This window comes from Streptomyces sp. F001, from assembly GCF_004187715.1.
Classification (GTDB): domain Bacteria; phylum Actinomycetota; class Actinomycetes; order Streptomycetales; family Streptomycetaceae; genus Streptomyces; species Streptomyces flavusporus.
This window is the reverse complement of sequence record NZ_QZWF01000023.1, coordinates 1-87,340: the sequence shown is the minus strand read 5'-3', so window position 1 is coordinate 87,340 and position 87,340 is coordinate 1. Positions and strand designations below refer to the sequence as shown.

At 70.7% G+C, this 87,340-nt stretch carries 85 protein-coding genes, 1 tRNA gene and 2 pseudogenes; 43 read left to right on the top strand and 45 right to left on the bottom strand.

The window, feature by feature from the left end:
- A partial coding sequence (locus StrepF001_RS38265) for a precorrin-6A/cobalt-precorrin-6A reductase (RefSeq protein ID WP_206307067.1) occupies nucleotides 1–156 on the bottom strand: 156 nt, incomplete at its 3' end.
- Nucleotides 157–225: 69 nt separating this feature from the next.
- On the opposite strand from StrepF001_RS38265, the gene StrepF001_RS38260 reads away from it, so the two are divergent.
- Nucleotides 226–1,020 carry a TIGR01458 family HAD-type hydrolase gene (locus StrepF001_RS38260; protein ID WP_129802773.1) on the top strand — a complete coding sequence of 265 codons (795 nt, stop codon included), beginning with the start codon at nucleotides 226–228 and terminating at the stop codon, nucleotides 1,018–1,020.
- Here StrepF001_RS38260 and StrepF001_RS38255 read toward each other — a convergent pair.
- Complete coding sequence (locus tag StrepF001_RS38255; RefSeq protein WP_129802772.1) at nucleotides 1,009–1,785, bottom strand: sulfite exporter TauE/SafE family protein; 777 nt, start codon at nucleotides 1,783–1,785, stop codon at nucleotides 1,009–1,011. The genes StrepF001_RS38260 and StrepF001_RS38255 overlap by 12 nt on opposite strands.
- A gap of 93 nt (nucleotides 1,786–1,878) precedes the next feature.
- Nucleotides 1,879–3,066 (bottom strand): thiolase family protein, encoded by a 1,188-nt coding sequence (locus tag StrepF001_RS38250; protein ID WP_129802771.1) that lies wholly within the window; start codon nucleotides 3,064–3,066, stop codon nucleotides 1,879–1,881.
- A 147-nt stretch (nucleotides 3,067–3,213) separates the two neighbouring features.
- Between StrepF001_RS38250 and StrepF001_RS38245 the strand changes: the two genes are divergently transcribed.
- From StrepF001_RS38245 to StrepF001_RS38225, 5 genes and pseudogenes are all read left to right on the top strand, one after another.
- Complete coding sequence (locus StrepF001_RS38245) at nucleotides 3,214–4,023, top strand: alpha/beta hydrolase (RefSeq protein ID WP_129802770.1); 810 nt, start codon at nucleotides 3,214–3,216, stop codon at nucleotides 4,021–4,023.
- 27 nt (nucleotides 4,024–4,050) lie between these two features.
- On the top strand, nucleotides 4,051–4,335 hold the full coding sequence (locus StrepF001_RS38240) for a WhiB family transcriptional regulator (protein ID WP_129802769.1): 285 nt from the start codon (nucleotides 4,051–4,053) through the stop codon (nucleotides 4,333–4,335).
- Nucleotides 4,332–4,811, top strand: coding sequence for a DNA starvation/stationary phase protection protein (locus tag StrepF001_RS38235; RefSeq protein ID WP_129802768.1), 480 nt, complete (start codon nucleotides 4,332–4,334; stop codon nucleotides 4,809–4,811). The genes StrepF001_RS38240 and StrepF001_RS38235 overlap by 4 nt, the downstream gene beginning before the upstream one ends.
- A gap of 43 nt (nucleotides 4,812–4,854) precedes the next feature.
- Entirely contained in the window at nucleotides 4,855–5,187 is a 333-nt protein-coding gene (locus tag StrepF001_RS38230) for a DUF3140 domain-containing protein (RefSeq protein ID WP_129802779.1), read from the top strand.
- A pseudogene (locus StrepF001_RS38225) lies at nucleotides 5,184–5,896 on the top strand (endonuclease). The gene StrepF001_RS38230 and the pseudogene StrepF001_RS38225 overlap by 4 nt, the downstream one beginning before the upstream one ends.
- A 52-nt stretch (nucleotides 5,897–5,948) precedes the next feature.
- On the opposite strand, the gene StrepF001_RS38220 reads toward StrepF001_RS38225, so the two are convergent.
- Together StrepF001_RS38220 and StrepF001_RS45935 are read right to left on the bottom strand one after the other, a co-directional pair.
- The gene (locus tag StrepF001_RS38220; protein WP_129802767.1) at nucleotides 5,949–7,193 is read right to left on the bottom strand and encodes an amidohydrolase; all 1,245 of its coding nucleotides are present in this window, start codon (nucleotides 7,191–7,193) and stop codon (nucleotides 5,949–5,951) included.
- A 99-nt stretch (nucleotides 7,194–7,292) separates the two neighbouring features.
- Nucleotides 7,293–7,430, bottom strand: coding sequence for a hypothetical protein (locus tag StrepF001_RS45935; RefSeq protein WP_165396495.1), 138 nt, complete (start codon nucleotides 7,428–7,430; stop codon nucleotides 7,293–7,295).
- Between the two features lie 257 nt (nucleotides 7,431–7,687).
- On the opposite strand from StrepF001_RS45935, the gene StrepF001_RS38210 reads away from it, so the two are divergent.
- The gene (locus StrepF001_RS38210; RefSeq protein WP_129802765.1) at nucleotides 7,688–8,947 is read left to right on the top strand and encodes a serine/threonine-protein kinase; all 1,260 of its coding nucleotides are present in this window, start codon (nucleotides 7,688–7,690) and stop codon (nucleotides 8,945–8,947) included.
- Here the strand turns inward: StrepF001_RS38210 and StrepF001_RS38205 are convergent.
- A pseudogene (locus StrepF001_RS38205) lies at nucleotides 8,911–9,678 on the bottom strand (Dyp-type peroxidase); the annotation flags it as partial. The gene StrepF001_RS38210 and the pseudogene StrepF001_RS38205 sit on opposite strands and share 37 nt — an antisense overlap.
- A gap of 7 nt (nucleotides 9,679–9,685) precedes the next feature.
- The gene (locus tag StrepF001_RS38200) at nucleotides 9,686–10,558 is read right to left on the bottom strand and encodes a Cof-type HAD-IIB family hydrolase (RefSeq protein WP_129802764.1); all 873 of its coding nucleotides are present in this window, start codon (nucleotides 10,556–10,558) and stop codon (nucleotides 9,686–9,688) included.
- Between the two features lie 177 nt (nucleotides 10,559–10,735).
- On the opposite strand from StrepF001_RS38200, the gene StrepF001_RS38195 reads away from it, so the two are divergent.
- The 4 genes from StrepF001_RS38195 to StrepF001_RS38180 are packed head-to-tail and all read left to right on the top strand — an operon-like array spanning nucleotide 10,736 to nucleotide 14,691.
- On the top strand, nucleotides 10,736–11,548 hold the full coding sequence (locus StrepF001_RS38195; protein WP_129802763.1) for an SAM-dependent methyltransferase: 813 nt from the start codon (nucleotides 10,736–10,738) through the stop codon (nucleotides 11,546–11,548).
- A gap of 40 nt (nucleotides 11,549–11,588) precedes the next feature.
- Nucleotides 11,589–12,992, top strand: a complete 1,404-nt coding sequence (locus tag StrepF001_RS38190) for a glutamine synthetase family protein (protein ID WP_129802762.1) — start codon at nucleotides 11,589–11,591, stop codon at nucleotides 12,990–12,992.
- A 1-nt stretch (nucleotide 12,993) separates the two neighbouring features.
- Nucleotides 12,994–14,139: an amidohydrolase family protein gene (locus tag StrepF001_RS38185; protein WP_129802761.1), complete on the top strand. Its 1,146-nt coding sequence runs from the start codon at nucleotides 12,994–12,996 to the stop codon at nucleotides 14,137–14,139.
- A 24-nt stretch (nucleotides 14,140–14,163) separates the two neighbouring features.
- Complete coding sequence (locus tag StrepF001_RS38180; protein WP_165396496.1) at nucleotides 14,164–14,691, top strand: NUDIX hydrolase family protein; 528 nt, start codon at nucleotides 14,164–14,166, stop codon at nucleotides 14,689–14,691.
- Between the two features lie 66 nt (nucleotides 14,692–14,757).
- On the opposite strand, the gene StrepF001_RS38175 is transcribed toward StrepF001_RS38180, so the two are convergent.
- Complete coding sequence (locus StrepF001_RS38175; protein WP_129802759.1) at nucleotides 14,758–15,408, bottom strand: NAD(P)H-dependent oxidoreductase; 651 nt, start codon at nucleotides 15,406–15,408, stop codon at nucleotides 14,758–14,760.
- Nucleotides 15,409–15,552: 144 nt separating this feature from the next.
- Here StrepF001_RS38175 and StrepF001_RS38170 point away from each other — a divergent pair, with 144 nt between their 5' ends.
- The 5 genes from StrepF001_RS38170 to StrepF001_RS38150 all read left to right on the top strand — a co-directional run bounded on the left by StrepF001_RS38170 (nucleotide 15,553) and on the right by StrepF001_RS38150 (nucleotide 19,369).
- On the top strand, nucleotides 15,553–15,906 hold the full coding sequence (locus StrepF001_RS38170) for a helix-turn-helix domain-containing protein (RefSeq protein ID WP_129802758.1): 354 nt from the start codon (nucleotides 15,553–15,555) through the stop codon (nucleotides 15,904–15,906).
- A gap of 125 nt (nucleotides 15,907–16,031) precedes the next feature.
- A complete protein-coding gene (gene rpmF, locus StrepF001_RS38165; protein ID WP_067027990.1) occupies nucleotides 16,032–16,202 on the top strand; it encodes a 50S ribosomal protein L32 in 171 nt (56 codons plus the stop codon).
- A gap of 6 nt (nucleotides 16,203–16,208) precedes the next feature.
- Complete coding sequence (locus StrepF001_RS38160) at nucleotides 16,209–17,381, top strand: GTP-binding protein (protein ID WP_129802757.1); 1,173 nt, start codon at nucleotides 16,209–16,211, stop codon at nucleotides 17,379–17,381.
- Between the two features lie 73 nt (nucleotides 17,382–17,454).
- The gene (locus StrepF001_RS38155) at nucleotides 17,455–18,282 is read left to right on the top strand and encodes a class I SAM-dependent methyltransferase (protein WP_129802756.1); all 828 of its coding nucleotides are present in this window, start codon (nucleotides 17,455–17,457) and stop codon (nucleotides 18,280–18,282) included.
- 127 nt (nucleotides 18,283–18,409) lie between these two features.
- Nucleotides 18,410–19,369: an ATP-binding protein gene (locus StrepF001_RS38150; protein ID WP_129802755.1), complete on the top strand. Its 960-nt coding sequence runs from the start codon at nucleotides 18,410–18,412 to the stop codon at nucleotides 19,367–19,369.
- Nucleotides 19,370–19,442: 73 nt separating this feature from the next.
- Here the strand turns inward: StrepF001_RS38150 and StrepF001_RS38145 are convergent, their stop codons facing one another.
- Nucleotides 19,443–20,087, bottom strand: a complete 645-nt coding sequence (locus StrepF001_RS38145) for a sigma-70 family RNA polymerase sigma factor (RefSeq protein ID WP_240797847.1) — start codon at nucleotides 20,085–20,087, stop codon at nucleotides 19,443–19,445.
- 178 nt (nucleotides 20,088–20,265) lie between these two features.
- On the bottom strand, nucleotides 20,266–20,946 hold the full coding sequence (locus StrepF001_RS38140; RefSeq protein WP_129802754.1) for a hypothetical protein: 681 nt from the start codon (nucleotides 20,944–20,946) through the stop codon (nucleotides 20,266–20,268).
- 331 nt (nucleotides 20,947–21,277) lie between these two features.
- Between StrepF001_RS38140 and rox the strand changes: the two genes are divergently transcribed.
- From rox to katG, 4 genes are all read left to right on the top strand, one after another.
- Nucleotides 21,278–22,729 carry a rifampin monooxygenase gene (gene rox, locus StrepF001_RS38135; RefSeq protein WP_129802753.1) on the top strand — a complete coding sequence of 484 codons (1,452 nt, stop codon included), beginning with the start codon at nucleotides 21,278–21,280 and terminating at the stop codon, nucleotides 22,727–22,729.
- Between the two features lie 150 nt (nucleotides 22,730–22,879).
- Entirely contained in the window at nucleotides 22,880–23,299 is a 420-nt protein-coding gene (locus tag StrepF001_RS38130; protein ID WP_129802752.1) for a TOBE domain-containing protein, read from the top strand.
- Nucleotides 23,300–23,404: 105 nt separating this feature from the next.
- A complete protein-coding gene (locus StrepF001_RS38125; RefSeq protein WP_129802751.1) occupies nucleotides 23,405–23,842 on the top strand; it encodes a Fur family transcriptional regulator in 438 nt (145 codons plus the stop codon).
- Between the two features lie 33 nt (nucleotides 23,843–23,875).
- Nucleotides 23,876–26,092, top strand: coding sequence for a catalase/peroxidase HPI (gene katG / locus StrepF001_RS38120; protein ID WP_129802750.1), 2,217 nt, complete (start codon nucleotides 23,876–23,878; stop codon nucleotides 26,090–26,092).
- A 73-nt stretch (nucleotides 26,093–26,165) separates the two neighbouring features.
- Here katG and StrepF001_RS38115 read toward each other — a convergent pair whose 3' ends face one another.
- On the bottom strand, nucleotides 26,166–26,963 hold the full coding sequence (locus StrepF001_RS38115; protein WP_129802749.1) for a VOC family protein: 798 nt from the start codon (nucleotides 26,961–26,963) through the stop codon (nucleotides 26,166–26,168).
- Between the two features lie 135 nt (nucleotides 26,964–27,098).
- Between StrepF001_RS38115 and StrepF001_RS38110 the strand changes: the two genes are divergently transcribed.
- The 3 genes from StrepF001_RS38110 to StrepF001_RS38100 all read left to right on the top strand — a co-directional run bounded on the left by StrepF001_RS38110 (nucleotide 27,099) and on the right by StrepF001_RS38100 (nucleotide 29,391).
- On the top strand, nucleotides 27,099–27,530 hold the full coding sequence (locus tag StrepF001_RS38110; protein WP_129802748.1) for an SRPBCC family protein: 432 nt from the start codon (nucleotides 27,099–27,101) through the stop codon (nucleotides 27,528–27,530).
- Between the two features lie 15 nt (nucleotides 27,531–27,545).
- Entirely contained in the window at nucleotides 27,546–28,295 is a 750-nt protein-coding gene (locus tag StrepF001_RS38105) for a PP2C family serine/threonine-protein phosphatase (RefSeq protein ID WP_129802747.1), read from the top strand.
- Between the two features lie 94 nt (nucleotides 28,296–28,389).
- Entirely contained in the window at nucleotides 28,390–29,391 is a 1,002-nt protein-coding gene (locus tag StrepF001_RS38100; protein ID WP_129802777.1) for a glycoside hydrolase family 43 protein, read from the top strand.
- Nucleotides 29,392–29,461: 70 nt separating this feature from the next.
- Here StrepF001_RS38100 and StrepF001_RS38095 read toward each other — a convergent pair whose 3' ends face one another.
- Nucleotides 29,462–30,307 (bottom strand): LLM class F420-dependent oxidoreductase, encoded by an 846-nt coding sequence (locus StrepF001_RS38095; protein ID WP_129802746.1) that lies wholly within the window; start codon nucleotides 30,305–30,307, stop codon nucleotides 29,462–29,464.
- Here StrepF001_RS38095 and StrepF001_RS45930 point away from each other — a divergent pair.
- The gene (locus StrepF001_RS45930) at nucleotides 30,306–30,515 is read left to right on the top strand and encodes a hypothetical protein (protein ID WP_165396494.1); all 210 of its coding nucleotides are present in this window, start codon (nucleotides 30,306–30,308) and stop codon (nucleotides 30,513–30,515) included. The genes StrepF001_RS38095 and StrepF001_RS45930 overlap by 2 nt on opposite strands.
- 332 nt (nucleotides 30,516–30,847) lie before the next feature.
- Entirely contained in the window at nucleotides 30,848–31,480 is a 633-nt protein-coding gene (locus StrepF001_RS38085; RefSeq protein ID WP_129802745.1) for a proteophosphoglycan 5, read from the top strand.
- 45 nt (nucleotides 31,481–31,525) lie between these two features.
- On the opposite strand, the gene StrepF001_RS38080 is transcribed toward StrepF001_RS38085, so the two are convergent.
- From StrepF001_RS38080 to StrepF001_RS38070, 3 genes are all read right to left on the bottom strand, one after another.
- On the bottom strand, nucleotides 31,526–31,999 hold the full coding sequence (locus StrepF001_RS38080) for a hypothetical protein (protein WP_129802744.1): 474 nt from the start codon (nucleotides 31,997–31,999) through the stop codon (nucleotides 31,526–31,528).
- A gap of 111 nt (nucleotides 32,000–32,110) precedes the next feature.
- Nucleotides 32,111–32,410 (bottom strand): helix-turn-helix domain-containing protein, encoded by a 300-nt coding sequence (locus tag StrepF001_RS49760; RefSeq protein ID WP_165396493.1) that lies wholly within the window; start codon nucleotides 32,408–32,410, stop codon nucleotides 32,111–32,113.
- Nucleotides 32,373–33,050 carry a TetR/AcrR family transcriptional regulator gene (locus StrepF001_RS38070; RefSeq protein ID WP_129802742.1) on the bottom strand — a complete coding sequence of 226 codons (678 nt, stop codon included), beginning with the start codon at nucleotides 33,048–33,050 and terminating at the stop codon, nucleotides 32,373–32,375. Before StrepF001_RS38070 ends, StrepF001_RS49760 begins: the two co-directional genes overlap by 38 nt.
- Before the next feature lie 159 nt (nucleotides 33,051–33,209).
- Here StrepF001_RS38070 and StrepF001_RS38065 point away from each other — a divergent pair, with 159 nt between their 5' ends.
- Genes StrepF001_RS38065 through StrepF001_RS38055 form a run of 3 tightly spaced genes read left to right on the top strand, consistent with a single transcriptional unit; the run spans nucleotide 33,210 to nucleotide 36,225 of the window.
- A complete protein-coding gene (locus StrepF001_RS38065; RefSeq protein ID WP_129802741.1) occupies nucleotides 33,210–34,412 on the top strand; it encodes an acyl-CoA dehydrogenase family protein in 1,203 nt (400 codons plus the stop codon).
- Nucleotides 34,409–35,437, top strand: coding sequence for a phosphotransferase family protein (locus tag StrepF001_RS38060; protein WP_129802740.1), 1,029 nt, complete (start codon nucleotides 34,409–34,411; stop codon nucleotides 35,435–35,437). The genes StrepF001_RS38065 and StrepF001_RS38060 overlap by 4 nt, the downstream gene beginning before the upstream one ends.
- 29 nt (nucleotides 35,438–35,466) lie before the next feature.
- Nucleotides 35,467–36,225 carry an SDR family NAD(P)-dependent oxidoreductase gene (locus StrepF001_RS38055; RefSeq protein ID WP_129802739.1) on the top strand — a complete coding sequence of 253 codons (759 nt, stop codon included), beginning with the start codon at nucleotides 35,467–35,469 and terminating at the stop codon, nucleotides 36,223–36,225.
- Between the two features lie 60 nt (nucleotides 36,226–36,285).
- On the opposite strand, the gene StrepF001_RS38050 is transcribed toward StrepF001_RS38055, so the two are convergent.
- The 17 genes from StrepF001_RS38050 to StrepF001_RS37965 all read right to left on the bottom strand — a co-directional run bounded on the left by StrepF001_RS38050 (nucleotide 36,286) and on the right by StrepF001_RS37965 (nucleotide 52,750).
- Nucleotides 36,286–37,323, bottom strand: a complete 1,038-nt coding sequence (locus StrepF001_RS38050) for an MBL fold metallo-hydrolase (RefSeq protein ID WP_129802738.1) — start codon at nucleotides 37,321–37,323, stop codon at nucleotides 36,286–36,288.
- A gap of 49 nt (nucleotides 37,324–37,372) precedes the next feature.
- Complete coding sequence (locus tag StrepF001_RS38045; protein WP_129802737.1) at nucleotides 37,373–38,872, bottom strand: class I adenylate-forming enzyme family protein; 1,500 nt, start codon at nucleotides 38,870–38,872, stop codon at nucleotides 37,373–37,375.
- A gap of 119 nt (nucleotides 38,873–38,991) precedes the next feature.
- Nucleotides 38,992–39,312, bottom strand: a complete 321-nt coding sequence (locus tag StrepF001_RS38040) for an EthD family reductase (RefSeq protein ID WP_129802736.1) — start codon at nucleotides 39,310–39,312, stop codon at nucleotides 38,992–38,994.
- A 473-nt stretch (nucleotides 39,313–39,785) separates the two neighbouring features.
- Nucleotides 39,786–40,145, bottom strand: a complete 360-nt coding sequence (locus StrepF001_RS38030) for a nuclear transport factor 2 family protein (RefSeq protein ID WP_129802735.1) — start codon at nucleotides 40,143–40,145, stop codon at nucleotides 39,786–39,788.
- Between the two features lie 58 nt (nucleotides 40,146–40,203).
- Nucleotides 40,204–41,397, bottom strand: a complete 1,194-nt coding sequence (locus tag StrepF001_RS38025; RefSeq protein WP_129802734.1) for an ABC transporter substrate-binding protein — start codon at nucleotides 41,395–41,397, stop codon at nucleotides 40,204–40,206.
- Nucleotides 41,398–41,576: 179 nt separating this feature from the next.
- The gene (locus StrepF001_RS38020) at nucleotides 41,577–42,197 is read right to left on the bottom strand and encodes a TetR/AcrR family transcriptional regulator (protein ID WP_129802733.1); all 621 of its coding nucleotides are present in this window, start codon (nucleotides 42,195–42,197) and stop codon (nucleotides 41,577–41,579) included.
- 77 nt (nucleotides 42,198–42,274) lie between these two features.
- On the bottom strand, nucleotides 42,275–43,423 hold the full coding sequence (locus tag StrepF001_RS38015) for an acetyl-CoA C-acetyltransferase (protein ID WP_129802732.1): 1,149 nt from the start codon (nucleotides 43,421–43,423) through the stop codon (nucleotides 42,275–42,277).
- Between the two features lie 29 nt (nucleotides 43,424–43,452).
- Nucleotides 43,453–44,247 (bottom strand): enoyl-CoA hydratase-related protein, encoded by a 795-nt coding sequence (locus StrepF001_RS38010; protein WP_240797845.1) that lies wholly within the window; start codon nucleotides 44,245–44,247, stop codon nucleotides 43,453–43,455.
- A complete protein-coding gene (locus StrepF001_RS38005; protein WP_129802730.1) occupies nucleotides 44,244–45,029 on the bottom strand; it encodes an SDR family oxidoreductase in 786 nt (261 codons plus the stop codon). The genes StrepF001_RS38010 and StrepF001_RS38005 overlap by 4 nt, the downstream gene beginning before the upstream one ends.
- Nucleotides 45,026–45,802: an SDR family oxidoreductase gene (locus StrepF001_RS38000; RefSeq protein WP_129802729.1), complete on the bottom strand. Its 777-nt coding sequence runs from the start codon at nucleotides 45,800–45,802 to the stop codon at nucleotides 45,026–45,028. The genes StrepF001_RS38005 and StrepF001_RS38000 overlap by 4 nt, the downstream gene beginning before the upstream one ends.
- Nucleotides 45,799–47,028 (bottom strand): acyl-CoA dehydrogenase family protein, encoded by a 1,230-nt coding sequence (locus StrepF001_RS37995; protein ID WP_129802728.1) that lies wholly within the window; start codon nucleotides 47,026–47,028, stop codon nucleotides 45,799–45,801. Before StrepF001_RS37995 ends, StrepF001_RS38000 begins: the two co-directional genes overlap by 4 nt.
- Nucleotides 47,029–47,061: 33 nt before the next feature.
- On the bottom strand, nucleotides 47,062–48,036 hold the full coding sequence (locus StrepF001_RS37990; RefSeq protein ID WP_129802727.1) for a phosphotransferase family protein: 975 nt from the start codon (nucleotides 48,034–48,036) through the stop codon (nucleotides 47,062–47,064).
- Nucleotides 48,033–49,235 carry an acyl-CoA dehydrogenase family protein gene (locus tag StrepF001_RS37985; protein ID WP_129802726.1) on the bottom strand — a complete coding sequence of 401 codons (1,203 nt, stop codon included), beginning with the start codon at nucleotides 49,233–49,235 and terminating at the stop codon, nucleotides 48,033–48,035. The genes StrepF001_RS37990 and StrepF001_RS37985 overlap by 4 nt, the downstream gene beginning before the upstream one ends.
- Nucleotides 49,236–49,265: 30 nt before the next feature.
- Nucleotides 49,266–50,411, bottom strand: coding sequence for a thiolase family protein (locus StrepF001_RS37980; protein ID WP_129802725.1), 1,146 nt, complete (start codon nucleotides 50,409–50,411; stop codon nucleotides 49,266–49,268).
- On the bottom strand, nucleotides 50,408–50,788 hold the full coding sequence (locus tag StrepF001_RS37975) for an OB-fold domain-containing protein (RefSeq protein WP_129802724.1): 381 nt from the start codon (nucleotides 50,786–50,788) through the stop codon (nucleotides 50,408–50,410). Before StrepF001_RS37975 ends, StrepF001_RS37980 begins: the two co-directional genes overlap by 4 nt.
- Before the next feature lie 5 nt (nucleotides 50,789–50,793).
- A complete protein-coding gene (locus tag StrepF001_RS37970) occupies nucleotides 50,794–51,582 on the bottom strand; it encodes an enoyl-CoA hydratase/isomerase family protein (RefSeq protein ID WP_129802723.1) in 789 nt (262 codons plus the stop codon).
- Nucleotides 51,583–51,664: 82 nt separating this feature from the next.
- Complete coding sequence (locus StrepF001_RS37965) at nucleotides 51,665–52,750, bottom strand: alcohol dehydrogenase catalytic domain-containing protein (protein WP_129802722.1); 1,086 nt, start codon at nucleotides 52,748–52,750, stop codon at nucleotides 51,665–51,667.
- Nucleotides 52,751–52,934: 184 nt separating this feature from the next.
- Between StrepF001_RS37965 and icmF the strand changes: the two genes are divergently transcribed.
- The 4 genes from icmF (at nucleotide 52,935) to StrepF001_RS37945 (ending at nucleotide 59,529) form a co-directional block, all read left to right on the top strand.
- Nucleotides 52,935–56,186, top strand: coding sequence for a fused isobutyryl-CoA mutase/GTPase IcmF (gene icmF, locus StrepF001_RS37960; RefSeq protein WP_129802721.1), 3,252 nt, complete (start codon nucleotides 52,935–52,937; stop codon nucleotides 56,184–56,186).
- A 41-nt stretch (nucleotides 56,187–56,227) separates the two neighbouring features.
- Nucleotides 56,228–57,091, top strand: coding sequence for a 3-hydroxybutyryl-CoA dehydrogenase (locus StrepF001_RS37955; RefSeq protein WP_129802720.1), 864 nt, complete (start codon nucleotides 56,228–56,230; stop codon nucleotides 57,089–57,091).
- Between the two features lie 10 nt (nucleotides 57,092–57,101).
- Nucleotides 57,102–58,766, top strand: a complete 1,665-nt coding sequence (locus tag StrepF001_RS37950; protein ID WP_129802719.1) for an AMP-binding protein — start codon at nucleotides 57,102–57,104, stop codon at nucleotides 58,764–58,766.
- Between the two features lie 67 nt (nucleotides 58,767–58,833).
- Nucleotides 58,834–59,529: an alpha/beta fold hydrolase gene (locus tag StrepF001_RS37945; RefSeq protein WP_129802718.1), complete on the top strand. Its 696-nt coding sequence runs from the start codon at nucleotides 58,834–58,836 to the stop codon at nucleotides 59,527–59,529.
- Between the two features lie 72 nt (nucleotides 59,530–59,601).
- On the opposite strand, the gene StrepF001_RS37940 is transcribed toward StrepF001_RS37945, so the two are convergent.
- From StrepF001_RS37940 to StrepF001_RS37920, 5 genes are all read right to left on the bottom strand, one after another.
- Nucleotides 59,602–61,134: a GMC family oxidoreductase N-terminal domain-containing protein gene (locus StrepF001_RS37940; RefSeq protein WP_165396492.1), complete on the bottom strand. Its 1,533-nt coding sequence runs from the start codon at nucleotides 61,132–61,134 to the stop codon at nucleotides 59,602–59,604.
- 75 nt (nucleotides 61,135–61,209) lie between these two features.
- On the bottom strand, nucleotides 61,210–63,159 hold the full coding sequence (locus tag StrepF001_RS37935) for an FAD-dependent oxidoreductase (RefSeq protein ID WP_129802716.1): 1,950 nt from the start codon (nucleotides 63,157–63,159) through the stop codon (nucleotides 61,210–61,212).
- 17 nt (nucleotides 63,160–63,176) lie between these two features.
- Complete coding sequence (locus tag StrepF001_RS37930) at nucleotides 63,177–64,310, bottom strand: acyl-CoA dehydrogenase family protein (RefSeq protein WP_129802715.1); 1,134 nt, start codon at nucleotides 64,308–64,310, stop codon at nucleotides 63,177–63,179.
- A gap of 38 nt (nucleotides 64,311–64,348) precedes the next feature.
- Complete coding sequence (locus tag StrepF001_RS37925; protein WP_129802714.1) at nucleotides 64,349–65,914, bottom strand: aldehyde dehydrogenase; 1,566 nt, start codon at nucleotides 65,912–65,914, stop codon at nucleotides 64,349–64,351.
- Between the two features lie 48 nt (nucleotides 65,915–65,962).
- Entirely contained in the window at nucleotides 65,963–67,303 is a 1,341-nt protein-coding gene (locus StrepF001_RS37920) for an FAD-binding protein (RefSeq protein WP_129802713.1), read from the bottom strand.
- A 563-nt stretch (nucleotides 67,304–67,866) separates the two neighbouring features.
- Here StrepF001_RS37920 and StrepF001_RS37915 point away from each other — a divergent pair.
- Together StrepF001_RS37915 and StrepF001_RS37910 are read left to right on the top strand one after the other, a co-directional pair.
- Nucleotides 67,867–68,154, top strand: a complete 288-nt coding sequence (locus StrepF001_RS37915; RefSeq protein ID WP_129802712.1) for an SDR family NAD(P)-dependent oxidoreductase — start codon at nucleotides 67,867–67,869, stop codon at nucleotides 68,152–68,154.
- Nucleotides 68,151–68,477, top strand: coding sequence for a flavin reductase (locus StrepF001_RS37910; RefSeq protein WP_206307065.1), 327 nt, complete (start codon nucleotides 68,151–68,153; stop codon nucleotides 68,475–68,477). Before StrepF001_RS37915 ends, StrepF001_RS37910 begins: the two co-directional genes overlap by 4 nt.
- Nucleotides 68,478–68,551: 74 nt before the next feature.
- Here the strand turns inward: StrepF001_RS37910 and StrepF001_RS37905 are convergent, their stop codons facing one another.
- From StrepF001_RS37905 to StrepF001_RS37895, 3 genes are all read right to left on the bottom strand, one after another.
- On the bottom strand, nucleotides 68,552–71,053 hold the full coding sequence (locus tag StrepF001_RS37905) for an ATP-binding cassette domain-containing protein (RefSeq protein WP_129802710.1): 2,502 nt from the start codon (nucleotides 71,051–71,053) through the stop codon (nucleotides 68,552–68,554).
- Nucleotides 71,054–71,064: 11 nt separating this feature from the next.
- A complete protein-coding gene (locus tag StrepF001_RS37900) occupies nucleotides 71,065–71,934 on the bottom strand; it encodes a branched-chain amino acid ABC transporter permease (protein WP_129802709.1) in 870 nt (289 codons plus the stop codon).
- A gap of 198 nt (nucleotides 71,935–72,132) precedes the next feature.
- Nucleotides 72,133–72,933, bottom strand: a complete 801-nt coding sequence (locus StrepF001_RS37895) for an SDR family NAD(P)-dependent oxidoreductase (protein WP_129802708.1) — start codon at nucleotides 72,931–72,933, stop codon at nucleotides 72,133–72,135.
- Between the two features lie 84 nt (nucleotides 72,934–73,017).
- Between StrepF001_RS37895 and StrepF001_RS37890 the strand changes: the two genes are divergently transcribed.
- From StrepF001_RS37890 to StrepF001_RS37880, 3 genes are all read left to right on the top strand, one after another.
- Nucleotides 73,018–74,058 (top strand): NAD(P)-dependent alcohol dehydrogenase, encoded by a 1,041-nt coding sequence (locus tag StrepF001_RS37890; RefSeq protein ID WP_129802707.1) that lies wholly within the window; start codon nucleotides 73,018–73,020, stop codon nucleotides 74,056–74,058.
- A gap of 1,053 nt (nucleotides 74,059–75,111) precedes the next feature.
- Nucleotides 75,112–75,408 (top strand): hypothetical protein, encoded by a 297-nt coding sequence (locus tag StrepF001_RS37885; RefSeq protein WP_240797844.1) that lies wholly within the window; start codon nucleotides 75,112–75,114, stop codon nucleotides 75,406–75,408.
- A 145-nt stretch (nucleotides 75,409–75,553) separates the two neighbouring features.
- Nucleotides 75,554–76,168, top strand: coding sequence for a hypothetical protein (locus StrepF001_RS37880; protein WP_240797843.1), 615 nt, complete (start codon nucleotides 75,554–75,556; stop codon nucleotides 76,166–76,168).
- 359 nt (nucleotides 76,169–76,527) lie between these two features.
- Here StrepF001_RS37880 and StrepF001_RS49755 read toward each other — a convergent pair whose 3' ends face one another.
- Nucleotides 76,528–76,659 (bottom strand): hypothetical protein, encoded by a 132-nt coding sequence (locus StrepF001_RS49755; RefSeq protein ID WP_276322872.1) that lies wholly within the window; start codon nucleotides 76,657–76,659, stop codon nucleotides 76,528–76,530.
- Between the two features lie 168 nt (nucleotides 76,660–76,827).
- Entirely contained in the window at nucleotides 76,828–76,977 is a 150-nt protein-coding gene (locus StrepF001_RS46605; RefSeq protein ID WP_206307064.1) for a hypothetical protein, read from the bottom strand.
- Nucleotides 76,978–77,273: 296 nt separating this feature from the next.
- On the opposite strand from StrepF001_RS46605, the gene StrepF001_RS37875 reads away from it, so the two are divergent.
- Complete coding sequence (locus tag StrepF001_RS37875) at nucleotides 77,274–79,472, top strand: 2OG-Fe(II) oxygenase (protein WP_240797842.1); 2,199 nt, start codon at nucleotides 77,274–77,276, stop codon at nucleotides 79,470–79,472.
- A gap of 158 nt (nucleotides 79,473–79,630) precedes the next feature.
- Here the strand turns inward: StrepF001_RS37875 and StrepF001_RS37870 are convergent, their stop codons facing one another.
- Nucleotides 79,631–80,566, bottom strand: coding sequence for a DUF6880 family protein (locus tag StrepF001_RS37870; RefSeq protein WP_129802705.1), 936 nt, complete (start codon nucleotides 80,564–80,566; stop codon nucleotides 79,631–79,633).
- A 352-nt stretch (nucleotides 80,567–80,918) separates the two neighbouring features.
- Between StrepF001_RS37870 and StrepF001_RS37865 the strand changes: the two genes are divergently transcribed.
- The 3 genes from StrepF001_RS37865 to StrepF001_RS37855 all read left to right on the top strand — a co-directional run bounded on the left by StrepF001_RS37865 (nucleotide 80,919) and on the right by StrepF001_RS37855 (nucleotide 83,945).
- Nucleotides 80,919–81,791, top strand: a complete 873-nt coding sequence (locus StrepF001_RS37865) for a hypothetical protein (RefSeq protein WP_129802704.1) — start codon at nucleotides 80,919–80,921, stop codon at nucleotides 81,789–81,791.
- Nucleotides 81,792–81,912: 121 nt separating this feature from the next.
- Nucleotides 81,913–82,521 carry a hypothetical protein gene (locus StrepF001_RS37860; protein WP_129802703.1) on the top strand — a complete coding sequence of 203 codons (609 nt, stop codon included), beginning with the start codon at nucleotides 81,913–81,915 and terminating at the stop codon, nucleotides 82,519–82,521.
- Nucleotides 82,522–82,910: 389 nt separating this feature from the next.
- Nucleotides 82,911–83,945 (top strand): site-specific integrase, encoded by a 1,035-nt coding sequence (locus StrepF001_RS37855; RefSeq protein ID WP_129802702.1) that lies wholly within the window; start codon nucleotides 82,911–82,913, stop codon nucleotides 83,943–83,945.
- Between the two features lie 104 nt (nucleotides 83,946–84,049).
- Here StrepF001_RS37855 and StrepF001_RS37850 read toward each other — a convergent pair.
- A tRNA-Pro gene (locus StrepF001_RS37850) sits at nucleotides 84,050–84,123 on the bottom strand.
- A gap of 162 nt (nucleotides 84,124–84,285) precedes the next feature.
- On the opposite strand from StrepF001_RS37850, the gene StrepF001_RS37845 reads away from it, so the two are divergent.
- Together StrepF001_RS37845 and StrepF001_RS37840 are read left to right on the top strand one after the other, a co-directional pair.
- Nucleotides 84,286–84,993: a transketolase gene (locus StrepF001_RS37845; protein ID WP_129802701.1), complete on the top strand. Its 708-nt coding sequence runs from the start codon at nucleotides 84,286–84,288 to the stop codon at nucleotides 84,991–84,993.
- 69 nt (nucleotides 84,994–85,062) lie between these two features.
- Complete coding sequence (locus StrepF001_RS37840) at nucleotides 85,063–85,968, top strand: transketolase (protein WP_129802700.1); 906 nt, start codon at nucleotides 85,063–85,065, stop codon at nucleotides 85,966–85,968.
- Nucleotides 85,969–85,996: 28 nt separating this feature from the next.
- On the opposite strand, the gene StrepF001_RS37835 is transcribed toward StrepF001_RS37840, so the two are convergent.
- A complete protein-coding gene (locus tag StrepF001_RS37835; protein ID WP_129802774.1) occupies nucleotides 85,997–87,232 on the bottom strand; it encodes an MFS transporter in 1,236 nt (411 codons plus the stop codon).
- Between the last annotated feature and the right edge of the window lie 108 nt (nucleotides 87,233–87,340).

Genomic DNA, 87,340 nt, shown 5'->3' with positions numbered 1-87,340 from the left:
GAATCCCCCGACCCGGACCTCGCCCGCGACCGCGCCCGGCCGGGTCACCCGCCCCGCGAGTGACGTCGTGACCCGCACGCCCGGGCGTGCCGCCAGCTCGGCGGCCAGTTCGCGGGCCTCGGTGGTGCCGCCGAGGACCAGAACGTGACGGGACATGCGTCGAGCGTACGGGGGAGGTCGCCGCCCGCCACGCGCAGGGCCTTCCCGAGTGGCTATCGTCCGGACATGGACTCAGTGCGTGCCGTCCTCATCGACATCGACGGCGTCCTCACCGTCTCCTGGCAGCCGCTGCCGGGTGCGGTCGAGGCGCTCCGGGAGATCCGGGACGCCGGGCTCGCCGTCGCCCTGGTGACCAACACGACGTCCCGTACCCGCGCCTCGATCGCCGGGACACTGGCGGACGCGGGGTTCCCGGTGGCCGCCGAGGACATCCTCACCGCCCCTGCCGTGACCGCCGCGCACCTCGCGGAACGCCTGCCCGGCGCCCGCTGCGCGCTGCTGAATCACGGTGACATCGAGGAGGACCTCACCGGGGTGACCGTCGTCGACTTCGCCGACCCCGACACCGTCCCGGACGTCGTCATCGTCGGCGGCGCCGGGCCCGAGTTCGGGTACGAGACACTGAACCGGGCCTTCGGGCATCTGCAGCGCGGGGCACGGCTGGTGGCCATGCACCGCAACCTGTACTGGCGTACGGACGAGGGGCTGCAACTGGATTCCGGGGCGTTTCTCACGGGGCTGGAGGCGGCGGCCCGTACCGAGGCCGAGGTGACCGGCAAACCGTCGCGCGCCTTCTTCGAGGCGGCTCTGGCGCACCTCGGGGCCGGGGCGGACGAGGCGGTGATGGTGGGGGACGACATCCAGTCCGACGTCCTCGCGGCTCAGCAGGCCGGGATCACCGGGGTGCTGGTGCGGACGGGCAAGTACCTGCCGGAGACCCATGAGGCCGCGAGTGGCAGGCCCGACCATGTGCTCGACTCCTTCGCGGATCTGCCCGCGCTGCTGGGTCTAACGCAGTAGCAGCTGCACGCCACCGACCACCGTTGCCGCGATCACCAGCTGCTCGAACAGCCGCTGGTTGATGCGGTTCACGGCCCATTTGCCGATGAATGCCCCGGGCACGACGAACACCACGAGCGCGGCGTCCAGCAGCAGCGAGCGGCCGTCGATCAGGCCGAGGCCCGCGCTGAAGGGCACCTTGGACACGTTGACGATCAGGAAGAAGAACGCCGACGTCCCCAGGAAGCCCAGTTTCCGGAAGCCCGCCGACAGCAGGTACATCGACATCACCGGGCCGCCCGCGTTGGCGACCATGGTGGTGAAGCCGCCGAGGACCCCGTACGAACGGGCCTTGATCCGGCCCGCCCGGCTGGTCACCGACCCCGGTTCCTCCTGCACCGCCCGGGCCGTACGCCGGCGCCACACCGTCACGCCCGCCATCATCAGCAGGATCGCACCGATCGAGGTCCGTACGATCTCGTCGTCGGCCCACACCAGGAACAGCGTGCCGACGACCACGCCGGCCGCGACCGCCGGGAACAGCCGCCACAGCGTGGGCCAGTGGGCGTGTCGCCGGTAGGTGAGCACCGCGAGCACGTCCCCGGCGATGAGGACCGGCAGGAGTACTCCGGTGGAGGCGCGGGCGGGCAGGACCGCCGCGAAGACGGCGAGGCTGACCGTGTTGGCCCCGCTCACGGCGGTCTTGGAGAAGCCGACGAGGAGCGCCGCGAAGGCGAGCGCGGCGAATTCCCAGCCGGTGATGTGCCACAACGTCATCGTGTTCATGCGGACACCGATGCTATGTGCAACTAACCGGTGCCCGTAAGGAGCGTCTCGCCTTTTGGTACCGACGCTGAACCGGGCGCCTCCGGACCGGCCCTAGGCCCGTTCGACGAGCACCGCGCTCCCCTGCCCCACCCCCACGCACATCGTCGCCAGCCCCCGAGCCGCGCCCGTGCGCCGCATCCGGTGCAGCAGCGTCGTGAGAATGCGTGCGCCCGAGCAGCCCAGCGGATGGCCGAGGGCGATCGCGCCGCCGCTCGGGTTGACCAGGTCGGCGTCGATGCCCAGCCGGTCGACGCAGGCGAGGGCCTGGGCCGCGAACGCCTCGTTGAACTCGGCCTCCTCGAGGTCCGCGACGCTCCAGTGGGCGCGGGTCAGCGCCTTCTGCGTGGCGGGGACCGGCCCGATGCCCATCACGTCCGGATGGACACCGGCCGAGGCACCGGCGACGTAGCGGCCCAGCGACTCCAGTCCCAGCTCGTCGAGGGCCTCCTCGCTGACCAGGAGCAGTCCGGCGGCGCCGTCGTTCATCGGGGAGGCGTTGCCCGCCGTGACGGTGCCGCCCTCGCGGAAGACCGGCTTCAGACGGGAGAGTTTCTCGTACGAGGTGTCCTCGCGGATGCTTTCGTCGCCGTCCACCACCACACCGTCCGGCCGCTCCACCGGCAGGAGTTCGTCGTCGAAGTGGCCGTTCTTACGGGCCAGGGCGGCGAGCTGGTGGCTGCGCAGCGCGAACTCGTCCTGGCGCTCGCGCGAGATCCCGTACCGCTCGGCGACCTCCTCCGCGGTCTCCCCCATGGACAGCAGGCCGTGCAGGTCCTTCATCGCCGGGTTGACCAGGCGCCAGCCGAGCCGGGTGTCGGCGGTCTCGATGCGGTGCGGCAGGGCCTCGTCGGGGCGAGGCAGGACGAAGGGGGCGCGGCTCATCGACTCGGAGCCGCCCGCGAGCACGATGTCGGCCTCGCCGGCGGCGATGGTGCGGGCGGCGGTGGTGACGGCCTCGAGGCCGGAGGCGCACAGCCGGTTGACGGTGGCGCCGGGGACGGACTCGGGGAGGCCGGCGAGCAGGGCGGCCATGCGGGCGACGTTGCGGTTGTCCTCGCCCGCCTGGTTGGCGGCGCCCCAGTAGACGTCGTCGATGCGGGCCGGGTCGAGGGCGGGCAGGTCGGCGACGAGTGCGCGGATCACGGCCGCGGCGAGGTCGTCGGGCCGTACCGGGGAGAGGGCTCCGCGCAGCTTGCCGATGGGGGTGCGGCGGGCGGCCGCGAAGTGGACGGGACGCACGAGAGGACTCCTGACCGACATCGCTGGGTGAACCGGCCGGATGACCGGCACCCGTATTAATTAGCGCTGCTAGTTTTTGACTATAGACCGCCGACCGTCACCCTGGGAAGATCTCCGGGAACCCGCTCCGACCCCGCCGGAGGAGACATGGCCGACGTCCGCGAGCACGTCCTCACCGGAACCCGCGGCGAGATCACCGTCCGCGAGTGGCCCCACCCGGAGCCGCGGTACGTGGCCCTGGTGGCGCACGGCTACGGCGAGCACATCGGCCGGTACGAGGAGCCGGCCGGCGTCCTGGTGCGGCACGGGGCGGCCGTGTTCGGGCCCGATCACATCGGGCACGGGAAGTCGGCGGGTGAGCGCGTGGTGATCGAGGACTTCGAGGACGTCGTCACCGACCTGCACGCCGTGGCCGAGCTGGCCCGCTCCACGCACCCCGTGGCGCCGGTCGTCCTGATCGGGCACTCCATGGGCGGCCTGATCGCCGCCCGCTACGCACAGCGCCATGGCACGGAGCTCGCCGCGCTCGTGCTGTCCGGACCGGTGATCGGCAGCTGGGAGACACCGGGCCGGCTGCTCGCCCACGACGAGATCCCCGAGATCCCGATCAACCCGGCGGCCCTGTCCCGCGATCCGGCCGTCGGCGCGGCCTACGCCGCCGATCCGCTGGTCTGGCACGGGCCGATGAAGCGGCCGACGCTGGAGGCGTTCGCCCGGACCCTGGAGGACGTCGCCGAGGGCGGCGACGTCGGCGGGCTGCCGCTGCTGTGGCTGCACGGCACGGAGGACCGGCTGGTCCCGCTCGCCGGGAGCCGCGTCGGTGTCGAACGGCTGAGCGGCGGCGCGCTGACCGAGCGGACCTTTCCGGGCGCGCGCCACGAGGTCTTCCACGAGACCGACCGGGCCGAGGCGTTCGCCGAGGTGACCCGCTTCGTGGACAGGGTGCTCGCAGACTGAGACACGCCGCGTTTGCACCGGTTCGCCATGGGCACCCGCCGCCGCATGGAGTGGTTGCGGCGAGCGGCCTGCGTGGGTGAGGACCCCGAACTGTTCTTCCCCGTGGGCACGACGGGACCCGCGCTCCGGGACATCGCGGCCGCCAAACGCGTCTGCGCCCGCTGCGCGGTGATCAGCCAGTGTCTGCGCTACGCACTGAGCACCGGGCAGACCTCCGGCGTGTGGGGCGGGACCGGCGAGCACGAACGCGCCGCGCTGCTCCGTGTACCCAGGACAGCCGGAGACGACATGGGAGGGAGAGACTCACCATGACCGTCGTGAAGAGCACACTGCCCGACGACGCGCGCCGGATCGCCTGCGACGCGCTCCAGGAGACCTTGGTCGACCTGCTCGGGCTGTCACTGACCGGGAAGCAGGCCCACTGGAACATCGTCGGACCACGGTTCCGCTCGATCCACTTCCAGCTCGACGAGGTGGTCTCGGCCGCGCGCGGTTTCGCCGACACGGTGGCGGAGCGCGCCGCGGCGCTCGGCGTCCCGCCGGACGGCCGCCCCGAGACCATCGCCGCTCGCTTCGCGCTGCCGAGCCCGAAGGACGGCTGGCTGCGCGACACGGAGGTCGTCCAGACGATGACGGAGGCGCTGGAGTCGGCGATCGGCCGGCTGCGTCAGCGCATCGAGGTGACGGAGAAGCCGGATCCGGTGACGCAGGACCTGTTCCTCGGCATCACCGCCGAGCTGGAGAAGCAGCGGTGGATGTTCGAGGCGGAGAACTTCCCGCGCGACTGACGGCCCGACCGCACGCCACACACGGAAGGGACGGTCGATGCCGATGACCGACGCCCTCGAACTCGACGCGCTGTGGGAGGACTTCCACTGCGTGGTCAACATGACCTCGCAGGAGCTGGCCTCCTGGCTGCGGGTCCGCGACGCCGACGAGGACACGGAACCGCTGCCGGAGCAGGCCGGCACACCCACCGGGCAGCATGTGCTCGCGATCCTGCAGAAGCGCCGCACCGACCTCACCGACGACGACATCCAGGTGATGCACGACGTGGTGGAGACGGTCAGCGAGCAGGTGGACCTCGAGAACGAGCCCGAACCCGAACAGACGCGCCGACGCCACCAGTTGATGACGCTGGGCCACGACCCGCTGAAGCCATGAGCGACGAGCGGCGGATCGTAGGGGAACTCGTCGGCGCGCACGGGCGCACGTACGCCGAGGAGGCGGGCATCCGGCTGAAGGACACCCCGCAGCCGCTGTACCGGCTGCTGGTGCTGTCCCTGCTGCTCAGCGCCCGCATCCGCGCCTCGGTCGCCGTCGCGGCGGCGCGCGAACTGCACGAGGCGGGGCTGCGCGATCCCCGGCGCATGGCCGAGGCCGACTGGCAGCAGCGGGTGGACGCGCTGGGCCGGGGCGGCTACCGGCGCTATGACGAGCGCACGGCGACCCTCCCCCGTAGCCCTTCGGGCACGGGCGGTACCCCCATTCGCTCCGGCTCCGACTTCGCTCCGCTCCGCTCGGCGACGGCGCGGAGCTGTTGACCCAGCGGTGGGGCGGCGATCTGCGCCGCCTGCGGGAAGAGGCGGACGGCAAGGTCCCCGAACTGCGCCGGCTGCTCCAGGAGATCCCGGGCCTGGGGCCGGCCGGTGCCGACATCTTCCTGCGGGAGGCGCAGCGGGTGTGGCCCGAGGTTGCGCCCTACCTGGACCGCAAGGCCCTAGACGGCGCGGAGCGACTGGGCCTGCCGAAGGATCCGGAGCGTCTGCTGAAGCTCGCCGGCGACACCGAACCGGCTGTGCTGGCCGCCGCGTTGGTGCGGGCGTCGCTGGACAAGGAGGTGGCCGAGGACAGTCTCCGACGCGCCGGATGAACCTGCCCGACTCCACTGGAGCTCCATGGGACACCGAGCCGACTCGGTCACCTCACCCGCTGAGCCGGCTCAGCGCTGCCGACACCAGGGTTCGCGTCCCCGGCGCGAGCACCGAGAGGTCGGGGGAGAACAGCGGGCTGTGGTTGCTCGGCACGTTGTCGAGCTTGTCCATCAGGCGCTCGCCCGGCGCGGCGTCCCAGACGTCCGCGGGAGTGGTGGTGACGTACCAGTAGTCGTACGGCACTCCCGCGGGCGCGAGCAGGGAGAAGTCCTCGCTGCCCATCGCCGGGCCGAAGTCGAACACCGTGTGCGCGCCGAACAGTTCGCGGTGCACGGCCGCGATCTCCGTGTCCAGGGCCGCGTCGTTGACCGTGTTGGGATAGCCGCGTCTGACCGTGACCTCGGGCGGCACCGGACAGCCGGCGGCCTCGCACTCGCCGGCCACGGTGCGGCGGACAGCGGCGAGGATGCGCTCGCGCACATGGGTGTCCTGGGTCCGCAGGTTCAGCGCGAGCCGGGCCTCGGCGGGGATGATGTTGGCCTGCGTACCGGCGTGGAACTGCCCCACCGTCAGCACCGCCGACTCCGCCGCAGCGACCTCGCGGGAGACCACCGTCTGCAGCCGCGTGACGATGTACGCGCCGGTCACCACCGGGTCGACGGTCGTCTCGGGGCGCGAGCCGTGGCCGCCGCGGCCGTGCACGACGACGTCGATGTCGTCGGAGGCCGACAGGATCAGGCCCGGGGTGTGCGGATAGAACCCGGCGAGGCCGGGCGCCGCATGCTGCCCCAACAGCACGTCGGGCCGCGGGAAACGCACGTGCACCCCGTCCGCGACCATCGCCGCCGCTCCCCCGCCCGACTCCTCCGCGGGCTGCCCGATCACCACGAGCGTGCCCGACCAGCTCTCCCGCCCGGCCGCCAGCGCCTCGGCGGCACCGACCAGCCAGGTGACATGCAGGTCGTGCCCGCAGGCGTGCATCACACCGTCGACGCAGGAGGCGTGGTCGAGGCCCGTCGCCTCCCGCACCGGCAGCGCGTCCATGTCGCCGCGCAGCCACACGACCGGCCCGTCCCCGTTGGCCAGCACCCCCACCACGCCGGTACGGCCGACCCCTTCGGTCACCTCGAATCCCGCCGCACGCAGCCGCCCGGCGAGCCTGGCGGCGGTCCGGTGTTCCTGGAAGGACAGCTCGGGGTGACGGTGCAGGTCCCGGTAGAAGTCGGTCAGGTCGTCGGGCTTCAGCCCGGCGGTGAGCTCCCGGGTGAGACGGGCCACGGCGGCCGGTTCGCTCATGCTGCTTCCCTCTCCTCGGGCATCGGCGCACCCAGGACCGGCGGCGCGCGCAGAGCGGGTGGGACCCGCGCCAGTCATCCTGCACCGCGCCCGGCGCGTTCACTCCTCCGCGAGGGCTGCCTCGTACGCGGCCAGGGTGTCGATGAACATCTTCCGCTGCTCGGCCGTCGAGGCGCGAGGGCCTTCCGCCAGGCTCCGGCGCCCTGCCCCAGGCCGTTCACCGTCAGCTTCCGCCACTCCTTCGACGTATGTGAACACAGATACAGGTCGAACAAGAAGGCGCTCTCGCTGCTCGAACCCGATGCCGTCGACGCCCTGCCCTGCTGCCCGCCGCTGACCGAACGGCGCCCGGCAGTCCTGACCGGTGATCATCGGCACGGTCCGCGACCGGTACGCTGTGGCAGCTGCGGCATCCCCCCACCATCAACCGCGCCCGTGCGGTCAGTTGCGGCCTGCGGCGTCGAGACGTCACACAGCATGAGGATGAAACACAGGTGCTCATAGCGGGCCGGTACCGGCTGCACGATCCGATCGGGCGCGGCGCGATGGGAGAGGTCTGGCGTGCGTACGACGAGACGCTCGGCAGACCGGTCGCCGTCAAGCTGCTGCTGCCCCAGGACTCCGACCCCACGGCCGCCTCCCGCTTCCGCATGGAGGCGCAGACCGCCGGACAGCTCCATCACCCGTACGTGGTGGGCGTTCTGGACTTCGGCACGCACGACGACCGGCTGTTCCTCGTGATGGAGCTGGTCGACGGCGACAGCCTGGCCCGGATGCTCGCCGACGCCGGGCCGCAGCCCGCCGACCGGGTGGCCCGCATCGCCGCGCAGGCGGCCGCCGGGCTCGCCGCCGCCCACCAGCAGGGCATCGTCCACCGGGACATCAAGCCGGCCAATCTGCTCCTCGACGCCGACGGCACCCTGAAGATCGGCGACTTCGGCATCGCCCGCTTCCTCGACGACCCGGCGGCCGCGCTCACCGCCACGGGACAGATCGTCGGCACCAGCCTCTACCTCGCGCCGGAACGCGCGCTGGGGCAGCCCGCGGGTCCGGCGAGTGACGTGTACTCCCTGGGCTGTGTGCTCTACCAGCTGCTCACCGGGCGCCCGCCGTTCCAGGCCGACACGGCGATCGCCATCCTGCACCAGCACCTCGACGCCGCCCCGACACCGCCGCGGCAACTCGGCGCCGACCTCCCGCCCGCCTTCGAGAGCTATCTGCTGGGCCTGCTGGCCAAGCAGCCCGAGCACCGGCCGGGTGCGGCACAGGTCGCCGACTGGTTCACCTCGGGCGCCTGGCAGGGCCGTCCCGAGCCGCTGCCCGCGGCCTCGTCGGCACCGGCGCCCGAGCACCGGCCCCCGAGCACGGAGACCGGCCCGGCGACGACGTACCTGCTGCCGTCCTCCTCCCGGCACACGACCCGGGCCCACCCGACACGACGCCGGAGCCGGCCGGGTGTCCGTGAGACGCTCACGCGGCGGCCCCGGGTGGCAGCGATCGCCGGCGCGGTGGCGCTCTTCGTGGCGGCGATGCTGGCGGGCATGGTGTGGTTCTCACCCGACAACAGTTCGGCGGAGGGTTCCAGCACGGACGTCACCGGCACCACCGGTCCCACCTCCACGGAGGTCACACCCTCCCCCGCCGTCGCCGTGCAGCCCTCGCCGACGCCCACGCCCGGGGAAACCGGCGCCACGAAGGACAAGAAAGAGCGCAGGCCTCACTCCGACGACGAGGAGAAGGAGGAGGACGACTGACCCCCGTCCCCCGGTATGGCGCGCAGGAAGTCGGCCGACGGGACGAAGAACCGGGTTCCGGTGACCGCCCGGGAGTAGTCCAGCAGCGGATCGGGCCCCGAGGTCGGCGTGCCGAGGAACATCCGCTCCAGCATTGTGTCCGTCACCCGGGAATCACGGGCGTAGGCGATGAAGTACGTGCCGAACTCGCCGTGTCCCGGTCGGCCGAACGGCATCGCGGCGCGCAGGATCCGCTGCTCGGTTCCGTCCGGGCCGATGACGGTGTTGACGTCCTTGTGGGAACCGGGCGCGTCGAGTTCGACGTCGATCGCCTTGGTGCGGCCGATCACCTTCTCCTGGGTCTGGCCGATCACCTTCTCCTGGGTCTCGACCGGCAGCCGCTCCCAGGCGTCCACGTCGTGCAGGTACTTCTGCACGACCGCGTAGGAGCCACCACGGAAGTCCGGGTCCTCGTCGCCGACCAGCGCCGCGTCGGCGGCCTCGTGCCCGACCGGGTTCTCGGTGCCGTCGACGAAGCCGAGGAGGTTGCGCGCGTCGTAGTAGGCGAAGGCATGGAGCTCGTCCTGGACCGTGGCCGACCCGCGCAGCCCCTTCATGATCTCGGCGGTCAGCGCGAAGCACAGGTCCGGCCGGTTCGCCCTGATGGGGAACAGCAGGTCTCCCGGCGTGGACACCGCATGGTGTCGTGGCCCGGCCAGCTCGCGGAACGGCTCGAGCGCGGCGGGCCGGCGGCGGCCTTCAGCCCTCCGTGACGGGCAGTCCCAGCAGGCGCGAGACGGTGCGCAGCACGCCGTTGTCGTTGTTGGACGGAGCCAGGTGGCGGGCGCGCCGTATGACGTCCGGGTGGGCGTTGGCCATGGCGAAGGACCACTCGGCGGTGTCGAGCATCTCCAGGTCGTTGAGGTAGTCGCCGAAGACCAGGGTCTGCGCGGGGGTGATGCCGAGTTCGCGCTGGAGCCGGCGGACGGCGGCGCCCTTGTTGGCGGTGGGGTTCATGATGTCGACCCAGTGTTCACCGGAGACGACGACCTGATGGGTGGCGGTGAAGCGGTGCAGGGCCGGTGCCGTGGTGCGTTCGACGGGGCCGAAGTCGTAGAGGGCGACCTTGAGGATGTCGTCGTCGACGGCGGTGACGTCCTCGACGGTCCGGTGTTCGACGTAGTACCTGCGGACCTCGGCGAGGAAGGCCGCGTCGGTCCGCTCGACGTACGCGGACCGCTTGCCGCAGACGACGGCCCCCACGTCGACGCCGTCGGCCGCGAGCCGCCGTACCGCCTCGACGACCTCGGTGACGACGGCGCTCCGAAGCGGGTCGGAGCTCAGCTCCACGCCGTCGCGCACGACGTAGGTGCCGTTCTCCGCTATGAACACCATCCCCTGCGCCGCCGGGGCGAACTCCCGTGCCAGCGTGGCGTACTGGCGGCCGCTCGCGGGGCTGAACAGCACTCCGCGCTCGCGCAGCCGGTCCAGGACCTCCCACAGTCCGGCCGGGGCCCGCTTGTCGTCGTCCAGCAGCGTGCCGTCCATGTCGGTGACGACCAGCCTGATGTCGGCGGGAGCGACGGCCGGGGCGTCGGACGCGGTGGGCAGGGGCGAGTGGGAGTAGGGCATGTCCTGTTTCCTGGAGCGCGCGGTCGCGCCTGTTGTCGTTCCGGGTGCGGCTGTCCACCCTAACCGGGGGCGTCCCCCGGCCCTCCTGAGGTCCCGCTGTCCCGATTCCCGGGACACGCTGATCATGAGCGCGGCACAATGGCGGCAACGGCGGTTCGGTCGAGGAGAGGACGAGACGTGAGCGAGGCCCCCACCCCGGCGGAGGGTACGGCACGGCTGAACACCGCTGTGGCGCACAACGCGCGGGTCTGGAACTACTGGATCGGCGGCAAGGACAACTACGAGGTCGACCACCGGGTCGGTGACCACGTCGCGTCGATGTTCCCGCTGATCCGGGACATCGCCCGAGCGGACCGCGAGTTCCTGGGCCGGGCGGTGCGGTTCCTGGCCGAGGAGCGCGGGGTCCGGCAGTTCCTGGACATCGGCACCGGGCTGCCCACGGCGGACAACACCCACGAGATCGCCCAGCGGATCGCCCCTGAGTCGCGGATCGTGTACGTCGACAACGACCCCATCGTGCTGATCCACGCCCGCACGCTGCTGACCGGTATGCCTCAGGGCGTCACCGACTACATCGACGCGGACGTGCACGACCCCGACACCATCCTCGAACGGGCCGCGGGCACACTGGACTTCACGCGTCCCGTCGCGGTCATGATGCTGGGCATCCTCAACTTCGTCCTGGACACCGACAAGGCGCGGGACATCGCGCGCCGCGTCATGGCCGCGGTCCCCTCCGGCAGCTTCCTGGTCCTGACGCACCCCACCCACGAGGCCGAACTGGGCGGCGAGGGCCAGATCCCGGCCATGAAGTTCTGGAACGAGAACGCCACCCCGCCGATCACCGCCCGCAGCCGCGCCGAGATCGCCTCCTTCTTCGACGGCCTCGAGCTGGTCGAACCGGGGCTCGTGTCGTGTGCGCAGTGGCGATCCGATCTCCACGCCCCCGTCGTGGTACCGCAGTTCGGCGCGGTGGCCGTGAAACCCTGACCCGGGCCCGCACCCCCGCCGAGGCAGCCCTGGAGGACGTATGACCACCCCTGCCGACCCCGTCCCGGGTGGGCGTCCCGGCGACGTCGAGCAGGCCACCGCGCTGAGCGGCGAACTGTCCGGGCGGGGCGTGCACGGGATCGTCCTGGCTTACGTCGACACCGCGGGCATCACTCGGGTGAAGACGATCCCGACGGCCAGGCTCGCCGCGGCCGCGGCCTGGGGCGTCGGTATGTCGCCGGTGTTCGACACCTTCCTGGCGAACGACTCCATCGTCACCACCGACGTGCTCGGCTCCCCCGACGGCGATCTGCGTCTCTATCCCGACCTGGACCGGCTCACCGTGCTCGCCGGGCAGCCCGGCTGGGCGTGGGCCCCGGTGGACCGGATCACGCAGGACGGCGAGCCTCACCCGGCCTGCACCCGTACGTTCCTGCGCCGGGTCGTCGCCGAGGCGGCGCGGCGGCACGGCATCACCTTCCGGGCGGCCGTCGAGATCGAGTGGGCGGTGGGGCTGGGTTCGGCACCCGACGGGGAGTTCGTCCCGGCGGTGTCGGGGCCGGCGTACGGCGCCACCCGGCAGATCGAGTTGAGCGACTGCACCGCCGATCTGCTGGCGGCCTGTGCGGCGCAGGGCGTGGACGTCGACCAGGTCCATCCCGAGTACGCGGCCGGGCAGTTCGAGATCTCGGTGGGCGCGCTGGACCCGGTGGCGGCGGCCGACCGCAGCGTGCTGGTACGGCAGACCATCCGCGCGGTGGCCCGGCGGCACGGGCTGCGGGTCTCCTTCGCCCCGGCCGTGTCCGCCGAAGGCGTCGGCAACGGCGGCCACCTCCACCTCTCCGCCTGGCGCGACGGCGTCAACCTGCACTCCGGCGGCGACCGCCGGTACGGCATGACGGCCGACGCCGAGTCCTTCGCGGCCGGGATCCTCGCCCACCTGCCGGGCCTCACGGCGGTGACAGCGCCCAGCCCGGCGAGCTGTCTGCGACTCAGACCGTCCCAGTGGGCCGGAGTGTTCACCGCCTGGGGCCGGGAGACCCGGGAGACCGCGGTGCGGATCATCACGGGCACCGCGGGGCTGCGCGACCAGGCGGCCAACCTGGAGGTGAAGCCCGTCGACCTGGCCGCCAACCCGTATCTGGCGCTCGGCTGCGTCATCGCCGCCGGGCTGGACGGCCTGTCCACGTCCGCGGCGCTGCCCGAGGAGACCACCGGGGATCCGGCACGGCTCGGCGCCGAGGAGGCGGCGGCCCGGGGTGTGCGCCGGCTGCCGGTGTCGCTGGACGAGGCCGTCGCGGAGTTCACCGCGGACGAGCGGCTGCGGGCCGCGCTGGGACCGGTCCTGGCCGATGCGGTGACCGCCGTACGGCGCGGGGAGATCGCCTCCGTCGCCGGACTGGACGACGCCGGGGTGGCGGCGGCGTACCGCTGGGTGTACTGACATGAATGACACCGGCCCCATCGAGGAGGAGCTCGCCGCGCTGCCCCTGGTGGACCACCACTGCCACGGCGTGGTCACCGGGGATGTGACCACACGGCGCTTCGAGTCGCTGATCACCGAGGGCGGGGTGTGGCCGGGCATGTCCCCCTTCGACAGTCCCGTCGGCGTCGCCGTCCGCCGCCACTGCGCACCCCTGCTCGACCTGCCGCGGCACACTCCCGCCGAGGACTACCTGGCCCGCCGGACCGAGCTCGGCGCGGCGGAGGTGAACCGACGGTTCCTGTCCGCGGCGGGGACGGAGGTGTTCTGCGTCGACACCGGGTACGCCCCGGACGGCCTCACCACGCCGGGGGAGCTGGCCGGGGCCGCCGGTGGCGGCGCCGTCGCGCATGAGGTCGTACGGCTGGAGAGCGTCGCCGAGGCGGTCGCGGTGGCGGGCGTCGAGCCGGACGAGTACGCCGAGACGTTCCGGGCGGCCATGTGGGAGGCGGTGGGGCGGCCGGGCGTGGTGGCGGTGAAGTCGGTGGCCGCGTACCGCACGGGCTTCGACCTGGACCCGGCGCGACCCACGGCCGAGGAGGTCACCGAGGCGGCCCGGCGCTGGTCGACGACAGGGGGTGGGCGACTGGACGACCCCGTCCTCGTACGGCACCTGCTGTGGACGGCCGTCGAGCTCGGCCTCCCCCTCCAGCTGCACACCGGTTTCGGGGACAACGACATCCGGCTGGACCGCGCGGACCCCACCCACCTGACCGACTGGCTCCACCTGACCGCCGGCACGGTCCCGGTCCTGCTCCTGCACTGCTGGCCGTACCAGCGCCAGGCCGCCTACCTTTCGGCCGTGTTCGAGCAGGTGTACCTCGACGTCGGCCTCACCCTGCACTACGTCGGTCCCGGCCGGGCCCGGGCAGTCCTGGCCGAGGCGATGGAGATCACCCCGTTCCGCAAACTGCTGTACAGCTCCGACGCCTACGGTGTGGCCGAGTTCTTCCTGCTGGGGGCGCTGGCCTTCCGGCAGGGGCTCGCCGGACTGCTGCGGGAACGGGTGGCCGCCGACGAGCTGAGCCTGCCCGACGCACTGCGGATCGCACAGTGGGCGGGGCGGGACAACGCCCTCCGGGTCTACCGGTTTTCCGACGACACCTGAAAGTATGATCAAGCAATGTCTGACATGACCGAAACCACGCCCGGTTGGCTGACGACCGACGAGCTCGAGATGGCGCGCGCCCGCATGCCGATCCTGTACGTCGAGGCGGTGCCTGTGCGCGTCGACGACAGCGGTGAAGTCACCAGCATCGGCCTGCTGCTGCGCATCGGACCGGACGGAACGGTCAGCCGCACCCTGGTCTCCGGCCGGGTGCTGCACCACGAACGTGTCCGCGACGCCCTGCTGCGCCACCTGGAGAAGGACCTCGGCCCCGTGGCACTCCCCCGGGTCCCGGCCTCCCTGCAGCCGTTCACGGTCGCCGAGTACTTCCCGACCCAGGGCATCACGCCGTACCACGACCCGCGTCAGCATGCCGTGTCCCTCGCCTACGTGGTCCCGGTGACCGGCGACTGCCGTCCGCGTCAGGACGCCCTGGACCTGGTGTGGTTCAGCCCCCAGGAGGCGGCCTCCCCGGCGGTGCAGAGCGAGATGCCGGGCGGTCACGGCGTACTCCTCAAGCAGGCACTCGCCCACATCGGTCTCGCGTTCTGAACGACGCCCGGGACACCCGCAGCGACACCGCGCGGGCTCCGGGCGCCGTCACCAGACCGTTCAGCCTTACGCGGCGAGGCGTTCGGCGAGGGTCTTGGCCTTGGTGGCCGCTTCCTCGAGAGCGCGCTCGCGGGAGGCCTCGAAGAGCGGCACCAGTTCGGCCATGGCCGGGTTGTGCGGGGCCATGGTGAGTTCCGGGACGATGAAGTCCACGTCGAGCGCGAGCATGTCGGCGAGGGTCGCCGTCAGGTAGTTCTGCACGTACTCGTAGCCCTCCCTCGGAGTGCCCGGCGCGTAGGAGCCGCCGCGGCTGGCCACGACGGTGACCGGGGTGCCCTTGGCAGAGGGGTTCTCGCCCATGGTGCGGCCGTGGAGGATCACGTTGTCCAGCCATGCCTTGAGGGTGGACGGGATCGAGTAGTTGTACATCGGGGCGCCGATCAGCACCGCGTCCGCCCGCTCCAGCTCCTCCATCAGCTTCACCCGCTCGGCGAAGGCGGCCGCCTGCTCGGGCGTGTGCGCGTCCGGAGCGGCGAAGCCTGCCGTGTGGGCGTCGGCGGTGATGTGCGGGACGGGGTGGGTGGAGAGGTCGCGGTAGATCACCGTGCCCTCCGGGTGCTGCTCCTCCCAGGCCTTGCGGAAGGTCTCCGTGACGGCCCGGGACGCGGAGGCGGACGCGGGGAACACGGACGAGTCGATGTGCAGCAACGTGGCCATCAGGAAATCTCCCATGAGCAGTGAACCGGCCGGCGCCCGCGGGGTGGCAGGGCACCCGCCGTGCTAATTCTTGGTGCGGGACTATGAATAACACAGGTGCTTACTTTTTTTCATCCCCGCACGGCGGCACAGTACCCTGAAGGCATGACAGTCGAGCAGAGCCATGACACCGAGGCATGCAAGCGGGTGGACAGCGGCATCACCCGCGTCTTCCAGTTGCTCGGAAAGCGCTGGACCGGCCCGATCGTGGCCGTGCTCGTCGAACAGCCGGCCCACTTCGCCGACCTGCGCCGGGCGATCCCCGGGATCAGCGAGCGCATGCTCTCCGACCGGCTCACCGAGCTCGGCGCCGCGGGACTCGTCGTGCGCGAGGTGGAGGAGGGCCCGCCACTGCGGGTCTCCTACCGGCTGACCGAATCCGGGGCCGCCCTGGAACCCGCCCTCAAGGAACTCGGGGACTGGGCGGAGAAGCACCTGCCGGACAGCGGGCCCTGTTAGCCGACTTGCCCGACCGGCCGACCCCGCCGACAGGAGCCCGACCCACTTAGTAATGGGATCCATTTTCATGTAGCGTCTGTGTCACTCCCCCCGGGGAGTCACGAACGCACCCAGGAAGGATCCCGATGGCCGTCCCCAAGCGGAAGATGTCCCGCAGCAACACCCGCCACCGCCGCGCCCAGTGGAAGGCGAGCACGCCGCAGCTCGTGCCGGTCACGATCGAGGGCGTCAGCCACCTCGTACCGCAGAACCTGGTCAAGGCGTACGAGCGCGGGCTGCTGCGCCCCGAGGGCTGAGCGAGGATGCCGTACGGCCGACTGCCCGTCACCGTCCTGTCCGGTTTCCTCGGAGCGGGCAAGACCACGCTGCTCAACCACGTCCTCGCCAGTCGCGAAGGGCTGCGCGTCGCCGTGATCGTCAACGACATGAGCGAGATCAACATCGATGCCACGCTGGTGCGCGGCGGCGAGGCCGCGCTGTCGCGCACCGAGGAGCGGCTGGTCGAGATGACCAACGGGTGCATCTGCTGCACCCTGCGCGACGACCTCCTGGAGGAGGTCGACCGGCTGGCCCGTGAGGGCCGCTTCGACCACCTGCTGATCGAGTCGTCCGGCATCTCCGAGCCGATGCCGGTGGCCGCCACCTTCGCGTTCGCCCGCGACGACGGCGCCACCCTCGGCGATCTGGCCCGCCTGGACACCATGGTCACCGTCGTCGACGCAGCGAACTTCCTGGCAGAGCTGGCGAGCGGCGACGAGCTCGTCGAACGCGGCCTGGACCAGTACGAGGACGACGAGCGCACCGTCAGCGACCTGCTGATGGACCAGGTCGAGTTCGCCGACGTCATCGTGCTCAACAAGCTCGACCTGGTGGACGCCGCCACCGCCGACCGGCTGCGGGCGACCCTCGCACGCCTCAACCCGGCCGCCCGCGTCGTCCCCGCCACCCACGGCCGGATCGACCTCCAACAGGTCCTGGACACCGGCCTGTTCGACCTGGAGCGCGCCCAGCAGGCGCCGGGCTGGGTCCGGGAGCTCAACGGGGACCATGTTCCGGAGACGGAGGAGTACGGCATCTCCTCGACCGTGTTCCGCTCCGAACTGCCTTTCCATCCCGGGCGGTTGTGGACCTTCGTGACCCAGGAGCTGGACGGCGGCGACCACGGGCGGATTCTGCGCTCCAAGGGCTTCTTCACCCTGGCGAGCCGCCCGCAGGTGACGGGCCTGTGGTCGCAGGCCGGTTCCGTCGCCCGCTTCGAGCCGTCCGCCGCACGCGACGAGGAGGCCCCGTACGCTCAGGAACTGGTCTTCATCGGTACGGAGCTGAAGGCCGGCGCCCTGCACACCGCACTGGCCGAGTGCCTGATGCACGACGGCGAGGAACCGCCGTCCGACGACCCGTTCCCCGCCTGGGACACCTACGGCCTCGACGACACCTGCGACCACGAGCACTCCCCCGCCATGGCGGGGACCTGAGACCCCGGGTCGGGCGGTGGACGCAGCCACGGCACCGCCCGACCCGGTACGGACACCGAAACGGGAGACTGCCATGACAGAGCACGGTGTACGTCTGGGCACGGTTCAGGAGACCCTGCTCATCCCGCTGTACGGACGCGCGGTGGAAAGCCGCAAGAAGGGCGCCGCACTGCGCGACGCCCGGGCCGAGGAGATCGTGGCCTCGATCGACTACGACTTCGCCCGCTTCGACAACGGACCGAGCCTCATCGGCACGGTCCTGCGCACCAGCCTGTTCGACCGGTGGGTGGCCGACTTCCTGACCGAACACCCGGACGGCACGGTCGTCGAGATCGGCACGGGCCTCAACACCCGGTACGAGCGCGTCGGCACCGGCCGCGCCCGCTGGTTCGACCTCGACCTGCCCGACGCGATCGACCTGCGCCGGACGTTCTTCACCGACACTGCCCGCCGCACGATGATCGCCGCGTCGGTGACGGACGAGGCATGGGCCGACTCCGTCGCCGCACAGTCGGACGGCCCCTTCTTCCTCGCCGCCGAAGCGGTACTGCCCTACCTGCCCGAGGCGGAGGTGCGTAAGGTCCTCAACCTGCTCGCCGAGCGCTTCCCCGGTGCGCTGCTCGCCCTGGACACCGCCGGTCCCGGGATCATCACCACCCAGGACCAGCACGACGCGCTCAGCAAGGTCGACGCCAAGATGCAGTGGTCGTGCGCGGATCCGGCCGAACTCACCGACTGGCGACCGGGGACCCGACTGCTCGCCTCCCACACGCTCACCAGCCTCCCCACCACGATGTACGACGAACTGCCGGCGGCGTATCAGGAGATGCTCAGCGGCCTCAAGGCCCAGCGGCTGCCGCAGGTGGAGGAGTACCGGATCAACCTGCTCCGACTCCCCTGACCGAGTGACCACACGGCGCCCGACTCGCCTATTTCGCAGGCCAGTTGGGTGCCTGCCGATTTGACACCCCACCCTGACCTCTCCACCCTATGGAGACGACATCCATTTCCAATAGGAGCGGTTAGCGATGCGTGTGGCGTTCGTCGGCAAGGGCGGCAGTGGCAAGACCACTCTGTCCGCCCTCTTCTCCCGCCGGCTGGCACGTTCGGGGGCGCCCGTGGTCGCCGTCGACGGCGACATCAACCAGCACTTGGCGTACGCCCTCGGCCTCGACGAGGAGGAGATGTTCGCCGCCCCGCCGCTCAGCGCCCACACCGGCGAGATCAAGGACTACCTGCGCGGCACCAACCCGCGGATCGTCTCCCGCGACGCCATGGTCAAGACGACCCCGGCGGGACGCGGCTCACGGCTGCTGCGGCTGCTGGGCGACGACGAGATCCACGCCCGGCACGTGCAGCGGGTGGGCGAGGTCCCGGTGATGGTGACCGGCGCCTTCGACGAGAGGGATCTCGGCGTCGCCTGCTACCACTCCAAGCTCGGCGCGGTCGAGCTCTACCTCAACCACCTGGTGGACGGCCGCGGCGAGTACGTCGTCGTCGACATGACGGCCGGCGCCGACGCCTTCGCCTCCGGTCTGTTCACCCGCTTCGACATGACGTTCCTGGTGGTGGAGCCGACCCGCAAGAGCGTCTCCGTCTACCGCCAGTACCGCGACCACGCCGCCGAGTTCGGCATTCCGATCGGCGTGGTCGGCAACAAGGTCACCGGCGAGGACGACCTCGACTTCCTCCGGCTGCACATCGGCGACGACCTGGTCGCCCACTGCGAGCAGTCCGCCTGGGTCCGAGCCCAGGAGCAGGGCCGCGGGCACGGCGAGCTGGAGCCGCACAACGCCCGTGCGCTGGACCGGCTGCGCGCCGCGGTGGACGCCCGCCCCAAGGACTGGGCGACCTTCCAACGGCACGCCGTCGAGTTCCACCTGCGCAACGCCGCCGCCTGGGCCAACGACGCCACCGGCCACGACCTCACCGCCCAGGTCGACCCCGACTTCCGGCACGGCCCCGCGGCGCTCGCGGCCTTTGCCTGACCGGCCGCGCCGCACGCACACAAGGGTGCCGACGGCCGCCTCCACGGCGGCCGTCGGCACCCTTGGTCGTCGCTCAGGCGGCCAGCGCGGCGGGCTCGTCCGCCGCGGCGAGCAGGTCGATGAGCGCGGTGCGGGCCCGGTTGACCCGGGACCGGACCGTCCCGACCGGGCAGTCGGTCAACTCGGCGACCTCCGCGTACGGCAGCCCGAGCAGCTGGGTGAGGACGAACGCCTCCCGGCGCTCCTCCGGCAGCGCCGCGAGCAGGTCGAGCAGGGCGATGCCGTCGTCGAAGCCCGGCAGATCGCGCGGCTGGGCCAGCTCCACGGCCAGCCGCCAGTCCGGTACGTCACTCAGACGCGGCCGGGCGGAGGCGTACCGGTAGCTGTCGATCACCGCACGGCGGGCGATGGACAGCAGCCAGGCACGCGCGGAGGAGCGGCCCTCGAATCGGTGCAGGCTGCCGAGCGCCCGCAGAAACGTGTCCTGCGCCAGGTCGTCGACGGCCTGGGGGTCGGCGCACAGATGGGCGACGTAGCGCAGGACGTCGCGGTGCAGGGCACGGACGAAGTGGTCGACGGCGTCCGGGTCGCCGCCGCGGGCGGCAAGCGCCCAGGCGGTAATCGACTCGTCGGCGGTCTCGGTCCCGTGGTCCTCGGTTCGCGCGCGGAACGTCTCGCGTCGTTTCTCGTACGAGGCGGGCAGGGCAGGAGTGATCACCTGGTGTCCTTCTCGGTCATCCGGGAGCCCGGCCGGCGGCGCGCACAGGCACGCTGCGGCGGGATCCGGCGAGTGGGGATTCAGGCCGTACGGGACCCTGCGGGGCGTCCTGATGCCCGCGCGGGCGTACGACCGTGGCCCGAGGCGCCTCGGGGCCGCCTCGGGAAGCCGGCTGTCGTCAGACGACAGCAGTCCCCAGGGGCGGACCCCGCAAGGTGATCGCGTGGACGAGGAGGAGTCGGCGCGGTGACCGTGCCGAACTGCGCCGCCGCGGCCGTGGGCGCGGGGCCTGCGGCGGGGCGGGCACGGCGAGCGGCAGCCGCAGCGGCGCCGCCAGCCATCCGGCCACGGCGCGCAGAATACGGAAGGCGGCACGCTCGCCGTGGGCGAGCCACAGGCCGGACAGCAGTGCGGCCAGCAGGTGGGCGGCGATCATCCCTGACGAGGACGAGCCGCCCATGGCGTGGCCCGCGGTATGGCCCAGGTCCATAGCGTCCATCGAGTGCATGGGCATCGAGCCCATGTGCATCGAGGACATGTGCGCGGCGGACATGTCGTGGCCCACGGCACCCGTGTCCGAGGGCACGGTGTGCTGTCCCCCGGTCGCCGACTGCGCGAGGGAGAACGCCGAGTGCAGCGCCGTCTGGGCGGTGGCCACGACGGCCACGATCAGCGGCAGCCCGCGTTCCCGGCCCGCCAGACACCACCCCCCGCCGGCGGTCACGGCGGCGCCGCCGGCCAGCGCCCACCAGGGCACATGACTGCCGGACATCAGTACGTGGCCCAGGGCGGCGAGCAGCACACAGACGGCCGCGAACACCGCGGCCCGAACCGTGCGAGAACACCACCCAGCAGTCATGACGGCCTCATCCTTGCATCCGGCGTCCCGGTGTCACCCGTAGGTACGGAAATCGGCGGGGTCCGCCACTCAATCCGAGCCATGTGATACGAGCCACATGCACATGCCGGACGTGCCACAACAAATGGGAAAGGCAAGGAGGTTACCCACTCCTTGCCACTCTCAACATATAGCGCACGGGGGGCCTTGCGGCAAGACCCGGGTCGTGCCGCAGAATCTCCGGCCGAGGGCCAGAAACCGCGGAAATCAGGGATTCGCGAAGCGTGTATTCCCTTGTCCGTCCGGACGGCGCGGAGCAGCTGGCCGACAGCCTTGTCGAATGGGGGGTTTCATGTTTGACGTGATCGTTGCCGGCGGCGGACCGACCGGCTTGATGCTGGCCGGCGAGTTGCGGCTGCACGGCGTGCACGCGGTCGTGCTGGAGAAGGAGGCGGAGCCGACCCGGTATGTCCGCGCGCTCGGCCTGCACGTGCGCAGCATCGAGGTGATGGACCAGCGCGGTCTGCTGGAGCGGTTCCTCGCGCACGGCAAGCAGTACCCGCTCGGCGGTTTCTTCGCCGCCATCGCCAAGCCCTCGCCCGACCGGCTGGACACCGCGCACGGCTACGTTCTCGGCATCCCGCAGCCCACCACCGACCGCCTGCTGGCCGAGCGCGCCACCGAGCTCGGCGCCGAGATCCGGCGCGGCTGCGAAGTGGTCGGGCTGAGCCAGGACGACCACGGGGTGACCGTCGAGCTGGCCAATGGGGGCGTAGCCGGCGGGGGAGGCACGCGGCTGCGCTCGCGCTACCTGGTCGGCTGCGACGGCGGCCGCAGCACGGTGCGCAAGCTGCTCGGCGTCGGTTTCCCCGGCGAGCCCTCCACGGTCGAGACGCTGCTGGGCGAGATGGAGGTGGCCGTACCGGCGGAGGAACTGGCCGCCGCGGTGACCGAGGTCAACAAGACCCAGAAGCGGTTCGGCGCCACGCCCTTCGGAGAGGACGGGGTGTACCGCGTCGTCGTACCCGCCGAGGGGCTGGCCGAGGACCGTACGATCCCGCCGACCCTCGACGAGTTCAAGCAACAGCTGCGGGCGGTCGCCGGCACCGACTTCGGCGTGCACTCACCGCGCTGGCTGTCCCGCTTCGGCAACGCCACCCGGCAGGCCGAGCGCTACCGGGTCGGCCGGGTGCTGCTGGCCGGCGACGCGGCGCACATCCACCCGCCGACCGGCGGACAGGGGCTCAACCTCGGTATCCAGGACGCGTTCAACCTCGGCTGGAAACTGGCCGCCGAGGTGAACGGCTGGGCACCGGAGGGGCTGTTGGACAGCTACCACACCGAACGGCACCCGGTGGCCGCCGACGTGCTGGACAACACCCGCGCACAGATGGAGCTGATGTCCACCGAGCCGGGCCCCCAGGCGGTGCGCCGACTGGTGTCGGAGCTCATGGACTTCGAGGAGGTGAACCGGTACCTGATCGAGAAGATCACTGCGATGGGGGTCCGCTACGACTTCGGCGAGGGGCATGACCTGCTCGGCCGGCGGATGCGGGACGTGGAGCTGAAGCGGGGGCGACTCTACGAGCTGATGCACGGCGGCCGCGGGCTGCTGCTGGACCAGACCGGTCGACTCTCGGTGGCGGGCTGGGCAGACCGGGTCGACCACGTCGTCGACATCAGCGAGGAACTGGACGTGCCCGCGGTGCTGCTGCGGCCGGACGGCCACGTGGCGTGGGTCGGTGAGGACCAGCAGGATCTGCTCGGCCGACTGCCCGAGTGGTTCGGCGCTGCCGCCGGCTGAGCGCACAGGTGTGGCTCGAAAGGACGGGAGGGGGTACGCCCTCAGCCCCAACTGGGTCGTCGTACCCGTTCGGACAGGGCTGACGGGGCTACCGTAAGGCTGCATTATGCCCTGATCCGAGAAGTACATCCCCTTTAGAGGTGTTCCGTCGTGAGCCTGAGCATCCGCAATCAACTGCCCGGCACCGTCACCGCCGTCACCACCGGCGAGGCCATGGCGACTGTGACCGTCCGCCTCGACGGAGGTCAGGACATCACCGCGGCGATCACCCGGGAGGCGGTGCGCGACCTCGGTCTCGCCGAGGGGTCCGCCGTGCGCGCCCTCGTCAAGTCCACGGAGGTCGCCCTCGCCACCGGCAGTGTGGACGGCCTGTCCATCCGCAACAGGCTGCGCGGTACCGTGCGGGAGATCACGACGGGCGGCGCCATGGCCTCCGTCCGGATCGCGACGGAAGGCGGGGAGCTGACCTCCGCGATCACCAAGGAAGCGGTGGCCGAACTCGGCCTGGAACCGGACTCCTCCGTCGTCGCGTTGATCAAGGCGACGGAGGTCTCACTCGCGGTCGACTGATCCGAACTGCGGCCGGGGCGGCGGAGGAACGCGCACGACACGCCACAAAATTAGAACCATTCGTTTTCTTGAACCGTTCGTGTTCTTGAGGGTAGGTTCGGCGGCATGACCGCATCCCGGCCCCCAACCACCGCTGAGGAGTTGCGCGGTGCCGGCCTGCGGGTGACGGCCGCCCGTGTCGCGCTGCTCGAGACCGTCCGGGCCGGTGACCACCTCGGCGTCGAGGCGATCGCCTCCGGCGTGCGCGACCGCGTCGGCCATGTCTCCCTCCAAGCCGTGTACGAGGCCCTCCACGCCCTCACTGCGGCGGGACTTCTGCGCCGCATCGAACCGGCCGGCAGTCCGGCCCGGTTCGAGGGGCGCGTCGGGGACAACCACCACCACGTCATCTGCCGGTCGTGCGGTGCCGTCGCCGATGTCGACTGCGCGCGCGGCGATGCCCCCTGTCTGACCGCGTCCGACGACCACGGCTTCTCGATCGACGAGGCCGAGGTCATCTACTGGGGCGTGTGCCCCGGCTGTTCCACCCGCCGCAGTACCTGAGCACCGTGATCCACCACGTCCGGAAGGATTTCCATGGCTGAGAACCCCGATGCAATCGTCACCGACCCCAAGGCGGAGACCACAGGCGGCTGCCCGGTCGCACACGGGCGCGCCGCGCACCCGACTCAGGGCGGCGGCAACCGCCAGTGGTGGCCGGAGCGCCTCAACCTGAAGATCCTCGCCAAGAACCCCGCCGTGGCCAACCCGCTCGGCGAGGAGTTCGACTACGCCGAGGCGTTCAAGGCCCTCGACCTCGCGGCCGTGAAACGGGACATCGCCGAGGTGCTGACCACCTCGCAGGACTGGTGGCCCGCCGACTTCGGCAACTACGGCCCGCTGATGATCCGTATGGCCTGGCACAGCGCGGGCACCTACCGGACCAGCGACGGCCGCGGTGGCGCCGGCGCCGGACAGCAGCGCTTCGCCCCGCTCAACAGCTGGCCGGACAACGGCAACCTCGACAAGGCGCGCCGTCTGCTGTGGCCGGTCAAGAAGAAGTACGGCCAGAGCATCTCCTGGGCCGACCTGATGATCCTCACCGGCAACGTCGCCCTGGAGCAGATGGGCTTCAAGACCTTCGGCTTCGGCGGTGGCCGCGAGGACGTCTGGGAGCCGGAGGAGGACGTGTACTGGGGTCCCGAGACCACCTGGCTCGACGACAAGCGCTACACCGGCGACCGGGAGCTGGAGAACCCGCTCGGCGCGGTCCAGATGGGCCTGATCTACGTCAACCCGGAGGGCCCGAACGGCAACCCGGACCCGATCGCCGCGGCCCGCGACATCCGTGAGACGTTCGGCCGGATGGCGATGAACGACGAGGAGACCGTCGCCCTGATCGCCGGTGGCCACACCTTCGGCAAGACCCACGGCGCCGGCCCTGCGGACCACGTCGGCAACGACCCCGAGGCCGCCTCCATGGAGGAGCAGGGCCTGGGCTGGAAGAGCACCCACGGCACCGGCAAGGGCGCGGACGCCATCACCTCTGGTCTGGAGGTCACCTGGACCACCACGCCGACCCAGTGGAGCAACGGGTTCTTCAAGAACCTCTTCGAGTACGAGTACGAGCTCACCCAGAGCCCTGCCGGCGCCCACCAGTGGGTGGCCAAGGACGCCCCGGAGATCGTCCCCGACGCGCACGACCCGTCGAAGAAGCACCGCCCGATGATGCTCACCACCGACCTGTCGCTGCGCTTCGACCCGATCTACGAGCCGATCTCCCGCCGGTTCTACGAGAACCCGGAGGAATTCGCGGACGCCTTCGCCCGCGCCTGGTACAAGCTGACCCATCGCGACATGGGCCCGAAGTCGCTGTACCTCGGCCCGGAGGTCCCGGAGGAGACCCTGCTGTGGCAGGACCCGCTGCCCGAGGCGGAGGGCGAGGTCGTCGACGCCGAGGACATCCCGGTGCTCAAGGCCAAGATCCTCGACTCGGACCTCTCGGTCTCCGAGCTGGTGTCCACCGCCTGGGCGTCGGCCTCCACCTTCCGCGGCAGCGACAAGCGCGGCGGCGCCAACGGCGCCCGCATCCGCCTCGAGCCGCAGCGCGGCTGGGAGGTCAACGAGCCCGACCAGCTGGCGACGGTGCTGCGCACGCTGGAGGGCATCCAGCGGGACTTCAACTCCGGCGCCAAGAAGGTGTCCCTGGCCGATCTGATCGTGCTCGCCGGTGGCGCCGCGATCGAGAAGGCCGCCAAGGACGGCGGCTTCGACATCGAGGTCCCCTTCACGCCGGGCCGCGTGGACGCCTCGCAGGAGCAGACGGACGTAGAATCGTTCGCCGCGCTCGAGCCGACCGCCGACGGGTTCCGCAACTACCTCGGCAAGGGCAACCGGCTGCCCGCCGAGTACCTGCTCCTGGACCGGGCGAACCTGCTGACCCTGAGCGCCCCCGAGATGACGGCCCTCGTCGGTGGCCTGCGCGTCCTGGGCGCGAACCACCAGCAGTCGCCGCTCGGCGTCTTCACCGACACGCCCGGCGCTCTGACCAACGACTTCTTCGTCAACCTGCTCGACCTGGGTACGACGTGGAAGGCTACGTCCGAGGACCAGACCACGTTCGAGGGCCGCGACGCGGCCACGGGCGAGGTCAAGTGGGCCGGCACCCGCGCCGACCTGGTCTTCGGCTCGAACTCCGAGCTGCGCGCCCTGGCGGAGGTCTACGCCAGCGATGACGCGAAGGAGAAGTTCGTGAACGACTTCGTCGCGGCGTGGAACAAGGTCATGGACCTGGACCGGTTCGACCTCGTCTGATCATTCCGATCATTCCGACCACGACGTCCGGGCCGGTCCGCAGGGGCCGGCCCGGACGTCCGGTCTCCCGGGTTCAACTCGTGCTCGGGGTGAGCACCACGAAGTCCGCGCTCGACGGGTCGAGACAGACGGCCAGCCGGCCGACACCCTCCGCGTCCTCCGGCCCCATCTGCACGCTGCCGCCGTTCTCGGTGACCGCGGCGACCGCGGCGTCGCAGTCGGCGACGGCGAAGACGGGGTGCCAGTACGGCCTCCCGTTCGCCGGCGCAAGGTTCTCCTTCGGGAGCTCCATGACACCGCCGTGCATACGCTCCTCGGGAAGCCCGGCGGGAGTGATGAGGGAGTACGTACCCCCGCCGCCCGGCAGCTCCATGTCACTGAACTGCCAGCCGAAGACACCGCCGTAGAACTCCTTCGCAGCCGCGGCGTCGCTCGTGTACAGCTCGGTCCACGACAGCGAGCCCGGCTGGTCCACCAGCTCGACGCCCTTGTTCGTCCCCGGCTGCCAGACGGCGAACTGGCCCCCCAGCGGATCGCTGTACTGCGCCATCCGGCCCCACTCGTCGAGGTCCATCGGCGCCACCCGCACCGTGCCGCCCGCACGCTCCACGGCCTGGGTCGTGGCGTCCGCGTCGGTGACGCAGTAGTAGATCATCCAGGCCGAGCGGGCACCCTCCTCGGTCAGCTTGCCGAGCCCGGCGACGATCTTGCCGTCCTTCCGGAACATCCCGCCTTCCATGTCCTCCCCCTCCCCCATGGACTCGTACTCCCAGCCGAGCACCGCGCCGTAGAAGGCCGCGGTGGCCCGCACGTCGGGGGCACCGAGGTCGAGCCAACAGGGGGAGCCGGGGACGAAGTCAGTGGTGATCACGGCGATTCCCTTTCGCAGATCCTGTGTGACCTCAGCGTGGCACCCGGCACTGACAATCACCCGGCGACCGGCCGGTGCCGGGCGCACACTGGAAGCGGAAGGCCATCCGTCATGATCCGCACATGGAGGTGGGCCGTGAGCACCCTCGAAGAACATGTCGACGTCGGAGTCCCGGTCGACAAGGCCTGGGAGAGCCTGCACCGGGTGGAGAATTATCCACGCTTCGTGGAGGGAGTACGCGCCGCCCGCACGGACGCGGGAGGCCGAGCGCATCTGGACGTCGAGGCCGGCGGACGGGCCCGGGAGTTCGACGCCGAGGTCTCCGACCACGGCGACGAACGCGTGATGGAGTGGCACACCGCGGGCGCCCCCGAGCTGGCGGGCTCCTTCTCGCTGCAGCCCATCGACCAGAACCACACCCGGGTCCAGGCACGGCTCGAGTACGACCCCGGCACGATCAGGGAGACCTTCGGCGGGCCGAAGGGATTCGCCCAGGCGAATGCGATCGAGCGGCTCGTCCGCAGCGATCTGGAGCACTTCAAGGAGTACGTGGAACAAGAACGGTGAGCGGGGTGGCGCCGCATGCCGTACGTCGCCGTGAGCGCGCTGAGCCATCCCGGGCTGCTGCGTGACCGGAACGAGGATAGCCTCGTCATCGGCCCGTGGACGCTGTGCGCCACCGTGACCGAGAGTCCGCAGACCCTGGTCTTCCCGCTCGGGACGCCCCTCGTCGTCGCCGTCGCCGACGGCCTCGGCGGGCATCCCGGCGGCGAGGTGGCCAGCGCCCTGGTGGCCCGCCGGATCGCGTCGATCGGTCCCGCCCTGAGCAGCGAGGACGCCGTATGCAGCGCCCTGCACGCCTGCAACCGCGCCGTTTTCGAGGCGGCCGGCGGCGACGTGGAAAGCGAGCTGGCGACCATGGGGACGACGGTGGCCGGAGTCGTCGTACAACGCGACTCGCTGCTGGCGTTCAACGTCGGTGACAGCCGGGTCTACGCGGCCTCGCACGGCAGGCTGCGCCAGGTGAGCATCGACGACAGCCCACCGCTCGAACCCGGGCAGCGCACCACGTCCGTGGTCACCCAGTGCCTGGGCGGCAGCCCCGTCCACCGCGCCGTCGTCCCCCATGTGACGACCGAGTCCCTGTCACCCGGCGATCGCTACCTCATCTGCACAGACGGTCTGACCGACCCGCTGACGACGGACGTCCTCGACGAGGTGCTGCGGAAGCACGACGACGGACGTGCGGCCTTCGAGCTGTGGAAGGCCGCCATCGAGGCGGGCGGCCCCGACAACATCACGCTGGCGGTGGTACGCGTCGGCGACGAGTAGAGCTGCTGACCGCCGATCACGAGCGCGTACCGCTTGCCCCGCTGCCTCGCCAGGAAGGCCGACGTATTCTTCGCCCGTGGCTGACACCGAGCTGATGCGGCTTCCCGGCATGCCGCTGCACGATCCGTTCATCGTCGCCGACGAGAAGACCCGCACCTACCACCTCTACACATCCAACGACCCCTCGGTATCGGGCGTGGACGGCACCGGCACGATGGTCTACCGCAGCCACGACCTGCGCGACTGGATGCGCCCTGTGGTGGTGTTCCTGACCGTCGAACAGAAGGGAATCTGGGCGACCGACGGTGGTTGGGCGCCGGAGGTGCACGAATGGGGCGGCAGGTACTACCTGTTCACCACCCTGCACAGCCAGAGCAAGCCGCTTCCGGTACCACCACCCGGCCAATGGGGCACCCCCTTCCAGCTCGCGAACCACATGCGCGGCACGATCATCGCCGTTTCCGACTCACTGCTGGGGCCCTTCACCGTCATCGACCCGTCACGCCCCACCCCGCCCGAACACCTCATGACCCTCGACGGCACGCTCTACGTCGACCCGTCCGGGCAGCCCTGGATGGTGTACGCACACGAGTGGCTGCAGACCATCGACGGAACGATGGAGGCGATCCGACTCGCCCCGGACCTGTCGAGAACCGTCGGAGACCCGGTCTTCCTGTTCAAGGCGTCGGACGCGTTCTGGCTCAGCGAGCAGATCCCCGGCGGCGTACCGCATCAGCTCCCGCCCTATGTCACCGACGGCCCGCAGCTGTACCGCACCCCTGACGGCTCCCTGATCATGCTGTGGTCCACGTACGAAAAGAACATGACGGGCCAGGACGGCACCATCGGCGGCGGCTATGTGCAGACCTATGCCGTCTCGAAGTCCGGCAATCTTGCAGGGCCTTGGCAGCAGCACCGGCCGTTCGTCCGCGACGACAGCGGTCACGGCATGCTGTTCCACACCTTCGACGGCCGGCTGATGATGGTCCTCCACCGCCCCTTCGACAACGCCCGCGGGAAGCTGTACGAGATGCAGCTCCTCGGCCACGAGCTACGGATCCTCCGCAGACGTGCCGACCTCGATGGTGGCGGATGACGACGAGTCCAGCAGGACCACGGCTGAGTCCGACCGCCATTGAGCGACGGTGGCTCTGCCGACCGGAGACTCATGCGCCGCCCAGCTCGGCCACCGCGTTCGCCGCCGGCGCGGCACAGCGCTCGATCCACTGGGCGACGGCGCTGACCGGCGGGGCGACGATGGCCTCGTCGATGCCCAGCTCGGCGTACCCGGCCATGGCCTCGGCAAAGCCGTCGAGCGTACCGCTGGGGTCCAGGTGGAGGACGGTCTTGCGGATGGTTCCGTAGTCGCGGCCCACGTCCTCGCAGTGACCGCGCAGTACCTTCAGCTTGTGCGCGACCTCCTCCGGGCTGGAGGTGAAGAGGTTGCAGGCGTCCGCGTACTGGGCAACCAGCCGCAGGGTCTTCTTCTCCCCACCTCCGCCGAGCATGATCTCCGGGTGCGGGGGGCTCACGGGTGCCGGGACGCAGAGCGTCTCGGCCAGCTGGTAGTGCCTGCCCTCGAAGGGGCCGTTGTTCTGCGGGTCCCACATCTGCTTGCAGATGCGCAGCGTCTCCTCCAGCCGCTCGAAACGTTCGGCGACCGGCGGGAACGGCACTCCGAGGCCCGTGTGCTCACGCTGGTACCAGGCGGCGCCGAGCCCGAGGAAGGCCCGGCCGCCGGAGAGCACGTCGAGCGTGGTGACGATCTTGGCCAGCAGCCCGGGATGACGGTACGTCACCCCTGTGACCAGCAGGCCAAGTCGGGTCGTGGAGGTGTGGGCCGCGAGATGGCCGAGGATGGTGTAGCCCTCCAGCATGGGCTCCGTGGCGGTGAGCCCGTACGCCTCCATCTGGAAGTAGTGGTCCATGACGGAGAGCCGGCTGATGCCGGCCGCCTCCGCGGCCGGGCCGTCGGGGTGGTCGAAGCGGGTGATGTGTACGCCCAGTCGCATGGGGGTCTCCAGTTCAGCCGGCGCGGTGGCGGAGCCCGTCGAGGAGCAGATCGAGCATGCGGCCCGCGCGGTCGCGTTGTTCTTCGTCACTGGTGATCAGGAGGACGCCGCCGAGGGGAATCCGACGTCGATGGGGTCCACGTCCGAGCGCAGGACGCCCGCCTCGGCCCCAGCCTTGAGCAGCGTGCTGATGGCTGTGCTGATGTGAACGTAGCAAACCAGGAGTGCCCGCCGGCATGACCACGAGCACGCGCGTCACCAGCGGGCCGCGATCGTCGTCGCCCGGCAGGAGGGGGGTGAGCATGCAGGAGTACCTCCTGTCTGCTGCTACTGGCCGCTCACCGGCCGCGCTGACCTCGTGGAGCCTCCCCCGTCTCGGGGGGGGGCGCCGCACAGGGACCGCTGGTGGAACAGTTCCTGCGCATCGCCCTCGAACAAGGCCATCAGGCCGAGGGCCCGTTGTCAGAGGCATGCGCTTGGATGTCCTGAGCACACGATGCGCACGCTCGAGCGGCCTGAGACAGAGAGGTGGACACCGCCATGGGACTGGTGGCGTTGGACTTGCCCGCCCCGGCACAGCTGCGCGGACGCTGGGCGGCTTTCGCAGCGGTCTGCGCCGCCCGGAAGTGGGGCTCCATGTGCCATGCCGAGGGCCGCGTCTGGCACTTCGACGACGCGGGTGGCAACTGGCTCAAGCTGCACCACCTCGACGAGGGCCGTGCGGTGCTGACAGGCAACGACCACGAGTACTCGGAGACGTACTACGGCCCCGCCGCGGAGGAGTTCAGCGAGGAGGAGACCGATCTGCTCGCCGGAGCACCGGACTGGTGGCGGCCCGTCGTGCAGCAGACCCTGGACGCAGAGGACTATGTCGGCTTCGTCTACGGCTTCGACGGCGCCGACGGATGGAAGCGCGCCGAGTACAGCGTCGACGACGGTTTTCGCAGCGTGGGCCTGCCCGCCCTGAGCCTCGAGGAGACCCGCGAGAGCATCACGGTGTTCACGAGGAACGCCCCGGGACTGAACGGCGCGGCTCCACCCCAGGCCGCCGTCGACGCGCTGATCGCCGCCGACGGCGACGTCACGGAGGATCACGTGATCGCGGTCATCGGGAAGGGCGGCTGGGACCCCGCGGCGGGCGCGGCCGCAGCCAGGAAGTCCCTGGCCTTCTGACCAGGCGCAGCGACGAAGCGTTTGCGGACACGGCACCGGCCTTCGTCAGTGCCAGTTCTCGGCGTCGTGCATGTACACGACCAGGGCGCGGCCTTCGGTGCGCGAGGCGGTGCGGGCCAGCGCGACGGCGGCGGCGCGGTCGTAGGCGTCGTCCGGGGCGGTCATCGAGGCCGGCGAGGTCAGGACCCGGTACCCGCAGACATTGCGTCGCCAGTTGTCCAGGTACAGCGTCTCGCCGGCAGGCGGGTCCACCGGGTCGACGCGGGGGTCGCGGTGCAGCACCGGCCATTCGCGTACGACATCGCCGTGGCGCAGGACGGCCACTTTCTGCGCCATGCGGAGGATCTTGTATCCCCACGGGATCGATCTGTGCAGATCCGGATCGCGGAATCCGGCGGGATCGGTGAACGCGGACGTGGGCCGGTGGCCGCCGAAGAGCACGTACTGCGTTTCGGTGCGCTCGCTGTCGAAGGGGTCGATACGGTCCGCCTCAGCCGGCGGGTACGGCCAGTAGTCCATGCCGCCGATCCTGCCAGGCTCATCAGGAGCGACCAGACGGGGTGCGCCGAGATCAGCGCGACGGTGGCGCCGAGTTCGTCGGCGGTGCGCCGCAGCACGGGCAGGGCGGCCTCACGGACGTCGGCCACGTACCCGCGAGCCGGCTACCGTGCCGGAACCGGCCCGGTAGCGGCCGTCGGGGGTGCGGACGAGCAGATGGAACTCGGCGAGCGTGACCAGGATCCGGTACGCGATGGTGCGGTGGACACCGAGCCGCTGCGCCACGTCCTGTACCGCGAGCCCCTGCGGCTGCCCGGCGACCAGTTCGAGGGCGAGCAGACCGCGTCCGGCCTGGGGCGGTGCGGCCCTTCCGTACCACCCCCGCCCCCATGAATCAGGCGCGCCTCGGCTCGCCCTCCTCCCGCGGGACACCCCGCGGCAGCGCGCCCACGATGCGCAGCGCGATGTCGCCGTACTGATAGGCAAGTTGGTCGACGGAGAATTCGCCGTCCTCGTGGAACCAGCTCGCCACACCAATGCCCATGTCGAGAATCGAGTACGAGGCGATCCTCGCCGACCGCACGTCGAAGGCGCCCTCGGCCGCACCCCGCTCGATGAGTTCGCGGAAGCGGCGCTCATAGTCGCTGCGGCGGCCGAGGACCTGCTCCTGCTCGGGCTGTTCCAGGCTGCCGATCTCCCGATTGCCGACGAAAGCCTCCAGGCGATGCCGCGCGTGATACCGGATGTGCGCTTCCACGGCGCGTCGCAACTGTTCGCACACATCGTCGGTGCCGGCCACCGCCGCGGTGTTGTCCGCGATGAGCCGCTCCATCGTGCCGTTCATGATCTCGGCCAGGAGGTCGTGCTTGGAGGCGACGTGCTTGTACAGGCTCGGGCCGCGAATGCCGACGGCGGCGCCGATGTCGGCCATGGTCGTGGACCAGTAGCCCTGCGCCGCGAACAGCCGGAGCGCGGCCTGCCGGATCGCCGACCGGCGGTCGGCCGCGGGCGCGCCCTCCGGCCGCGCGGGCCGGTGCGGCCGCTCGTACCGCCCCCCTGGGACTCTGCTCACCTGAACTCCGTTCACATCGACTCCTGTACTGTCGGCAAGCTATCAGCAATTAGCTGATTACACCCCCCTTGACCTGCCATTAGAGCCCACACCCTTGACACACCACTCAACTCGCCCTTGTCATTGGCTAATGATCAGTAGCCAAGATCGGGAGTGAGCGTGTCCATCGAGTTCGAGATCGACGAGAGGGTCGTCGGCATCGCGCGGCGCACGACCGAGTTTGTCCGGGATGTGGTGATACCCGAAGAGCAGGCGTGCGACGGGAACGTCCATGCCGGACCGGAGCCACTGCGGCGGCGACTGCAGGAGGCGGCCCGGGAGGCAGGGGTGTTCGCCCCGCATGCCGGCACGGAGTGGGGCGGGCTCGGGCTGGATCTGCGCGGGCAGGCCGTGGTGTTCGAGGCGGCAGGGTACTCACTGCTGGGACCGCTCGCGCTCAACTGCGCAGCGCCCGACGAGGGCAATATGCACCTGCTCGAGGTGGTGGCCACCGGGGAGCAGAAGAAGCGGTACCTGCGCCCGCTGGCGGCCGGCGAGATGCGCTCCTGCTTCGCGATGACCGAGCCGGCGCCCGGCGCCGGTTCCGACCCCCGGGCGCTCTCCACCACCGCGACGAGAACCGAGGGCGGCTGGCGAATCGACGGCCGCAAGTGGTTCATCAGCGGCGCGGACGGAGCCGCCTTCGCGATCTGCATGGCCCGCACCAGTGGCGGCCCCGGCGATGCGGGCGGCGCGACGATGTTCCTCATCGACGCCGACAACCCAGGCATGAAGATCGTCCGGAACATCGACACGCTGGACCAAGGCCTCTTCGGCGGGCACAGCGAGATCGTCTTCGAGGGCTGCGAGGTCGACGACAGCGCCGTGCTGGGCGAGGTGGACCAGGGCTTCCCCTATGCGCAGGTGCGGCTCGGACCTGCCCGTATGACCCACTGCATGCGCTGGCTCGGGGTGGCGCGGCGGGCACAGGACATCGCTCTCGAGCGCGCGGCGGACCGCTCTGCCTTCGGCAAGCCGCTGGCCGAACTCGGCATGGTGCAGCAGCTGTTGGCGGACTCGGAGATCGACATCGAGACCAGCCGCGCGGTGCTCTGGCGCGCCTGCTGGGAACTGGACCAGGGACGTCCGGCCGCCCAGTACACCTCGATCGCCAAAACGTACGTGTCCGAGGCGGTGAACCGGGTGGTGGACCGGGCCGTACAGGTGTGCGGCGCGCTCGGTATCTCGGGTGACGCCCCGCTGTCGCGGCTGTACCGCGAGGTGCGTCCGTTCCGCATCTATGACGGCCCTTCCGAGACCCACCGCTGGGCCATCGCCAAGCGCGCGGTGCGGGCGGCGCGGGAGCGGAGGGCTGCCCGGTGACCGCATCCGGAACGACGCCGATCGGCGTCGATGTGCCCGTACTGCAACGGTACTTCGAGCGCCACCTGCCCGAACTCGCGGGACCGCTGAGGGTCGAGCTGTTGCCGGGCGGGCGCTCCAACCTGACGTACGTCGTGACCGACGGGACGCACCGCTGGGTGCTGCGCCGTCCGCCGCTGGGGGTGCTGACGCCGACCGCGCACGACATGGACCGCGAGTACCGCGTCGTCGCCGCGCTCGGCGGCACCGGGGTGCCGGTCGCACGGGCCGTGCTGTCGTGCACGGACCCGGAGGTGATCGGTGCGCCGTTCTGCGTCGTCGACTTCGTGGCGGGCGCGGTGCTGCGCGACGGCGACGAGGTCGCCGCGCTGCCGCCCGCCGACGCGCGGCGCGCCGCCGACGCGCTCGTGGACGCCCTGGTGGCGCTGCACTCGGTCGACGCCACCGCGGTCGGACTCGGCGGCTTCGGGCGCCCGGACGGCTATCTGGAGCGCCAGGTGCGACGGTGGCGCGGGCAGTGGGACAGGGTCGCCACCCGGGCGCTGCCCGACCTCGACGCGCTGCACGGCCGGCTCGCCCGCGCCCTGCCCACCAGCGGCGCCCCGGCGATCGTGCACGGCGACTACCGCCTGGACAACACCATCCTCGCGCCAGGCGACTTCGGGCGGATCGCGGCGATCGTCGACTGGGAGATGGCCACACTCGGCGATCCGCTCGCCGACGTCGGGATGCTGCTCATGTACTGGGCCCCGGCCTGCGAACCGGTCCTCGGGGCGCGCCACGTCCCGACGGCCAACCCCGGATTTCCCTCCGGCCACGAGCTTGCCGAGCGGTACGCCGAGCGGTCCGGCCGGAACATCGACGCCCTGGGCTTCTACCAGGCACTGGGGTGCTTCAAGCTCGCCGTGATCGCCGAGGGCATCCATGCCCGCTATCTGGCGGGGCAGACCGTCGGCAGCGGCTTCGACCGGGTCGGCTCCGCGGTGCCCGCGCTGCTGCGCTCGGGACTGGAGCTGCTGCCGTGACCACGAAGAAACCGAACGAAGGAGAGCCCGTGCGCGACCGACTGTCCGGACAGACCGCCCTGATCACAGGCGCGACCGGCGGCATCGGAGACGCCGTCGCGCGCCGGCTGGCCGCCGAGGGCGCCCAGGTGGCGGTGACCGACGTGGACGCCGACCGCTGCAAGAAGTTGGCGAAGGAACTGACAGCCGACGGGGCGACGGTGACCGGGTTCGCCCTCGACGTCAGCGACGAGGACGCCTGGTGCGGCGCCGTCGAGCGAGTGGTCGCCGAGCTCGGCGGTCTGACCGTGCTCGTCAACAACGCGGGCATCGCGGAGATGCGGACCGTGGAGACGGAGACTCAGGAGTCCTGGGACAAGGTCATCGCGGTCACCCAGACCGGCGTCTGGCTCGGCATGAAGCACGGCGGACCCGCGATCGAACACTCCGGAGGCGGATCCATCGTCAACATCGCCTCGATCTTCGGTACGGTCGGCGGCTTCGGCAGCCAGTTCTCCTACCACGCCGCCAAGGGCGCGGTCCGGCTGATGACGAAGAACGCCGCACTGCACTGGGCCACCCGCGGCGTCCGCGTGAACTCGATTCACCCGGGCTTCATCGAGACGCCCCGCTCGCGCGCACTGTGGGAGGGCACGGCCCGGCACACCGCGATGGTCGAGGGCACCCCCATGGGCCGCCTGGGCCGGCCCGACGAGGTCACGGGGGCTGTGGCGTTTCTCGCCTCCGAGGACGCCAGCTTCGTCACCGGTTCCGAGCTGTACGTGGACGGTGGCTGGACCGCACGGTGACAGGGGAAGGGGGGCGCGGTCGCCGCGCCCCCCGTTTTTCTTCCTGCCTGTGCGTTGGTGTCACTTCACGCGCGTGTACTGGTTCACCCCGCCCTCGAACGCCACCGAGGCCCTCCCCCGCAGCACCAGGACGTCCAGATGCGCCGCCGTCTCGTTGACCGCGAGCATCTGGTTGAAGGCGCTGAGCTCACCGAACGGCACCTGACGGCGCGTCCAGCCCAGCTTGCGTGCCACCGCGTGGGCGTCGAGCGTGGACTCGCCCAGCGCCGTCAGGCTCTCGTCCAGCCGGTCGTCGTGGTGCGTGAGCAGCTCGGCGACCCGGGTGTGGACGCTGTCGGCGACCGGCCCGTGCGCGGGCAGCAGGCGCGCGTCGGCGTACCGGGTCATCAGCCGCAGCGAGTCCAGGTAGTCGGCGAGCGGCCGGCCGCCGGGTTCCGCCAGTTCGAAGCCGATGGACGGGGTGATGTGCGGCAGGACGTGGTCTCCGGAGAACAGCAGTCCGCGCTGTTCGTCCAGGAATACGACATGTCCCTTGGTGTGTCCGGGCGTTGGTACGACGTGCAGCTCGCCGTCGCCGAAGCGGAGGGTTTCCGCGCCGAGCCAGTGGTCGGGGGCTTCCCACATGCCCGGGTCGTAGCCGCCGTGGTCCATCGCCTGGATACGGTCGGCCAGTTCACCTGCGCCCGCCCTGCGCAGGGTCTCCAGGGAGCCGGCGGGCTCGTCGCTGCGCAGCCGGTCGAGCATCTCCAGGCCCGGCCGTTCGCCGGCACCCAGGTACACACGGGATCCCAGCAGCCGGCGCAGTTCCACGGCGTTGGTGTAGTGGTCCCGATGGATGTGGGTGACCAGGATGTGGCTGATGTCGCCGAGGTCGCGGCCGATGGCGGCCAGGGCCTCTTCCAGGGCCTTGCGGGCCTCGGGGATCGCCCAGCCGCCGTCGATCATGACGATGCCGTCGTCGGCCAGGTTCTCCAGCAGATAGACGTTGACGGCGTGCAGTCCGTCGTTGGGCAGCGGCAGGGGGACGCGGTGCACCCCGGGCTGGACGGTCTGGACTCCGGCTGCGGCCCATGGGCCCTGGTCGAACCGCGCTGTCATAGCTCTCCGTAGGTCGTCGGCCGGCCCGGGAGGGCCGGGTGTGCCCGGTTCATGCCGGGTCGGGGGTGCGCGCGTGGAGTCGGCGGACCAGTTCGCGGGCCCCGAACCGGTCGAGTTTGCCGACCTTGGTCTGGGGCAGTTCCTCGATGTCGTACACGAACTCGGGCCACTTGTTCTTCGGCAGTCCGATGCTGTCCAGGTGCCCGGTCACCTCCGCCAGGTCGATGCCGCCGCCGTCCTCCGTGACGACGAGCAGCGCGATCCGTTCGCCGAGCACCTCGTCCGGGACGGCGGCGACACAGGCCCGGGCCACCCGCGGGTAGCCGGCGACGGCGCGCTCTATCTCGGTGATGTCGATGTTGCGGCCGCCGCGGATGATGATGTCCTTCTCGCGGCCCATGATGCTGACGGTGCCGTCCTCGTGGGTCGTCAGCAGGTCCCCGGTGGGGAAGTAGCCGTCCTGCGTCAGCGCGGGCGGCTCGACCCTGCCGTCGCGGGCGTAGCCGAGGAAGAGGGAGGGACCGCGCACCTGCGCCCGGCCGGACACGCCCGGTGCGGCCACGGCCCCGTCGGCGGTAAGGGCACGCAGCTCCGTACCGGGGAAGGGGCGGCCGTCCCTTCCGAGCCGTATCTCCTCGGGGTCGTCGGGGTGCGGCGAGGTGTGGCCGAGGCACTCGGACATGCCGAAGACGCGGAGGATCTTCGTGCCCAGGGACTTCTCTGCGCGCGCGAGGGCGCCTCGGTCCATCGGACCGCCGCCCACGGTGATCGCCCGGACCCCCGCGAGGATGCCGGAGCCGGCCGCTTCGGCGCCCATCTGCAACGCCATCGTCGGGACGCACATGGTCCAGCGGACCTCGGCTTCGGCCATCCGCCGCAGCGCCACAGCCCGGTCCCACTTCCCCGCCAGGACGAGCGGGCCGCCCAGCAGCAGCGAGAGGTAGACGCCGAAGCAGTACGCGGCCGTCGACGAGAGCGGCACGATGGCGGCCACCGCGTCGCCGCGGGTCAGACCGTTGATCTCGATGGTGCTCGTACCGGCGTAGCGCAGGGCCTCCTCGGACTGCACGACCCCCTTGGGCCGCCCGGTGGAGCCGGAGGTCAGTCCGATCAGGACGCCGCCCGACCAGCGCGACACATCGCGGTCGCCGGCCGCGGACCGGCAGGTCCAGCCGTCGAGTACGGTCTCCGCCCGGCCCGGGAGCAGTTCGGGCACCGTCCATTCGGCCGTCGCCGAGGGCTCGGCGACGACGGCGTCCGGGCGGATGTCCTCGAAGGCCGCGGCGAACTCGGCACGTGTGGTGTGGCGGTTGACCACCGCGAGGACCCCGCCGGTGAGACCCACGGCGAGGCTGGCGGCGACGGTGCGCCATGAGTTGTCGGCCTGGAGCAGGACGGTGCCGCCGGCCTCGCCGGTGGACATCGCCTCGGCGAGCCGGGCGGCCTCGGCGAGCAGCTCGCGCGCCGTATGGCTGCCCGTGTCGTCGATGACGGCGACGAAGTCCTCCTGCTCGGCCCTGTGGTGGAACTCCCGCGCTACCTGTCGCATCCCGCTTCCTCGCTACGCTGTGCCGAACTCCGTGACGAACGCTGTTCTCGGACCGGCCGGCGATTGCCGGTCGGTCTTACTGCCGTGCTGACGAACTGGGGAAGGGCGATCCGGCGGTCTCAGCCGGTGAACATCTCAGCTTCGTGGCCCAGCACCGCGATGCGGCGGCCCTTCATGTCCCCGACCTGGGCGACCGCCTCCGCCCATTCCGGGCTCGCGAGGGCCTTCTTCAAGTCCTCCGGGGAGTCGAAGCTGAGCACGGAGATCCCGTCCCAGCCCTCGGAGCGCGGCTCCAGGGCCTGGTCGATCTCGGTGTGGCGCCAGGCGCGGAGGCCGGGCAGGCGGAAGGTCAGCTCGGCGTGATCGCCGCGCCACCAGGCGATGAACCGCTCGTGGGTCCACTCTGGGGGGCGTGCCGCGAGCAGGACGAGGTTGTACATGGCTGTCCTCCGTAGGTGTATCAGTCGAATCGGATCTCGGACGACCGGCCGATCAGCAGCCGGCTCAGCCGGCCGTTGTCGTCCACCCTGCCGGCGGCGACGAAACTCGCCTCGGGTACGCCCCCTCGCCTTACCTCGCCGAGGAAAAGTTCGTCCTGGCCGAGAGTGGTCGCGGACAGCAGGTGGTGGGTGCGCGTGCCCTTCTCGCGCTGCTCCAGGTATCCGACGAGGGCGGCGCGGTCACCGGCGAAGTCGGTGGCGTCGCCGCCGCCGGTGGAGAACAGGATGGAGAGGGAGAAGTCGTCGCTGATCAGGTCGAGGATCCTGGACGGCTCGTCACTGTCGAGGATCTCGAACCAGGCGGTGAGGAAGGGGGCGGCGCAGGGCGGGCCTCGGTCGTTGTCTCCGTCATGTCGGCTTCCTTGTGGCTCTGTTCGGGGCGGTGGTGTGGTGCTCGGGCGCGCGGCCGGGTGTTACTCCGGCCAGTCGATGAGGTCGTACGTCGTGGTGAAGTACGACTGGTAGCGCGCCATCAGTCCGTCGGGCGTGACGACCGCGGCCGAGAGGAAGGACCCCATGGCCTTGCCCGACTCGGTCACCACTCCGTACACGGTCTCCAGATCACCGTCACGGCTGTGGCGGAGGATTTCGTGGACCCGGTCGACGGCGTTCCGGCCCGCGATGTATGCGGCGAAGTCGTCCCTGCTCCGTCCCGTCGCCTCGCGGCCCGGGAGGGCGATGAGGAAACGGAAGTCCGGGGTGAGGAGTTCGAGTGCCGTTTCCGGATGGTCGCTGTCCATCCGCGCCATGTAGGCACGCAGCACACTGGGCATGAGTGGTCCTCTCGCTGTGCGGAAGGCTGCCTGCGTCAGTCGCGGGCAGGTGATGGCGTCAGTCGCGCGTGGGCGGGGTGAAGAAGTCGCCCTGGGACTCCCAGCGGCCGTTGGTGACGACGACCTTCTGTACGTCGCGGGTGCCGAGGTGGTGGTCGTCGGAGAAGTTGAGCACCGGCCCCACGCCCGTGTCGACGTCACGCGCGTTCTCGAAAGCCCGGGTGAGCGACTCGGAGGTGACCGGTCCATCGATGGTTCTGGCGACCTCGACGAACGCCTTCGCCGCGGCCCAGCCCCACAGGGTGATGAAGTCGGCCGGCTGACCCGGCTCGTACTTCGCCATCGCCTCGCGGAACTCCTTGACGGCCGGATCGTCGTCATGCGGTGACTTGACCAGCTGCACGGCCTTGACCCCTTCGGCAGCCTTGCCCGCCAGCGTGAGCGTGGACTGCGCAGCCACCGGCGCATAGCCGTAGACGGGGGCCGTGAGCCCCTGAAGCTTGGCTTCCTTGAGGTAGGACGCGGCCTCGGCCGCCGCGAGGATCAGGACGACCGCGTCGGGTTTCCGGGCCTTCACCTTGCTGATGACTGGGCTGTAGTCGGTGGTCTGGAACTTGACCGTCAAGCTCTTCACCTCGACCGACGGGTCGGTCTTGCGGGCAGCGGGGCCGATCTCCTTGGCGACGTTCACGAATGCCTTCGGGTCGCTGTGCACGACGAGCACCTTCTTCGCTCTGTCGCGTGCCACCCAGTCCCCGAGGGCGGCCGCCTGGTCCTCGTACAGCGTCTGCAGACCGAACAGGCCGTCGCGGGCCGGCTCGTACCAGGACTCGTCCCCGCCCAGCGGGTTGAGGACCGGCACCTTCGACTGCTCGAGCACGAAGGGGAAGGTGGCCTGCGACTGGGCGGTTCCGTTGGCCGCGACGATCGCCACGACCCCTTCCTGGTCGACAAGCCGACGCGCGACCTGCACCGTCTGCTGCGGATCGAACGCGCTGTCCTTGACGATCCACTCGATCTTGCGGCCGTTGATGCCGCCGCGTGCGTTCACCGACTTGAAGTACGCGTCGGCACCTGCCCGCTCCGGAATGCCGAAGGAGGCCAGGGCCCCTGTCAACGGATACCATGCGCCGATTCTGATGACCTTGTCATCCCTCGCAGCCGAGGGGCCTCCGGTGCCGCAGGCGCTCGCGACCAGCGCGATGACCGCAGTGAGTACGGCGATGAGTGCGCGTGTGGTGCGTCGTCGCATGACCCCTCCCCAGATCAACCTGAGTTAAGTTCAATTCAGGTTGGATTTTAATGCTGGGGTAACACACCTGGCAATGGTTGATGACGTACCCGATCACACGGGTGAGAGGAGACGACAACGCGGCCCCCTGACGGACTTCCGTCAGGGGGCCGCGAGGTGCCGCGGGACCGCTCAGCGCATCAAGAGGCGACCATCCGCACGCAGGCGCCCTCGATCAGCTCACTGATCTCCGCGAGCGGCGTCGGCCCGGACGGCCGGTACCACCGCCACACACTGACGATCAGGCCGAGCACACTCGCGCCCAGCAACTGTGCGTCCCGCAGCGGGAAAGCACCCTGGGCCATGCCCCTCACCAGCAGGTTCGTCCAGTCGCGCTCGACGACCTGGACCAACTGCCGGGCCGCGACCCGCTCGGCCTCCTCGCGCGCGGACCGGCGCGAGCCGGACAGCAGGTCCATGTGGTTCTGCAGAATGCGCATCTGCAGGACCTCGTGCGGGGAGACGTCGTACGCCGCCCGGACTGCGGCCCGCAGCGCCTCGACAGGGTCCGCGGTGTCCTTGGTCGCCTCGGCGAACCGGTCGTGGGAGCGCTGCAGTTCGAGCCGCATGATGGTGAGCAGACAGTGGGTTTTCGACTCGAAGTAGTGGTAGAGCGCGGTCTGCCCGATACCGACCCGCTCGGCCACGGTGGACCACTTCGTCGCCTCGAAGCCGGCCTCGCCGAAGCAGTCCACGGCAGCCGCGAGAATGGCGGCGCGCTTGGACCGCGGTCCCGCCTCCGGTTCAACGATCTTCGTCATGACTTCTCCTGGCCGTCACTCACCGTGTCGGTAGCCGAGACTAAACCCAAGTTGAACTCAGTTGCCAATCGGATGCGTCACAGGCGTTCGATGACGGTCGCATTGGCCATGCCCCCGCCCTCGCACATCGTCTGCAGACCATAACGCCCGCCCGTCCTGCGCAGCTGGTGAACGAGCGTGGTCATCAGCCGGGCGCCCGTGGCGCCGAGCGGATGACCGAGCGCGATCGCGCCGCCGAAGGCGTTGACCCGGGCCTCGTCGGCACCGATCTCCTTCTGCCACGCGAGGACGACGGAAGCGAAGGCCTCGTTGATCTCGACGAGATCGATCTGACCGATCGAGAGACCGGCCTTGTCCAGCACCTTCTCCGTCGCCAGGATCGGACCGGTCAGCATGTGGATCGGGTCGGAGCCGACCACGGCCAGGGTGTGCACCCGGGCCAGCGGGGTCAGACCGTGGCGGCGTACCGCCTCCCCGGAGGCGATCAGCAGGGCGGCCGCGCCGTCGGAGATCTGGCTGGATACGGCGGCGGTCAGCCGGCCGCCCTCGGTGAGGGTCTTCAGGCCCGCCATCTTCTCCAGCGTGGTGTCGGCGCGCGGGCCCTCGTCGGCGGTGAGCCCGAAGGCCGGGGTGATCTCGTCGTCGAACGCACCGTCGGCCTGGGCGGCGAGGGCCCGCTGATGGCTGGTGAGCGCGAACTGCTCCATGTCCTCACGGGAGACGGCCCACTTCTCGGCGATCAGCTCGGCACCCCGGAACTGCGAGACCTCCTGCTCCCCGAAGTGCTCGCGCCAGCCTTCGCCCGCGTACGGACTGCCCATGCCGGCCTGTTCGCCGACGTACATGGGGCTGGCGATGGGCACGAGGCTCATGACCTCCACGCCCCCGGCGACCACCAGGTCCGCGGTGCCCGACATGACCGCCTGGGCGGCGAAGTGCACAGCCTGCTGGGAGGAACCGCACTGCCGGTCGATGGTGGTGCCGGGGACATGCTGCGGCAGGCCCGCCGACAGCCACGCCGTGCGGGCGATGTTTCCGGTCTGCGCGCCGATCTGGCTGACGCAGCCGAAGTACACGTCGTCGACGGCGCCGGGGTCGACGCCGGTGCGCTCGACAAGAGCACGCAGCACATGCGCGCCGAGGTCGGCCGGGTGCACGCCGCTGAGCGCGCCCTTGCGGCGGCCGACCGGGGTGCGGACGGCTCCGGCGATGAATGCTTCCGACACGGTGGGCTCCATGGGGTTTCGGGTGGGGATCAGGTCCTGGGGGAAACGCGGGTGAAGTCGGGCGCCCGCTTGCCGAGGAAGGCGGCAACGCCCTCACGGCCCGCGTCGGAGGCGGCCGCGGCGGCGAGCGAACGGGCCTCACGGTCCAGGTGCGAGGCGAGCTCCGAGGTGAGACCGGCGGCGACGAGCCGGCAGGTGGCGCCGAAGGCGGCGGTGGGTCCGCGGCGCAGGGCCTCGGCCGTGCGCGCGGCCTCGGCGGCCAGCTGCTCGTCGGCGACGACCCGGCTCACCAGCCCGATCGCCGCGGCCTCCGCCGCGGGAATCCGGCAGTTGGTCAGCAGCAGATCCAGCGCGCGCTTGGGCCCGATGAGACGGGGCAGGAACCAGCTCACTCCAGCGTCCGGCGAGTAGCCGATGCCGGTGTACGCGGCGGTGAACGAGGCATTGTCGGCCGCGAGGGTCACATCGGCGGCCGCGGCCAGCCCGATGCCGGCCCCGGCGACCGCTCCCTGGACGGCGGCCACCATCGGCGCGTCGATCGCGACGAAGGTGCGCAGAGCCTCGTGCAGGGCGTCGGTGACCGCGATGAGGTGCTTCTCCAGCGCGGCGCCCGAGAGCAGGGAGAATTCCCTGAGGTCGCCGCCGACACAGAAGGACTTCCCCTCGCCGGTGAGCAGCACCGCCCTGGCGCCCTCGCGCTCACAGGCCCGTGCCGCGTCAAGGAGTCCGCGCGCCGTCTCCAGGCCGATGGCGTTGCCCGCCTCGCCGCGGCGCAGGGTGACGCGGGCGAGCCCGTCGTCCTGGATGTCGATGCCCACCCTCATCGCGCGGTCCATCCACCGTCGACGGTCAGGACCTGCCCGGTGCAGTACGAGGACGCGTCCGAGGCGAGGAACAGCAGTGCGCCGTCGAGTTCGTGCCCGTGGCCGCCACGGCGCAGCAGGGTGTTGCGCTCGACCCAGCGGCTGGAGCGCTCGTCGCCGAAGAGGTCCGCGGTCATCTCGGTGCGGAACCAGCCCGGGGCGAGTGCGTTGACACGCACGTCGTCGCTGCCCCACTGACCGGCCAGCTCCCTGGTGAGACCGATCAGTCCGGCCTTGGACGCGGAGTAACTCGCGCCGCCGAGGGGAGCGGCGGAGACCAGGCCGAGGATGGAGGAGACGTTGATGATGCTCCGGCCTGCGGCAGATCCGTCGGCGGGGGCGGGTGCCTCGGCGGTCAGCCGGGCGAGGTGGAAGGGCGCGATGAGGTTCACGCCGAGCACGTCCGCGAAGGCGTCCGGGGACTCGTCCTCGGCGCGGGTCTCACCGGAGGTGGCCGCATTGTTGACCAGGACGTCGATGCGGCCGGTGGTGGTCAGCGCCGTCTCCGCCAGCCTCGTACGGTCGGCTTCCCGGGAGACGTCGCAGGCGACCGGGTGGATGCGGGCGTCGGAGTCGGCGAGTTCCTTGAGCCGGTCGATGCGGCGCGCGGCGGCGAACACGGTGGCGCCGGCCTGGGCGAGAACGGCAGCGAACCGTGCGCCGATGCCCGAGGAGGCGCCGGTGACGATCGCGGTCCTGCCCTGGAGGGAGAACAGTTCGGCGGCGGGGCGCGGCGTGCTCACTCGTCCACCCCGATCGGCAGGGCGGTCGCACCGCCGTCGAGCACCAGGGTCTGGCCGGTCATCCACGAGGAGGCCTCGGAGGCGAGGAACAGGGCCGCGTTCGCCACGTCCTCCACGGTGCCGAGGCGCCGCATCGGCAGCTTGGCGGTGAGGATGGGCTCGCGGACCTCCCACACGGCGCGCGCCAGCTCCGTCTTGATCAGCCCGGGGGCGATGGCGTTGACCCGTGCCTTCGGCCCGAGTTCGTACGCGAGCTGCCGGGTCATATGGAGCATGGCGGCCTTGGTGGCGTTGTAGTAGCCGATGTGCGGGTCGACGATCAGCCCGCCGACGGAGGCGATGTTGATCACCGCTCCCCCGTGCTCGGCCATCCAGGCGCGCCATGCACAGCGGGTCCAGGCGATCATCCCGTACTGGTTGACCCGTACGGTCTTCTCCGCACGCGGCAGATCGAGGTCCAGCAGATCGCCGTTGTACGGGTTGGTCGCCGCGTTGTTGACGAGGATGTCGACCCGGCCGAAGCGGGTCATGGTCTCGTCGACGCACGCCTCGGCCTGGTCGGGCTCACCGGCGTTGGCCACCACGGTGTGGATGTCGCCGTCGCCCTTGACACGCAGCAACTCCTCACGTGCCTCGGCGAGTCCGGCCGCCTTACGGGCCGCGATCACCACGTGTGCACCTGCGGCCCGGTAGGCGGTGGCGATACCGAGGCCGATGCCGCGGGATCCTCCGGTGATGACGGCCACCTTGCCGTCGAGGGTGTCGGCGCTCACGCTGCCCCTGCCTTCGTGTCGGTCTTCTTGTACTGGGCGAGTTCGTGGCGGGCCACGGTGCGCAGATGCACCTCGTCGGGGCCGTCGGCGATGCGCAGCGCACGCGTGATGGCGAACAGCCGGGCCAGTACCGTGTCGTCGCTGACGCCCGCCGCGCCGTGCGCCTGCACTGCTCGGTCGACGACCTTGTGGGCGACCTCCAGCGCGGCGACCTTGATGGCGGCGACCTCCATCCGGGCGGCGGCGTTGCCGACGGTGTCCATCAGCCAGGCCGACTTGAGGACGAGGAGCCGCAGTTGCTCGATCTCGATGCGGCTGCGGGCGATCCACTCGCGCACCACGCCCCGGTCGGCGAGCGGCCCGCCGAACGCGACGCGTTCGGCGGCGCGTTCGCACATCAACTGCAGGGCACGCTCGGCGAAGCCCACGGCGCGCATCGCGTAGTGCATACGTCCCGGGCCGAGCCTCCCCTGGGCGAGCGCAAAGCCCTCCCCCTCGCCGACGAGGATGTTCTCCACGGGGACGCGGACGTTCTCGAACAGCACCTCGCCGTGCCCGCACCGGTCGGTGTAGCCGAACATCGGCAGGTCGCGCACGACCGTGACGCCGAGGGCGTCACGGGGGATGAGCAGCATGCTCTGCTGCCGGTAGGTGGGCGCGTCCGGGTCGGTCTTGCCCATCAGGATGATCAGCTTGCAGTCGGGGTCGAGGATCCCGGAGGTGTACCACTTGCGGCCGTTGACCACGTAGTGGTCGCCGTCGCGGGTGATGCGGGTGCGGATGTTGCGCGCGTCGGAGCTGGCGACCTCGGGTTCGGTCATCGCGAAGCAGGAGCGGATCTCGGCCTCGAGGAGGGGCCGCAGCCAGCGTTCCTGCTGCTCGGGCGTGCCGTACAGCGCGAGGAGCTCCATGTTGCCGGTGTCGGGCGCCGAGCAGTTGAACACCTCGTTGCCGATGATGGAGCGGCCCATGAGTTCGGCGAGCGGCGCGTACTCGAGGTTGGTGAGCCCCGCACCCCAGTCGCCGTGCGCCATGAAGAGGTTCCACAGCCCCTCGGCGCGCGCCTTCTCCTTCAGTTCGGCCATCACCGGCGGCAGCGCGTGCGGGTCGTCGGCCTCGGCGAGCTGCCGGTCGTAGACGGCTTCCGCCGGGTAGACGTGCTGCTCCATGAACGACCGCATACGGTCCTGGAGTTCACTCGCCCGGGGGGAGTATCCGAAATCCACGATTGCTCCTGTGGCTTGGGTGATCGGTCCGGTTCAGCCGAGGATGTCGCGCGCCGTGCGGATCATCGCGGCGATGGTGGGCGGCAGTCGTTCCTGGTCCGGGTCGTGGTGCTTGCCCTCGCGGTGCCGACGCAGGTTGTGGCCCATGATCGCGGCCATCTTCATGCGGCCCAGTGCCCGGAACCAGTCCATGGCGGGCAGCGCGGCCCGGCCGTCGAGATAGGTGTCGAGCAGTTCGTCCTCGGTGGGCAGGCCGGGCACGGCGCGGCCCAGCTGCGGGAAGTTGCGGTGGTCGGCGAAGAGCAGGAACCAGCCGAGGTCGATGCGCGGGTCGCCGACGCTCCAGATCTCCCAGTCGACGACAGCGACAGCGCGCCCGCCGACGCACAGCACATTGCCGAGCCGGAAGTCGCCGTGGAGCAGCACCGGTGGAAGGTCACCGGGCACATCTTCGGCAAGGCGCCGGAGCAGCTCCTCGCTACCAGGCCGTAGTTCGTCCGGAACGGCACGCATGGTGCGGCTCCATCGCTCCAGCTCTCCGGCCGCGTCGAGCGGTTCGGGCGCGTCGAGTCCGGGCGTGCGCAGATCGGTCTCGTGCAGACGCCGCAGCACTGAGGCGATCCTCAGCATCCGCGCCTTCGCGGTCGCGGGTGGTACGCGGGGCTCGTCGAGTACGGGTTCGACGGCCTCGCCGTCGGCGAACTCCATGGCGAACCAGGCGGGTTGTGTCTCGTCGACGGCGGCAACGCCCGGCACCGGGACCGTCGATCCGGCGAGCGCGCCCAGCACGCGCGCCTGACGCAGCACGTTGTTGCGTCCGATGGGGCGCTGCCCCGGAGGCACCGCCTTGATGACGTAGCGCGCGTCGCCGGCTGTCACCGAGTAGGTCAGGCCCGAGTGGCCGCCCGGCAGGGTTTTCAACTCCCCGATGGACGCCGACGGATGACGTGCGGCGAGCCGGTCGTGGACCCGTGCGGCAAGCTCCGCCACGTCGGTGGCCGTGCTCATCGGACCGGCTCCCTGGGCAGGCCGAGCACGCGCTCGGCGAGGATGTTGTGCTGGATCTCGTCGGTGCCGCCCGCGATGCTGTAGCCGGGGGCGCCGAGCAGATGCTCCGTCCAGGCGTACGTGCCCCACTCCCCCGTGTCCGCGACGAGGCGCGGGCCGAGCAGCTCGGACACCAGGTCGCTGGTGCGCCGCATGGTCTCGGTGGCGTACAGCTTGCCCACCGAGGCCTCCGCGCCCGGTTCGCGGCCGGCGACGAGGGCGGCGGTCACCCGCAGTCCGATGAGCCGCTGCACGAGGGTCCGGATGTGGAGGTCCGCGGCCTGTTGCTGTTCGCCGCCGGTGAGCGGGCAGGGCAGGTTCCTGGCCAGGTCCAGTGCCCGGTCGGCGTTGTCCAGGCCGAGGTTGCCGGAGTCCAGCCGCTCGGCGGCCAGCACGCTGAGCGTGACCCGCCAGCCCTCGCCGACCGGTCCGAGCCGGTCGGTGTCCGGTACGACGACCCCGTCGAGGTAGACCTCATTGAAACTGGTACCGCCGGTCATCTGCTGGATGGGCCGTACGGTCACGCCCGGCGCGTCCATGCGCACCAGGAAGACGGTGATGCCGGCGTGCTTGCGTACGTCAGGGTCGGTGCGGCACACCGCGACGCCCCAGGTGGCGACCCGCGCGCCGGAGGTCCACACCTTGTGGCCGTCCAGCACCCAGTGATCGCCGTCGCGCACCGCCTTGGTCCGCACTGCGGCGAGGTCGGAGCCGGCCTCGGTCTCGGAGAACAGCTGGCAGGCCAGCTCGTCGGTGCGCAGCATGGGGCGCAGCCAGCGCTCCTTCTGCTCCTCGGTGCCCCAGATGCCGATCGCGGGGGCGACGAGCTGCTGGGTCACCGGGAAGATCTCGGTCCGATGGGGCACCTCGAAGGCCGCCTCTTCGGTGCGGTAGAGCTGCTCGTAGTAGGCGGGAAGGCCGCGCCCCCCGTACGCCGCCGACCAGTTGAGTGCCCCCCACCTCTGGTCGTACCGGATGCGCTCCCACTCCTGGATGCCGACGGTGTGCTCACGCTCCTGCTCCTCGGTCCAGTTCTCGAACACGGCGACGGAGTCGGAGCCGCTGCCCCACTCCCCGTCGGCGGCGCGCGGCCGGGCGACCGTGGCCAGCCACTGCCGGGCCTGGGCGCGGAACTCCTCCGGTTCCGGGATACCGCTCATCTCTTCTTCCACCTCCATTCAGTGGGATGTTCAGCAGGTCAGCACGGTGCAGGCGCTCACGCCGGGGGCGCCGTACACATGGGTGAAGCCGACCCTGGGCTTGCCGGGGACCTGCCGTTCGCCGGCTCTGCCGCGCAGCTGCTGCACGACTTCGTAGACCTGGCGCAGTCCCGAGGCGCCGATGGGTTCGCCGTTGGCAATGCAGCCGCCGTCGGTGTTGACCGGCAGCGCGCCGCCGATCTCCGTCGCGCCTGAGGCGATCAGCCGCTCCTGCTCGCCGTCCTCGCAGAACCCGCACTCCGCCATGTGCATCACCTCGGCGCCGCTCTCGGTGTCCTGCAGCTGGCACACGTCGACATCGCCCGGGCCGATCCCCGCCTCCTCGAAGGCCGCGGCCGAGGCGTCGCGGCTGACGCTGGTCAGCTCCCCTCCGGGGATCCAGGGGCTGAACACCTCGAACGAGCCGAAGCGCCGGGTGCGTACGGCCGCCGAGCGCAGGGTGACCGCCGGGCCGTCCAGGGTGCGGGCGACCTCGGGCGAGCAGAGCACCAGCGCGGCCGCGCCCGCCCCGGGGGAGCAGAACATGTAGCGGGTCAGCGGGTCGCTGACCATGCCCGAATCCAGGATCTCCGCGGCCGAGACCGGTGTGCGGCGCCATGCATCGGGGGTCACGGCACCGTTGCGGTACGCCTTCTCGGCGACCAGCGCAAGGGTCCGCGGGGTGATCCCGTGGTCGTGCATATAGCGCTGGATCTTCATGCCGAAGAACTGCGTGGTCACCATCAGCCCGTCAGTGCCGTACTCCTCGCCCAGGCCCCAGTCCTCGGGCCGTGGGTCGAAGGCGCCGCGCGGGTGCTTGTCGAAGCCGACGGCGAGGACGACGTCCGCCATACCGGAGCGGATGGCATTGACGGCACTGATCAGTGCGCTGCCGCCGGTGGCGCAGCCGTTCTTGACGTTGACGAACGGCACTCCGGTCAGACCCAGTTGGGACACCAGGGTGTCGGCGAGCCCTGCGCTGTCGCTGCCGCCGAAAGCGGCCCGCACCCGCGACCACTCGATCCCGGCGTCCGCCAGCGCGGCATTCACCGCGCTGACGGCAAGCTGCCTGCCACTCGCCTCCGACCGGCCGAACGAGGTGCGCCCGGCACCGCAGATCAGGACATCGGTGCTCATGAGCCCTCCTCTCCGAGGGTTGCGGGCCTGGCCCGCGGGACGCCGCGTCCCGCGGTCACCATGAGAGGCATGCCGATGCGGACCGCGTCGAGGTCGTCGACGTCGAGTACGGCGGCCACCCGTACGCCTTCCTTCAGCTCGACGTAGCCGACCGCGAACGGCTCGAAGCCCCCGGGCGGGGCCTGGTACGGCGGCGACTTGGGGGCATACCGCTGCACCGTCCACGTCCACAAGGTGCCCGCGCCGGACAGGGCAGCCGGATCGGCCGGCCCTCCGCAGCGCGGGCACGCGTCGTCCGCGGGGTAGACGGCCACCAAGCAGCCGGAGCAGCGTGAGCCCTTCAGCCCGGTGGCCGGACTCCGCGGATGCGTGGCCATCCGGATCAGCGCCCCTGCCACTTGGGCTCGCGCTTCTCCAGGAACGCCGAGACCCCCTCGTTGGCGTCCTCGGAGTTGAGCGCGACACCCACGGCGAGGTGCTCCATCACCATCAGCGACTGGGTGTCGGCGTCCAGGCTGCGGTCGATCGTCATCTTGGTGAGCCACATGGTGAAGGGGCTCTTGTCGATGAGGTCGCCGATGAAGTCCTGGACCGTCTCGTCCAGCTTGTCGGCCGGGGAGGACTTGTTGATCAGGCCGAACTCGGCGGCCTCGACACCGGAAAGGAGCTTGCCCGTGAGCATCAGCTCCTTGGTCTTGCGGATGCCGATCATGCGCGGCACGCGGTAGATCGGGCCGGCCCCGCCGAACAGCGCACGGCGGATGTGGAAGTCGCCGATCTTGGCGTCGTCCGCGGCGATGGCGAAGTCGCAGGAGATCATGATCTCGAAGCCGCCCGCGGTGACATGGCCCTCCAGGACCGCGACCGAGGGGGTCTTCATCGAGTAGAGGCGGTCGCACACCTTCGCGGACTTGACCGCGACGTCGATGGCGTTCGACTTGCCGACAAAGTCCGCCTTCAGACTGTCCAGGTCGAAGCCCGAGCAGAACGTGCCACCGCGACCGCGGAACACCAGAACGCGCAGCTCGGGGTCCTCGTCGACCTCGGTGATGATCTCGTCGAGCCGGTCCAGGATCGGCACCGTGACGCAGTTCTTCTTCCACGGGCGGTTGAGCCAGACCCGGGCGACATGGCCGTCACGCTCGAACTGGATCTCGTCTTCCACTGCCATCTCCACTCCTTCGAACTGAACTGAATTCAATATGAGTCTGGTGAGTCGATGATCCACTGTCAAGCCCCTCATCGAGATTGGTTCAGCAGCTGGGTCCCGGCACCGCACCCGGTCGACCGCCGCCGTTCGCCGGGAGGTCGACGAGGACCTTGAGCCGTCGCCCGTCGCGGACGTCATGGAGCCCGGAGACGGTGTCGTGGAGCGGGATGTGGTCGAGCCAGCCACCCGTCGGGCAGTACCCGGCGGCCATGTGCGCGATGACCCTCTCGAAGACGCCGTCGGGATACGCCTCGGCGCCCAGCAGCGAGAGTTCGGCCAGGCGCAGGACGGAGGCGTCGACGGTGACCGGCCCCGAGTACAGGGCCACCATCACGACCGGCGCCTGGGCGGCGACCGAACGGATCGCGGCATCCAGCGCCTCGGGCCGGCCCGCGCACTCGACGGCGGCGCCCACACCCCGGCCCCGGGTGTGGCGCATGACCTCCTCGGCCACGTCGACCGCACCGGGGTCCAGTACACGGGCGCCATGACGCTCCGCCGCCGCACGACGCAGCGGCGAGGGCTCCACCATGAGCACGTCGTGGACGCCGTGCGCCTTGAGCGCGAACAGCGCACCCATGCCGACGGCGCCCGCACCCGTCACCAGGGCGCTGCCGCCGGCACGCACTCGGGCCCGCTCGACGGCGTTCAGGGCCACTGCCATGGGTTCGACCAGGGCTCCCTGTTCCAGCGAGACGCCCTCGGGCAGGAGATGCACGGAATCGCCCGGCACGACCACATACTGGGCGAGGCCGCCCCCGGGCGCGGTCACCCCGATCGCCGCCAACGCCGTACACAGATGGGACAACCCGGACGTGCACCGCGGGCACACCCCGCAAGTGCGGATCGGCCGCACACAGACCCGGGCGCCGGGCATGACCCGCTCCACCCCTTCCCCGCAGGCCACCACGGCGCCGGCGAACTCGTGCCCCAGGGTCTGCGGCAGGGTGGCGCCGGTCAGCGGGTTGGGCTCGCGCGTGCAGCGCGGCGCCTCGAAGTACTCGTGCACATCGGTGCCGCAGATTCCCGCGTACGCCACACGGATCTTCACCTCACCCGGCCCCGGCTCGGGTTCGGGCATGTCCTCGATCCGCAGGTCCTTCACTCCGTACAGCCTGGCGGCCAGCATCGTTCCTCCTCCGTGTCGGTCCTGCTCCAACACCCCGAGACTTACATCGAACTGAAGTTACTTCAATATAATCCTTGAGACCTGCACCTAGTTCGGTTCAGTATGGAGAGGTTCATACAGGCCCCGACCCGTGTCCGACCCGTGTCCGCCCCGCCGTTTCGGGCAGGGGCAGTCTGGAGTACACATGTCCGCCGGCGACGCGTCGGCGCGGTCGTACCGCGCTCAGCATCCTGTCCGCTTCGTGACCGCCTCGAGTCTCTTCGACGGCCATGACGCGTCGATCAACATCATGCGGCGCATCCTGCAGGCCCAGGGCGCGGAGGTGATCCACCTCGGGCACAACCGCTCCGTGAGCGAGGTCGTGGACGCCGCGCTGGAGGAGGACGTCCAGGGAGTGGCCGTCAGCTCCTACCAGGGCGGCCACGTCGAGTACTTCGAGTACCTGGTGGAGTTGCTGCGGGAGCGCGGCGCCGGACATGTACGGGTCTTCGGCGGGGGCGGCGGAGTGATCGTGCCGCAGGAGATCGAACGACTCGCGCGCGCCGGAGTGCGGATCTTCTCGCCGGTGGACGGGCAGCAGCTCGGCCTGGTCGGCATGATCCAGGAGATGATCGCGGCGTGCGACACCGCTCCGTGGGAGGAGGAACCCGCCGGGACAGACCAGGTGCTGGCCGGTGAACGCCCCGCGCTGGCACGGCTGTTGTCCGGAGCTGCGGCCGGAACGGTACCCGCCGCCGACCTGCGCGCCCTGGAGAAGGCAGCCGCCGCGCGCCAGGTGCCGGTGCTCGGCATCACCGGCACGGGCGGTTCGGGGAAGTCCTCACTCACCGACGAGCTCGTCCGCAGGCTCCGTACCGATCAGCGGGACACGCTGCGCGTGGCGGTGCTGGCCGTGGACCCGACCCGCCGGCGCGGCGGCGGTGCCCTGCTCGGCGACCGCATCCGTATGAACTCCCTGGACGGTGACAGGATCTTCTTCCGTTCACTGGCCACCCGTGGTAGCGGTGAACTCCCCGGGGGACTCAGCGAGTCGATCACCGCATGCAAGGCGGCCGGCTACGACCTGGTCATCGTCGAGACACCCGGCATCGGCCAGGGGGACGCGGCAATCGTGCCGTACGCGGACGTGTCCCTGTACGTCATGACCCCCGAGTTCGGTGCGGCGTCCCAGCTCGAGAAGATCGACATGCTGGACTTCGCGGACGTGGTCGCCATCAACAAGTTCGAGCGGCGCGGCGCCCAGGACGCCCTGCGCGATGTCGGGCGCCAGCTCGTCCGCAACCGGGAGGCGTTCGGCTCCGGCCCAGAAGAGATGCCGGTGTTCGGAACCAGCGCCGCGACCTTCCACGACGACGGCGTCACCGCGCTCTACCAGCATCTGCGCGACCTGCTCGGCGCGCACGGCCTGCCGGTCCGTCCCGGCGCCCTGCCCGAGGTGTCGGTACGCCACTCCAGCGGAGCGGCGCAGATCGTGCCCCCGTCCCGGGCCCGCTATCTGGCCGAGATCGCCGAGACGGTGCGTACGTACCATGCGCACACCCTCGACCAGGCCGAAGCCGCCCGGCGGGTGCAGCGGTTGACCGCGGTCCGCGACGAACTGGCGGATGCCCGAGCCGACACCGGCGCGGTGGACCGGCTGCTCGTGGAGGCACAGGGGCTGCTCGACGAGGAATCCCGGCGCGTGCTGGAGCAGTGGCCCCGGACCGTGCAGACCTACGCCGACGACGAATTGGTGGTCACCGTGGGCGGCCGGGAATCCCGGACCCGCCTGGTGCGCGAGTCGCTGTCGGGCAGCCGGGTTCCCCGGGTGGCGCTGCCGCGGTACGCCGACCACGGGGAGCTGTTGCGGTTCCTGCGGGAGGAGCACCTGCCGGGCTCGTTCCCGTTCACGGCCGGGGTGTTCCCCTTCAAGCGGGAGGGCGAGGAGCCGACGCGGATGTTCGCAGGGGAAGGCGATCCGTTCCGTACCAACCGCCGCTTCACACTGCTGTCCGAGGGCAGCGAGGCGACCCGGCTCTCCACGGCCTTCGACTCCGTCACTCTGTACGGCCGCGACCCGGACCCGCGCCCCGACATCTATGGCAAGGTCGGCACCTCGGGCGTCTCGGTGGCGACACTGGAGGACATGAAAGCGCTGTTCAACGGGTTCGACCTGGTCGCGCCGACCACCTCGGTCTCGATGACGATCAACGGCCCGGCGCCGACGATCCTCGCGTTCTTCCTCAACACCGCGGTCGACCAGCGGCTCGACGCGTACGCCGCCGAGCACGGCCACGCGCCAGGCCCCGAGCAGGCGGGGGAGATCCGGTCCCAGGTGCTGCGCAGCGTGCGCGGCACCGTGCAGGCCGACATCCTCAAGGAGGACCAGGGGCAGAACACCTGCCTGTTCTCCACCGAGTTCAGCCTGCGGATGATGGGTGACATCCAGGAGTGGTTCATCGAGCAGGACGTCCGCAACTTCTACTCGGTCTCCATCTCCGGCTACCACATCGCCGAGGCCGGGGCCAACCCGATCAGCCAGCTCGCGTTCACGCTCGCCAACGGATTCACGTATGTCGAGTCGTATCTCGCACGTGGCATGCACATCGACGACTTCGCGCCGAACCTGTCGTTCTTCTTCTCCAACGGCATGGACCCGGAGTACTCGGTGCTCGGCAGGGTGGCCCGCCGCATCTGGGCGGTGGCCATGCGCGACCGCTACGGGGCGAACGAGCGGAGCCAGAAGCTGAAATACCACGTGCAGACCTCGGGCCGCTCGCTGCACGCCCAGGAGATGGACTTCAACGACATCCGCACCACGCTGCAGGCCCTCATCGCCCTCTACGACAACTGCAACAGCCTGCACACCAACGCCTACGACGAGGCCGTGACGACTCCCACCGAGGAGTCCGTGCGCCGGGCGCTCGCCATCCAGCTGATCATCAACCGCGAGTGGGGCCTGGCGATGAACGAGAACCCGCTGCAGGGCTCGTACATCATCGATGAGCTCACCGACCTGCTGGAGGAGGCGGTGCTGACGGAGTTCGAGCGGATCAGCGAGCGCGGCGGTGTGCTCGGGGCCATGGAGACGGGATACCAGCGAGGCCGTATCCAGGACGAGTCGATGCTGTACGAGCAGCGCAAGCACGACGGAACGCTGCCGATCATCGGCATCAACACCTTCCGCAACGCACGCGCAGAGCACGAGCAGAACGCGCCGGTCGTCGAACTCGCCCGCGCCACCGAGCAGGAGAAGCAGTCCCAGCTGGAACGCGTCCTCGACTTCCAGGCCCGCCACGAGGACGTGGCCCGCGTCGCCCTCACCGACCTCAAGCGCGCCGCGACCAGCGGGGAGAACGTCTTCGCCGTGCTGATGGATGCCGCGCGGGTCTGCTCGCTGCAGCAGATCACCGAGGCGTTCTTCGAGGTGGGCGGCGCGTACCGGCGCAACGTCTGACCAGTCACCCCCTTCAGTCTCCTTACCCGAAAAGGACTTTCATGCCTGACATCTCGCGCTTCGGCGTCATCGGTTGCGGCCTCATGGGCTCCGGCATCGCCGAGGTCGCCGCACTGCGCGGTCTCGACGTCATCGTCGCCGAGTCGACCCCCGAGCTGGCCGCCGCAGGTCGCGACCGCGTCGCCGCGTCCCTGGACCGCGGCGTGCTGCGCGGCAAGCTCACCGGGGCCGACCGCGACCGGGCCCTGGCCCGGCTCTCCTTCACCCACGATCTGGGGAAGCTGGCCGACCGGCAGTTCGTCATCGAGGCCGTCGCCGAGAGACGGGAGGTGAAGCTCGAGGTCTTCCGTCAGCTGGACAAGGTCCTCACCGACCCGGACGTCGTCCTCGCCACCAACACCTCCTCGATCCCCGTCGTCGACCTCGCCGTTGCCACCGGCCGCGCCTCCCGGGTCGTGGGCCTGCACTTCTTCAACCCCGTACCGGTACAGAAGCTGATCGAGGTCATTCCCGCGCTCACCACCAGCGCCGACGCCCTGGACCGTGCCCGCTCGTTCGCCACCGAGCAGCTCGGCAAGGAGGTCATCCAGGCGCCCGACCGCTCGGGCTTCGTGGTCAACGCGCTGTTGGTGCCCTATCTGCTCGCGGCGGTCCGCATGGTCGAGTCCGGCGCGGCCCGCCCCGAGGACGTCGACCGGGGTATGGAGCTGGGCTGCGCCCATCCGATGGGCCCGCTGCGCCTCCTCGACCTGATCGGCCTGGACACGGCGCAGGCCGTCGCCGAGTCGATGTACGAGGAGTTCAAGGAGCCGCTGTACGCCGCTCCCCCGCTGCTCCAACGGATGGTCGCCGCAGGACATTTGGGACGCAAGAGCGGGCGCGGGTTCTACGCGTACGACGCCTGAGGAGGCAGACATGTGGCCTACTCGTCCGCCCGCGCCTGATGTGGCCGCGCAGTACCGGGCCAGTGGGGCCTGGCGGGACCGTCCGCTCGGCCGGTACCTGAAGCGGGCCGCCGCCGCTTGGCCGGACGCGCTCGCCGTGGTCGACGGTGAACGCCGCCTCACGTTCGCCGACATCGAGCGGGAAGCGACGGCACTGGCGGCGGCGCTGCACACGCGCGGCATCGGGCGGGACGACGTCGTCTCGTTCCAACTACCCAACTGCGCCGAGGCAGTTGTGCTGTTCCAGGCCGTGATGAAGGTGGGCGCCGTCGCCAACCCGATCGTCCCCATCTACCGCGGGCACGAGCTGCGCTTCATCCTCGGCCAGGCCCGGTCGAAGATCGCGTTCATCCCTGGTGACTACCGGGGCTTCGACTACCCGGAGCTGTACGAGAGTCTGCACGCGGAACTGCCTGAGGTGCGGGACGTGGTGGTGGTCGGCGGTGGCGGAAGCAAGGGGGCCACCTCCTGGGAGGAGTTCCTGGGCGCGGCCGGTCCCGATCCGGCCGCCACGGTGCGCGCCCTGCCCGAGCCCGATCCCGACCAGGTGTGCCTGCTGCTCTACACCTCGGGAACGACAGCCGCCCCCAAGGGCGCGCTGCACAGCCACAACACGCTCGTGTTCGAGAACTTCTCCGTGATCGAGCAGTTCGGGCTCAATGAACGCGACGTGATCTTCAATCCGTCGCCGGTCACTCACGTCACGGGGGTCAACTGCGCGCTGATCCTGCCGTTCGTGGTCGGCGCTCCTGTCGTCCTGCACGACCGGTGGGACCCGAAGCAGGCGCTGCAGCAGATCGCCGCGGACCGAGTCAGCTTCATGATCTTCTCGACGCCGTTCCTGACGGAACTCCTCGGCGCCGCCGAGGCCGCGGGCGTGACGACCCCGACGATCCGGTACATCGTCTGCGGCGGCGCGGACATCCCCGACGAACTCGCCCGCCGCGCCACGGAACGGCTCGGCGTGGTGACCCGGATGTACGGGGCGACAGAAGGCCCTTCGGTGACGGCGGCGAATCGCTGGGAGCCGGCCGGGGTCCGTATCCGTACGGACGGTGTGCCGCTGGCCCCCACCGAGGTGATGGTCGCGGACGACGCGGGCCGGCCTGCGGGGCCGGGCGTCGTCGGGGAGGTGCTGTGGCGCGGTCCCGACACCTGCCTCGGCTATCTGGACGGCCGGCTCAACGAGGCCGCGTTCACGGCGGACGGCTGGTTCCGCAGTGGTGACCTGGCCCGGTTCGACGGACACGGGGCGCTGCGGATCGAGGGGCGGATCAAGGACATCATCAACCGCTCCGGGGAGAAGATCAGCGCCCACGAGGTGGAGAACCTGCTCAGTGGGCTTCCCGCTGTCGCCGAAGTCGCCGTCGTGGCCGGACCCGACCCCCTGACAGGCGAGCGGGGGTGCGCGTTCGTGGTGACCCGGCCGGGGAACGACCTGACGCTTTCACAGGTCAGCGAGCACCTCACCACGCGCGAGGTGGCGACCCGGAAGTTCCCGGAGAGCCTCTTCTTGGTCGACGCCCTGCCGCGCACACCCAGCGGGAAGATCAAGAAGTTCGCGCTGCGGGACTGGCTGCGCGACCGGGACACCGCCGTTCCCGGGGTGACGGTTCGAGCCGTCCACGAGCGGTGAAACGCCCTCCCGGAACAGTGCCTCCGGCTGTCATCGGGCGCGCGGCAACCCAACAAGGAGGTCAGCCATGCCGTACGTTCTGATCCACGGCGCAGGCGCAGGCGCGGACTGCTGGGACGAGCTGATCCCCCACCTGCGCGCGCAAGCGCTGGCAGTCGACCTTCCGGGGCGCGGGACCCGGGCTGAAGTCGACCTGAGTACGGTCACGCTCGCGGACTGCGCCGACGCGGTCCGGGAGGACATCGAGGCGAAGGATCTGCGGGACGTGGTGCTGGTCGGCCACTCCTTCGCGGGAGTCACGGTCCCGCGCGTCCTGGATCTCGTACCCGACCGAATCCGCCATGTCGTCCTCGTGTCGGCCGTGGTCCCGATGGACGGTACGCGGGTGATCGACCAGATCGCCCCCGGCGTGCGGACCCGGGTGGAACAGTCGATCGCCGGCGGTGTCTACCGCCAGACCCGCGAAGGCGCCGCCGCCATGCTGTGCCACGACATGGACGAAGCGACGGCCGCCTCCACCCTGGACCGGCTGACCGACGACGCGGCCGCCCTGCTGAGCGAGCCCGTGGACCTGAGCGGCTACCGGCGCCGGATCCCACGGACGTACGTGCATCTCACGCGGGACCAGTGCTACGTGGAGGCGCTCCAGCAGCGGTCCATCGGGCTGCTGCGGCCCGAGGTCGTCGATCTCGACACCGGCCACATGCCCATGATCAGCGCGCCCGAGAAGCTGGCCGCCGTCCTCAACACCCTTTACGGATGAACGCCGGGCCGGTCTCAGGCAGCCCTCTGAGACCGGCCCTCAGGCCTCACCGCACGTCAGGCCCACCACACGTCAGGTGTCACTGCGCAGTTCGTCCGCGCAGCGCTCGGCCAGCATCATGGTCGTCGTGTTGGTCGGGACGGCCGGGATGTCCGGCATGATCGAGGCGTCGACGACGTAGAGGCCCTCGACGCCGTGCACCTTGCCGGTCTGGTCGACGACGGCCGTCGCGGTGCCCTCGCCTCCCATGGCACAGGTTCCGACTGCGTGGCAGCAGGTGTTCTTGCCCTCGCGGATGGCACGTACGACGTCGGCGTCGGTGGTGACATCGGGGCCCGGCCAGATCTCGGCCTTGATGTACTTCTGCAGCGGCGCCGACTCCATGATCGTCCGCATGTGGCGGATGCCGGCGACCATACGGCGCAGATCGTCAGGGTGGTCGAACAGGCCGAGGCGGATGCGCGGCGCGGCCTCCGGGTCGCGGGAGACGATCTCCATGCCGCCGAGGGAGTATGGGCGGTAGATGACGAGTGGGACGAGGAGTCGGCCGGGTTCCATGGTGAGGACCACGGCGTGCAGATCCACGTCGCCCGCGCCCTCGGGGCCACCCGCGGAGAAGGTGAGGACGGTCTGCAGGGGCGGGGTGAGTTCGCCGACCGCGTCGGCGTCGACCTCGTACGTCAGGTACACCATCGGGTGGTCGCGCAGGTTCTTGCCGACGCCTTCGAGGGCCTGGACGACGGGGATGTCCAACTCGTCGAGGACCTTCCGCGGGCCGATGCCGGAGCGCATGAGGATCGACGGGCTGCCGATGGAGCCGGCGCAGAGGACGACCAGGTCGGCTTCGAGGCGTGTGCCGTCGGCGAGGAGCACCGCGCGGGCCGTCGTTCCGTCCTCGGCGAACTCGACGCGGTCGACGGTCTGTCCGCCGATGACGGTGAGGTTGTCGCGGTCGCGGGCCGGGGCGAGGTAGGCGATGGCCGAGCTCTGGCGGACGCCGTCGGCGCGGTTGAGGGGCAGGGGGCCCGCGCCGAGGCGCTGGGAACCGTTCATGTCCTGGTGAATGGGGTGTCCGGCCTGCGCGCAGGCGTCCAGGAACGCGGACATGACCGGGCGCAGGCCCTCGCCTTCGGTGAAGCGCTGGATGTGGACGGGGCCGCCGGTGCCGTGCAGTTCGCCGCCGACCGGGTCGTCCTCCAGCTTCTTCAGGTAGGGCAGGACCTGGTCCCAGGACCAGCGGTCGTTGCCGAGGGCCGTCCAGCGGGCTAGGTCCTCGGGGGTGGGGCGCAGGGCGTTGGCGCCGTTGACGGACGAGGAGCCGCCGATGACCTTGCCTCGCAGGACGGGGACGACGCCCTGCTCCACGATGCCGAACGTCGGGCTGCCGTCGGCCGCCACGACCTCGTCGGTCGAGGAGTAGCCCCAGTCGTGCGTGGTGAAGCCGATCTGGTCGGCGTCGAGGACCTCCGGGGCGGTCTCCTCCGGGGGCCGGTAGTCGGGGCCTGCCTCGATCAGCGTGACGAAGTTCGACGGGTCCTCGCTCAGCCGGGCGGCCAGGACGCCTCCGGCGGAGCCTCCGCCACAGACCACGATGCGACGTGACATTGCAACCTCTCTTCTCCGAGACGTTCGAGACATCGGTCACGGGTTGTTGCAGGGGGTGGTGCCATAAAGGGCCGTTCACAGCGGCCGGGCCGCGACCGCCTCCGCCGCCGCGCGTCCCTCGGCGACGGCGTGGGCGATGCGGCGCGGTACGACGCAGTCGCCGACCGCGCGGACGGTCTGGCCGTCGGCGGGGGCGTGGTCCGGGCGGCGCGAGCGGCGTTCGCCGACGGTGACGAGGAGGTCGGCGGCAAGGCTGGTCTCCCGGCCGTCCAGGACGTTGCGCAGGCGCAGTTCACCGGCGGTGGTGGCCGTGACGGTCGTCATGGGAACGATCCGCAGGGGCGCACCGGTGAGCCGGTTCATCAGCTGGGTGCGGTTCTCCGGCGACAGTCCCGTCGCGAAGTCGGTTCCGGGGGTGATCACGGTGACTTCGCGCGCGCCGGCCGCCAGCGCGCTCTCGACGGCGCTGATGCCCTGCCACCAGCCGAATCCGTCGTCGAGGACGGCGACCCTGGACGCGGCCGGTACGACGTCGGCGTACCGGTGGAGGAAGTCCGTGCTGGTGACCGTCGGAAGCTCGCCCGGGACCGGGACGACCTCCTCCTCGGCGCCGGTCGCGAGCACGATCTCGGAGTACTGCGCCAGTTCGGCGGGGGTCGCTGCGGTGCCCAACTGGACGCGTACGCCGAGGTCGGCGAGCTGGTCGCGCTGGAAGTCGACGAGTTTCTGCCAGCCGGAGCGGTGCGGGGCGAGTGCCGCGAGGTGGGCCTGGCCGCCGACTCGCGGAGCCGTGTCGAAGACGGTCACCTCGGCCCCGGTCCGGGCGAGCTCCATCGCGCACTCCATGCCCGCGGGGCCCGCGCCCAGAACGGCGACGGGACCTGTACGTGATCCCGGCCGGGTGAGCAGCAGGGGAACGGCAGGGCGGGCGGCCGCGCCCGGGGGGCCGAGCTCGGGGTTGACGGAGCAGGAGCCGGTGGGTTCGAAGGTCCGGCAGCCCTCGTTGCAGCCGGTGCAGGGGCGGATGGCGCGTTCCTGACCGGCGACGATCTTGCGGGCGACGTCGGGGTCGGCGATGAACGGACGCGCCATGCCGACGAGATCGGCACCGGATTCCAACGCCTGCCCAATGTCGGCGGCCGACCGGAACCCCTGGCTGATCAGTAGCGGCACGTCGACCGCCGCGCGCAGCCGGGCCACGGACGCGAGGAGCGGCGGGCGAGTGGTGGCCATGCTGGGGACGTAGGTGTTGCGGACGCCGGCGGTGACATTGGCGTACGTGAAGGGTGAGACGTCGTACAGGCGCGGCAGCAGCTCGACGAGATCGTCGAGGCCGAGTCCGGAGTCGACGCCCCCGACGTCCGGCTCCACCGACACCCTTACGCCGATGGGGAGTTCACCGATCTCGGTGCGGATCGCGTCGATCACCTGGGAGAGGAGGGCGATGCGGTCGCCGTACTCGTCGTCCCGGGTGTTGTTGACGCGGGAGAGGAACTGCGCGAGCAGATAGCCGTGGCCCGCGTGCAGCTCGACGCCGTGGAAGCCGGCCTGCACGCTGTTCGCCGCCGATATACGGAAGGCGTCGACGACGCCTCGTACGTCCTCGGCGCTCAGCGGGTGGGGTGCGGTCGCCTCGCGGGGCGAGCGGACGGCCGCGGCGGAGACCGGTGCGTAGTAGGTGCCGGCTCCGAGGGTCTCCCGGCCGAGGTGGACGAGCTGCGCGATGGCCACGGCGCCCCCCTCGGTGATGGCCTCGGCGCGGCGGCGGACGGCGTCCTCGATCTCGGGGCGCCATGCTTCGGTCAGATAGCGCTGCGGCAGCGTCGACTCGGGGGCCACTGCGGTACCCCCGGTGATCACCATGGCGGCCCCGCCCCGGGCCAGGCGATGCCAGTAGGCCGCGTCGGACTCGGTGGGGGCGCCGTCGGCGACGGCTGCCATGGCATGGGCTGTGGCGACGAGGCGGTTGCGAAGGGTGAGACCGCCGAGGGTGAACGGCGCGGCGAGGTCGGGGTGGTGCGTCATGGGCTCTCCCTGCGTACTCAGGCGGCGGACGGGCCGGCGACACCGATGAGTCCGGCAAGTCGGGCGCGGTGGCGGTCCGCGGTCCCGAACAGCACCTCGCTGCTGCGTGCCCGGCGCACGTACAGATGTGCCGGGTGCTCCCAGGTGAAGCCGATGCCGCCGTGCAGTTGGACGTATTCCGCCGTCGCCAGGCGGAAGGCCTCGGAGCAGACCACGGCGGCGGCGCTCGCGGCGACCGCGAGCTGCGGCGACGCCACGGCCAGGCAGGCGGTGGCGTACGAGGAGGCCGAGCGTGCCGCCTCCAGCGCGACCAGCACATCGGCCAGCCGGTGCTTGACGGCCTGGAAGGAGCCGATGGGACGCCCGAACTGATAGCGCTGGGCGACGAATTCGACCGTGGCGTCCAGCGCGTGCCCGCTTCCCCCGACCTGCTCGGCGGCGAGTGCGGCGCGTCCCGCGTCGAGGGTCGCCGCCAGCGGGTCCGCCTCCCCCACGGGTGTGGCGAGGGCGCCACGGAACTCCACCCGCGCCTGGCGGCGGGTCTCGTCCAGGACCCGGTGGGGTGTGCGCAGACAGGTCCCGTCGTCCGGCTCGCAGCTAAACAGCCGTACGCCGTCGGGTGTGTGGGCCCGTACCACGATCAGATCGGCGTCGGACCCGTCGAGCACGAAGTCCTCCGCGCCGCGCAGCACCCAGCCCGCGGCTTCACGCTCCGCACTGACGCGGCTCCCGTCGTCGTGGAAACCGGCCACGGTCGCGGTGAGCGTGCCGTCCGCGATCCGCGGCAGATAGCGCTCGCAGGCCTGCCGGTCCTCGCAGTGCAGCAGGGCGTGTGCGGCAAGGACCACCGTGGGCAGGAGCGGGGCGCAGTAGAGCGTGCGCCCCGACTCCTCCATGGCGACGGCGAGTTCGGCGAAGGTGTAGCCCGAGCCGCCGTACTCCTCGGGGATCGCCAGCCCGTGCACACCGATCTCACGTGCGAGCCGCGACCACAGCGCCTCGTCGTATCCGCGCGGGGTGGCCAGGTGCTTGCGGACGTCCTCGGGGCCACTCGTCTCCGTGAAGAAGTCCCGCAGGACAGTACGCAGTTCGCGCTGCTCGTCGGTTTCCGACAGCAGCTGGGGGTCGATCTCGGGGTGGCGACGGTGCATGGGGGTCTCCATCGTGCTGGTACGAGCAAGAAGAGGGTTCAGCGCGTCCCGGGTCCGGTGCCGTGCGGAACGCCCTTGGTGACCGACTCCGGAAGCTCGAGGCCCGGGTCGATCGAGATGGTCTTCGTCAGCAGGAACTCCTGTACGGCGTCCGGTCCGTGCTCACGGCCGAGCCCCGACTTCTTGAACCCGCCGAACGGCGAGCCCAGATCGGCGGCGAAGGTGTTCACCGAGAAGGTGCCCGTGCGCACGCGCCGGGCCACCTCGAAGCCATGAGCTGTGTCCGCTGTGAACACCGAGCCCGCAAGGCCCAGTTCGCTGTCGTTCGCGATGCGGATGGCGTCGTCCTCGCCGCGGTGCGGGATGAGCGCGGCGACGGGTCCGAAGATCTCCTCGCGCGCCACCTTCATGTCGTTGTGGGCGTCGGTGACGAGGGTCGGCTCGTAGTACCACCCGCGGTCCATCGTCGGTGGACGGCGGCCGCCCGCGGCGATCGTCGCGCCCTCCTTGCGCGCCGTGTCGACGTAGTACTCGGTCCTGGCGCGCTGACGCGCGGTGATCAGCGGACCGACCGCCGTGTCGGCCTCCATGGGGTCACCGATCTTGAGGGAGGCGAATCCGTCGGCCAGGGCCTCGGCGTAGGCGCGGTACTGGGACTCCGGAACCAGCAGCCGGGTCTGGGCGACGCAGCTCTGGCCCGAGTTGGTGCCGACGCTGGCGCCGATGAGGGCGGGAAGGACGTCCTCCGTCTTCGCGTCCTCCAGAACGATGGCCGCGGACTTGCCGCCCAGCTCCAGCACGCACGGCCGGATGAGCTCTCCGCAGGCCGCCGCGATCCTGGCGCCCACCTCGACGGAGCCGGTGAAGCTGACCATGTCCACACCGGGGTGGCGCACGAGGTACTCGGACTCCGGGGCCCTGGCCGCGACGATGTTGAGGACACCGGGCGGGAGACCGATCTCCTCGCAGATCTCGCCAACCACGAACGTGGCAAGGGGGTTGGGTTCGGTGACCTTGACGACGACGGTGCAACCCGCGATCAGCACCGGTCCGACCTTCTGTCCGATCGCCGGAAGCGCGAAGTTGTAGGCCGGGAAGGCGGCGACCACGCCGACGGGTTCCTTCACGACCAGGCTGGACCCGGCCATGGGGATGATGCTTCCGCCCGCCGACTTGCCCGCGAGTGAGGAGAGATCGCTGACCCGCACCTCGGCGGTCCGCAGGCTCCGGCCGATCTCGGCGGCGTAGTTGAAGCTCATGACGGGCGACACCGTCTGGTAGACCTGCGACAGGAACAGGGTGCAGCCGAGCTCCTCGGTGATCAGTTCGGCGAGTTCGGCCCGTCGGCGTTCGATCCCGTCCGCCAGACGTGAGACGTAGTCGGCTCGCTCCGACGGGGTGAGGCGGGGCCACTCCCCTGCGTCGAACGCGTGCCGGGCCGCGGCGACCGCGGAGTCGATGTCCTCCTTCGAGGCGGCCGGCACCCGTCCGATGCGCTGCTCGGACCTCGGGGAGATGATGTCGAAGTGGTCCGTACTGTCGGCCGTCCGCCATGCCCCGTTGATGAAGAAGGCCTTGTGGTCGATGGGGTCAGTGAGTGCCATGATTCCCTCCCTGGCCGGCTCCCGGAGCCGGCGTGAACGAGGTGCGGGTCACGTGCGCTGGGCCGGTCGCGCGGCGGTGTCCGCGGCGGTCAGCCCGAAGACGAGGGCCGAGGCGATGCCGCCCGCGTAGGCGCGGTGCCACAGGCCGCCGGTGTCCGACCCGGCCGCGAGGAGTCCGCGCAGCGGCCGACCGTCCTCGCCCAGCACGCGGGCGCGGTCGTCGATGCGCACACCGTGGAACGGGAAGGTGATGGCCGGGACCGTCTCGATCACGTAGTACGGCGGTTCATCCAGCGGGAGACGGTCCAGATCCCGGCCGGGCTTGGGCTCAAGCCCCGCCGAGGCGTGCTCGTTGAACTGCCTGACGGCGTCACGGACGACCTCGCCGCGATACCCCCATTCCTCGGGGAGGTACGCCAGTTCGTCGAGGTCCTCGGCGAATCCGACGCGGCCGCCTCTCTTGCTCGCGAGCCCGAACTTGTCGACGGCGACAGCCCCTTCGACGTACGAGCCGACGACCCAGTCGCGGAACACCCGGGCATCGGCGACGAGGAGACCGCGGCTCTCGGCCTGCTCCAGCAGGGCCATGGTGGTGAGGTGGTCGCCCTGCGTCTCGTCGGTGAACCGCTCGCCCTGCAGATTGAACAGCAGCGCGTGCTCGCTGTAGTACAGCGACATGTCGACGAAGTCAGCGGGATCGGCGAAGGGGATGCCGCTGGGGATGAGGTGGCCGTAGAAGCCCGCGTCCTCGTACCCGGTGGCGGCGCCGGCCTGGGTGGCCAGACGGTAACCTCCGCCCCGGCTGTGGGGGTTGGACCGGAGCTCCATACGGTCGGCGCGGGGGTGCACATGAGCGGTGCGCAGGGCGTGGTCGCCCTGGAACCCGCCGGTCGCCAGGAGCGTGGCCCGGGCGCGCGCCTGCCTGCGCGTGCCGTCGGCCGCCCGCAGGTCCGCTCCGGCCACGGCACCGTCCTCGAGCAGCAGTCGTTCGGTTTCGGTCTCGAGCAGTAGCTCGCCGCCGTGCTCGAGGATCACCCGACGGCAGGTGTCGACATAGTGGTTGGTGTCGAACTGGTGCCCGCGGCCGAAGCTGAGGATGGGCTGCGCGTCCTTGGCCTCCACCCCGAGGGAGCGGATCCAGGCGATGCCGTCATCGAACCGGTCCACCAGCGCGCGCTTGAGGGCGACATCTCCGCGCGGATTGTGGCGGTCCATGACGTCGTGGTCCGGCGCCGTCCACACGTAGCCGGCGAAGCGCGCGGAGCCGCCGACGTCCGCACCGACTTCGACGATCGTGACGGACAAGCCCTTCCTGACCGCACGGGCGCCGGCGGTCAGCCCTGCCATGCCCGCGCCGATGACCAGCAGATCGACGTCTCCCGCTTGCACGCGACTCTCCTCCTGCGAAGGGATCGGCTCCCCGGCGCGATGCGCCGGATTCCGCCTGACAGCCAGCCAGCTAAACCGAATCCGATTCAAAGCGCAAGGAGTCGCACGGATCAACGCTCCGACTCCGATCAATAGGCTTAACGCCCAGATTCCCCTGAGGCAAGAGGTCTGGAGCGATCCAGATAATTGACACAAGTTCAGTTTGGTTTCAGATTGAGGATCGCGTGACACCGTGTGTATCGACCGGTCCGGCAACCCGACTCGCCACTCTCGAAGGAGAGAGCACATGGAAACTCTCGACGGCAAGGTCGCATTTGTGACGGGTGCGGGCCGGGGCCAGGGCAGGACGCGGTGGACTCGGTCGGCTGTCCGCCGGCCACGAGCGACGACCTCAGGGGGACCGTCGCGCAGGTCGAGGCACGTGGGCGTCGCGCCCTCACGGGCACCACGGACGTACGCGACCTCGGTCAGGTGCAGAAGGTCGTCGACGCCGGCCTCGCCGAGTTCGGCGGGATCGACATCGTCTGCGCCAACGCATCGGCTCGTGGTCGACCAGCTGGGAGATGTCCGAGCAGGTGTGGAAGGACATGTTCGACGTCAACCTCACCGGTGTCTTCAACACCGTCCGCGCCTCGCTCCCGTCCATGGTGGAGCGGGGTGAAGGCGGCTCGGTCGTCCTGACCAGCTCGACGGCAGGCCTGCTCGGCTATCTCAACACGGCGCACTGCACTGCAGCGAAGCACGGCGTTATCGGCCTGCTGAAGGTGCTCGCCCAAGAGCTGGGCCGCACCATATCCGGGTCAACATCCGGGTCAGCATCCGGGTCAACGCGGTCTGTCCGACCACGGTGAACACGCCGATCATCGCGAACTCCCCGGCCTTCGAACTCTTCACCGCCCCACACCACCAACTCGCCGAGGACCATGAACCCGTGGCGCGTTCCCTTGCACCCCAAGTCCCCGCCCGGTTCGCGTCCGTGGACCGGGTGGCCGAGCCGCCGGGTTCCGTGTTCGTCCAGGGAGCGGCGCTCTGGCTGGAGTGCCGGATCGTCCGGGAGGTCCCCGCCGGCGACCACGCCATCGCGCTCCTCGAGATCGACCGGCTCTCGCCGTACGCCACGGCCCCCCCGGTTGTCTTCCACGCCGGCACCTTCACGTCCCTGGCGAAGAGCTGACGGGCTGCGGGTCCATCGCGAACGCCCCCGAGATCCTCACCGGACGGGACCGCACCGGAGGTCACAAGACCGGCTCAGCCCTGCACGGCGGCCACCGCGGCGTCGTCCTTCCCGTCGAAGTAGGCCCGTTCCGCGCGAGCCAGGAACGTCAGGTCGGAGGGCTCGCCGCGGACCGCGATCGCACCCTCGTGCAGGACGGCCACCTCGTGAGCGGCGGACGCGGCGCGGGTGAGCGACTGCTCCAGCAGGACGACCGTCATGCCCTCGTGGGCGAGCCGGCCGAGGCGGGCGTACACCTCGTCGACCATCGCCGGGGACAGGCCAAGCGCCGGTTCGTCGACGATGAGCAGGTCGGGCCGTGCCATCAGGGCCCGGGCGATCGCAAGGATCTGCTGCTCACCTCCGGAGAGCCCAGCGGCGGGTACGCCCATCCGCTCACGCAGCCGCGACGGCAGCCACTCGGCGGTCTCCGCGAGCCGCGCCCGCAGATCCGCGCCCCTGATGCCTGCCGCGTACGCGGCGACCTCCAGGTTCTCGCGCAGGGAGAGCGTCTTGAAGAGGGCACGGCCCTCGGGCACCAGTGCGGTGCGCAGGTCTCCGTCGGCCTCGCGCCGGCCGCGGGTGGGCCGGAGCGTGCCGTGCAGGATGCGGCCCAGCGTGCTCTTGCCCGCGCCGTTGGCGCCGACGATACCGACGATGCTGCCCTGGGTGATGGCGAGGTCGACCCCGCGCAGCGCGGTCACTCCGCCGTAGGCGTGGTCCACACCGTCGAGCCGCACAACGACGCGTTCCGTACCGTCCCTGTGCGGGAGTTCGCCGCGCGTGCCGCCCTCGCCGAGGTAGGAGGTGCGCACCCGGGGGTCGTCCAGGACCTTGCCGGGCTCACCCTCGCCGATGGGCCGGCCGAAGTCGAAGGCGACCACCCGGTGGGCGACCGCGAACAGGTCGTCGAGCACATGGTCGATGATCACGATGGCGGTTCCACGTCGCTGTTCCTGCACGATCTGCCGCGCCAGCAGGGTGCGCTCACCGGCATCGAGCCCGCCGAACGGCTCGTCCAGGATGAGCAGTTCGGGCTCCTCCGCGAGCGCCCTGGCCAGGTCGAGACGCTTGTGCAGGCCGAACGGAAGCTCGGCCGGGTAGCGGTCCGCGACGTGCGTGAGGCCGACCCGGTCCAGCAACTCGGCGGCCCTGGCCCGATTCTGCGCGGTGATCCGGCGACGGGTGCAGAGCACGTTCTCCAGGACGGTCAGCTCGGGGAACGTCTCGGCGTGCTGGAAGGTGCGCCCGATGCCGAGCCTGCGGCGGGCGGTGGCGCGCGACCTCAGCAGGGGCTTGCCGTCGTACTGCACGCTGCCGGCCACCCGCCCGCCTCCGACGAGTCCGGACAGGACGTTCAGCAGCGTCGTCTTGCCTGCCCCGTTGGGGCCGATGATCGCGAGGGTCTCCCCGGCCCGTACGGACATCGAGGCGCCCTCCAGCGCCCTGAGGCCGCCGAAGGTGACGGTGACCTCGTCAAGACGCAGCAGCTCGGGGGCGGTTGATGAAGGGGCGGGGACGGGCTCGATGAACGGCTCGGTCGGGTCCGCCAGGGCCGGGGGATGCGACGCGGACCTGCGCAGCAGTCGGCGGACCACCTTTCCCAGGAAGGGCACCACTCCACCCGGCAGGACCAGCAGCACGGCGATGAGCACGAGCCCCTGGAGGATCGGCTGCGGTATCCCGGCGCTCTCGGCGGCCGTCGGGGACCAGGTCAGGTACGCCCCACCGACGACCGCGCCCAGCAGGGTGCCCGCGCCACCGAGTATGCACGCGGCGATCAGCGAGATCGCCAGCGCCAACGAGAACGGGTCCGGGCTGACGAAGCCGACGACCAGGGCCAGCAGGACACCCGCCAGCGCCGCAAACGCGGCGCTGACCGCGAAGGCCAGAGCCGACTGGGCCTCCGGCGCGATGCCGATCGAACGGGCCGCCATAGGGTGGGACTTGGCGGCGACCAGCCGCATCCGCAGGGAGCTGGGCCGGGCCAGCGCGGCCACGCCCAGTGCGATCCCGGCCGCGCCGACGGCGATGTACTGCGCCTGGGTGCCGGCACTGGCGAGCGTGCCAAGCCCCAGGGCACTGTCCAGCTTCTCCATCGGAATGCCCTGGTCACCACCGGTCACACTGGTCCACTGGCCCATCACCTCCAGCGACACCATGGTGAACGCGAGTGTCAGCAGGGCCACGTACAGCATCGAGAACCGCGCGCCCACGCCCCCCAGAAACGCCCCGAACGCCGCACTGCACCCCATCGCGCCGAGCACCACGAGCTCCAGCGACCAGCCGTGCGTGCTGCCGTACGCCGCGAAGTAGGCACCCATGGCGAAGAACGCGGGATGGGCGATCGACCAGATGCCGGCCCAGCCCGCGAGCAGATTGACCGAGATGACGAGGACGGTGTAAACCGCCGCGAGCCCTACGGAGTACGCCTGGTAGGGCGGAACGGCTCCGGTAGTGAGCACGGCGATAAGCACGGCCGCGGCGAGTGGACCGAGCGCCGCCCTGGCGATGGTGGATCGACTGACGTCAGACATGGACCGCTCCCTCAGACCCGCTGGAACGTGCGTACACCGAACAGCCCCTGAGGGCGGATCAACAGCACGAGAATGGTGAACGAGAAGACGAACGTGTCGCGATAGCCGGCCGAGACGTAGACCGCGGCCAGGTTGTCCAGCACGCCCACCGTCAATCCGCCGATGACGGCCCCGTACATGCTGGTCAGACCGCCGAGGAAGATCCCGGCGAAGGCCCGGAACAGCGGTGCGCTCAGCACCGTCGGCACAAGTCCGGCCCGGGGCGCGTACAGGAAGGCGCCGAGCGCGGCGAGGCCGAGCCCGAGCGCCCAGGCGATCCGGGCGATGCGCTGCGAGCCCAGGCCGAGGATCTGCGCGGTGTCAGCGGACTCGGCGACGGCGCGCATGGCGGAACCGATGGTGGTGCGTCCGAAGAGATACGCCACCAGCGCCATCGCGACGGCCGCCACTGCGATGGTCAGCAGGCTCTGCGTCGGTATCGCCGAGTCGCCGAACGAGACCGATCCCTCGACCAGGCTCGGGAAGAGCCGTGGCTGGTCGTCCCAGACCGTGCTGATGACGCTCTCCGCAATGAGCGAGACGCCCATCGTCATGACCAGCGCCGAGAGCAACTCCCCCTGCGCCAGCGGCCTGATCACCGTCTCACGGGCGACCAGGCCGATGCTGGCGGTCAGTACGATCGCGGCCGCGGCGGCCAGCAGCAGCGGCAGGCCGCTGTCGTACAGCGTCAGCGATGCGTACAGCCCGACGGTGGCCAGGCTGGCGAGCGCGAAGTTCACCACGTCCGTCGCCCTATAAATGATCACCAGCCCCAGTCCCATCAGGCCGTACACCGCACCACTGGCGAGACCGCTCACCAGGACGAGCAGAAACTGATCCACGTCGACCGTCTCCTCGCGCCGGACACCCGCGCGCCCGGCACCTCGGCGCCTCATGAGCGCATTGCAAACTGAACTCAATTTGAGAACCGTAGGTACCGGACTCCAGGTGGGCAATACCCGTGCACGAGTTGATTTCTGCGCGCCTTCGGCCACGGCGAGAGCGGGGCAGCTCGAGCAAACTGCAGCCGATCAGGACGATCAGGTCGTAAAACGACCGCCATTGGCGAGCAGCACCGCTCCGACCAGGTTCGCCGCCGCATCGCTCGCCAGGAACAGGGCGATGTCGGCGATCTCCTCGGGCGTCGCGTACGGGCGGACCCCCGGGTCGGCGAAACCGGTGCGCAGAGCCGCGGGGGTACGTGCCGCCATGCCGGTCTCCGTCGGACCGGGCGCGACCACGTTCACCCGTATCCCGGACGCGACGACCTCCTTGGCCACGGCCTGACTCAGGGCGTGCACGCCCGCCTTGGACGCGGCGTAGTGCGGATAGCCGACGGGCGCATCGAAGGCCGACGAGGAGCCGATGACCACGATCGCTCCCGCCTCGGCAGGCCGCATCGCCCGCACCGCGGCGCGCAGCACATGGAACGTGCCGTCCAGATTGACGCTCATGACGCGTCGCCAGGCGGTGTCGGCGAGCCGGTCCGTCACCCTGATCCGACACCCGTCGACCAGCGCATCCGCAATCCACTGCTTGACGTCCGGGTCGTCGACTCCGGCGGCGTGGACCACGATGTCGAGCTTCCCGTGCTCCCGCAGCACGCCCTCGACCGCCGCGTCGACCGCGGTCGCATCCACCACGTCGAGCGCGACAGCCCGGCCGGTGGGCAGCTCCTTGGCGACGACCGAGGCAGTCTCGCGGTTCAGGTCGGCGAGAACGACTGCTCCCGCCCCCTCGGCGGCCAACTGCCTGGCGACAGCGGCACCCATGCCCGATCCCGCGCCCGTCACCATCGCGACCTTGCCCTCGAACCGACCCTGCCGTGTGCCTGTGTTCATCCTCGCGCTCCCTCTCGATACTGAATTGACTTTGTTTCTGTTACCGTCGCCGTGGTCGGGCTGACAAGACCCTGGGGGTGACGCATGAGGGCGGTACGGCTGACAGCGTGGGGACGGAAGCCGGCGCTCGCCGAGGTCGAGCGACCGGTCCCCCGCGAGTCCGAGGTTCTGGTGCGGGTGGAAGCCGCAGGGCTGTGCCACTCGGACATCCACGTCGTGGACGCGTCCCCAGGAGCCCTCCCCTACAAGCCGCCGTTCACCCTCGGTCACGAGGTCGCGGGGCACGTCGCGGCCCTCGGTCCCGACGCCGACGGGCCGACGGTCGGTGAACGCGTCGCGCTCTACGGACCGTGGGGGTGCGGCGCCTGCGCCCGCTGCGCCGCGGGCCGGGACAACTACTGCGACCGACGCGACAGCCTCGGCTGGCACGGGGTCGGACTGGGCCTGGACGGAGGGATGGCCGAGTACGTCCTCGTCCCGTCCGCCCGCCATCTGGTGCCGATCGGCGACCTGCCGGCTGATCAGGCTGCACCCCTGTCGGATGCAGGCCTGACCTCGTACCACGCCGTCGCCGGAGTACGCCATGCCCTCGGAGACGGCACCACCGCCGCCGTCATCGGCGTCGGCGGTCTCGGCCACCTGGCTGTCCAGATCCTCCGCGCAACCACTCCGAGCCGCGTCCTCGCGGTCGACATCCGCGAGGAGGCCCTCGCGCTCGCGCACCGGTGCGGAGCACACTTCAGCACCCTGTTGCAGGGGAACACCGCCCATACGCTGAGGGCACAGAGCAGCAACGTGGGAGCGGACGCCGTGCTCGATTTCGTCGGCAACGCGGCTTCGCTGGAACTCGCCGTCGACATCCTGCGCCCAGGCGGGGAACTCGCGGTCGTCGGAAGCGGCGGCGGGCACCTGACGGTCCGTAAACCAGGTGTCCTGCCTTCCGGCTTCCGGCTGTCGCTGCCGTTCTGGGGCAGCAGGCACGAGCTCGTAGAGGCCGTCGCACTGGCACGCTCGGGGGCATTGCACGTCGACACAGAACAGTTCCCACTGTCCGCAGCGGCAGAAGCGTTCGCCCGACTCCGCCAAGGACAGGTGCGGGGGCGGGCTGTGCTCATGCCAGGCTGACAGGCGTCGACGGCATCGACCAGGTCCTGCTGGAGGCGCTGTTCACCCAGGCGCCGTGCAGACCGCTGCCCCGCGCGGAGAAGCTGCAGGCCAGACCCAGAATCGTATTTTCGAGCAGAACACCCATACCTCGGGTTCCGGACATGGGGTCGCCGCTCCCGGCCCACTCCCGGTGGGAGCACGGGTGACCAGCGGCAAGAGCGCAAGCGCATGACCCGAGGCCCACTCGATCGACGAGGAGCTGTGGATCGCAAAACGGGCACGGACGGGAACGCGCGCGCAAGGAATCGCATATGTGCGCAGCCGCCCGAGTGGGAGCAACCGGACAAGGGGACGGGTGGGAGCGTGCTCCCACGTGCCGCTCCCACCCGGGAGCGCGGGAAAAGCAACGAGGGGCCGTTCGGAAAACGACCCCTCATCTGCGACTTTCGAATGTTCGAAAAGTCGGGACGACAGGATTTGAACCTGCGACCCCTTGACCCCCAGTTGTTGAGTCACTGAGCGGCGCGCGACGGGTCGTTCTTCGAGGCCACCGTCAAGCGTACTCGGCCGAGTAAAGGAGTCTGCGTCTCCTGGCTCCGCCTGGCATCCGCGAGATCTTGTCGCCGCACATGCGCCGCGGCACCGCAGAGGACAGCGGCACCTTGAGGACCTGAGCACCTCCGCGAACGTCTTCATCACTGGGCGCGGTGGATCCGATCTCGGCGAAGTGGGATTCTCCTCGAACAGAGTGTGCAGGGCCCACCCTCGCGAACACGGGACGAGATCTTTTACGGCCCCCGATCTATGCGCTGGTCGATGCGGTGCACCTCGGCCATGTCACGGGAGGTGCTGGAGTCGGCGAGACCCGTGAGTCCGTCGACGGCGACGGCGTGCCCATCCCGCGCCTACCAACCCTCCCGCTGCCTGGCACCCCCGATCAAGGCACGCCCAGGAGGCAGGCCCGCCTGACCTGCGCGGACGCATGTATCAGCACCCATAACTACACGTCGCCCTGCCCGAGCGATACCTAGTGCTAAGAATAGGAGTATTCTTTGGTACCAGGAGGTAGGTGTGAACATCACGGATGAGAAGCGGCGCGGGGCAACCCGAACGACGGCGCCCTTGAAGGTTGATGCGGCCATAGACGAGCTGATCGCCGACGGTGCGCACTTTCTCGGCATGACCAAGAAGGACCTCGTCGCCGAAGCCGTGCGCGTCTACCTGGAGATCCGCCGCGAAGAGGTCCGGGCGAACATGCTCGAGAAGATGCGCAAGCTCGACGGAGGGCTGGAATCGAGCGTCTCGCTGCTGACCGGGCTGTCGCCTGAGCGCATCAAGGAACTTGGCGGAGTGGGCGAGGACGACTGATCCGTGCACCCCGCCCGTCCCACCCTCCGCACGCTTCGCGAGGACCTGAAGCTACCGCTCCCCTCCGCCCGCCAGCCCCTCGACGAGATCGACCACCCCATCCTGTCCAAGGCCCGGGAACAGTTCGCCGAGGACGAGGCAGGCCATGAGCGGATCCGGTCCATCGACGACGAGGTGCTGTTCAAGGTCAAGGTCCAGCGCTGGCGAGGCGCGGTCTGGGCTGAAGAGGACCCTGCCCTGGCTGGTCGCTGCCGGACAGCGCGAGGACGGCTCGGGGGACGACTTCTATGCCGCACTCGAAGCCGACGCGAAGGCCGCACGCGCCCGCTACAACAGCGAGCACTCCAAGCCGCTGCCCGGCAGGACCTACGTCGGTCACCTCCTGCCCACCCAGAACGGCTACGACCGGTACCAGCTCGAAGCAGGCACCCGGCTCGTTCGCCGCCTGGCCTCTGTCATCAAAGATCTGACCCGCGGCTCGCTCCACGACGGGTACGAACACCCTGCCGACTTCCCCACTTTCCGCCTCGGCATCCTGGCCCGCGCTGACGACGGCCACGAAACCTATGCAGCCGTACGCATCACCGGCTCCGTCCCCGACGACCTCGCCGCCGTCATCCTGCGACATGTTCCCGGTTGCGACCCCAAGGCATGGTTCCCCGAATACGCCCTGCCCAGCCGCCCGCTCCTCCCCGCCGAACAGGCCTGGTCCACCCTCATGGACCCCAAGGCCGCCGCCCAACTCCTCGACGAAGATTGACTGGCTACACCCTGCCTATGCCTGAGGACACTCGCGACTTGATCGTTCAGCGCGGGTGAGGGGCAACTGCGCTGCCTCGGGCACCGGTTCGTCCCAGGCCACGTCGCGTACCTCGGCATCCTTGCCGTCATCGGCCACGCCGCCCCGCCGCTCGGCTACGGCATCGTAAGCGTCTGGAGTCGTTTGTCGGCTTCGCCCGGCCCGAACCGGCCGGGTCGAAGTCGGCCACCGAGTCGATGTCGAGCCACTCCAGCATGTTCTCGAGGCAGGCGCCGCAGCTCGCTGCGTGGCAGACGGACGAGGAGCCCCGCCAGGACGGCCCGATCCGCGAAAGCGAACTTGACCCTGGCCGAGCCGAGTTACCGGTGTAACACGATGAGCTGGTGGCGTAGGGCGAGGATTTCGGTGTCCTTGGCATAGCCGTCCATAGGCGGCAGGCGCAGAGCGGCGAAGGTGTTCGTGACGGTCAGACAGACGAGGCGCCACAGCACGAGCGATCAGCATGCCAACGGATCCACCCGTGCCCGGCAGCCGGGGTGACCTGCGCGGACGAGGTTTCCGGCACCCGCAATATGTCGAGCAGCGCCGCAAGGATGGCGACGAGCGGCTCCACATCGTCGACGGCACAGCACTGTTCGACCCCGAGGACCTCGCCCCCGTTACCCGATGGCCTGCGGGCCACAATCGGCGCGGCGTTCGGGTGACGCGGTCTCGATGCCCTCGCGCGGCACCTGCCCGCTCGGCGGGCGCGCTTTCAGGTCGAGCTGATCACGGTGCAGGAACCCGATCTCCTCGAAACCGAAGCACACCTGTCCCTGCCTCAGCCGCCGATCACCGCTACTGCCTGCAGATTCGGGTCTGACCGCGCCCCGGAGCCGGGAGCTCACCTGGCGAACGCCCCGCGGCCGGCCGTCTCCGGTCTCCCCGGGCAATAGGATCGGGCCGAGGGTGGCACACCGGACGGGTCGGGAGAGCACGCGTAGCGGGGAATGCGAGGGAACGGCTGGCTGAGCTGCTCGGTGGGGCGAAGTCGGCGGGGGCCTTCAGCGCCCAGCTCAAGGCGCCCGCGCACGGTCTCAGGCTCGAGGTGGCCGGCGTCGGGCCGGTGAGTCTTCCGCTGCGCGCGCCCCAGGCGAAGAAGCTGATCGCGGTGGCGCGCCCGGCGTTGTTCGGCCGGGGCGAGGAGACACTGAGCGACACCGGCGTCCGCGACACCTGGCAGATCTCGCCGGACCAGATCACCCTGGCCGGCCCCTCGTGGTCGGCGCTGCTGAGTGGCGCGCTGGAGCATTTCCGGGACGAGCTCGGGCTCCCGGCGACAGCCCGGCTGCGGGCCGATCCGCATACGCTGCTGGTGTACGGCAAGGGCCAGTTCTTCCTCCCCCATCAGGATTCGGAGAAGGACGACGCGATGGTGGGCACGCTGGTGCTCTGTCTGCCCTCGGCGCACACCGGCGGAGAACTGGTCATCGAGCATGCCGGACAGCACAGCACCTACCGCGCCTCGAAGACGGAACTGACCCTCATCGCCTTCTACGCCGACTGTCGACACGAGGTGACCCCGGTCCGGTCCGGGTGCCGGGTGGCCCTCACCTTCAACCTGCTCGCCGAGCCCGGGACTTCGGCTCCTGCCTCCGGCCCGCTCCCCGAGCTGGCGCGCTGCCTGGACCAGCACTTCGGCACGCCCGCCAAGCCGCGCTATGCGTTGCGGGACCTCGACCCGCCGAACCGGCTGGTGTATCTGCTCGACCACGAGTACACGCAGCGGGGCCTGAGCTGGGAGCGGCTCAAGGGCGCCGACGCCGAGCGCGCCGCGCTGCTGCGCGCCGCCGCCGGACAGGCCGACTGCGAATCGGTGCTCGCCCTCGCCGAGGTCAAGCAGACCTGGGACGCCTACCCCGCCGGTGACGCCCCCTGGGACGACTACCACGGATACGACGAAGACGACGAGTACGAGGACGAGGACGACAGCCCCGCGACCGACGACGACTACGTCGTCCAGGACCTGATCGACGACGAGATCACCCTCGACTGGTGGACCGGCCCGGACGACACCGGCGGCGCGCCGATCTCGTTGTACGTCCACGACTACGAGGCCTGCACCAGCACCCCAAGCGCGGACCTCACCCCCTACGAGTCCCAGTACGAGGGCTACATGGGCAACTACGGCAACACCCTGGACCGCTGGTACAGGAGGGCCGCGGTCGTCGTGTGGCCGCGCGAGCGCGCGTTCGCGGCGCGCGGCGAGGCCGGGCCGCGGTGGGCCCTCGAGGAACTGCAGGGCCGCATCCAGCGAGGAGACCTGGACGGCGCACGCACCGCGGCCGAATCCCTTGCACCGTTCTGGAAGCACACCGATGCCCAACCCGAGCTGCTGGAGGGCGCGTTGCACGTGGCCGCGGGCCTGGGTGTGGCCGAGACCGCGGCGATGCTGCTGGAGCCGTTCCGGGTGAACGCACTGGGACCGCAGCACGCCCATGGGCTGGCCGCTGCGGTCGAACGGTACGGCACCGTGTGGCTGCGCCAGGTCGTCGGCGGCTGGTTCGGCCCCCGGTACCGCTACGAGCCACACGGGTACAAGTGGACCGAGAGGCTGCCGGACCTGTGCACGGCGCTGCGGTCCTTGGGCCCGGCGGGGACAGCGGCAGCGCGGCTGCTGCCCACCGGGACCTGGATCGCGGTGGACGAAGACCTGCGACAGTGGACCGCGACCGGGCCGGCCGAGATCCGCCGCCCCCGACTGGAGCAGCTGGGCCTGCCGCTGCAACACCTCCTGCAGGCGGCCGACCAGGAACAGCGGACTGAGAGCCTGGCCGTGCTGCGCGCCCAGGCGGACACGGTGCTGGAATGCCTGATGCCGATGCTGCGCCGCGCGGCGCAGGCGCAGGCGCTGCCGACGGACACCCGGCGCGCGGCGGGGCTCGACACGGTCGCGCGCGACTGCACGGGCCGGCTCCGCGCGATCGTCGCACGACAACTGCGTGCCGCGGACGACTGGTCGATCGCCTGGATCGGCTGCGGCTGCGACCTGTGCGCCACCCTGGAGACGTTCCTCGCCTCCCGCTCACGGCGTGTCCTCGAATGGCCGCTGGCCAAGGACGGACGCCGGCACGTACACACCAGGATCGACTCGGCCGGTCTCCCGGTGCTCCACCAGACCAGACGGCAGGGACGCCCGTACACCCTCGTACTGACCAAGACCGAGCAGCTGTTCACCCGCGAGCAGACCGCCCGTCGCCAGGCCGAAGCCGACCTGACCTGGCTGACCTCGACCTGGAACACCCTCCCCGCCGGGCCGCGTTGAGCCCGTGGGACCTTGTCGGCGCATGCGATGAACCGTCAGCCATGATCTCGAGCCGGGACAGGCGCTGTGGGTGCCCGGCCCGCAACGGAAGACGGCGGTCGTGAAGCAGCGCACCGCCATACATACACCAGCTGCGTCGTACGGCATGGGGTGCCCACTCAGCCGAGGCCGGCTTTGTCCAGGCGGGCCAGGAAGCTGGTCTTGCGGCGGTGTTCGGCACGCAGGCCGTGCACGTAGTCGGTGAATTCCGGCTCGGTACCGAGCTCACGGTGGACATCGCGCAGGGTCTTCATGTGGCGGACGGCGTACTGGTAGCGGTACTTGTTGCCACTCTCACCGAGATAGAGGTCGATCAGTCTCCGGTACGGGACGACACTGTCGGCCGGATGGACTGGCCGCCACTCGGCGAGGAGGTCCTGCAGGACGTACGTCGACAGGGCGTCGAGATGCGCTGTCGCTGTCTGCCATGCCTCTTCGGCCAGGCCCTCCGCGCGCAGGCACGCGATCAGTTCGGTGACGTGGGCGGGGTTCTCGGCCAGCCGGACGCGCATCAGGTCCAGGGCCCAGATGACCGTCTGCGGGCTGTCGAGCTGCCGGGCCGTCGCGGCCAGCGCGGCCAGCGCGGCCAGCGCAGCGAACGCGGAGGCGAGCGGGGTGCGGGCGAAGACGTCCCGGCGCACCGACAGGGCTTCCTCTCGCTTCCCGCCGGCGATGAGGAGTGCCACGAGCTCGTCCGTGAGCTGGGGCTTGAACGGGCTGGCGGGGTGGGCCTCCAGCCCGCGGCGTGCCCAGTCGGTGGCCTCCGCTTCGCGGCCTGCGGCCCGGAGCACGCGGACGATCTTGACGTACTGATCGGGTCCGGTCAGTGACCGGGCGAGCACCTCGACGTAGTGGTCGGTGTCGCCGGAGATCTCCGCGAGCTGTTCCCGCAGATGCCGCACGCCGAAGGCGGTGCCCCAGTCGTCGGCCCGCTCGGGGTCGTCGGCGCGCTGCTCGACCAGGTCGGTCAGCTGCCGCACACCGCGCTCCCCCAGGGCGGGGGCGAAGTGGGCCAGGGGGATGTCGAACACCGTGGCGGCGATCCAGTTCGCCAAGGCGCGGGGATCCTTGGGCGGGGCCGCCGCCAGCGCCTGGGCGTAACGGGCCGTCAGTGCGCGCAGGGCGTCCCCCTCCGCTACCGGAGGAGTCGTCCAGGTACATCAGGGCCCGGGTGACCCGGTCCACCGCCGTGCGCAGCCGACGGGCCGCCTCGGCCGCGTTTCCGGTCTCCAGCAGGCGTCCGGCCGCTTCGTCGACGGCCCACGCGGTGGCCACGTACTCGCGGTCCCCGGCGTACGGACCGCGTCGCCGGTCGCGCCGCAACCCGTCAACCAGCTGCTGAAGGGAGGTCTCCTCGCTCATGGGTCCATCTCAGCACGCCTTGGGGCGCGGGTAGGGTTGCGGGCCGTGAGCGAGTACCAGTACTACGAGTTCCTGGCCGTCGACCGACCTCTGGATCCTGCACAGTTGCAGCAGGTCCGGTCCCTGTCCACCCGGGCCACCATCTCCCCGACCCGCTTCGTCAACGAGTACCACTGGGGCGACTTCCGCGGTGACACCACCAAACTGGTCGAGCAGCTCTACGACGCCCACCTGTACTACGCGAACTGGGGCAGCCGCCGCCTCGTCCTCCGTCTGCCTGCCAACGTGCTCCCGGTGAAGACGGCCGCCGCCTACGCCATGGAGGAGGCCCTCACCGTGTGGACCCGCTCCGGCCACACCCTGCTCGACTTCTCCCTGGACAGTGAGGACGGCGAGGAATGGGACTTCGAGACCTCTCTCGAGCTGTCCTCCCTGATCGGCCTGCGCGCCGAACTCGCCACCGGTGACCTGCGCCCGCTCTACCTCGCCTGGCTGGCCGCCCTCACCGTCTGGGAACTGGCCGAGGACGACGAGGAGGAGTATGCCCGCGAGATGGAACCGCCGGTCCCCGCAGGCCTGGCCGAACTCACCGGCCCACAGCGCGCCCTGGCCGACTTCCTGAAAGTGGACCCCGATCTGCTGACCGCCGCAGCCCAGGCGAGCGAGCCCGGCCCCGCACCGGGCCCGGACCGGCGCGAACTCGCGGCATTCATCGCATCTCTGCCGGCGAAGGAGAAGGACAACCTGCTCCTGCAAGCCGTCCTGGGCAGCAGCCCACAGCCTGGACCAGAGCTACTGGCCCGCTACCACTCCACTGCCACTTCCGCCACCACCGCCCCGCCCACATCGCGCCGCAGTGCCGCCGAACTCCTCGACGCGGCCTACCACTGCCGCACCGAACGCACCCGGCGCGAGTAGGAGACCCACCGCAAGACCGTCGAGGAACGCGCCCGCGCCGCAGCCCAGGCCGCCAGCGACACCTGGGCGGCCGACCGGACACGGCTCGGCCCCTCGTCCGCGGGCCGGGCAGGATGGGGTCATGCGTCATACCACGGCCGTTCGCCGTCTCCGTACGATCACCGACGCCTGCCACCGTGCCCGGCGACTGCCCGGCGGCGGCGCTCTTCTCGCCGTGCATGCCTACGGCCCCATCCTGGAAGGGACGGGAGACATCCCGGTGGTGCACATCGCTCTCGTTGTGGACCTGCCCGCCGAGGAGCTGCCCTGGGGCGTCGAGCCTCCCGAGTGCACCGCGCTGGCGAACCTCCTCGACCTTGGCAAGGCGCCGGTCGTGCGGCGCTGGCGGCCCGCGGCCTGGCCGGTGTGGAACCACGCGATTCGTCGTCCGTTGCGCATCTGGTCCCCCGCAGGACCCGATACCCGTGCGCTGGACGCGCTTGCCGCGGGCCAGGCCGGCTCGCTGCGGCTGGCCGCCCCTCAGCCGACCGAGGAGGACGAGCAGCGGCGCGTCGAAACCGCCGCCTCCCTCCTCCACTTGCGTCGGGTACGCGACCGCTACTGGGACGACGGGCCGTGGCGGCGCGCCCACCGAGGCTCCGGCCGGTTTCCGGAGGACTCGCTGTGGGGGGCGGTCGACGGCTACCTCGAACTGCTCGACGCGGCAGCCGAGGCGCCACCCCACAGGTAGCCGTGGGTACGGCGCCGCCCCGACGCCGACAGCGCCGTCCAAAGGGGTCGCTGCTGCTCAGCGTTGGCGAGACGCGTGATGTGACGGCGAGGTGATGGCATCCGCCAGCTTCGACGCCGCAGGATGACGCCGTCATCGTGGAGCCAACGCACGTTCCCCACCGGAGGTGAGCATCATGGCACCTCGCTCCCCCGAGCGCGGTCGTCTCTACCAGCGCTGCGGCTGCCGTCGGCCCGGATGGCCGGCAGTTCGGCGCGGCCTGTCCGAAGCTCAAGGGCCGTTCCCGGCACGGCTCGTGGGCCTTCGCCGTCGACCTGCCGTCCGTCGACGGCAGACGCAAGCCGCACTGCCGTAGCGGCTTTCCCACCCGCAAGGCCGCCCACGCCGCCTTGGAGCGTGCGCTGACGTGTGAGCGCACCGGCCTGTACGGCGACGAGGGCCTCTCCCTCGCCACCTACCTGGCGGACTGGCTGCGCACCAAGGAGGAGGTGCTCAAGCCGACCACGTTCGTCCGCTACCGCGACTACGTCCGCGCCGACCTCATCCCGTCCTTCAGACGCCTCGCGCTCCAGGATCTGCGGCCTCGTCACATCGTCGCCTGGCAGGAGGCCGAGCTCGCCCGTGGCCGGGGGCGCACCACCGTCTACCGGATCGGCGCCACCCTCTCCAGCGCCCTCGGCTCCGTCGTGCGCGCCCGGCTGATCGCGGACAACCCGTGCCGGCACGCGATGCTGCCGCGGCCCGTAGCGCAAAAACGGATCTGCTGGAACCCCACCCAGGCGGCCGCGTTCCTGCGCCACAACCACACCCACTACGGCGACCAGCTGGCCAACCTGTTCGAGCTGCTGCTGGGCACCGGCATGCGACGCGGCGAGGCCCTCGGCCTGCACTGGACCGATGTCCACCTGTCGGAGAAGACGCTGCTGGTGCGGTGGAACCTCACGGCCGTCAACAACAACCGGCTCTACCTCGGCCACCCCAAGACCAAGGCGAGCCGGAACTGGGTGAGCCTGTCCCCGCGCGTCGCCGCCGCATTGGAGCGCCAGGCCTCCCTCGCCCAAGCCAGCCAGCCCCCGGGCACCCCCTTGGAGGGCCTGGTGTTCTGCCAGCCGGACGGCTCACCACTGCGCCCGCAGGGCATCCTCACCGAGCTGCGCCGACGCTCCGAGGAGATCGGCCTTCCCCAGATCGGCGTCCACGACCTGCGCCACACCGCCGCCACCATCATGATCAGCTCACGGGTCCCGCTCGCCGTGGTCTCCAAGACCCTGCGCCACTCGACGCTGTCCACCACGGTCAACCTCTACGGCCACCTGCTGCCCCACGCCGCCCGCGACGCCGTCACCGCAATCGACAAGGCCCTCACGCGCGCCGACCGCAAAGACCACCAGACCGCTCCGGCGTCAGAAGACCGGGCAGCTTGATACCGGTCGCCGGTAGTCGTCGGCTGCCATCACGCCGCCATCACGTGTCACACGAACGCATCCAGCGGGCCTGCCATAGTCGGCAGACCCGCTGGTGAACACCGTCGGGACGACAGGATTTGAACCTGCGACCCCTTGACCCCCAGTCAAGTGCGCTACCAAGCTGCGCCACGTCCCGGTGCCGTCTGACCTGGGCTTTCCCCCGGCCGAGCACGCATGGAAACAATACCGCACTCGGGTCGGTGGTCGCGCACCCGATTATGTGTGGCCGGCGCACGGGGCAGCTCGCCGACGAGTGACGCTTGACCTGAAGTTTGGTTGAGGTTGCACGATCGTCCACATGACGATCATCGACGAAGGCACCCGTACGTACGGCTGCACCGACCTGCCCCGCCTGATGGCCCTCATGACCGGCGACGAGAAGCACGGGCCTGCGGCGACGTCCACGCTGGACGTGCTGTGGGTGCTCTACGACCGGGTGCTGCGGGTCGAGCCGGGGCGGCTGGAGGACCCCGGGCGGGACCGGTTCCTGCTGTCCAAGGGGCACGGGCCGATGGCGTACTACGCGGTCCTGGCTGCCAAGGGCTTCGTTCCGGTGGACTGGTTGCCGGGCTTCGGCTCCTACGACTCCCCGCTCGGGCACCACCCCGACCGGATGCTGGTGCCGGGCGCCGAGATCGGCAGCGGCTCGCTGGGGCACGGGCTGCCGATCGCCGTCGGCACGGCGCTGGGGCTGCGTGCCCAGGGCCTGGTCGAACCGCGGGTGTGGGTGCTGATCGGGGACGCCGAACTGGACGAGGGCAGCAACCACGAGGCGATCGCCTTCGCCGGGCCCGCCGGACTGGACCGGCTGCACACCGTCGTCGTGGACAACGCCTCCGCCAGCCACGCCCGGCCCGGCGGCATCGCGGCTCGCTTCGACGCGGCGGGCTGGTCCACGGTGACCGTCGACGGCCGCGATCACGCGGCACTGCACGCCGCCTTCACCGCGCCGCATCCGGGCCGCCCACACGTGGTCGTGGCCCGGGTGGAGCCGAAGTCCGCGTGAGGCAGCGATCGGGCAGGCCTGCAGAACCAGTTCGCTCTCCCTACGGCCTCAGCGAAGGAGCCGACGTCCATGGACACCATGCGTGACCGTTTCGCCCCTGTCATCTCCCGGTTGCTCGACGAGGATCCCCGGGTCGCGGTCGTTCTGGCCGAGATCGGCGTGGACGGTTTCGCCGACGCCCGGGGACGGCACCCCGACCGGGTGATCAACGTCGGTATCCGCGAGCAGCTGCTCATCGGGACGGGCGCGGGGCTGGCGCTGACCGGGCTGCGGCCGGTCGTGCACACCTTTGCCAGCTTTCTGGTCGAGCGGCCGTTTGAGCAGGTCAAGCTGGACCTCGGCCACCAAGGGGTGGGGGCGGTGCTGGTGAGTGCCGCGGCGTCCTTCGACTGGCCGGCGGGCGGGTACACGCACATGGCTCCCGGCGATGTGGCGCTGCTCGACACCGTCGACGGCTGGACCGTGCACGTGCCCGGCCACCCGGACGAGGCCGAGACGCTCCTGCGCCAGGCGGTCGCCGCCGACGACGACAAGGTGTACGTCCGGCTGTCGGTGCAGTCGAACGCGCACGGCCTCCCGGTCGACGGCGCGCGTCTCCGTACGGTCCGCGAGGGGCGTGCGGGGGTGGTCCTCGCCGTCGGGCCGACGCTCGACGCCGTGCTCGACGCCACGGAGGGCATCGATGTCACCGTGCTCTACGCGACGACCGTCCGGCCTCTCGACACGGCCGCCCTGCGCCGGGCCACGGAGTCGGCGGGGACGGACGTCGTCCTTGTCGAGCCCTACCTGGCAGGCACCTCGACAGCCACCGTGAACGACGCCCTCTCCCACGTACCGCACCGTGTCCTGGGCCTGGGAGTGGGCCGCCGGGAGCTGCGCCGCTACGGGACCGTCGAGGAGCACGTCGCCGCGCACGGCCTCGACGCCCGGTCACTGCGGGAGCGGATCGCGGGTTTCGTGGCGGGAGCCCGGTGAGTCACCCCTTCTCCGCCATACAGGCCCGTCACGCCTTCTCCGCACACACCTCCCCCGGTATGCCCTTCCTCCCGGAGCGGGCCGTCGGCGGGTCGACGCGCACCAGGCCGCGTATCGCCGGGACCGAGAGCAGGGCGATCACGACGACGAAGCTCATCGCGCCGGAGACGAGGAGGACGTGGTCCGCGCCGAGGGCGGCTGCGGCCGGGCCTGCGAGGGCCTGACCGACGGGCATCATCGCGAGGGAGCCGGCGACGTCGTAGGCGTGGATGCGGTTCAGGACGTCGGGCTGCACCTGGGTCTGGACGCTGGTCGCCCACATGACGCCCCAGAACGACATCCCGGCCCCGGCCACGGCGGCACCGGCGGCCATCGCCGGGACGTCGAGGCCGAGGCCGACGGTTGCGGGGAACCCGGCGAAGCCGACGAGGGCGATCGCCCCGGCCCGTAGCATCCGGCGGGGGCGCAGCCTGAGGGCGAGGAGTCCGCCGACGACGGTGCCGGCGCCCAGCGCGGAGTTGACCAGCCCGTAGGCGCGCGGGCCGTGCTCCTGGACGACCTCCGTGGCGACGAGCGGCACGGTCGGACCGTGGACGGCGATCATGTAGACGCACCAGATGGCGATCACGCCCCACAGCCAGGTGCGCGACCGGAACTCCCGCCAGCCCTCGACGAGATCGGCCTTGAAGGCGCTCGCGCCACGCCCCGGAGAGCGGCTGCCCTGCGGAAGCGGGGGCAGCCGGAGCAGCAGCAGGCAGAGGGCGCTGACCGCGTAGGTGGCGGCATGGGCCGCGAACACGCCGCCCGGTGAGGCGAAGCCGACCAGGAGGCCGGCGACGGCGGGACCGGCGAGTTGGGCGACGGACTCGGCGATGCGTACGGCGCCGTTGGCGCCCTGGAGGTCGGAGGCGAGCCGGGGCACCATGCCGGCCACACCGGGCTGGAACACGGCGCCCGCGACCCCGTTCACGACGCCGATCGCGCAGATCTCCCAGAGAACCACGTGATCCATGAGGAACAGCACGGCCGCGAAGGACTGGGTGCCGAGCCGCACCAGATCGGCGCCGATCATCAGCTTGCGCGTGCTGAACCGGTCGGCGATGACCCCGCCGAAGACGACGAGGCCGGCGAAGGCCGCGGCCGTCGCCGCCATGGCGAGGCCGACCGCGCCCGCGCCGTACCCGTGCTGGAGGAGGCCTGCGGCGAGGGCGACCGGGAGCATGGTGTCGCCGAGCCGGGCGACACCCCGGGCGACGAAGAACAGCGCGAAGTCCCGCGACCAGACCGGCCGCGCTCCCCCGCCGCTCCGCTCACGCGGCGCCCCGGCAACGTTGTCACCCCGGCCGTCGCCGAACCTGCCGCCGCTCCCCGC

Excerpts from the sequence above, each read along its gene's own strand:
- StrepF001_RS38260 (WP_129802773.1), top strand. The coding sequence starts at position 226 with ATGGACTCAGTGCGTGCCGTCCTCATCGACATCGACGGCGTCCTCACC.
- StrepF001_RS38255 (WP_129802772.1), bottom strand. The coding sequence starts at position 1,785 with ATGAACACGATGACGTTGTGGCACATCACCGGCTGGGAATTCGCCGCG.
- StrepF001_RS38245 (WP_129802770.1), top strand. The coding sequence starts at position 3,214 with ATGGCCGACGTCCGCGAGCACGTCCTCACCGGAACCCGCGGCGAGATC.
- StrepF001_RS38240 (WP_129802769.1), top strand. The coding sequence starts at position 4,051 with ATGGGCACCCGCCGCCGCATGGAGTGGTTGCGGCGAGCGGCCTGCGTG.
- StrepF001_RS38235 (WP_129802768.1), top strand. The coding sequence starts at position 4,332 with ATGACCGTCGTGAAGAGCACACTGCCCGACGACGCGCGCCGGATCGCC.
- StrepF001_RS38230 (WP_129802779.1), top strand. The coding sequence starts at position 4,855 with ATGACCGACGCCCTCGAACTCGACGCGCTGTGGGAGGACTTCCACTGC.
- StrepF001_RS38220 (WP_129802767.1), bottom strand. The coding sequence starts at position 7,193 with ATGAGCGAACCGGCCGCCGTGGCCCGTCTCACCCGGGAGCTCACCGCC.
- StrepF001_RS38200 (WP_129802764.1), bottom strand. The coding sequence starts at position 10,558 with ATGCCCTACTCCCACTCGCCCCTGCCCACCGCGTCCGACGCCCCGGCC.
- StrepF001_RS38190 (WP_129802762.1), top strand. The coding sequence starts at position 11,589 with ATGACCACCCCTGCCGACCCCGTCCCGGGTGGGCGTCCCGGCGACGTC.
- StrepF001_RS38185 (WP_129802761.1), top strand. The coding sequence starts at position 12,994 with ATGAATGACACCGGCCCCATCGAGGAGGAGCTCGCCGCGCTGCCCCTG.
- StrepF001_RS38180 (WP_165396496.1), top strand. The coding sequence starts at position 14,164 with ATGACCGAAACCACGCCCGGTTGGCTGACGACCGACGAGCTCGAGATG.
- StrepF001_RS38175 (WP_129802759.1), bottom strand. The coding sequence starts at position 15,408 with ATGGCCACGTTGCTGCACATCGACTCGTCCGTGTTCCCCGCGTCCGCC.
- StrepF001_RS38170 (WP_129802758.1), top strand. The coding sequence starts at position 15,553 with ATGACAGTCGAGCAGAGCCATGACACCGAGGCATGCAAGCGGGTGGAC.
- rpmF (WP_067027990.1), top strand. The coding sequence starts at position 16,032 with ATGGCCGTCCCCAAGCGGAAGATGTCCCGCAGCAACACCCGCCACCGC.
- StrepF001_RS38160 (WP_129802757.1), top strand. The coding sequence starts at position 16,209 with ATGCCGTACGGCCGACTGCCCGTCACCGTCCTGTCCGGTTTCCTCGGA.
- StrepF001_RS38155 (WP_129802756.1), top strand. The coding sequence starts at position 17,455 with ATGACAGAGCACGGTGTACGTCTGGGCACGGTTCAGGAGACCCTGCTC.
- StrepF001_RS38150 (WP_129802755.1), top strand. The coding sequence starts at position 18,410 with ATGCGTGTGGCGTTCGTCGGCAAGGGCGGCAGTGGCAAGACCACTCTG.
- StrepF001_RS38140 (WP_129802754.1), bottom strand. The coding sequence starts at position 20,946 with ATGACTGCTGGGTGGTGTTCTCGCACGGTTCGGGCCGCGGTGTTCGCG.
- rox (WP_129802753.1), top strand. The coding sequence starts at position 21,278 with ATGTTTGACGTGATCGTTGCCGGCGGCGGACCGACCGGCTTGATGCTG.
- StrepF001_RS38125 (WP_129802751.1), top strand. The coding sequence starts at position 23,405 with ATGACCGCATCCCGGCCCCCAACCACCGCTGAGGAGTTGCGCGGTGCC.
- katG (WP_129802750.1), top strand. The coding sequence starts at position 23,876 with ATGGCTGAGAACCCCGATGCAATCGTCACCGACCCCAAGGCGGAGACC.
- StrepF001_RS38105 (WP_129802747.1), top strand. The coding sequence starts at position 27,546 with ATGCCGTACGTCGCCGTGAGCGCGCTGAGCCATCCCGGGCTGCTGCGT.
- StrepF001_RS38100 (WP_129802777.1), top strand. The coding sequence starts at position 28,390 with ATGCGGCTTCCCGGCATGCCGCTGCACGATCCGTTCATCGTCGCCGAC.
- StrepF001_RS45930 (WP_165396494.1), top strand. The coding sequence starts at position 30,306 with ATGGGGGTCTCCAGTTCAGCCGGCGCGGTGGCGGAGCCCGTCGAGGAG.
- StrepF001_RS38095 (WP_129802746.1), bottom strand. The coding sequence starts at position 30,307 with ATGCGACTGGGCGTACACATCACCCGCTTCGACCACCCCGACGGCCCG.
- StrepF001_RS38085 (WP_129802745.1), top strand. The coding sequence starts at position 30,848 with ATGGGACTGGTGGCGTTGGACTTGCCCGCCCCGGCACAGCTGCGCGGA.
- StrepF001_RS38080 (WP_129802744.1), bottom strand. The coding sequence starts at position 31,999 with ATGGACTACTGGCCGTACCCGCCGGCTGAGGCGGACCGTATCGACCCC.
- StrepF001_RS38050 (WP_129802738.1), bottom strand. The coding sequence starts at position 37,323 with ATGACAGCGCGGTTCGACCAGGGCCCATGGGCCGCAGCCGGAGTCCAG.
- StrepF001_RS38045 (WP_129802737.1), bottom strand. The coding sequence starts at position 38,872 with ATGCGACAGGTAGCGCGGGAGTTCCACCACAGGGCCGAGCAGGAGGAC.
- StrepF001_RS38040 (WP_129802736.1), bottom strand. The coding sequence starts at position 39,312 with ATGTACAACCTCGTCCTGCTCGCGGCACGCCCCCCAGAGTGGACCCAC.
- StrepF001_RS38030 (WP_129802735.1), bottom strand. The coding sequence starts at position 40,145 with ATGCCCAGTGTGCTGCGTGCCTACATGGCGCGGATGGACAGCGACCAT.
- StrepF001_RS38025 (WP_129802734.1), bottom strand. The coding sequence starts at position 41,397 with ATGCGACGACGCACCACACGCGCACTCATCGCCGTACTCACTGCGGTC.
- StrepF001_RS38020 (WP_129802733.1), bottom strand. The coding sequence starts at position 42,197 with ATGACGAAGATCGTTGAACCGGAGGCGGGACCGCGGTCCAAGCGCGCC.
- StrepF001_RS38010 (WP_240797845.1), bottom strand. The coding sequence starts at position 44,247 with ATGAGGGTGGGCATCGACATCCAGGACGACGGGCTCGCCCGCGTCACC.
- StrepF001_RS37990 (WP_129802727.1), bottom strand. The coding sequence starts at position 48,036 with ATGAGCACGGCCACCGACGTGGCGGAGCTTGCCGCACGGGTCCACGAC.
- StrepF001_RS37985 (WP_129802726.1), bottom strand. The coding sequence starts at position 49,235 with ATGAGCGGTATCCCGGAACCGGAGGAGTTCCGCGCCCAGGCCCGGCAG.
- StrepF001_RS37980 (WP_129802725.1), bottom strand. The coding sequence starts at position 50,411 with ATGAGCACCGATGTCCTGATCTGCGGTGCCGGGCGCACCTCGTTCGGC.
- StrepF001_RS37975 (WP_129802724.1), bottom strand. The coding sequence starts at position 50,788 with ATGGCCACGCATCCGCGGAGTCCGGCCACCGGGCTGAAGGGCTCACGC.
- StrepF001_RS37970 (WP_129802723.1), bottom strand. The coding sequence starts at position 51,582 with ATGGCAGTGGAAGACGAGATCCAGTTCGAGCGTGACGGCCATGTCGCC.
- StrepF001_RS37965 (WP_129802722.1), bottom strand. The coding sequence starts at position 52,750 with ATGCTGGCCGCCAGGCTGTACGGAGTGAAGGACCTGCGGATCGAGGAC.
- icmF (WP_129802721.1), top strand. The coding sequence starts at position 52,935 with ATGTCCGCCGGCGACGCGTCGGCGCGGTCGTACCGCGCTCAGCATCCT.
- StrepF001_RS37955 (WP_129802720.1), top strand. The coding sequence starts at position 56,228 with ATGCCTGACATCTCGCGCTTCGGCGTCATCGGTTGCGGCCTCATGGGC.
- StrepF001_RS37950 (WP_129802719.1), top strand. The coding sequence starts at position 57,102 with ATGTGGCCTACTCGTCCGCCCGCGCCTGATGTGGCCGCGCAGTACCGG.
- StrepF001_RS37945 (WP_129802718.1), top strand. The coding sequence starts at position 58,834 with ATGCCGTACGTTCTGATCCACGGCGCAGGCGCAGGCGCGGACTGCTGG.
- StrepF001_RS37940 (WP_165396492.1), bottom strand. The coding sequence starts at position 61,134 with ATGTCACGTCGCATCGTGGTCTGTGGCGGAGGCTCCGCCGGAGGCGTC.
- StrepF001_RS37935 (WP_129802716.1), bottom strand. The coding sequence starts at position 63,159 with ATGACGCACCACCCCGACCTCGCCGCGCCGTTCACCCTCGGCGGTCTC.
- StrepF001_RS37930 (WP_129802715.1), bottom strand. The coding sequence starts at position 64,310 with ATGCACCGTCGCCACCCCGAGATCGACCCCCAGCTGCTGTCGGAAACC.
- StrepF001_RS37925 (WP_129802714.1), bottom strand. The coding sequence starts at position 65,914 with ATGGCACTCACTGACCCCATCGACCACAAGGCCTTCTTCATCAACGGG.
- StrepF001_RS37915 (WP_129802712.1), top strand. The coding sequence starts at position 67,867 with ATGTCCGAGCAGGTGTGGAAGGACATGTTCGACGTCAACCTCACCGGT.
- StrepF001_RS37905 (WP_129802710.1), bottom strand. The coding sequence starts at position 71,053 with ATGTCTGACGTCAGTCGATCCACCATCGCCAGGGCGGCGCTCGGTCCA.
- StrepF001_RS37895 (WP_129802708.1), bottom strand. The coding sequence starts at position 72,933 with ATGAACACAGGCACACGGCAGGGTCGGTTCGAGGGCAAGGTCGCGATG.
- StrepF001_RS37890 (WP_129802707.1), top strand. The coding sequence starts at position 73,018 with ATGAGGGCGGTACGGCTGACAGCGTGGGGACGGAAGCCGGCGCTCGCC.
- StrepF001_RS37880 (WP_240797843.1), top strand. The coding sequence starts at position 75,554 with ATGAGCGGATCCGGTCCATCGACGACGAGGTGCTGTTCAAGGTCAAGG.
- StrepF001_RS37860 (WP_129802703.1), top strand. The coding sequence starts at position 81,913 with ATGCGTCATACCACGGCCGTTCGCCGTCTCCGTACGATCACCGACGCC.
- StrepF001_RS37845 (WP_129802701.1), top strand. The coding sequence starts at position 84,286 with ATGACGATCATCGACGAAGGCACCCGTACGTACGGCTGCACCGACCTG.
- StrepF001_RS37840 (WP_129802700.1), top strand. The coding sequence starts at position 85,063 with ATGGACACCATGCGTGACCGTTTCGCCCCTGTCATCTCCCGGTTGCTC.